Annotated in this window: 109 protein-coding genes, 2 tRNA genes, 1 pseudogene and 1 riboswitch (1 of these 113 only partly in view); of the genes and pseudogenes, 65 read left to right on the top strand and 47 right to left on the bottom strand. The window is 61.5% G+C overall.

The window, feature by feature from the left end:
• On the top strand, positions 1 to 746 hold the 3' portion of the coding sequence (locus ACTRWK_RS02115; RefSeq protein WP_005849449.1) for an acyl-CoA dehydrogenase. It extends 478 nt beyond the left edge of the window; only the last 746 of its 1,224 coding nucleotides appear in the window; its start codon lies off the left edge, out of view; the stop codon is at positions 744 to 746.
• Between the two features lie 45 nt (positions 747 to 791).
• Here ACTRWK_RS02115 and ACTRWK_RS02110 read toward each other — a convergent pair whose 3' ends face one another.
• The 9 genes and pseudogenes from ACTRWK_RS02110 to ACTRWK_RS02070 all read right to left on the bottom strand — a co-directional run bounded on the left by ACTRWK_RS02110 (position 792) and on the right by ACTRWK_RS02070 (position 8,935).
• Complete coding sequence (locus tag ACTRWK_RS02110) at positions 792 to 2,024, bottom strand: mandelate racemase/muconate lactonizing enzyme family protein (RefSeq protein WP_037944715.1); 1,233 nt, start codon at positions 2,022 to 2,024, stop codon at positions 792 to 794.
• 63 nt (positions 2,025 to 2,087) lie between these two features.
• Entirely contained in the window at positions 2,088 to 3,179 is a 1,092-nt protein-coding gene (locus ACTRWK_RS02105) for a zinc-binding dehydrogenase (protein ID WP_289081190.1), read from the bottom strand.
• 143 nt (positions 3,180 to 3,322) lie between these two features.
• Positions 3,323 to 3,589: pseudogene (locus ACTRWK_RS02100) on the bottom strand (MFS transporter); the annotation flags it as partial.
• Positions 3,590 to 3,614: 25 nt separating this feature from the next.
• Complete coding sequence (locus ACTRWK_RS02095) at positions 3,615 to 4,940, bottom strand: lyase family protein (RefSeq protein ID WP_462843776.1); 1,326 nt, start codon at positions 4,938 to 4,940, stop codon at positions 3,615 to 3,617.
• A gap of 3 nt (positions 4,941 to 4,943) precedes the next feature.
• Positions 4,944 to 5,654 carry an alpha/beta fold hydrolase gene (locus ACTRWK_RS02090; protein ID WP_462843775.1) on the bottom strand — a complete coding sequence of 237 codons (711 nt, stop codon included), beginning with the start codon at positions 5,652 to 5,654 and terminating at the stop codon, positions 4,944 to 4,946.
• Complete coding sequence (gene pcaD / locus ACTRWK_RS02085; RefSeq protein WP_289081192.1) at positions 5,647 to 6,435, bottom strand: 3-oxoadipate enol-lactonase; 789 nt, start codon at positions 6,433 to 6,435, stop codon at positions 5,647 to 5,649. Before pcaD ends, ACTRWK_RS02090 begins: the two co-directional genes overlap by 8 nt.
• Positions 6,436 to 6,456: 21 nt before the next feature.
• Positions 6,457 to 7,428, bottom strand: a complete 972-nt coding sequence (locus ACTRWK_RS02080; protein ID WP_289081193.1) for a threonine ammonia-lyase — start codon at positions 7,426 to 7,428, stop codon at positions 6,457 to 6,459.
• The gene (locus tag ACTRWK_RS02075) at positions 7,425 to 8,249 is read right to left on the bottom strand and encodes an alpha/beta fold hydrolase (protein ID WP_289081194.1); all 825 of its coding nucleotides are present in this window, start codon (positions 8,247 to 8,249) and stop codon (positions 7,425 to 7,427) included. Before ACTRWK_RS02075 ends, ACTRWK_RS02080 begins: the two co-directional genes overlap by 4 nt.
• A complete protein-coding gene (locus tag ACTRWK_RS02070) occupies positions 8,249 to 8,935 on the bottom strand; it encodes a haloacid dehalogenase type II (protein ID WP_243250589.1) in 687 nt (228 codons plus the stop codon). The genes ACTRWK_RS02075 and ACTRWK_RS02070 overlap by 1 nt, the downstream gene beginning before the upstream one ends.
• Positions 8,936 to 9,118: 183 nt before the next feature.
• Here ACTRWK_RS02070 and ACTRWK_RS02065 point away from each other — a divergent pair, with 183 nt between their 5' ends.
• Both ACTRWK_RS02065 and ACTRWK_RS02060 read left to right on the top strand, forming a co-directional pair.
• Complete coding sequence (locus ACTRWK_RS02065; RefSeq protein WP_005849439.1) at positions 9,119 to 9,547, top strand: FKBP-type peptidyl-prolyl cis-trans isomerase; 429 nt, start codon at positions 9,119 to 9,121, stop codon at positions 9,545 to 9,547.
• A gap of 96 nt (positions 9,548 to 9,643) precedes the next feature.
• Positions 9,644 to 10,756, top strand: a complete 1,113-nt coding sequence (locus ACTRWK_RS02060) for a THUMP domain-containing class I SAM-dependent RNA methyltransferase (protein WP_289081195.1) — start codon at positions 9,644 to 9,646, stop codon at positions 10,754 to 10,756.
• Positions 10,757 to 10,898: 142 nt separating this feature from the next.
• On the opposite strand, the gene ACTRWK_RS02055 is transcribed toward ACTRWK_RS02060, so the two are convergent.
• The 3 genes from ACTRWK_RS02055 to fabA all read right to left on the bottom strand — a co-directional run bounded on the left by ACTRWK_RS02055 (position 10,899) and on the right by fabA (position 13,616).
• The gene (locus ACTRWK_RS02055) at positions 10,899 to 11,690 is read right to left on the bottom strand and encodes an enoyl-ACP reductase FabI (RefSeq protein ID WP_289081196.1); all 792 of its coding nucleotides are present in this window, start codon (positions 11,688 to 11,690) and stop codon (positions 10,899 to 10,901) included.
• Positions 11,691 to 11,699: 9 nt separating this feature from the next.
• Positions 11,700 to 12,929: a beta-ketoacyl-ACP synthase I gene (gene fabB / locus ACTRWK_RS02050; RefSeq protein WP_005849436.1), complete on the bottom strand. Its 1,230-nt coding sequence runs from the start codon at positions 12,927 to 12,929 to the stop codon at positions 11,700 to 11,702.
• A gap of 177 nt (positions 12,930 to 13,106) precedes the next feature.
• On the bottom strand, positions 13,107 to 13,616 hold the full coding sequence (fabA, locus tag ACTRWK_RS02045) for a bifunctional 3-hydroxydecanoyl-ACP dehydratase/trans-2-decenoyl-ACP isomerase (protein ID WP_005849435.1): 510 nt from the start codon (positions 13,614 to 13,616) through the stop codon (positions 13,107 to 13,109).
• 193 nt (positions 13,617 to 13,809) lie between these two features.
• Between fabA and irrA the strand changes: the two genes are divergently transcribed.
• Positions 13,810 to 14,229, top strand: coding sequence for an iron response transcriptional regulator IrrA (irrA, locus tag ACTRWK_RS02040; RefSeq protein ID WP_005849434.1), 420 nt, complete (start codon positions 13,810 to 13,812; stop codon positions 14,227 to 14,229).
• A 42-nt stretch (positions 14,230 to 14,271) separates the two neighbouring features.
• On the opposite strand, the gene ACTRWK_RS02035 is transcribed toward irrA, so the two are convergent.
• The gene (locus tag ACTRWK_RS02035; protein WP_289081197.1) at positions 14,272 to 15,147 is read right to left on the bottom strand and encodes a glycosyltransferase family 2 protein; all 876 of its coding nucleotides are present in this window, start codon (positions 15,145 to 15,147) and stop codon (positions 14,272 to 14,274) included.
• 114 nt (positions 15,148 to 15,261) lie between these two features.
• Between ACTRWK_RS02035 and miaB the strand changes: the two genes are divergently transcribed.
• From miaB to metK, 8 genes are all read left to right on the top strand, one after another.
• Complete coding sequence (miaB, locus tag ACTRWK_RS02030) at positions 15,262 to 16,581, top strand: tRNA (N6-isopentenyl adenosine(37)-C2)-methylthiotransferase MiaB (protein WP_289081198.1); 1,320 nt, start codon at positions 15,262 to 15,264, stop codon at positions 16,579 to 16,581.
• A gap of 220 nt (positions 16,582 to 16,801) precedes the next feature.
• A complete protein-coding gene (locus ACTRWK_RS02025) occupies positions 16,802 to 17,377 on the top strand; it encodes an OmpA family protein (RefSeq protein ID WP_005849431.1) in 576 nt (191 codons plus the stop codon).
• 15 nt (positions 17,378 to 17,392) lie between these two features.
• The gene (locus ACTRWK_RS02020) at positions 17,393 to 17,704 is read left to right on the top strand and encodes a hypothetical protein (RefSeq protein WP_005849430.1); all 312 of its coding nucleotides are present in this window, start codon (positions 17,393 to 17,395) and stop codon (positions 17,702 to 17,704) included.
• Between the two features lie 154 nt (positions 17,705 to 17,858).
• Positions 17,859 to 18,848, top strand: a complete 990-nt coding sequence (locus tag ACTRWK_RS02015) for a PhoH family protein (protein ID WP_009825126.1) — start codon at positions 17,859 to 17,861, stop codon at positions 18,846 to 18,848.
• Between the two features lie 67 nt (positions 18,849 to 18,915).
• Complete coding sequence (gene ybeY / locus ACTRWK_RS02010; protein WP_462843774.1) at positions 18,916 to 19,440, top strand: rRNA maturation RNase YbeY; 525 nt, start codon at positions 18,916 to 18,918, stop codon at positions 19,438 to 19,440.
• A 20-nt stretch (positions 19,441 to 19,460) separates the two neighbouring features.
• Positions 19,461 to 20,369 (top strand): hemolysin family protein, encoded by a 909-nt coding sequence (locus ACTRWK_RS02005; protein WP_037944697.1) that lies wholly within the window; start codon positions 19,461 to 19,463, stop codon positions 20,367 to 20,369.
• Entirely contained in the window at positions 20,369 to 21,886 is a 1,518-nt protein-coding gene (gene lnt, locus ACTRWK_RS02000; RefSeq protein ID WP_462843773.1) for an apolipoprotein N-acyltransferase, read from the top strand. Before ACTRWK_RS02005 ends, lnt begins: the two co-directional genes overlap by 1 nt.
• A gap of 8 nt (positions 21,887 to 21,894) precedes the next feature.
• Positions 21,895 to 21,942: riboswitch (SAM-SAH riboswitch) on the top strand.
• Positions 21,943 to 21,946: 4 nt separating this feature from the next.
• A complete protein-coding gene (metK, locus tag ACTRWK_RS01995; protein ID WP_005849425.1) occupies positions 21,947 to 23,131 on the top strand; it encodes a methionine adenosyltransferase in 1,185 nt (394 codons plus the stop codon).
• Positions 23,132 to 23,197: 66 nt separating this feature from the next.
• Here the strand turns inward: metK and ACTRWK_RS01990 are convergent, their stop codons facing one another.
• Positions 23,198 to 24,808 (bottom strand): BCCT family transporter, encoded by a 1,611-nt coding sequence (locus ACTRWK_RS01990; protein ID WP_289081200.1) that lies wholly within the window; start codon positions 24,806 to 24,808, stop codon positions 23,198 to 23,200.
• Positions 24,809 to 25,008: 200 nt separating this feature from the next.
• Here ACTRWK_RS01990 and trmB point away from each other — a divergent pair, with 200 nt between their 5' ends.
• From trmB to ACTRWK_RS01950, 8 genes are all read left to right on the top strand, one after another.
• Positions 25,009 to 25,710, top strand: a complete 702-nt coding sequence (gene trmB / locus ACTRWK_RS01985; protein WP_235183805.1) for a tRNA (guanosine(46)-N7)-methyltransferase TrmB — start codon at positions 25,009 to 25,011, stop codon at positions 25,708 to 25,710.
• Positions 25,711 to 25,802: 92 nt separating this feature from the next.
• Positions 25,803 to 27,155 carry a 3-phosphoshikimate 1-carboxyvinyltransferase gene (gene aroA, locus ACTRWK_RS01980; RefSeq protein ID WP_289081201.1) on the top strand — a complete coding sequence of 451 codons (1,353 nt, stop codon included), beginning with the start codon at positions 25,803 to 25,805 and terminating at the stop codon, positions 27,153 to 27,155.
• Positions 27,155 to 27,769 (top strand): (d)CMP kinase, encoded by a 615-nt coding sequence (locus tag ACTRWK_RS01975; protein WP_037944691.1) that lies wholly within the window; start codon positions 27,155 to 27,157, stop codon positions 27,767 to 27,769. Before aroA ends, ACTRWK_RS01975 begins: the two co-directional genes overlap by 1 nt.
• A 92-nt stretch (positions 27,770 to 27,861) precedes the next feature.
• Complete coding sequence (locus tag ACTRWK_RS01970; RefSeq protein ID WP_037944690.1) at positions 27,862 to 28,239, top strand: rhodanese-like domain-containing protein; 378 nt, start codon at positions 27,862 to 27,864, stop codon at positions 28,237 to 28,239.
• Between the two features lie 315 nt (positions 28,240 to 28,554).
• Entirely contained in the window at positions 28,555 to 30,231 is a 1,677-nt protein-coding gene (gene rpsA / locus ACTRWK_RS01965; RefSeq protein WP_235183804.1) for a 30S ribosomal protein S1, read from the top strand.
• A gap of 275 nt (positions 30,232 to 30,506) precedes the next feature.
• Positions 30,507 to 30,791, top strand: a complete 285-nt coding sequence (gene ihfB, locus ACTRWK_RS01960; RefSeq protein ID WP_005849411.1) for an integration host factor subunit beta — start codon at positions 30,507 to 30,509, stop codon at positions 30,789 to 30,791.
• A complete protein-coding gene (locus ACTRWK_RS01955; RefSeq protein ID WP_289081202.1) occupies positions 30,791 to 31,141 on the top strand; it encodes a LapA family protein in 351 nt (116 codons plus the stop codon). The genes ihfB and ACTRWK_RS01955 overlap by 1 nt, the downstream gene beginning before the upstream one ends.
• A 34-nt stretch (positions 31,142 to 31,175) precedes the next feature.
• Positions 31,176 to 31,820 (top strand): phosphoribosylanthranilate isomerase, encoded by a 645-nt coding sequence (locus tag ACTRWK_RS01950; protein WP_289081203.1) that lies wholly within the window; start codon positions 31,176 to 31,178, stop codon positions 31,818 to 31,820.
• Positions 31,821 to 31,838: 18 nt separating this feature from the next.
• Here the strand turns inward: ACTRWK_RS01950 and kdsA are convergent, their stop codons facing one another.
• From kdsA to ACTRWK_RS01925, 5 genes are all read right to left on the bottom strand, one after another.
• Positions 31,839 to 32,672 (bottom strand): 3-deoxy-8-phosphooctulonate synthase, encoded by an 834-nt coding sequence (gene kdsA, locus ACTRWK_RS01945; protein WP_005849405.1) that lies wholly within the window; start codon positions 32,670 to 32,672, stop codon positions 31,839 to 31,841.
• Positions 32,669 to 34,378, bottom strand: a complete 1,710-nt coding sequence (locus tag ACTRWK_RS01940) for a capsule biosynthesis protein (protein WP_289080025.1) — start codon at positions 34,376 to 34,378, stop codon at positions 32,669 to 32,671. The genes kdsA and ACTRWK_RS01940 overlap by 4 nt, the downstream gene beginning before the upstream one ends.
• Entirely contained in the window at positions 34,356 to 35,015 is a 660-nt protein-coding gene (locus ACTRWK_RS01935) for an ABC transporter ATP-binding protein (protein WP_005849402.1), read from the bottom strand. The genes ACTRWK_RS01940 and ACTRWK_RS01935 overlap by 23 nt, the downstream gene beginning before the upstream one ends.
• A 202-nt stretch (positions 35,016 to 35,217) precedes the next feature.
• A complete protein-coding gene (locus ACTRWK_RS01930; RefSeq protein WP_289081204.1) occupies positions 35,218 to 36,120 on the bottom strand; it encodes a cation diffusion facilitator family transporter in 903 nt (300 codons plus the stop codon).
• Positions 36,121 to 36,144: 24 nt separating this feature from the next.
• Positions 36,145 to 36,489: an ArsR/SmtB family transcription factor gene (locus ACTRWK_RS01925; RefSeq protein ID WP_289081205.1), complete on the bottom strand. Its 345-nt coding sequence runs from the start codon at positions 36,487 to 36,489 to the stop codon at positions 36,145 to 36,147.
• Positions 36,490 to 36,615: 126 nt separating this feature from the next.
• On the opposite strand from ACTRWK_RS01925, the gene ACTRWK_RS01920 reads away from it, so the two are divergent.
• Genes ACTRWK_RS01920 through ACTRWK_RS01910 form a run of 3 tightly spaced genes read left to right on the top strand, consistent with a single transcriptional unit; the run spans position 36,616 to position 39,454 of the window.
• The gene (locus tag ACTRWK_RS01920; RefSeq protein WP_289081206.1) at positions 36,616 to 37,203 is read left to right on the top strand and encodes a uracil-DNA glycosylase family protein; all 588 of its coding nucleotides are present in this window, start codon (positions 36,616 to 36,618) and stop codon (positions 37,201 to 37,203) included.
• Positions 37,196 to 37,981 (top strand): SseB family protein, encoded by a 786-nt coding sequence (locus ACTRWK_RS01915; RefSeq protein WP_289081207.1) that lies wholly within the window; start codon positions 37,196 to 37,198, stop codon positions 37,979 to 37,981. The genes ACTRWK_RS01920 and ACTRWK_RS01915 overlap by 8 nt, the downstream gene beginning before the upstream one ends.
• A 51-nt stretch (positions 37,982 to 38,032) precedes the next feature.
• Positions 38,033 to 39,454, top strand: coding sequence for an FAD-binding oxidoreductase (locus ACTRWK_RS01910; RefSeq protein ID WP_462843772.1), 1,422 nt, complete (start codon positions 38,033 to 38,035; stop codon positions 39,452 to 39,454).
• A gap of 17 nt (positions 39,455 to 39,471) precedes the next feature.
• Here the strand turns inward: ACTRWK_RS01910 and ACTRWK_RS01905 are convergent, their stop codons facing one another.
• Entirely contained in the window at positions 39,472 to 40,002 is a 531-nt protein-coding gene (locus ACTRWK_RS01905; RefSeq protein ID WP_009825109.1) for an adenine phosphoribosyltransferase, read from the bottom strand.
• A gap of 214 nt (positions 40,003 to 40,216) precedes the next feature.
• Positions 40,217 to 41,089 (bottom strand): S-methyl-5'-thioadenosine phosphorylase, encoded by an 873-nt coding sequence (locus ACTRWK_RS01900; protein ID WP_037944684.1) that lies wholly within the window; start codon positions 41,087 to 41,089, stop codon positions 40,217 to 40,219.
• Positions 41,090 to 41,257: 168 nt separating this feature from the next.
• Here ACTRWK_RS01900 and ACTRWK_RS01895 point away from each other — a divergent pair, with 168 nt between their 5' ends.
• Positions 41,258 to 42,919, top strand: coding sequence for a SulP family inorganic anion transporter (locus tag ACTRWK_RS01895; RefSeq protein ID WP_005849385.1), 1,662 nt, complete (start codon positions 41,258 to 41,260; stop codon positions 42,917 to 42,919).
• 78 nt (positions 42,920 to 42,997) lie between these two features.
• Here ACTRWK_RS01895 and ACTRWK_RS01890 read toward each other — a convergent pair whose 3' ends face one another.
• Positions 42,998 to 43,603 carry a flavin reductase family protein gene (locus ACTRWK_RS01890; protein WP_168592508.1) on the bottom strand — a complete coding sequence of 202 codons (606 nt, stop codon included), beginning with the start codon at positions 43,601 to 43,603 and terminating at the stop codon, positions 42,998 to 43,000.
• Between the two features lie 37 nt (positions 43,604 to 43,640).
• Between ACTRWK_RS01890 and ACTRWK_RS01885 the strand changes: the two genes are divergently transcribed.
• Both ACTRWK_RS01885 and ACTRWK_RS01880 read left to right on the top strand, forming a co-directional pair.
• Entirely contained in the window at positions 43,641 to 44,174 is a 534-nt protein-coding gene (locus ACTRWK_RS01885) for a GNAT family N-acetyltransferase (protein ID WP_009825105.1), read from the top strand.
• 53 nt (positions 44,175 to 44,227) lie between these two features.
• Positions 44,228 to 44,992 (top strand): EcsC family protein, encoded by a 765-nt coding sequence (locus tag ACTRWK_RS01880; protein ID WP_005849379.1) that lies wholly within the window; start codon positions 44,228 to 44,230, stop codon positions 44,990 to 44,992.
• Here ACTRWK_RS01880 and modC read toward each other — a convergent pair.
• Genes modC through modA form a run of 3 tightly spaced genes read right to left on the bottom strand, consistent with a single transcriptional unit; the run spans position 44,989 to position 47,488 of the window.
• The gene (modC, locus tag ACTRWK_RS01875; protein WP_462843771.1) at positions 44,989 to 46,077 is read right to left on the bottom strand and encodes a molybdenum ABC transporter ATP-binding protein; all 1,089 of its coding nucleotides are present in this window, start codon (positions 46,075 to 46,077) and stop codon (positions 44,989 to 44,991) included. The genes ACTRWK_RS01880 and modC overlap by 4 nt on opposite strands.
• On the bottom strand, positions 46,074 to 46,763 hold the full coding sequence (gene modB, locus ACTRWK_RS01870; RefSeq protein WP_289081211.1) for a molybdate ABC transporter permease subunit: 690 nt from the start codon (positions 46,761 to 46,763) through the stop codon (positions 46,074 to 46,076). Before modB ends, modC begins: the two co-directional genes overlap by 4 nt.
• Positions 46,760 to 47,488 (bottom strand): molybdate ABC transporter substrate-binding protein, encoded by a 729-nt coding sequence (modA, locus tag ACTRWK_RS01865; RefSeq protein ID WP_462843770.1) that lies wholly within the window; start codon positions 47,486 to 47,488, stop codon positions 46,760 to 46,762. The genes modB and modA overlap by 4 nt, the downstream gene beginning before the upstream one ends.
• Positions 47,489 to 47,596: 108 nt before the next feature.
• Here modA and ACTRWK_RS01860 point away from each other — a divergent pair, with 108 nt between their 5' ends.
• From ACTRWK_RS01860 to ACTRWK_RS01805, 12 genes are all read left to right on the top strand, one after another.
• Entirely contained in the window at positions 47,597 to 48,055 is a 459-nt protein-coding gene (locus tag ACTRWK_RS01860; protein ID WP_243250566.1) for an NUDIX hydrolase, read from the top strand.
• Between the two features lie 72 nt (positions 48,056 to 48,127).
• Positions 48,128 to 48,586: a DUF1178 family protein gene (locus ACTRWK_RS01855; protein ID WP_235602555.1), complete on the top strand. Its 459-nt coding sequence runs from the start codon at positions 48,128 to 48,130 to the stop codon at positions 48,584 to 48,586.
• 161 nt (positions 48,587 to 48,747) lie between these two features.
• Positions 48,748 to 49,986 (top strand): aspartate kinase, encoded by a 1,239-nt coding sequence (locus ACTRWK_RS01850; RefSeq protein WP_005849367.1) that lies wholly within the window; start codon positions 48,748 to 48,750, stop codon positions 49,984 to 49,986.
• A gap of 161 nt (positions 49,987 to 50,147) precedes the next feature.
• Complete coding sequence (ptsP, locus tag ACTRWK_RS01845; RefSeq protein ID WP_005849365.1) at positions 50,148 to 52,409, top strand: phosphoenolpyruvate--protein phosphotransferase; 2,262 nt, start codon at positions 50,148 to 50,150, stop codon at positions 52,407 to 52,409.
• Between the two features lie 257 nt (positions 52,410 to 52,666).
• The gene (locus ACTRWK_RS01840) at positions 52,667 to 53,827 is read left to right on the top strand and encodes an iron-containing alcohol dehydrogenase (protein ID WP_289081214.1); all 1,161 of its coding nucleotides are present in this window, start codon (positions 52,667 to 52,669) and stop codon (positions 53,825 to 53,827) included.
• A complete protein-coding gene (locus tag ACTRWK_RS01835; RefSeq protein WP_037944674.1) occupies positions 53,827 to 54,270 on the top strand; it encodes an acyl-CoA thioesterase in 444 nt (147 codons plus the stop codon). Before ACTRWK_RS01840 ends, ACTRWK_RS01835 begins: the two co-directional genes overlap by 1 nt.
• A 157-nt stretch (positions 54,271 to 54,427) precedes the next feature.
• A complete protein-coding gene (proB, locus tag ACTRWK_RS01830) occupies positions 54,428 to 55,588 on the top strand; it encodes a glutamate 5-kinase (protein ID WP_009825097.1) in 1,161 nt (386 codons plus the stop codon).
• Between the two features lie 137 nt (positions 55,589 to 55,725).
• Positions 55,726 to 55,799: transfer RNA gene (locus ACTRWK_RS01825), tRNA-Cys, on the top strand.
• Between the two features lie 198 nt (positions 55,800 to 55,997).
• Positions 55,998 to 56,651: a protein-L-isoaspartate O-methyltransferase family protein gene (locus tag ACTRWK_RS01820; protein ID WP_005849328.1), complete on the top strand. Its 654-nt coding sequence runs from the start codon at positions 55,998 to 56,000 to the stop codon at positions 56,649 to 56,651.
• Positions 56,652 to 56,708: 57 nt separating this feature from the next.
• Positions 56,709 to 58,148, top strand: coding sequence for a TolC family outer membrane protein (locus ACTRWK_RS01815; protein WP_037944673.1), 1,440 nt, complete (start codon positions 56,709 to 56,711; stop codon positions 58,146 to 58,148).
• A 74-nt stretch (positions 58,149 to 58,222) separates the two neighbouring features.
• Entirely contained in the window at positions 58,223 to 59,272 is a 1,050-nt protein-coding gene (locus ACTRWK_RS01810) for a hypothetical protein (RefSeq protein WP_037944672.1), read from the top strand.
• A 159-nt stretch (positions 59,273 to 59,431) separates the two neighbouring features.
• Positions 59,432 to 59,767: a DnaJ family domain-containing protein gene (locus tag ACTRWK_RS01805; RefSeq protein WP_037945089.1), complete on the top strand. Its 336-nt coding sequence runs from the start codon at positions 59,432 to 59,434 to the stop codon at positions 59,765 to 59,767.
• Positions 59,768 to 60,066: 299 nt separating this feature from the next.
• Here the strand turns inward: ACTRWK_RS01805 and ACTRWK_RS01800 are convergent, their stop codons facing one another.
• Positions 60,067 to 60,387: a DUF6280 family protein gene (locus tag ACTRWK_RS01800; RefSeq protein ID WP_005849321.1), complete on the bottom strand. Its 321-nt coding sequence runs from the start codon at positions 60,385 to 60,387 to the stop codon at positions 60,067 to 60,069.
• Between the two features lie 220 nt (positions 60,388 to 60,607).
• On the opposite strand from ACTRWK_RS01800, the gene efp reads away from it, so the two are divergent.
• Complete coding sequence (gene efp, locus ACTRWK_RS01795; protein ID WP_009825091.1) at positions 60,608 to 61,171, top strand: elongation factor P; 564 nt, start codon at positions 60,608 to 60,610, stop codon at positions 61,169 to 61,171.
• A 214-nt stretch (positions 61,172 to 61,385) separates the two neighbouring features.
• On the opposite strand, the gene ygfZ is transcribed toward efp, so the two are convergent.
• Entirely contained in the window at positions 61,386 to 62,129 is a 744-nt protein-coding gene (gene ygfZ, locus ACTRWK_RS01790) for a CAF17-like 4Fe-4S cluster assembly/insertion protein YgfZ (protein WP_037944670.1), read from the bottom strand.
• Between the two features lie 66 nt (positions 62,130 to 62,195).
• Here ygfZ and ACTRWK_RS01785 point away from each other — a divergent pair, with 66 nt between their 5' ends.
• Positions 62,196 to 62,870, top strand: coding sequence for a TIGR04283 family arsenosugar biosynthesis glycosyltransferase (locus tag ACTRWK_RS01785; RefSeq protein ID WP_184581663.1), 675 nt, complete (start codon positions 62,196 to 62,198; stop codon positions 62,868 to 62,870).
• A gap of 18 nt (positions 62,871 to 62,888) precedes the next feature.
• Here the strand turns inward: ACTRWK_RS01785 and ACTRWK_RS01780 are convergent, their stop codons facing one another.
• A complete protein-coding gene (locus ACTRWK_RS01780; protein ID WP_005849313.1) occupies positions 62,889 to 64,748 on the bottom strand; it encodes an ABC transporter ATP-binding protein in 1,860 nt (619 codons plus the stop codon).
• Positions 64,749 to 64,897: 149 nt separating this feature from the next.
• Here ACTRWK_RS01780 and ACTRWK_RS01775 point away from each other — a divergent pair, with 149 nt between their 5' ends.
• Entirely contained in the window at positions 64,898 to 66,106 is a 1,209-nt protein-coding gene (locus ACTRWK_RS01775; RefSeq protein WP_462843769.1) for a pyridoxal-phosphate-dependent aminotransferase family protein, read from the top strand.
• On the opposite strand, the gene ACTRWK_RS01770 is transcribed toward ACTRWK_RS01775, so the two are convergent.
• Positions 66,103 to 66,285, bottom strand: a complete 183-nt coding sequence (locus tag ACTRWK_RS01770) for a hypothetical protein (RefSeq protein ID WP_037954492.1) — start codon at positions 66,283 to 66,285, stop codon at positions 66,103 to 66,105. The two genes, ACTRWK_RS01775 and ACTRWK_RS01770, sit on opposite strands and share 4 nt — an antisense overlap.
• A gap of 53 nt (positions 66,286 to 66,338) precedes the next feature.
• Positions 66,339 to 67,442, bottom strand: coding sequence for a pyridoxal phosphate-dependent aminotransferase (locus tag ACTRWK_RS01765; protein ID WP_462843768.1), 1,104 nt, complete (start codon positions 67,440 to 67,442; stop codon positions 66,339 to 66,341).
• Positions 67,443 to 67,579: 137 nt separating this feature from the next.
• On the opposite strand from ACTRWK_RS01765, the gene ACTRWK_RS01760 reads away from it, so the two are divergent.
• Positions 67,580 to 68,371: a crotonase/enoyl-CoA hydratase family protein gene (locus ACTRWK_RS01760; RefSeq protein ID WP_289081219.1), complete on the top strand. Its 792-nt coding sequence runs from the start codon at positions 67,580 to 67,582 to the stop codon at positions 68,369 to 68,371.
• 207 nt (positions 68,372 to 68,578) lie between these two features.
• Here the strand turns inward: ACTRWK_RS01760 and ACTRWK_RS01755 are convergent, their stop codons facing one another.
• Complete coding sequence (locus ACTRWK_RS01755) at positions 68,579 to 71,620, bottom strand: valine--tRNA ligase (protein WP_064217064.1); 3,042 nt, start codon at positions 71,618 to 71,620, stop codon at positions 68,579 to 68,581.
• A 194-nt stretch (positions 71,621 to 71,814) separates the two neighbouring features.
• Here ACTRWK_RS01755 and ACTRWK_RS01750 point away from each other — a divergent pair, with 194 nt between their 5' ends.
• On the top strand, positions 71,815 to 74,112 hold the full coding sequence (locus ACTRWK_RS01750) for a xanthine dehydrogenase family protein molybdopterin-binding subunit (RefSeq protein ID WP_462843767.1): 2,298 nt from the start codon (positions 71,815 to 71,817) through the stop codon (positions 74,110 to 74,112).
• A gap of 44 nt (positions 74,113 to 74,156) precedes the next feature.
• Here the strand turns inward: ACTRWK_RS01750 and ACTRWK_RS01745 are convergent, their stop codons facing one another.
• Positions 74,157 to 74,642 (bottom strand): PaaI family thioesterase, encoded by a 486-nt coding sequence (locus ACTRWK_RS01745; RefSeq protein ID WP_462843766.1) that lies wholly within the window; start codon positions 74,640 to 74,642, stop codon positions 74,157 to 74,159.
• A 73-nt stretch (positions 74,643 to 74,715) separates the two neighbouring features.
• The gene (metF, locus tag ACTRWK_RS01740) at positions 74,716 to 75,582 is read right to left on the bottom strand and encodes a methylenetetrahydrofolate reductase [NAD(P)H] (protein WP_462843765.1); all 867 of its coding nucleotides are present in this window, start codon (positions 75,580 to 75,582) and stop codon (positions 74,716 to 74,718) included.
• Between the two features lie 96 nt (positions 75,583 to 75,678).
• Here metF and ACTRWK_RS01735 point away from each other — a divergent pair, with 96 nt between their 5' ends.
• Entirely contained in the window at positions 75,679 to 76,584 is a 906-nt protein-coding gene (locus tag ACTRWK_RS01735) for a LysR family transcriptional regulator (protein ID WP_037963802.1), read from the top strand.
• Between the two features lie 12 nt (positions 76,585 to 76,596).
• Here ACTRWK_RS01735 and ACTRWK_RS01730 read toward each other — a convergent pair whose 3' ends face one another.
• The 3 genes from ACTRWK_RS01730 to ACTRWK_RS01720 form a co-directional block, all read right to left on the bottom strand.
• Complete coding sequence (locus ACTRWK_RS01730) at positions 76,597 to 77,094, bottom strand: RES family NAD+ phosphorylase (protein ID WP_005849296.1); 498 nt, start codon at positions 77,092 to 77,094, stop codon at positions 76,597 to 76,599.
• On the bottom strand, positions 77,091 to 77,597 hold the full coding sequence (parS, locus tag ACTRWK_RS01725; protein ID WP_005849294.1) for a type II RES/Xre toxin-antitoxin system antitoxin: 507 nt from the start codon (positions 77,595 to 77,597) through the stop codon (positions 77,091 to 77,093). The genes ACTRWK_RS01730 and parS overlap by 4 nt, the downstream gene beginning before the upstream one ends.
• 126 nt (positions 77,598 to 77,723) lie before the next feature.
• The gene (locus tag ACTRWK_RS01720) at positions 77,724 to 78,764 is read right to left on the bottom strand and encodes an NADP-dependent oxidoreductase (protein ID WP_005849292.1); all 1,041 of its coding nucleotides are present in this window, start codon (positions 78,762 to 78,764) and stop codon (positions 77,724 to 77,726) included.
• 160 nt (positions 78,765 to 78,924) lie between these two features.
• Here ACTRWK_RS01720 and ACTRWK_RS01715 point away from each other — a divergent pair, with 160 nt between their 5' ends.
• A complete protein-coding gene (locus tag ACTRWK_RS01715) occupies positions 78,925 to 79,710 on the top strand; it encodes an inositol monophosphatase family protein (RefSeq protein WP_005849287.1) in 786 nt (261 codons plus the stop codon).
• A 62-nt stretch (positions 79,711 to 79,772) separates the two neighbouring features.
• Here ACTRWK_RS01715 and ACTRWK_RS01710 read toward each other — a convergent pair whose 3' ends face one another.
• From ACTRWK_RS01710 to putA, 3 genes are all read right to left on the bottom strand, one after another.
• Positions 79,773 to 80,144, bottom strand: a complete 372-nt coding sequence (locus ACTRWK_RS01710; RefSeq protein ID WP_260003392.1) for a GFA family protein — start codon at positions 80,142 to 80,144, stop codon at positions 79,773 to 79,775.
• Positions 80,141 to 80,884: a rhomboid family intramembrane serine protease gene (locus ACTRWK_RS01705; RefSeq protein WP_289081221.1), complete on the bottom strand. Its 744-nt coding sequence runs from the start codon at positions 80,882 to 80,884 to the stop codon at positions 80,141 to 80,143. The genes ACTRWK_RS01710 and ACTRWK_RS01705 overlap by 4 nt, the downstream gene beginning before the upstream one ends.
• A 69-nt stretch (positions 80,885 to 80,953) precedes the next feature.
• Positions 80,954 to 84,373 carry a bifunctional proline dehydrogenase/L-glutamate gamma-semialdehyde dehydrogenase PutA gene (putA, locus tag ACTRWK_RS01700; RefSeq protein ID WP_289081222.1) on the bottom strand — a complete coding sequence of 1,140 codons (3,420 nt, stop codon included), beginning with the start codon at positions 84,371 to 84,373 and terminating at the stop codon, positions 80,954 to 80,956.
• A gap of 128 nt (positions 84,374 to 84,501) precedes the next feature.
• Here putA and ACTRWK_RS01695 point away from each other — a divergent pair, with 128 nt between their 5' ends.
• The 3 genes from ACTRWK_RS01695 to ACTRWK_RS01685 all read left to right on the top strand — a co-directional run bounded on the left by ACTRWK_RS01695 (position 84,502) and on the right by ACTRWK_RS01685 (position 86,494).
• Positions 84,502 to 84,957, top strand: coding sequence for an Lrp/AsnC family transcriptional regulator (locus tag ACTRWK_RS01695; protein ID WP_005849280.1), 456 nt, complete (start codon positions 84,502 to 84,504; stop codon positions 84,955 to 84,957).
• 97 nt (positions 84,958 to 85,054) lie between these two features.
• Positions 85,055 to 85,141: transfer RNA gene (locus tag ACTRWK_RS01690), tRNA-Leu, on the top strand.
• A 117-nt stretch (positions 85,142 to 85,258) separates the two neighbouring features.
• A complete protein-coding gene (locus ACTRWK_RS01685) occupies positions 85,259 to 86,494 on the top strand; it encodes a GAF domain-containing sensor histidine kinase (protein ID WP_289081223.1) in 1,236 nt (411 codons plus the stop codon).
• 100 nt (positions 86,495 to 86,594) lie between these two features.
• On the opposite strand, the gene metG is transcribed toward ACTRWK_RS01685, so the two are convergent.
• Together metG and ACTRWK_RS01675 are read right to left on the bottom strand one after the other, a co-directional pair.
• Complete coding sequence (gene metG, locus ACTRWK_RS01680) at positions 86,595 to 88,307, bottom strand: methionine--tRNA ligase (protein ID WP_289081224.1); 1,713 nt, start codon at positions 88,305 to 88,307, stop codon at positions 86,595 to 86,597.
• Between the two features lie 55 nt (positions 88,308 to 88,362).
• Entirely contained in the window at positions 88,363 to 89,592 is a 1,230-nt protein-coding gene (locus tag ACTRWK_RS01675) for an MFS transporter (RefSeq protein WP_005849273.1), read from the bottom strand.
• A gap of 166 nt (positions 89,593 to 89,758) precedes the next feature.
• On the opposite strand from ACTRWK_RS01675, the gene ACTRWK_RS01670 reads away from it, so the two are divergent.
• The 5 genes from ACTRWK_RS01670 to ACTRWK_RS01650 are packed head-to-tail and all read left to right on the top strand — an operon-like array spanning position 89,759 to position 94,655.
• Entirely contained in the window at positions 89,759 to 90,799 is a 1,041-nt protein-coding gene (locus ACTRWK_RS01670; RefSeq protein WP_132997401.1) for an aldo/keto reductase, read from the top strand.
• 42 nt (positions 90,800 to 90,841) lie between these two features.
• The gene (gene bcoG, locus ACTRWK_RS01665; RefSeq protein ID WP_243250498.1) at positions 90,842 to 91,750 is read left to right on the top strand and encodes a 3-dehydrocarnitine:acetyl-CoA trimethylamine transferase BcoG; all 909 of its coding nucleotides are present in this window, start codon (positions 90,842 to 90,844) and stop codon (positions 91,748 to 91,750) included.
• Complete coding sequence (locus tag ACTRWK_RS01660; RefSeq protein WP_289081225.1) at positions 91,747 to 92,250, top strand: lipocalin family protein; 504 nt, start codon at positions 91,747 to 91,749, stop codon at positions 92,248 to 92,250. Before bcoG ends, ACTRWK_RS01660 begins: the two co-directional genes overlap by 4 nt.
• Positions 92,247 to 93,722 carry a carnitine 3-dehydrogenase gene (locus ACTRWK_RS01655; RefSeq protein ID WP_289081226.1) on the top strand — a complete coding sequence of 492 codons (1,476 nt, stop codon included), beginning with the start codon at positions 92,247 to 92,249 and terminating at the stop codon, positions 93,720 to 93,722. Before ACTRWK_RS01660 ends, ACTRWK_RS01655 begins: the two co-directional genes overlap by 4 nt.
• A gap of 15 nt (positions 93,723 to 93,737) precedes the next feature.
• On the top strand, positions 93,738 to 94,655 hold the full coding sequence (locus tag ACTRWK_RS01650) for a DMT family transporter (RefSeq protein WP_289081227.1): 918 nt from the start codon (positions 93,738 to 93,740) through the stop codon (positions 94,653 to 94,655).
• Here ACTRWK_RS01650 and ACTRWK_RS01645 read toward each other — a convergent pair.
• Together ACTRWK_RS01645 and ACTRWK_RS01640 are read right to left on the bottom strand one after the other, a co-directional pair.
• Positions 94,652 to 95,347: an NUDIX hydrolase gene (locus ACTRWK_RS01645; protein WP_009825059.1), complete on the bottom strand. Its 696-nt coding sequence runs from the start codon at positions 95,345 to 95,347 to the stop codon at positions 94,652 to 94,654. The genes ACTRWK_RS01650 and ACTRWK_RS01645 overlap by 4 nt on opposite strands.
• Positions 95,348 to 95,395: 48 nt before the next feature.
• A complete protein-coding gene (locus ACTRWK_RS01640; RefSeq protein WP_286759968.1) occupies positions 95,396 to 95,800 on the bottom strand; it encodes a DUF983 domain-containing protein in 405 nt (134 codons plus the stop codon).
• Positions 95,801 to 96,013: 213 nt separating this feature from the next.
• Here ACTRWK_RS01640 and ACTRWK_RS01635 point away from each other — a divergent pair, with 213 nt between their 5' ends.
• The 5 genes from ACTRWK_RS01635 to ACTRWK_RS01615 all read left to right on the top strand — a co-directional run bounded on the left by ACTRWK_RS01635 (position 96,014) and on the right by ACTRWK_RS01615 (position 98,777).
• Entirely contained in the window at positions 96,014 to 96,649 is a 636-nt protein-coding gene (locus ACTRWK_RS01635) for an EF-hand domain-containing protein (RefSeq protein WP_289081228.1), read from the top strand.
• A 55-nt stretch (positions 96,650 to 96,704) separates the two neighbouring features.
• Entirely contained in the window at positions 96,705 to 97,307 is a 603-nt protein-coding gene (locus tag ACTRWK_RS01630) for an RNA polymerase sigma factor (protein WP_375071250.1), read from the top strand.
• On the top strand, positions 97,294 to 97,656 hold the full coding sequence (locus ACTRWK_RS01625) for a hypothetical protein (RefSeq protein WP_235183798.1): 363 nt from the start codon (positions 97,294 to 97,296) through the stop codon (positions 97,654 to 97,656). Before ACTRWK_RS01630 ends, ACTRWK_RS01625 begins: the two co-directional genes overlap by 14 nt.
• A 3-nt stretch (positions 97,657 to 97,659) precedes the next feature.
• Complete coding sequence (locus tag ACTRWK_RS01620; RefSeq protein WP_037944626.1) at positions 97,660 to 98,169, top strand: periplasmic heavy metal sensor; 510 nt, start codon at positions 97,660 to 97,662, stop codon at positions 98,167 to 98,169.
• Positions 98,170 to 98,282: 113 nt separating this feature from the next.
• On the top strand, positions 98,283 to 98,777 hold the full coding sequence (locus tag ACTRWK_RS01615; RefSeq protein WP_005849249.1) for a hypothetical protein: 495 nt from the start codon (positions 98,283 to 98,285) through the stop codon (positions 98,775 to 98,777).
• Positions 98,778 to 98,836: 59 nt separating this feature from the next.
• On the opposite strand, the gene ACTRWK_RS01610 is transcribed toward ACTRWK_RS01615, so the two are convergent.
• Genes ACTRWK_RS01610 through ACTRWK_RS01600 form a run of 3 tightly spaced genes read right to left on the bottom strand, consistent with a single transcriptional unit; the run spans position 98,837 to position 101,375 of the window.
• Positions 98,837 to 99,397 carry a TadE/TadG family type IV pilus assembly protein gene (locus ACTRWK_RS01610; protein WP_462843764.1) on the bottom strand — a complete coding sequence of 187 codons (561 nt, stop codon included), beginning with the start codon at positions 99,395 to 99,397 and terminating at the stop codon, positions 98,837 to 98,839.
• Positions 99,397 to 99,936 carry a TadE/TadG family type IV pilus assembly protein gene (locus ACTRWK_RS01605; protein WP_005849245.1) on the bottom strand — a complete coding sequence of 180 codons (540 nt, stop codon included), beginning with the start codon at positions 99,934 to 99,936 and terminating at the stop codon, positions 99,397 to 99,399. Before ACTRWK_RS01605 ends, ACTRWK_RS01610 begins: the two co-directional genes overlap by 1 nt.
• Positions 99,933 to 101,375 (bottom strand): TadE/TadG family type IV pilus assembly protein, encoded by a 1,443-nt coding sequence (locus ACTRWK_RS01600; RefSeq protein WP_289084179.1) that lies wholly within the window; start codon positions 101,373 to 101,375, stop codon positions 99,933 to 99,935. Before ACTRWK_RS01600 ends, ACTRWK_RS01605 begins: the two co-directional genes overlap by 4 nt.
• 344 nt (positions 101,376 to 101,719) lie before the next feature.
• Here ACTRWK_RS01600 and ACTRWK_RS01595 point away from each other — a divergent pair, with 344 nt between their 5' ends.
• From ACTRWK_RS01595 to ACTRWK_RS01565, 7 genes are all read left to right on the top strand, one after another.
• Positions 101,720 to 103,150, top strand: coding sequence for a Glu/Leu/Phe/Val family dehydrogenase (locus ACTRWK_RS01595; RefSeq protein ID WP_005849243.1), 1,431 nt, complete (start codon positions 101,720 to 101,722; stop codon positions 103,148 to 103,150).
• A 254-nt stretch (positions 103,151 to 103,404) separates the two neighbouring features.
• Positions 103,405 to 103,713 (top strand): hypothetical protein, encoded by a 309-nt coding sequence (locus ACTRWK_RS01590; RefSeq protein ID WP_037944622.1) that lies wholly within the window; start codon positions 103,405 to 103,407, stop codon positions 103,711 to 103,713.
• Between the two features lie 171 nt (positions 103,714 to 103,884).
• Entirely contained in the window at positions 103,885 to 105,858 is a 1,974-nt protein-coding gene (gene dnaG / locus ACTRWK_RS01585) for a DNA primase (RefSeq protein ID WP_009825049.1), read from the top strand.
• A 134-nt stretch (positions 105,859 to 105,992) separates the two neighbouring features.
• Positions 105,993 to 107,975, top strand: a complete 1,983-nt coding sequence (gene rpoD / locus ACTRWK_RS01580) for an RNA polymerase sigma factor RpoD (protein ID WP_289081229.1) — start codon at positions 105,993 to 105,995, stop codon at positions 107,973 to 107,975.
• Between the two features lie 141 nt (positions 107,976 to 108,116).
• Complete coding sequence (locus ACTRWK_RS01575; RefSeq protein WP_289081230.1) at positions 108,117 to 108,527, top strand: hypothetical protein; 411 nt, start codon at positions 108,117 to 108,119, stop codon at positions 108,525 to 108,527.
• 17 nt (positions 108,528 to 108,544) lie between these two features.
• The gene (locus ACTRWK_RS01570; RefSeq protein WP_289081231.1) at positions 108,545 to 108,943 is read left to right on the top strand and encodes a hypothetical protein; all 399 of its coding nucleotides are present in this window, start codon (positions 108,545 to 108,547) and stop codon (positions 108,941 to 108,943) included.
• A gap of 34 nt (positions 108,944 to 108,977) precedes the next feature.
• Positions 108,978 to 109,391: a secondary thiamine-phosphate synthase enzyme YjbQ gene (locus ACTRWK_RS01565; protein WP_289081232.1), complete on the top strand. Its 414-nt coding sequence runs from the start codon at positions 108,978 to 108,980 to the stop codon at positions 109,389 to 109,391.
• A 2-nt stretch (positions 109,392 to 109,393) separates the two neighbouring features.
• Here the strand turns inward: ACTRWK_RS01565 and ACTRWK_RS01560 are convergent, their stop codons facing one another.
• The gene (locus ACTRWK_RS01560) at positions 109,394 to 110,065 is read right to left on the bottom strand and encodes an SDR family oxidoreductase (protein ID WP_005849231.1); all 672 of its coding nucleotides are present in this window, start codon (positions 110,063 to 110,065) and stop codon (positions 109,394 to 109,396) included.
• Positions 110,066 to 110,214: the final 149 nt, after the last annotated feature.

Below are 110,214 nucleotides of genomic sequence, written 5' to 3'. Positions count from 1 at the left end.
CTGCGGGCATGAAAACCCGTGCGGTGAAAACCGCCAATGGCTACAAGCTGACCGGCTCTAAAATGTGGATCTCGAACGCGCCGATCGCGGATGTCTTCGTGGTCTGGGCCAAGTCCGAAGAGCACGGCGGCAAGATCCGCGGCTTCATCCTTGAAAAAGGCATGAAGGGTCTGTCCGCACCCAAGATCGGCAACAAACTTTCGCTGCGTGCCTCGATCACAGGCGAGATCGTGATGGACAACGTCGAAGTCGGCGAAGATGCGTTGCTGCCCCATGTCGAAGGTCTGAAAGGCCCGTTCGGCTGTCTTAACCGCGCCCGCTATGGCATCAGCTGGGGTGCACTGGGGGCCGCTGAATTCTGCTGGCACGCCTCGCGTCAATACGGTTTGGACCGCAAACAGTTCAACAAACCGCTGGCGCAGACACAGCTGTTCCAAAAGAAACTTGCCGACATGCAGACCGAAATCGCGCTTGGCCTGCAAGCCTCGTTGCAAGTGGGCCGTCTGATGGACAACGCCAACGCCGCGCCGGAAATGATCTCTATCGTCAAGCGCAACAACTGCGGCAAGGCGCTGGACATCGCCCGCATGTCCCGCGACATGCACGGCGGCAACGGCATCAGCGGCGAATTCCAGGTGATCCGCCACATGATGAACCTCGAGACGGTGAACACCTATGAAGGCACGCACGACGTGCACGCGCTGATCCTGGGCCGCGCCCAGACCGGCCTGCAGGCGTTCTTCTAGATCTCTGGCAGAGGGGGCTTCGGCCCCCTCATACCACCGGACCCGTCAGGATTTGACCGACGGTGCCCCCCCTTCAAACGCATTCCCGTTGACGTAATCACAAGGCGCTTCCTGCATTTCCAGGTGCAGCCCGTTGCCGGTATACGGATGCGCGCGGGCCAATGCCTCGTCCACCTCTATGCCCAAACCGGCTGCGGTGGGGGCTTTGATAAACCCGTCCTCCACCTTGATCGTGCTCTTGATCAACTGGTCGTGGAACGGCGTTTCGATACATTCGCACATCAGGACATTCGGGATCGATGTTGCCAGATGGATATTGGCCGCCCATTCCACTGGACCCGCATAAAGATGCGGCGCGATTTGCGCGTTATAGACCTCTGCCATGGCGGCGATCTTCTTGGCCTCCCAGATACCACCGACACGGCCCAAGGCAGGCTGCAGGATCGCGGCTGCCCCAGACCGCAGCACAGGCGCGAATTCGGCCTTGGTGGTCAGCCGCTCTCCGGTCGCGACAGGGATCGGCACGGCCCGCGCCACGGCGGCCATCTGCTCCACGGCATCTGGCGGGATTGGCTCTTCATACCACAGCGGGCTATAGGGCGCGATGGCGTTCCCCAAACGGATTGCGCCTGCGGTGGTGAATTGCCCGTGGGTGCCGAACAGCAGATCGGCCTTGTCGTCAACCGCCGCGCGGATCGCTTTGCAAAAGGCGACAGATTGCGAGATGTCGGTCATCGCCGGCATATGCCCGCCGCGCATGGTATAGGGCCCCGCCGGATCGAACTTGATCGCGGTATAGCCCCGCGCCACACAGTCCAGCGCCGATTCCGCCGCCATCTCGGGCGAGGTCCAGAAAGCGGTCATATCGTGATGCGGCAGCGGATAAAGATAGGTATAGCCCCGCACGCGTTCGTTCATCCTGCCGCCGATCAAGGCATAGACCGGACGATCCCGATCCTTGCCCAGAATATCCCAGCAGGCGATTTCCAGCCCCGAAAATGCGCCCATGACGGTCAGGTCGGGTCGCTGCGTAAAGCCTGATGAATAGGCGCGGCGGTACATCAGCTCGATATTTTCGGGATTCTCGCCCTGCATGTGGCGTGCGAAAACATCCTCGATCACCGCGCGCATGGCCTGCGGCCCAACCGACGCCGCATAACATTCGCCCCAGCCGACTATCCCTGTATCCGTGGTCAGCTTGACCAAAATCCAATAGCGCCCGCCCCAGCCGGGGGCAGGGGGCGCTGTGACGATAACCTCAAGATCTTGCAATTTCATCGCGTGATCCTCTTTTCCAAATGGTTCAAAATCCCGGGGGTACGGGGGCTGGCCCCCGTGGCGCTAGTGGTCAAACAGGATGACATTGCGCCGCGCGGCACCGGTCTTGGTATCCTCGATCGCGTCGTTGATCTGCTCCAGCGACCACCGCCCCGAGATAAGCTCGTCCAGTTTCAGCCGTCCTTGGGCATATAGATCGACCATCCACGGAATATCGCGCTGGATCACCACGTCGCCCATTTTGGAGCCGACCGTGCCCTGACCCATTGCGGCGAATGTGCCGGGGTCATAGGTCGCGCCGTCGCCGATATGAGGCATGCCGACCATGACCACGCGCCCCCCCGCGGCAAGGTATTTCGGTGCGTCGTTATAGGCAGGGATCGCCCCAACGGTCACGATCACCGCATCCACGCCCTTGCGGCCAATCGCCTGTTCCAACTGCCCCCAGGGTTTGTCTTCGGTGCCAAGGATACCATCGGTGGCCCCGAACTCCTTGGCGATCTCCAGCTTCTCCGCGCTCATATCCACGGCGACGATGCGGCGGGCCCCGGCGATGCGCGCGCCCTGAATGGCGTTCAGCCCGACGCCACCGGCACCGATGACCACGACGTCCTGACCGGCCCGTAACTGCGCAGCATTGACCACGGCACCGACGCCGGTGATCACCCCGCAGGCGATCAGGCTGGCGGCATCCTTGGGAATATCGGCGCTGATCCTGACGACCTGCGCCTGATCCACAACGACTTTTTCGGCAAAGGCACCGGATGCCATGGCCTGATGCAGCTTGCCGCCGTCCTTGGTTTTCAGCGGGCCGGTGTCGCCGTCATAGGGGGTTTCGCAGATCACAGGACGACCGCTGGCGCAGTTGGGGCAGCTGCCGCAGGCGCGGATCAGCGTGACCACAACGCTATCCCCGACCGCGACGCCGCTTACCCTGTCGCCCACAGCGCTCACCCGTCCCGCGGCCTCGTGACCATAGACCGCGGGCAGCGATCCGCCCCAGCCCCCACTGGCAAAGGAGATGTCCGAATGGCAGATCGCTACGGCATCCAGCGTCACCTCGACCTCGGCCCCCTCGGGGGCACGGAGTTCTACGTCTTCGATTTTCAGGGGAGCACCAAATTCATGGCAAACGGCGGCTTTGATCAACGGCATAACGGGTCCTTCCGGGCGCGTGAATTTAGGGAAGGGTGGCAAGCTCTGCCCCGTCCCGCAAGCCTATATGCGCCGCGCTGGCTCAGCCTTACGTTATGTCAGTCCACATACGCGGGATTTATACGCACGCGCCGGAAGAGCACCAAGGCGACCACCCGCGCCATCACACTCAGCGAGGTCAGCAGCACCGGCCTGCGCCCGAAGCGGTCGGACAGGCTGCCCACCAGCGGGCTGAACAGGAATTGCATCACCGCGAATGTCGTCGCCAACACACCGCCCCACAGCGCGGCGCGTGACAGATCGGCGGATTGGACCTGCGCGATCAGGTCCGGCATCACAGGGATGATCAGACCAATGCCCATGGCATCGATCATGACGGTCAGGATGATAAATATGACCGCCGGACGCATGGGCTATCGCGCGCCGGTCGGGTGGTTACAGCGCACGCGCACGGGCCACGAAGGCCGCTGCATCTGCGGGGGCCTGTCCCATCTGGGTTGACGGGTCGAAAAGGGTCTCGGCCACGTCGGGGTAATCCGCGTGGACCAGATCGGCCAGCGGCACCTGTTTGGCCAGCGCATCCTGACAAAGCTGTTTGGTGATCTTCTGGGCCTCGGGGCGGGGCATCGTTTCGGCTAGGGCAAAGCTCAGCGCTTCGGCGTGGATCAGGCCCAGCCCGTCTGTCAGCGCGCTGCGCATTTTCACAGGGTGCGGCGTCAGCCCCGCGACAAGGCTTTTTGTGTGGTTCAGCGCGGCGGCAAGGCTCAGTGCAAGCTGAGGCACGGCCATCCATTCCGCGAACCACGCGCCGCCATCACGCTGATGCTGATGCGCCGCGGCGGCCTGTAGCGTGGCGCGCTGGCCGGTGAACTGGTGCCCGAGGGCGACAATCGCCGAGGGCCCCACGGGGTTCTGTTTTTGCGGCATGGTCGACGACGCGCCTGCCGCCTCAAGGGCAAGCTCGGCGGTTTCGGTCATGGTCAGCGCCAGTGTGCTTTGCGCGATATGCGCCAGCGCTGCCATCACGCGGCCCTGCCAATCGGCGATGCGCAGCACGGGACCACGATCCACATGCCAGCTGCGCCCGGGGTCTTGCAGCCCAAGCGCTTGGGCCAGCTGCGCGCGGGTCTCGGCAGCCTTGGGACCAAGGGCAGAGCTCGTCCCCGCCGCCCCCGACAGGGACACGAACAACGACCCTTCGCGCAGCGCCTCAAGCTGGTCGAGCGCATCGCACAGCGGCATGCCCCATTCCGCCAGCACCGCGCCCCAGCTGGTGGGGGTGGCGTGCTGGCCATAGGTGCGGGCAGGCATCGGCAGGGATTTGTGCTGTTCGGCCCCTGCCTCAAGGGCCGCGATGATCTCGCGCAGATCGGTTTCCGCCAGCTTGAGCGCCTGACGCAGGCGCAGCATCAGCGCGGTATCGATGATGTCCTGACTGGTCGCGCCCCAATGGACGTGCTGGGCAAATTCCGGTGCCTGCATCTCGGCGCGGAACTGCGCCAGAAGCCCCGGCACGGACACGCCGTTTTCTCCGGTAGAGGCGGCAATCGCCCCGGGGTCGACCTGAATCTCGAGAGAGGCGCGGTGGATCGCGGCGGCGCTCATCTCGGGGATGATACCAAGGCTGCCCTGCACCTTGGCCAGCGCCCCTTCGACCAGCAGCATCGCGCGGATCGCAGCGCTGTCCGAGAACAGGCGCCCCGCGTCACCGGTGTTGAAAAGCTGTGCGAACAGGGGGCTGTCAAAGACGCTGGCGGCCATGGGTTACCTCGGGATAATGTCGTCAATGATCCGCGCCAGACCGGCGGGATCGGTAAAGAAGGGTGAATGCCCGCAGGCCATCTCATGAACATCCGCGCTTGGCCAGTCTTTCGTCATCGTGACCTGATAGGCGGGCGGGATGGTGCGGTCGTCCATACAGCGGATATAGCTGCGCGGCATGGCGTCCGCACGGGCAGTATCTGGCAGAGGCTTAATCGTCGGGGCCACGGCCTGCGCGCAGAGGCGCGGTGCGGCAAAACCTGCGACATCCGGCGGGCAGTCGTGATAGAACAGCGCCTCTGTCATTGCGGGATCAAGGGTAAAGCTTTTGCCGTCGGGGGCGAGGCGCACAGCGGGCATCAGCGGTTGTGACGGGGCCTGTTTGCGCATCTCGGCCAGCGACAGACCCGCCGCAGGGACGTAGGCACATAGATAGATCAGCCGCGCCATGGCGCTTGGATTTTTCTGTGCCGCCGCCCCGATGGCAAAACCGCCCATCGAATGACCCACCACCACCGTATCGGGGGTAGAGGCCGCAAGCACCGCATCGGCATAGCTGTCGAGCGTGACCGCGTTGACCGGCGTCCTGTCGTCGCCGTGGCTGGGCAGATCAATCGCACGGGGGCTGTGGCCCAATTCTTGCAACGCAGGGATCAGATCACGCCAGCACCACGCACCGTGGCACGAGCCGTGGACCAAAAGGATGTCAGACATGGCCAACGCCCTGCAAAAACTCGGTCAGCAGCGCCGCATATTCCTGCGGGTGTTCGACGCAGGGCAGATGGCCGGCCTTGCGGATGATCTTGAACTTCGATCCCGGGATCAGCTCGATGGTCTCGCGTACCAGATCAGGGGGCGTGGACCCGTCTTCGGATCCCGCGATCCCCAGCACTGGCAGGCGCAGTGCCGCCGTGGGGGTATAGAAATCCGTCCCCGAAATCGCGGCAGAGCAACCGGCATAGCCTTCGGCCGGTTGGCGTACGACCATATTGCGCCAAAGCTCAAGCTCGGGCGTGGCGCGGAAGGGGGCGGCGAACCAGCGTTCCATGATGGTATCCGCCATCGGTTCGATCCCGCTTTCTTGCACGGCGCGCACGCGGTCTGCCCACATATCCTTGGTGCCGATCTTGGCGGCGGTATTGGACAGCACCATGGCGCGGATCAGGTCCAGCCGCTTGGTGGCGAGCCCTTGGGCGATCATCCCGCCGATCGACAGCCCGACAAAGACGCAGCCCTTTACGCCCAGATGATCCAGCAGCTTTTCCGTATCGCCAATCAGCGCCCCCATCGCATAGGGCGCAGGCGGGCAGGACGACAGCCCATGCCCGCGTTTGTCAAAACGGATGATGCGCAGACCCTTGGGCAGCAGCGGCAGGATCGGATCCCACAGGCGCAGATCAGTCCCCAGTGAATTGGCAAAGACCACAGGCGCACCATCCTCGGGGCCATCCACACGGTAATGCAGACGCACGTCGCCTGTATCGAAAATCTTCATATCAGAACCTCCTGTGGGGCGTCAGTCAAGCGTGGCAAGCGCCCGCGAGAAAATATCACTGTCTACATTCCCGCCCGAAATGGTGACGATCACATCGTCGCCTTCGATCTCGTCTTGCCGGAACAGCGCGGCGGCAAGGGCCACAGCCCCGCCGGGTTCGGCCACAAGTTTGAGACGGTTGAACGCATGGCCAATCGCCTGCAGCGCCTCTGCGTCGCTGACCACAAGGCCGGGGCCGCATAGCCGCTTGAGGATCGGAAAGGTCAGATCACCCGGTTGCGGCGTGACGATGGCATCGCAGATCGACCCGCCAAGGGCGGCGTTACGCGTGATCTCTCCTGCGGCGAGCGACCGCGCGGCATCGTCAAAGCCTTCGGGCTCGGCGGTGCGCGCGCGCAGCCCCGGTGCCTCGGCTTCAAGCGCCAGCGCAATGCCAGAGGTCAGCCCCCCGCCACCACAGCAGGCAATTACATCGGCACGGGCGATCCCCGCGTCGGCGGCCTGCTGCGCAATCTCGAGCCCCGTTGTCCCCTGACCGGCAATCACCAGCGGGTCGTCGAAAGGCTTGATCAACGTCAATTCGCGTTCCTCCGCCATAGCCGCGCCGATGGCGTCGCGGTCCTCCGTCATGCGGTCATAAAGTACGACCTCGGCCCCAAGCGCGCGGGTGTTGGCGATCTTAAGACGGGGCGCGTCGGCGGGCATGATGATCACCGCGGGCACCCCGTGCAGCTTGGCCGCATAGGCAACACCTTGGGCGTGGTTGCCACTGGAAAAGGCGATGACCCCCTTAGCACGTACAGAGGGTTCCAGAGCCGACACCGCCGACCAGCCGCCGCGAAACTTGAAGCTGCCGGTGTGTTGCAGGCACTCGGGCTTGACCCAAACGCGCCGCCCCGCGATGTCATCCAGAAACGGAGAGTTCAGCAAAGGCGTGCGCCGCACGTGCCCCTCCAGCCGCCGCGCTGCGGCGCGGATCATATCGATATTCATTGCATCTTCCCGATCCATTCGTTCAAGGCCGCAACCGCCTCTGGTTCGTCCAGAAACGGAATATGCCCACGTCCCGGCACCCGCGCGACCACCATATCGGGGCGGCGGCGTTCCATCTCTTGCAAGGTTTCCTCGCTCAGCAGATTGGACGCCATGCCACGGATGCAGGCAATCGGCAGCCCGTCAAGCGCGTCAAAGAACGGCCACAGGTCGGGGGAGGGGGCGGAGAACGCCTTGGCCACCGCATCGCGCAGGTGCTTGTCATAAGTGATCTGCAAGCCGCTTTCGGTCTGGGTGTAATGCTTTTGCGCCTCTTCCATCCACCGGCTGTCGGGCACGTCGTCAAATTCGGGAAACACACGCGGCATGGCGGCGGCGGCTTCGGCATGGGTCTTGGCAGCAGGGTTGCGGCCGATATAGCCCATGATGAAATCCAGCCCCTGCGGGTCAATATACGGGCCAACGTCGTTAAAGGCCACGCCCAGCAACCTACCCTTGGCTCCCTTGGCCAGCCCCAATGCATTCAGCCCCCCGCGCGAAGTGCCAAGCACGGCGGCCTTGTCGATGCCAAGATGATCCAGCAGCTCCAGCGCATCACGGCATTCAATAGGGGGGGAATAGTGTGACCAGTCAGGGTCGAAGTCAGAGCGCCCGCGCCCGCGATAGTCCATCTTGATCAGCCGCACGTCTTCCAGATGGGGGGTGACATAGTCGAAATCCGCTGTGGTCCGCGTCAATCCTGCAAGACAGAGAATCGGCAGACCCGCCCCTTCGTCGGTGAAATAGAGCGTTAGCCCGTCGGATGTGGTGAAATGAGCCATTATACGCCTGCCAGTTCTGGGATGCCGTTGAGGTCCTGCAGCACATGGGCCGGTTGCCACGGCAGCCGGTCCATCGGCTCTCCCGCGCGGTTGACCCAGGCGGTGGTAAAGCCAAAGCCTGTCGCCGCTGCTGCATCCCATCCGTTGGACGAGACGAACAACACCTCTGAGGTCGCGCAGCCAAAGCGCTGTCCGACCAGTTCATAGACTTTCGCATGTGGTTTGAAGACGCCGACGCTTTCCACCGACAGCACCGCATCCAGCGTGTCACCCAGATTGGCGGAGGAAACCGCACCGTCCAGCATGGCTGGTGATCCGTTCGACAAGATCGCAGTATTCAACCCAGCTTCCTTTAGCGTTTTCAGCATCTTCGGCACTTCGGGGAAGGCCTGAAGCTCCCAGTAAAGCGCCAGCAGACGTTCGCGCAGGGCGGGGTCGTTGTCGTGGCCGGTCTTGGCCAAAGCCCAGTCCAGCCCCTCTTGGGTGACCTGCCAGAAATCGTCGTGGGCCCCGGTGACAGCGCGCAGCCAGGAATAGCCAAGCTGCTTTTGCCGCCAATGTTCGGCGACCTGCGGCCAGCTGTCTTTTATCGCTGCAAAATCCGGCTCTGACGCGGCTTGTCGTGCGGCTGCGGCCACATCGAACAAGGTGCCATATGCGTCAAACACGCATGTTGTAATCGCCATGATTTCCCCCCTGAATATTTCTTCCGCAAGACTGTCACGACCCGTCACGACAGAAAAGGCCGAAAAACTGGCCTCATGGGGGTTTACGGCGGGACGCAGGCTTGAAACACTGCGCGCCGAACCCGGAGCACCCGCGCAGATACGCGGCCTCCTGTATTTTCCCTTTATGGATCGGAGCTTTCTATGACGCAGGTTAAATCCGGCGATACTGTTGCTATTCACTACACTGGTACCCTGCTTGACGGCAGCACCTTCGACAGCTCGGAAGGGCGCGAGCCTTTGGAGTTCACGGTCGGGTCCGGCCAGATCATCCCCGGCCTCGACAGCGCGATGCCCGGCATGGAGGTCGGCGACAAGAAAGTCGTCAAGATCGGCAGCGCAGAGGCCTACGGCGATGTGAACCCCGAGATGCGTCAGGCCGTGCCACGCGAAGGTATCCCTGCGGATATCCCTCTGGAAATCGGCACGCAGTTGCAGATGCAAACCCCGGACGGGCAGGCGATGCCGGTGATGGTTGTCGAGGTTGACGACGCCACTGTGACACTTGACGCCAACCACCCGCTGGCGGGCAAAGACCTGCAGTTCGACATCGAACTGGTAAAAATCGCCTGAACCAGGCCCATACAGTCCGGCGCTTTTGATCGCGCCGGACTGTCTTGCTCCAAGAAACCGCTCGAAACCTCGCGCGCCGCGCAGTAAGCAGCGGTTATGGACAGTCAAAACACCTTCGACATTTTTATCGTGGCCACCCCCGGTCTGGAAGACATGCTTCTCGCCGAGGTGACAGAGAAAGGCTTCGCCAATCCTGTGGCCTCGCCCGGCGGGATCACGGTGCAGGGCGGCTGGCCCGAGGTCTGGCGCGCGAACCTGCAACTGCGCGGTGCCTCGCGCGTGCTGACGCGGATCGGGTCCTTCATGGCGTTCCATCTGGCGCAGCTGGACAAACGCGCGCGCAAGTTCCCCTGGGGCGATGTGCTGCGCGCCGATGTGCCGCTGCGGGTGCAGGTGACCACGAAAGCCTCTAAAATCTATCACGCCGGTGCTGCGACGCAGCGGATTGAAACCGCCTTGCGCGAAAGCCTCGGGGTTACGATCTCGCCCGAGGCGGCTCTCGTGCTCAAGGTTCGGATCGACGACAATGTGGTGACCATCAGCCTCGATACTTCGGGCGATGCGCTGCACAAACGCGGCCACAAGGAAGCCGTGGGCAAAGCGCCGATGCGCGAAAATCTGGCCTATCTGATGTTGCGTCAGGTTGGGTACACGGGCACCGAGACGGTGGTCGATCCCATGTGCGGCTCGGGGACCTTCGTGATCGAGGCGGCCGAGATCGCCATGGGCCTCAACCCCGGCCGCTCGCGCCATTTCGCTTTCGAAGACCTCGCGAGCTTTGACGCTGACCAATGGGCCGCCATGCGCGACACCCCCACCACATCCACGCCACTGCGTTTCTATGGTTCTGACCGTGACGCGGGTGCCGTCCGGATGAGCCGTATGAATGCCGAACGGGCCGGGGTGGCCGATGCCGTGACCTTTGAAAACCACGCCGCGGGCGAGCTGACCCCGCCCGATGGCCCCCCCGGCCTTGTCATGGTGAACCCGCCCTACGGCGGGCGCATCGGCAACAAGAAACTGCTTTATCCGCTGTATGGCACGCTTGGCCAAACGCTGCTGACCCGCTTTAAAGGCTGGCGCGTGGGCCTTGTCACGTCCGAGCCGCCCTTGGCCAAAGCCTCCGGCCTGCCGTGGAAACCCCAAGGCCCCGCCATCGCGCACGGCGGTATGAAGGTCTGGCTCTACCAAACCCCGCCCCTGCGCTAAACGCGACGGCCCTTTCCAGACGCGACGGCCTATTTCCAAATGGTCTGAAATCCCGGGGTCCGGGGCAGAGCCCCGTAAATAGAACTTTGTGGCAGAGCCCCGGAAATAGAATTTGTGGCAGCGCCCCGGTCCGCCAGTCCCGTTAAAGGTTCTCCGCCTGCGGCATCCCCAGCACATGGAACCCGCCATCCACGCGGATAATCTCGCCCGTTGTGCAAGCACCAGCATCCGAGGCCAGATAGACCGCCGTGCCGCCAACCGCTTCCAGTGTCGCATTGGCGCGCATGGGGGCGTTTGTGTCGGTGTGTTTATAGGTCTTGCGCGCCCCGCCAATCGCGGCACCGGCAAGCGTTTTCATCGGGCCGGGGCTGATCGCGTTGACGCGGATGCCTTCGGGGCCCAGATCATTCGCCAGATAGCGCGTGGCGCTTTCCAATGCGGCCTTTGCCACGCCCATGACGTTGTAGTTGGGCGTCACGCGGTTTGATCCCATATAGGTCAGCGTCAGCAGGGTGCCGCCATTCTCGACCATCAGCGGGTGCGCACGGCGGGCGATCTCGATGAAGGAATAGGCCGAGATATCCATCGAGTTCTTGAAGTTCGCGCGGCTGGTGTTCAGGAAGCGGCCTGTCAGCTCGGACTTGTCGGAAAAGGCGATGGCGTGGACGACGAAATCGATCGTGGGCCAACGCGCGCCCAACCGCTCGAACGCGGCATCAAGCGAGGCGTCGTCGGTGACATCGACATCGACCATGAAGTCCGACCCGACACTCTGCGCCAGAGGTTCGAGACGCTTCCCAAAGGCCTCGCCCTGATAGGTGAACGCCAGTTCCGCACCGGCTTCCGCCATCGCCTTGGCAATGCCCCAAGCGATGGAGCGTTCGTTCGCGACACCCATGATCAGGCCGCGTTTTCCTTTAAGCATGTCTGACATCTGCTGCCCTTACTCTTGGAATTTGGAAAGGATCATCGATCCGTTGGTGCCGCCGAACCCGAAGGAGTTGGTCATCACCGAATCCAGACCGGCATTGTCCACACGCTCCAGCGCGATTTCGGACGGGTCCAGTTTCGGGTCCAGATCAACGACGTTGATGGATTTGGCGATAAAGTCATTCTTGAGCATCAGCAGGCAGAAGATCGCCTCGAGCGCGCCGGCGGCGCCTTGGGCGTGGCCGGTCATCGACTTGGTCGAGCTGACGGGGGGCGTGCTGCCCTGGCCAAAGACGCGACGGACCGCTTCGATCTCGCCCACGTCGCCGACCGGTGTGGAGGTGCCGTGCGCGTTGATATAGCCGACCTTGCGGCCCTCGGGCAGGGTTTCCAGTGCCAAGCGCATGGCGCGTTCGCCGCCCTCGCCGGACGGGGCCACCATGTCGTGACCATCGGATGTCGCCGCATAGCCAGTGACTTCGGCATAGATCGTGGCACCGCGCGCCTTGGCGTGCTCAAGCTCTTCGAGCACCAGCATGCCGCCGCCGCCCGAGATGACGAACCCGTCGCGGTTGGCGTCAAAGGCGCGGCTCGCGGTTTCGGGGGCGTCGTTATATTTGCTGCTCATCGCGCCCATGGCGTCGAACAGGCAGGACAGCGTCCAGTCAAGCTCTTCGCCGCCGCCCGCGAACATCACGTCCTGTTTTCCCAGCATGATCTGTTCCGCCGCGTTGCCGATGCAATGCAGCGAGGTAGAGCAGGCCGAGGTGATGGAGTAGTTGATGCCCTTGATCTTGAAGGCGGTGGACAGGTTCGCGCTGACGGTGGAGGACATGCATTTCGGCACGGCAAACGGTCCGATCCGCTTGGTCGCGCCGGTGTCGCGCACCACGTTATGCGCGGTGAACAGCGCCGATGTCGACGGCCCGCCAGAGCCCGCCACAAGGCCGGTGCGCGGGTTGCTGATCTGGTCTTCGCTCAGGCCCGCATCCGCGATGGCCTGCTGCATGGCGATATAGGCATAAGCCGCACCGCCGCCCATGAAACGCAGCGCGCGTTTGTCGATGTGGTCGGCCACATCAATCTTGAGCGTCCCTGCAACGCGGCTGCGAAAGCCGTGCTCTGTCATTTCGGGGCTGGCGACGATGCCGCTGGTCCCGTCTTTCAGCGATGCCAGAACTTCTTCTGCATTGTTTCCGATGGACGAGACAATTCCCAATCCTGTGACGACGACGCGGCGCATGGGCTGCACTCCCTTGATCTGTGTGGGGCGGGTGCCCTCTTGATGCTGCGCGGCCCGCACGCTTGTCGCGGGGCCGCACGTTCGTTTCCCGTTTGCCGCCTATGGGGCGACAAATCAAGTCATCAGTCTGTCTGGATGATCAGCAAGGTGATCCGAGCGATGATCTGACGGGTGGGCTTAGCTCTCGCTCAGCGCGACCTTCATGTCCTTGACCTGATAAATCACTTCGCCGTCGGCTTCGACGATGCCATCGGCAACGCCCATGGTCAGGCGGCGGGTCTGGATCGCTTTGGTAAAGTCGATCTTATAGGTCAGCATCTTGCGGTCAGGGCGTACCATGCCGGTCAGCTTCACTTCGCCCACGCCAAGCGCATAGCCGCGCCCCTGCCAGCCGCGCCAGCCCAGGTTAAAGCCGGTCAGCTGCCACAGACCATCCAGGCCAAGGCAGCCGGGCATGATCGGGTTGCCGGGGAAGTGGCAGTCAAAGAACCACAGGTCGGGTGTGATGTCGAATTCCGCCGTGATGTGGCCTTTGCCATGGGCACCGCCATCGGCGGAGACGTCTGTGATCCGGTCCATCATCAGCATCGGCGGGGCGGGCAGCTGCGCGTTGCCTTCGCCGAAAAGCTCGCCACGGGCGCATTTGAGCAGGGCTTCTTTGTCAAAGCTGGTGGGGTAGTCGGCCATATTATCGCGGCTCCTGAGGGCTGAATTTCAAATCCCGGCAGGTTTAGCATTGCGCGCCGCAGGCCCGCAAGGGCGCAGGCACACCGCATTTACGCGACGGCGAAAGGCGGCGCTGGCAAGAGTTTCCGGATTTCCGTTTGAAAACCGCCCCCATTGCCCCTTATATATAGCGCATGAGAGGTACTTATAGCCAATGACCCAAACAACACAGCAGATCAGTTCTGAGTGGCTTGCCAAGGCGGGCCTGCGCCCCACGCGGCAGCGCATGACGCTGGCGCATCTGTTGGTAGGCGATGGTCAGCACCGCCATGTCACCGCCGAAAGCCTGTTTGACGCGGCCAAGGGGCAGGGCGATGCCGTGTCGCTGGCAACGGTCTACAACACCCTGCGCGCCTTTTGCGACGCGGGGCTAATGCAGGAAGTCACGGTTGACGGGTCCAAAAGCTATTTCGATACCAACACCCATGATCACCCCCATTTTTTCTGGGAGGACGAGGCACGCCTGTCCGATGCGCCCTCTGACCAATTGGTGATCGCGCAACTGCCCGACGCACCCGAAGGGGCCGAGATCGCCTCGGTCGATGTGGTGATCCGTCTGCGCCGTAAGGGCTAGGGCTGTTCGGTCTGGGGCACGGTTTTTACCGGTCCCCTGCGTTCAGAACCACTGCCCCGGTTCCATCAACCCCAGATCCAGCAGTTGGCGAGAATGCCATTCAAACGGCGCGGAGTTGTGCCATTTGAAGCTGGCGATACGATCCCTACTGCCCGGGTTGGACTTGAGCGCCTTGGCCGTGCGGAAAGAACAGATCGACGCCGTGATATTGTGGTGCCACGGGCAGGCGTAGGTGTTGTATTCTTCATCCGTGAAGGTGTGATCGTCCCGCATCCGCAAGCCGGGCTTGGCGCGGAACAGCGAGATACGGTCGATCTTGCGCCGCGCGGCGGGCACATGTTCCTCGAACCGCCAACGCAATCCGCCAAAGAAATCAAGCTGCCGTTCCTTGGGGTGGTTGTCCGGCGTGCCGTCAGGCCGCGCCAGCGCGTAATAGCCGGACCGGTCCAGAAAGGCGTTGTCCAGCGATACCGCGTTCGGAGCGGCACCTAGATCATCTGCATAAAGATCAACGACATAGGTGAGCATTGCATCGCGGCGCTCTTCCGTGTGAAAGGCCAGCAACTCCCCCACGGTGCGCGTCTCGCAGAAAGGGTAGAACAGATATTCGGCGTTGTAGCAGGTATAAAGCCATTGCCCCGGTGCGGCCTCGATCACGGCGTTTACGGCATTTTCCAGCGCGCCCTCGCGGTCCATGTCGTAGTCCACGCGCAGCACGCCTTTGCTTTCGGCGACATCACGGGCCAGCGTGAAGCTGGCGGGCATAAAGGCGACAACGGTGGCAAAGCCAAGCTGCTGGTGGTGGCGCAGCGTCGTCTCGATCTCTATCGCGTCCTCGACCATGATGAGGGCAATAGGCCCCTTGCTCAGCACCGCTTTGCTGTCACTGATAAAATGGTCAAGACTGCGGTACTGCATGACACCCCGGCTTTATTTGTACTGTGCCTTAAATCTGTCAAATCGGGACGCATTGCAAGAGAACGCTGGCGCTGTTAGACCGCGCTTTTGCACCTTTGATCAACGGACCCTGCCATGACCGCGCCAAAAAAGCTGTTCATCAAGACCTACGGCTGCCAGATGAATGTCTACGACAGTGAACGTATGGCCGAGTCTCTGGGCGATAACTACGTCGAGACAAAGACCGCAGCTGACGCCGATATGATCCTGCTGAACACCTGTCACATCCGTGAAAAGGCAGCAGAAAAAGTCTATTCCGAACTGGGCCGCCTAAAGCCTCTTAAAGAACTGAACCCCGATCTGAAGATTGGCGTCGCAGGCTGTGTGGCGCAGGCCGAAGGGGCAGAGATCATGCGCCGTCAGCCGGCCGTTGATCTGGTTGTGGGGCCGCAATCCTATCACCGCCTTCCCGCGATGGAGGCGCGCGTGCGCTCTGGCAAAACCGCGCTTGATACGGATTTCCCCGAAGAGGATAAATTCGAAAAGCTGAAAGGCCGCGGCAAAGCGACGCGTGCGCCTTCTGCGTTTCTGACCGTGCAGGAAGGCTGCGACAAATTTTGCGCCTTCTGCGTGGTGCCCTATACCCGCGGGGCCGAAGTCTCGCGCCCCGCGACCCGCGTGCTGACCGAAGCGCGCGAACTGGTAGAACGCGGCGTGCGCGAAGTCACCTTGCTGGGTCAGAACGTCAACGCCTATCACGGCATGGGGGAAGAGGGGGCGGATTACACGCTTGCCCGCCTGATCAAGGAGTTGGCCAAGATCGACGGGCTGGAGCGTATCCGCTACACCACCAGCCACCCCAACGATATGGACGATGCGCTGATCGCCGCCCATGGCGAGATCGACAAGCTGATGCCCTATCTGCACCTGCCCGTGCAATCCGGCTCGGACCGTATCCTCAAGCGGATGAACCGCAGCCACACCGCCGAAAGCTATCTGCGGCTGATCGAACGCATCCGCGCCGCGCGCCCCGATATCGTGATGTCGGGCGATTTCATCGTCGGCTTCCCCGAAGAGACCGACGCGGATTTTGAAGCCACGATGGAGCTCGTTCGCGAGGTGAAATACGGCTACGCCTATTCGTTCAAATACTCGACCCGTCCCGGCACCCCCGCCGCCGAACGCCCGCAGGTAGAACCCGCCATAGCTGACGAACGCCTCCAGCGCTTGCAAGGGCTGATCACCGGTCAACAGCGCGAGATCCAGAACAGCATGGTGGGGCGCGATGTTTCTGTTCTTGTCGAAAAAGCGGGCCGCGAGGCGGGGCAGATGGTGGGGAAATCCGAATACCTCCACTCTGTGCATATCGACGAGGCGCAGGCCGAAATTGGCGACGTTGTTCGCGTCAGAATCGTTGATGCCAAAACCAATTCGCTGACGGCACGTCAGATTTAGGTGTCACCGGTCGCGATTTGCCCGCAATGATTGTAGACCAAAACGACTGCAATGGCCGGAAAATGGCGTAAGTGTGGCAGTAATATAGTAAATATGGCCGCATTCGCGCTTCACAGAAGCGCGTTTACCTCTTAATCTCACAACATATAGCGGACGACCGTGGTGCCTGGGGTATCTGTGGGTCTTCCGACTGGGGGACAGTAAGAAAAGGACGAGGGCTGTGTTTAATACAATTTCCAAGGGGCTACGGCTGTTTGCGGGCACGATGATTGCCGCAACATTCGTGCTTCAGGCATCTGCTGCCGATGCACAAACAAGATCTCAACAGGGCCGCGACAAGGGCCAGTATATTCCAACGATCTGGGTTGACCCCGATGGGTGTGAACATTGGGTCATGGATGACGGTGCCGAAGGCTATATGACACCGCATGTCACCCGTCAGGGTATTCCGGTCTGCCGCCGGGGTAACGTCTGCGGCGTGATGAATACGGACCAGTTTTTCAACACCGACAGCTACCGTGTGCACCCGCAGGGCCGCGCCCGCCTGGCTGAATTCTTCAAGACCACGGGTGCCGTGTCCTATATCATCAGCGGGCACACAGACAGCCGCGCGTCGGATGCCTATAACATGAAGCTGTCGCTGAACCGTGCCAATGCGGTTGCCAGCATCGCCCAGCAATCGGGGGCCCGCATTGCGGATGTCCGTGGCTATGGCGAACGGATGCCAGCGGCGTCCAATGGCACAGCGGGCGGTATGGCCAAGAACCGCCGCGTCGAAATCATCTGCATTCGCTAAGGGGACAGTAACGTGATGAAAGCTAAGATTATGATGGTCACCGCCTGCGCCCTGACACTGGGTGCCTGCGCTGACTACGAAGGCCGGGGCTATCCCGCCGATAAAACCGTCGACCGTGGCTTTGACAAAAAGCACCTGAGCCAGCTTCAGGCCGGCATCTGGGTCGATCCCAATGGCTGCGACCACTGGATCATCGATGACGGCGTCGAAGGCTACCTGAGCCAGCGACTGGACAAATACGGCAAGCCGGTCTGCTCTGGCGTGGCCCAGCCCACATATACGGCGGGCGACTTCAAAGGCGGCTCGCGCGTCCGAGATCCCAACTGATCTTGCGACCACTCCTGCACATAGGATCGGGCCGGCGCGTTTTACGCTCCGGCCCTTTTTTGTCGGCTCAAAGGGGTACATAGTTTGAATATGGGACCCATATTAATCCAAAGACACCTCCAATTAGGAAAACGCTTTGCCATCTAGTGACACAATGACGCCTCCCGCTTCTCACGCGCAGCAACTTGAATTTCCGGACAACCGGCTTCTGATCGATCTCTGCGGCCCCTATGACGCCAACCTGACCGCCGTAGAGACGGCGCTTGAGGTCCAGATCGTGCGTCGGGGCAACCACCTGTCGGTGATGGGAGAGGAAGACGCGACCACCCGCGCGGCCTCTGTGCTCGAAGGGCTTTATGCCCGATTGGAAGGCGGACGCAGTGTGGAGCCCGCCGATGTCACCAGTTTGCTACGCATGGGCGATTCAGCGGCTGGGACGGGGGTGCGCCCGGGTGACCAGATCGAGATGCCGAATTTGGGCGGCGTCGAAATCCAGACCCGCAAGAAACGCGTCGAACCCCGCACGGCTGCGCAGAAAGCCTATGTGCAATCGCTGTTCGACAACGAACTGGCCTTCGGCATCGGCCCTGCCGGTACGGGTAAAACCTATCTTGCGGTGGCCGTCGGCGTGTCGATGTTCATTGGTGGCCATGTGGACCGTATCATCCTGTCGCGCCCTGCCGTGGAGGCGGGGGAGAAGCTGGGCTACCTGCCCGGTGACATGAAAGACAAGGTCGATCCCTACATGCAGCCCCTTTATGACGCGCTGAATGATTTCTTGCCCGGTAAACAACTGGCCAAGCTGATCGAAGAGAAAAAGATCGAGATCGCGCCGCTCGCCTTCATGCGCGGGCGCACCCTGTCCAACGCCTTTGTTGTGCTGGACGAGGCGCAGAACGCGACCTCGATGCAGATGAAGATGTTCCTGACCCGTCTGGGCGAAGGCTCGCGGATGGTGATCACCGGTGACCGGACCCAGATCGACTTGCCACGCGGCGTGCCATCGGGCTTGCAAGACGCGGAACGGCTGCTCAAGACGATCCCCAAGATCAGCTTTAACTACTTCACCTCGAAAGACGTGGTGCGCCACCCGCTCGTGGCCGCGATCATCGAAGCCTATGAAGCAGATGCAGGCCACGCGTGATGCCCGGCTGCTTCATTTTGCCAGATAAACTCCGGGGGGCCGGGGGCTGGCCCCCGGTGGGGCGCTGATGCAGGCGCTCGACGTGATAGAGGAAGACCCCCGTTGGGCCGGTCTGGACCTTGATACCCTATGCCCCCGCGCGATGCGCGCCACATTGGCGCATCTGTCGCTGGATGCCGACACCGCCGAGGTGACGGTGCTGGCCTGCGACGATGCACATATCGCCACGTTGAACGCAGATTTCCGCGACAAGTCCACGCCGACAAATGTGCTCAGCTGGCCCGCCGAGGAACGCGGAGCCGCGCGCGACGGCGAACTTCCGCTGCCGGTCACGCCGGGGTTCGACAATATGCTGGAACTGGGCGACATCGCGATTTCATTTGACACCTGCCACGCCGAGGCAGAGGCCGCAGGCCGCCCGATGGCCGATCACGTGACCCATTTGATCGTGCACGGGCTGCTTCACCTGTTGGGGTATGACCACGAACGGGACGGGGATGCGACCCTGATGGAACGGTTAGAGGTAGAAATACTTGGCAAATTGGGGTTGGATGACCCATATAGAGACGACGCAGTGCAACCGCCTGCCTAAACACATAAAGACAGGACCCGATGGGCGACACAGACGGATCATCTGAGGCGGCGCAGAGCGCGCAGTTGGAAGACATCATACCGGCCTCCGAGGCCGAAGAAACCGAAGACACCCCGAAATCCGGTGGCTTCTTTTCCCGGGTCATGGGCGCACTCAGCGCGTCGGACAACGAGGAAGAGGAGGAGATCACCGCGGCACAGACCGACAGGCTGTCGACCCGCGGCATGATGAACCTGCGCCGGATGCGGGTGGATGATGTGGCGGTGCCCAAGGCGGATATCACCGCCGTGCCGGTGACCTCGACGCTGGATGAGCTGGTCGGCGTGTTCAAGGACAGCGGTCTGACGCGCCTGCCGGTGTATGACGGCACGCTCGATACGCCCGTTGGCATGGCCCACCTCAAGGATCTGGCTCTGACCCACGGATTTAATGGCCGAAACACCGAATTTGACCTTCAGGCCATGCTGCGTCCCTTGCTGTTCGTGCCGCCGTCCATGACCATTGGCGTCTTGCTGACCAAGATGCAGGCCGAACGGCGCCATATGGCACTGGTGATTGACGAATACGGCGGCGTCGACGGGCTGGTCACGATCGAGGATCTGATCGAACAGGTCATCGGCGAGATCGAAGACGAACACGACGTGGACGAAGGCAAATATTGGACGGTCGAAAAGCCCGGCTGCTACCTTGCGCTGGCCAAGACGCCTCTGGATGATTTCGAGGCCGAGATTGGCCATTCGCTGACCGACCACGATGATGTCGACGAAGAAGAGATCGACACGCTTGGCGGGTTGGTCTTCATGCTGTCGGGACGGGTGCCGGCACGTGGCGAAGTGGTCGTGCATCCCGATGGCCCCGAGTTCGAGGTGATCGACGCCGATCCGCGCCGGATCAAGCGTTTGCGCGTGCGTATGGCCGGATCTCACTGATGACATTGCGCAGTGCCGCTTGGATGCGGTTCGGGGCCGCGGTGCTTGCGGGCGTTGTCGCGGCCTTTGGGCAGGCACCCTATGACCTGCCGCTGGTCTTGCTTGCTGCACTTGCGGCTGTGCTGTTGATCTACAGTGCTGCTGCAACGCCCCGGCAGGCCGCAGCGCTCGGCTGGGGCTTTGGCTTTGGCTATTTCTTGCATGGATGGTCTTGGCTGGTTTCGCCCTTCATGGTCGACCCTGAACGCTATGCCTGGATGGCACCTTTTGCTGTGGCGGGGCTGACGGGCGGTTTGGCGTTGTACTGGGCTTTGGCGTTCTACGTGTCCCGCCGGTTGTCGGCACAGGTCTGGCCGCTGATCTTCGTCCTGCCCGCCGCGGAAATGCTGCGCGGCTATCTGTTCACCGGCTTCCCGTGGGGGATGTTCTCTCAGTCTTTGGTCAACCATTGGCCGGGGCAGGGGCTTGCGCTGGTGGGGCCCTACGGCATGACCCTTGCCTTGGTCGCGCTGGCTGTGGCGGTGGTACAGCGCGCGCGGGGCACATTGCTGCGGCAGGGCGCTGTCTGGGGCGCGCGGGTCTTGGGTGTGGCGGCGTTGACGGTGCCCTTTGGAGGGCGCGACGCTCCGGTTACCGACCATATGATCCGTATGGTGCAGCCGAACGCGGCGCAGAAAGACAAATGGGACCCCGTCAAAATCCCCGAATTCTTTGATCGTCAGCTGGCGCTGACCGCTGCGCCGCCCGCGCAGGGGGATGCGGCGCCTGATCTGATCCTCTGGTCCGAAACCGCCATCGCATGGCCGCTTGATTTGGCCCATGGCGCGCTGACCTATATCAGCGAAGCCGCCGCCGGTACGCCTGTGGTGCTGGGGGTGCAGCGGCGCGACGACATGGCCTATTACAACTCGGCCGTGTTGCTGGGGCCGGACGCCGAGGTTGTGCAGACCTATGACAAGCACCACCTCGTGCCCTTTGGCGAATATATCCCCTTTGGCGATCTGTTGGGCCGTATCGGTCTGCGCGGCATGGCGGCGCAGTTTGGCAGTGGGTTTTCCTCGGGGCCGGGGGCAGATCTGATGGATCTGGGGCCCTTGGGCCAGGCGCTGCCCCTGATCTGCTACGAGGCCGTCTTTGCGCGGGACGTTAACGCCGCACCGGCGCGGCCTGCATTCTTGATGCAGCTCACGAATGATGCGTGGTTCGGCAAGGGGCAGGGGCCGTTGCAGCATCTGGCTCAGGCCCGGATGCGCGCGATAGAACAAGGTCTGCCCATGGCACGCGTCGCCAACACGGGCGTTTCGGCGATGATTGACCCCTGGGGCCGCATCACAAAGAGTTTGGCCCTGAACGAGGCAGGCTTTCTGGATGCCCCTTTGCCCGCCCCACGCCCTGCGACACCCTATAGCAGATGGGGCGAATGGCCGTTTCTTTTCATAACTTTGGCGGGGTTTGCCCTTGTTATCCTGCGCCGACGACGCAACTTAAAGTTTGACCAAAGGGGCAGGCAAAGCTAAGCCCCGTTAATCGGCCACAACGGCTTCCTGACGTGGCTAAGAAATCTATTGGAGCACTAAATGTCCCGCAAAAACTACACGTTCACTTCGGAATCCGTTTCCGAGGGCCACCCGGATAAGGTCTGCGACCGGATTTCCGACGCCGTACTTGATGCCTTTCTGACCGAAGAACCCGAAGCGCGTGTCGCAGCGGAGACCTTTGCCACCACCAATCGCGTGGTCATCGGCGGCGAGGTTGGCCTGTCGAACAAGGACAAGCTGGATGAATACCTTGGCAAGATCGACGGCATCGCCCGCGCCTGCATCAAGGACATCGGCTACGAGCAGGATGAATTCCACCACGCCACCTGCGAGATCACCAACCTGCTGCACCCGCAGTCGGCGCATATCGCGCAAGGCGTGGACGCGTCAGGCGACAAGGAAGAAGGCGCGGGCGATCAGGGCATCATGTTCGGGTTCGCCACCAATGAGACGCCAGAGCTGATGCCGGCGCCGATCCACTATGCCCATGCGATCCTGCGCCGTTTGGCCGAAGTGCGCAAAGACGGCACCGAGCCGACATTGCGCCCCGACGCCAAAAGCCAGCTTTCCGTGCGCTATGAAGACGGCAAGCCTGTTGGCGTGTCCTCTATCGTTTTGTCGACGCAACACGCCGATGCAGGCCAGACCAGTGCCGACATCCGCGACATCGTCGAACCCTATATCACCCAGGTTCTGCCCGAAGGCTGGATCACCCCCGACACCGAATGGTGGGTGAACCCGACGGGGACTTTTGTCATCGGCGGGCCTGACGGCGACGCGGGCCTGACGGGGCGCAAAATCATTGTGGATACCTATGGCGGCGCGGCACCGCATGGGGGCGGCGCGTTCTCGGGGAAAGATCCGACGAAGGTTGACCGCTCTGCCGCCTATGTGGCGCGCTATCTGGCGAAAAACGTCGTGGCTGCCGGTCTGGCCGAAAAGTGTACGATCCAGCTGAGCTATGCCATCGGCGTGTCCAAGCCACTGTCGATCTACTGCGATACCTATGGTGGCGACGCGGATGTCACGGATGCGGCGATTGAAAAGGCGATCCGCCAGATCATCGACCTGACACCGCGCGGCATCCGCGAGCATCTGCAGTTGAACCGCCCCATCTTTGAACGCACCGCGGCCTACGGCCACTTTGGTCGCGCGCCCGAAGCGGATGGCGGCTTTAGCTGGGAAAAGACCGATCTGGTCGATGCGCTGAAGGCCGCGCTGTAAACACATGCTTCATGGTACAAGAAAGGGCAGCCCCAATGGGCTGCCCTTTTGCGTTGGTGGGGGCTGCTATAGATCCCCTAGGCCGGGGCGTTTGCCGATAGAGACGTGGTCGATATCTTCGGTCCGGAACCCCTTGATCAGCGAAGGGATCATCGCAAAGACCAGCAGGAAGATCGGCAAGCCGACGACCGTGATCACCTGTTGCAAGGCGGTCAGCCCCAAATCGCCTGCAAGGATCAGCAGCATCGCGGCGACCAGCCCTTCGGACACGCCCCAGAACACCCGCTGGCGGGTGGGGCCGGGTTCGGGCGAACCGGTGCACAGCATGTCGACAACCAGCGACGCGGAATCCGAGGATGTTGCAAAGAAGATTGCCACCACCAGCACGGCGATACCCTGCACGATATCGGCGAAAGGGAAGCTTTCGAAAAACGCGAACATGGCAAGCGGGACGGAATCAGCCACTGCGGCGCTCAGCGAACCGGCCTGCGCGCCAAGAGCCGTGCGCGCGGCGGTGCCGATGCCGTCAATCTCCATCGCTTGCCAGCCGAAGATAGAGAACCAGATCAGCGTGAACAGGGACGGGGCCAGCAGCACGCCAAAGACGAACTCCCGTATCGTGCGCCCCCGCGAAATCCGCGCGACGAAAAGCCCGATGAAGGGCGACCACGTGACCGTCCAGGCCCAGTAGAACACCGTCCAGCTGCCCTGCCAGCCCCAATCCCCATTCGAGGGGTTGGTATCGGCAAGCATATCATTCCAGAAGGCGAGCCGTGGCAGGTTGCTTAGGTACAGGCCAAAGGTCTCGACCATGCCGCGCAGCAGGAACAGGGTCGAACCGGTCACCAGCACAAAGACCATCAACGCCACGGCCATGCCGATATTGAGGTTGGACAGCAGCTTTACCCCCTTATCGAGCCCCGCCACAATAGACACCACGGCAACGACGGTCAGCGCGGTCAGGATGCCGACCTGCAGGGGCACGCCGTCGTTCCACCCAAACAGCGCCGACAGACCCGCTGCGATCTGCGATGACCCCAGCCCAAGCGAGACCGCGACACCGAACAGCGTGCCGAGGATCGACGCAATGTCGATCGCCTTGCCCCAAGGGCCGTGGATGCGCTCTTTCAACAGCGGGTAAAAGACTGAACTGACCCGCACGGGTAGATCATAGCGGTTGATGAAATAGGCAAAGGCCAGACCGGGCAGCGCGAAGATCGTCCAGGTGTGCAGAGCAAGGTGGTAGGTGGCGATAGAGATGGCGTCTTGTGCGGCCTGTTCCGTGAAAGGTTCAACGCCGGGCAGGGGCGGGTCCGAAAAATGGCTGATCGGCTCTGCCACGCCCCAGAACATCAGCACGGTGCCGATGCCGCCCGCGAAAAGCATGGTGAACCACGACAGGTTTGTATACTCGGGCCGGCTATCGCGCGGGCCAAGGCGGATATGGCCGTGACGGCTCATCGCGGCCCAGATCAGAAAGCCCAGCCAGACGTTGACGCCAAGAATAAAGAACCAGCCCAGATGCGATACGATCCAGGCGCGGCCTGCGGCGAAAGCATCCCCGATCGGTTCAGGGGCAAGGACAAGAGCCAGTACAAATAGGGCGGTACACAGGGCGGAAACAAAGAAGATTGTAGGGTCCGTTCGTAGTCCTAGTCGGCTTGCCAGTTCCCGCATTCGCACGTCCTCCGCTGCATTATTATCGGTTCTTGGTCAGGTAGAACCCTGTGGCTCAACGTAAAGTCCCTGTGATCGTTCCGGGTTTGCTGCGCTTCACAGGGGCGGCACCGCCGTTGCGCAGGGGGCGCGTGGGCTTTTGCGGCGCAGGATTACGCGAAATGTTGCGCCCGTCCCCCGCGCAGGCTAAAGCCAGCGCCATGACACATCCTGAACGCCCCCGCCGCAATTTCTACGGTCGCCTTAAAGGCAAATCGCTTAAGCAAAGCCAGAAAGGCTATATCGAAGAGGATCTAGAGGCGCTGTCGCCCGGTCCTGTCGATTGGGACGCGAACCCCGACCGTACACCGCTGGACCTGCCGACGCTGTTTGGCGGCAAACCCGTCTGGCTGGAGGTCGGTTTTGGCGGCGGCGAACATATGGTGCATCAGGCGGCGCAAAACCCTGACGTAGGCATCATCGGCTGCGAACCTTACATCAACGGGGTCGCGATGCTGTTGGGCAAGATCCGCCGCGCGGGTGTCGATAACGTGGCGATCCACCCCGGCGATGCACGCGATATCTTTGACGTGCTGCCAGAGGCGTCGATTGACCGCGCTTTCCTGCTGTACCCTGATCCGTGGCCGAAAACGCGCCACCACCGTCGTCGCTTTGTGACGCCGGAACATCTTGAACCGCTGGCCAAGGTGCTCAAGCCCGGCGCGATCTTTCGCGTTGCCACGGACATCGAAGACTATGTGCGCCAGACGCTTGAGCAGGTGCCGCGCCACGGGTTCGAATGGCTGGCGGAACGCCCCGGCGACTGGAAAGAGCCGTGGGGCGATTGGATTTCCACCCGCTACGAACAAAAAGCCCTGCGCGAGGGGCGCGTGCCGCACTACCTGACTTTCCGCAAGACCTGAGCGGGCGGGCGCGGGCCAAGAACGCTGGCAATGGACGGGGCGGGATCGCTGGTTTAAGACGGGCTTTCAGGAAGTTTTTTTGAGGGTTATCCATGTCCAGCCACGCCACGCCCGTCCCGATGACCTCTACCGCATGCGGCCCGCTGTCCGGCGTGGCCGAGGTGCCGGGGGACAAGTCGATCTCGCACCGGTCCTTGATTTTGGGCGCGATGTGCATCGGCGAAACCACCATCAGCGGATTGCTTGAAGGCGACGACGTGCTGGACACGGCCAAGGCGATGCAGGCCTTTGGCGCGGAAGTCACCAATATGGGCGGCGGCAACTGGTCTGTGCGCGGTGTGGGCGTGGGCGGTTTCGCAGAACCGGACGGGGTGATCGACTGCGGAAACTCGGGCACGGGGGTGCGCTTGATCATGGGGTCAATGGCGACCTCCCCCATCACCGCGACATTCACCGGCGACGCCAGCCTGAACGGCCGCCCCATGGCGCGGGTCACCGATCCGCTGGCCTTGTTCGGCACGGAATCTGTCGGGCGCAAGGGCGGACGCCTGCCCATGACCATCGTGGGGGCGGCCGACCCTGTGCCCGTGCGCTACACCGTGCCCGTGCCGTCCGCACAGGTGAAATCCGCCGTGTTGCTGGCAGGGCTGAACGCCCCCGGCAAGACCGTCGTGATCGAGGCCGAGGCCACGCGCGACCATACGGAGCGGATGTTGGCGGGCTTCGGTGCCGAGATCTCGGTGGAAGACACGGATGAGGGCCGTGTGATCACTCTGACCGGCCAGCCGGAGCTACAGGCCCAGCATGTTGATGTGCCGCGCGATCCGTCCTCGGCTGCGTTTCCGGTCTGTGCTGCCCTGATCGTGCCGGGCTCCGACGTGCTGGTGCCGGGGATCGGGCTGAATCCGACACGGGCAGGGCTGTTCACCACACTGCGCGAGATGGGGGCCAATCTGACCTATGAGAATGAGCGGACCGAGGGCGGCGAGCCTGTCGCCGACCTGCGCGCCAAATTCTCGCCCGACCTCAAAGGGATCGAGGTGCCGCCAGCGCGCGCGGCGTCGATGATCGACGAATATCCGGTGCTCTCTGTCGTGGCCGCCTTTGCGCAGGGCCAGACGATGATGCGCGGCGTGAAAGAGCTGCGGGTCAAGGAAAGCGATCGGATCGACGCGATGGCCAAGGGGCTGCGCGCCAATGGGATCGAAGTGGACGAGGGCCCCGATTGGTGGGCGGTCACCGGACGGGGGCATGGGAACGTGCCGGGCGGGGCGACCTGCGCCAGCCAGCTGGACCACCGCATCGCGATGTCCTTTATGATCCTCGGCATGGCCGCAACCTCGCCTGTCAGTGTGGACGACGGGTCGCCGATCACCACGTCCTTCCCGATCTTCGAGCCGCTGATGAAACGCCTTGGCGCGGATGTGACGCGGGGGGATGCGTGATGCTGGGCTTTACCGTTGCGATTGACGGGCCGGCTGCGGCGGGCAAGGGCACCGTCGGGCGCGCTGTTGCGGCGCATTTCGGTTTTGCGCATCTGGACACCGGCCTGCTCTATCGCGCCGTAGGGGCGAAAGTGCTGGAGGGCATGACCGCCGAAGAGGCCGCCTTGACCCTGCAAGCCGATGATCTTGAGAATGACCAGCTGCGCACCAACGCCGTGGCAGAAGCCGCGAGCCGCGCGGCCGCGATCCCCGCTGTGCGGGCCGCCTTGGTCGATTTCCAGCGCAGCTTTGCCATGCGGGCAGGGGGCGCGGTGCTGGACGGGCGCGACATTGGCACGGTGATCTGCCCCGATGCGCCGGTCAAGTTGTTCATCACCGCCACGCCCGAGGTCCGCGCACAGCGCCGCTTTGCCGAGCTTAGCGCCAAGGGGGCCGAGGTCACCCTCGAAGGGGTGCTGGCCGATGTTCAGGCCCGCGATGCCCGCGACAGCACCCGCGCCGAGGCACCGCTGAAGCCCGCCGAGGATGCAGAGCTGATGGATACCTCGACCATGGATATCGAGACAGCCGTGGCCCGCGCCATCGAACTGGTGGCCGCACGTAGAGGTGACTAAACGCGGCGGAACGAATGTCGCTGCCTGACGTTGGACTAGGACGTGCCTGGCGGTAGGCTGGGCACGATAGGAATAAACAAGAGGTGCTGACTATGAAGACCGCTCAAGACTATCTCGACGATGCGAATGCCGTTGTCCCCAAGATGGACGCCAAGGACGCGATTGCGAAACATGCCGAAGGCAAGGGCGTCTTTATCGACGTGCGCGATTCCGGCGACATCGCTAAAAGCGGGACCATCAAGGGCGCGCATCGTGTGCCGCGCGGCATGATCGAGTTCCGCGCCGACCCGAACAAGGAAGAGATGTATAACCCGATCTTCGAAAAAGACGCAGAGATTTACCTGGTCTGCGGCGCAGGGGGTCAGGCCGCGCTGTCGGGTAAGACGCTGCACGACATGGGCTATACGAATGTCACCAACATTGGCGGTTTTCCCGGCTGGAAAGACGCGGGCGGCCCGACTGAAAGCTGATACCCGAATAGGCGGATGACCGAATGGACAAGGGCAGGCTACGGTCTGCCCTTTTTGCTGACATCGCCCTGTATGAACCTGTATGAACAGGGGATCACCCGCGCCAGCCCTTGCCTTTGCCCCGAAACAGGGCTATACGCGCGACTGTCTAAGGGGCGGATACACGTTTCGGGCGCGAGATATCAGGCAGGGTCGGTTTCATCCGGCCCTCTTTGTTTTGCGGATCGAATCCCATCGCGGATGACAATTTTAACCACAGACCGGCGGAGACAACCGCGCGGCCAGAAACCAAATGCTAAAGGAAAATCAAGCTACATGGCTATGAACTCAATGGAAGACTTCGAAGCACTTTTGGAAGAAAGCTTTGAAATGGACACGCCCGAAGAGGGCTCTGTTGTCAAAGGCAAGGTTATCGCGATCGAAGCGGGCCAAGCTATTATCGACGTAGGCTACAAAATGGAAGGCCGCGTTGAACTGAAAGAATTTGCCGAGCCTGGCGAAGCACCCAAAGTGGAAGTCGGCGACGAAGTCGAAGTATTCCTGCGTCAGGTAGAAAACTCCCGTGGCGAAGCTGTTATCTCGCGCGAGATGGCCCGTCGTGAAGAAGCCTGGGACCGTCTGGAAAAAGCCTATGCCGCAGAAGAGCGCGTTGAAGGCGCGATCTTTGGCCGCGTTAAAGGTGGCTTTACCGTTGATCTGGGCGGCGCAGTTGCCTTCCTTCCCGGTTCCCAAGTTGACGTGCGCCCCGTGCGCGATGCCGGCCCTCTGATGGGTCTGAAGCAGCCGTTCCAAGTTCTGAAAATGGACCGTCGTCGTGGCAACATCGTTGTTTCGCGTCGTGCAATCCTTGAAGAATCCCGTGCCGAACAGCGTGCCGAAGTGATCGGCAACCTGACCGAAGGTCAGGAAGTTGACGGTGTGGTCAAGAACATCACCGAATACGGTGCCTTCGTTGATCTGGGCGGTGTTGACGGCCTGCTGCACGTCACAGACATGGCATGGCGCCGTGTGAACCACCCATCCGAGATCCTGTCGATCGGCGAAACCATCAAGGTTCAGGTCATCAAGATCAACAAAGAGACGCACCGCATCTCCTTGGGTATGAAACAGCTGCAAGAAGATCCATGGGATCTGGTTCAAGCCAAGTACCCGCTGGAATCCACGCACACTGGCCGCGTCACCAACATCACCGATTACGGTGCATTTGTTGAGCTGGAGCCAGGCGTTGAAGGTCTGGTTCACGTTTCCGAAATGTCCTGGACAAAGAAGAACGTACACCCCGGCAAGATCGTTTCCACCAGCCAAGAAGTCGAAGTCATGGTTCTGGAAATCGATGGCGCCAAGCGTCGCGTTTCCCTTGGTCTGAAACAGACCATGCGCAACCCATGGGAAGTGTTTGCTGAAACACACCCAGAAGGCACCGAAGTTGAAGGCGAAGTCAAAAACATCACCGAATTCGGTCTGTTTGTTGGCCTGCCAGGCGACATCGACGGCATGGTTCACCTCTCTGACCTGAGCTGGGACCAGCGCGGCGAAGAAGCGATCCAGGACTACCGCAAAGGTGACACGGTTCAGGCCGTTGTTTCCGAAGTTGACGTGGAAAAAGAACGCATCAGCCTGTCGATCAAAGGTGTGGGCGGCGACAAGTTCGCAGAAGCAGTGGGCGGCGTGAAGCGCGGTTCCGTTGTGACTGTGACCGTGACCTCCATCGAAGACGGTGGCATCGAAGTCGAATACGAAGGCATGAAAGCCTTCATCCGTCGCTCCGATCTGTCGCGTGACCGTGCCGAACAGCGCCCCGAGCGTTTCTCGGTTGGTGACAAGGTTGACGTCCGCATCACCAACGTTGACGCGAAAGCACACCGTCTGGGCGTGTCGATCAAAGCACGTGAAATCGCAGAAGAGAAAGAAGCAGTCGAGCAGTATGGCTCCTCTGACTCCGGCGCATCCTTGGGTGATATCCTGGGTGCCGCTCTGAAAGGCGACGAATAAGCCTTAGCGCTTGTTGCACAGATCAGGGGCCTCGCAGTGCAGACTGCGGGGCCCTTTTTCGTTGCGAATCGCAATCTGTGGCGAGGGGCAGGGAAGGGCGGCTGGCAGCGCTGTTCCGGGTGGTTGCGTGAAATGTGACTAAAAAATGACTGGAAAACAGCGACTTCCCGCTACTTAATCGCAATAATAGAAATATGCATGACTTCACGAACGCGTTTGGTTTGCTATAGTCCCATCTAGTTAAGACATTAATTGCGCACCTCGGAGGACGTTAAATGATCCGGTCAGAACTGATCCAGAAGATTGCCGACGACAATCCCCATCTCTATCAGCGCGACGTGGAACGGATCGTAAATACCATCTTCGAAGAGATCACCGGCGCGATGTCCGACGGTGATCGGGTAGAGCTGCGCGGCTTTGGTGCCTTTTCAGTGAAAAAACGTGACGCCCGTGTGGGCCGGAACCCTCGCACTGGGGAAACGGTTCATGTAGAAGAAAAGCACGTGCCGTTCTTCAAGACCGGTAAACTGCTTAGAGATCGTTTAAACGGGAATTCCTAATGCGTTATGTTCGCTACCTCTGCATCGCAATCTTCGCCATTGCACTGATCTCGGTTGCCTTGGCCAACCGGTCTATGGTGTCGCTGAAGTTGCTACCGACCGAGGTATCGGGCTGGTTCGCGTTGAACCCTGAAATTCAGGTGCCGCTGTTCCTTGTTATTCTGGGTAGCATCATCGCCGGTCTGCTGGTGGGTTTCGTCTGGGAATGGATCCGCGAATACGGCCAGCGTGCCGAAGCCGCACGTCAGGCCCGCGAAATGCGCCGTCTGGAGCGTGAAGTCGCACGCCTGAAAGGCGAGAAATATCAGGACCAGGACGAGGTTCTGGCGCTGCTGGATCAAGCAAGCTAAGCGGGCCTATGCCCCTTAGCGCAGGAACCATCCGATGACCCAAAATTTGCACGTGAAATTCTGCGGCTTGCGCAGCACGCAGGATATTGCGGCGGCCGCTGCGGCCGGTGCGCGCTATGTCGGTTTTGTTTTCTTTGAAAAATCCCCTCGGCACGTCACGATTGATCAAGCCGCTGAACTGGCCATAGAGGTGCCAATGGGGCTGTGTAAGGTCGCGCTGACGGTCAACGCGGATGACGCCTTTCTGGATGCGCTGACGGCGGCTGTGCCTATTGATATGCTGCAGCTACACGGCAAGGAAACGCCCGAGCGTGTCGCCGAGGTCAAGGCGCTCTATGGGCTGCCGGTGATGAAGGCGGTCGGTGTGGCCGATGCAGATGACCTGCCACAGATTGATGCCTATATGGCCGTGGCAGACCAGATCCTGATCGACGCGAAACCGCCCAAAGGGGCAGCGCTGCCCGGTGGCAATGGATTGTCCTTTGACTGGCGTCTGATCGCAGATCGCACATGGGACAAGCCGTGGATGCTGGCAGGGGGGCTGACCCCTGACAATGTGGCTCAGGCCGCCCGTATGACCGGGGCACGTCAGGTAGATGTCTCTTCCGGTGTGGAAAGCGCGCCGGGTGTAAAGGACGCGGGGCTGATCGCGGCATTCGGAAACGCCGCGAAGGTCTAGTATTGGCAGAATGGCCCCTTAGAAGGTGAGGGGGTATTCCTTGGCCAGCGCGTCGAATTTCATCAACGACGCAACCAGTGCTGGCATCTGATCCAGATAGATCATGTTCGGCCCGTCCGACGGTGCGTTGTCCGGGTCTTCGTGGGTCTCGATAAAGACCGCGCCCACGCCAATCGCGACCGCTGCGCGCGCCATGACGGGGGCGAACTCGCGCTGTCCGCCGCTGGAGCCACCTTGCCCACCGGGCTGCTGGACTGAATGGGTCGCGTCCATCACGACAGGGTATCCGGTTTGCGCCATCTGCGGCAGGCTGCGCATGTCAGCGACCAGCGTGTTGTAGCCAAAGGAGGTGCCGCGTTCGGTCAGCAGGATACGTTTGTTGCCGGTGGATTCGATCTTGGCGACGACGTTGGGCATATCCCACGGAGCCAGAAACTGACCCTTTTTGACGTTCACAACCTTGCCCGTATTGCCCGCGGCCAGCAGCATATCGGTCTGGCGGCACAGGAAGGCGGGGATTTGCAGGATGTCGACAGCCTCGGCCGCGATGGCGCATTGCGCTTCGGTATGCACGTCGGTCAGAACGGGGACGCCGATGGATTTGCCCACCGATTGCAGCACAGCCAGACCTTCGTCGATGCCAAGCCCGCGTTTGCCACCAAGAGAGGTGCGGTTGGCTTTGTCATAGCTCGCCTTGAACACGAACTGCGCGCCCACGGCATCGCATGCCTCTTTCATCTGGCCGGCGATCATCTGTGCGTGGGTTTCGCTTTCCAGCTGGCAGGGGCCTGCGATCACCGTCAGCGGGCGATCATTTCCGATGACGACATTTCCAACGGTGACTTGGGTCATTTTGTTACCTGTTCTTTCAGAATGGAGGAGGTCAGCGATAGCATGAGGTAGATGCCCGCAAAGATCAGGAATGTCAAAATCGTGTTCTCGAACTTGCGTGGGTATGAGGCGCTTTGCGACGCCACCGGACGCACCGCGACGGTCAGATATCGGACCTGACGGCTGGCCTCTGTGCGGGCTTGTTCCATCTGGGTCTGGGACGCCTGCAAGGCGGCATCTGCCGCGGCCAGATCGGCCTGCGCCAGTTGCAAGCTGACCGCTTGTTGTGCAAGCGAGTTGGTGCCCTCGGTCGCGCTGTTCATGCGTTCGTTCAGCTTGTCCAGCTGCGCGCTAAGCCGGCGCACGTCGCCTTGGGCACCGTCCACCTTGGCGCGGTTCGGGCGCGGGTTGTCGAGCAGGGCGGCGAGCTCAAGCTCTTTTTCCAGCAGCAAGGTTTCATAATTGGTGATCTGCCCGCGGATCGACGCGATGACTGCCTGCGGGTCCACCCCGTTGTCGACCTGCAGCTTGATCAGCGCTTCCTGCGCCTCGCGGCGTTTGGCGACCGTCTGCTCATAGGCTTCGCGGGCGTCGCGCATGCCATCTTCGCGCTTTTGTTGCGACAGGGCGTTTACGCGTTCTTCGGCATATTCCAGCAGGTGTTCGGAAAAGTCTTTCGCGACCTCGGGATCGGCGGCGATCACCTCCATCCGGATCATGCCTTCGGTCGGATCGTATCCGATTTTAACGTTGTCCTTATAGTGTTTATACGCTTCCTCGTTCGACGCGTCAGGGTTCATCCGCTGGATCGGGTCGATCGCGGGGTCCGAGAAATGCTTCATAAAGCCGACATCACGGTCCAGCCGCAGCATCGCGTCTTTTGACTGCAGGTAGCTTTGTGTCGCGATACTATCGGCGGAGTTGGCAAATTGCGTTGGCAGCAGCCCGCCAAGGGGGCCAAGCCCACCCGTGCCTTCGTTCTGGATAATCAGGAACTGGCTGTCTGTCGCATACATCGGCGTGGCGATGTTGTAGAAATAATACCCGCCCATGATTGTGGGCAGCCCGACAAAGAACGCCAGACGCACCATAAGCAGCCCCATCTTGCGACGGCGGCGCTTGGTGATGTCACGCTGGATGTCCGAGATCTCGCGCATGCGGCGTTCCATCGGATTAACGTCGGTCGAGGGCAGGTTGCGCCCCCCGGCAGGGACGGTCTGGGGAAGCTGGATGCGCCCTTTCTGCAATGCCGTGCCGGTGGATTGCTTGTCCTGAGGAACGACCAGTTCCAGCATGTTGGAGCGTTGGAACGGGTCGATCCCTTCGGCGCGCAGCAACCGCACCGCATCGAAGTCAGAGGTCGGGGCAAGCCCGTGTTTTTGCGCCACGCGACGGGCCATGCGCAATTGGCGGCCGGTCAGCCCTTCGCGGCGGATCGCGTCGATGTCCTGCTCTCCGCTGACTTCGGTCGCCGATGACACCTCGCCGCTGCGGGCGTCGGTGGGTGGGGTCGGGCGCGCAGCGGAGGCTGCGGCAGCTTGGCTGGGCGCTGCAGCTTTCGGTGCTTCGCCGCGTGATGCAGCCGCAGCGCGTGGCGCGTCGGGGGCCTGCGGCTTTGGCGTGGCTGCCGCGGGGGCATCACGTTCGACCGCGTCGGTTCCTTTTGGGGCCGCAGCAGGGGTCGCACGTTTGATGCGGAATTTTCTAGCCTTGGGTTTCGTAGTCATAAAGCTGTTTGGCCTCTTCCAAGGTGTCGAAGATATGTAGCTTTCCGCCAAGCAAGACAGCAGCGGACCGCGCGAATTGTTCCAACGTCTCGGCTTGGTGCGAAACGATGATGATCGTCGTCGTGCGCAGCCGTTCTTGCAGAATTTCGCCCGCCTTGCGGTTGAACTCCACATCTGTGGTGCTCGGCATGCCTTCGTCGATCAAATAGATGTCGAAATCAAGCGCAAGCAGCAGTGAAAACGAAAACCGTGATTTCATCCCGGCCGAATATGTCCCGACGGGCTGGTCAAAATATTCCCCCAACCCACACAGCCAGCGACAAAAGCTTTCGACGTAGTCAGGGTCCAGCCCATAGAGACGGGCAATATAGCGGGCATTCTCTACCGCGGAAACCTTGTTGACTACACCGCCCATGAACCCCAGCGGGAAGCTGATGTTGCAGCCGCGCCGGATCTCGCCTTCGTCCGGCTTTTCCAGCCCCGCCATCATATTGATAAGAGTCGTCTTGCCGGTGCCGTTCGGGGCGAGGATGCCAAGGGAATGACCCAAATCCACACGAAATGACACATGGTCGAGAATGACCTTGTGTTGCGTGCCAGTCCAAAAGGACTTGGAGACGTTGTCGAATTCCAGCATGCCTGCTCCGATTGGTGCTGTTGCGGGTATGTCGCGCCCTGTTTCCCGAGCCTTGGGCGGTGTCTAGCCCTCTATTTTGACTATATTATGTCGTAGTTGGGGCCGAATTTACAAGGAGCCAAAACGACCCACGCGCCCGAAGGCAGTGCCATCGGCGATGGTTTGCAGGGCGCGCTATACGAAAGGTCGAGGGGTGCGGGTGTTAGTGACCGATCACCTTGGCATCGTGGCAATGGGCATCCTGGGTCTCAAGCTCTAGCGTGACGTGGTTCAGATAGAACTCGGACTTCAGATAGGATTTCAAGGCTTGGCGCAGGGCGCTTGGGTCGGTGCCTTGTTCGGCGACGATATGGGCGTCAAAGGCAGCGCCGTGTTCCTCCATCAGCCACAGGTGCACATGATGGACATCTGTAACACCGGGCTGGTCGCGCAGTGCCGCGATCACGTCTTCGGTGCGCAGCGCATCAGGCGAGGCAAGCATCAAGATCCGCGCCACCTGCGGCAGTTCGGTCGCGGATTGCCAAAGGATGTATCCGGCAATCAGCAGCGTGGCCAATGGGTCCACCCAAGCCCAGCCGAACAGGATCATCAGCGTCCCTGCCACGATCACGGCAACCGACCCCAAGGCATCGGCCACATTGTGCAAAAAGGCCGCGCGGATGTTCACGCTGGATTTCGATGCGCGAAAGGTCAACGCGGCGGTGCCCAGATCCACCAGCAAGGCGATGCCAGCGACGATCACCACGATCCAGCCCGCCACGGGTTCGGGATTGGCAAAGCGCATCGCGGCCTCATAGACCAGATACAGGCCGATCACGATCAACGTGGTATAGTTGATCAGCGCCGCGACCGCCTCGATCCGGCCGTAGCCAAAGGTCATATCTGCATTGGCTGGACGGCGGGCGATCTTGCGCGCGGCAAAGGCGATGATCAGCGCGATGGCGTCGCTGAAGTTATGCAGCGCATCGGCGATCAGCGACAGGCTGCCCGCGACGATCCCGCCGATGACCTGCGCGACCGTGAGGCCGAGGTTGATCGCCACCGCGAGGGCAATCTTGCCGTCGCCGCTGTCGGGATCGACGTGATGGTGGTGACCGTGTGACATGGGGGGCTTTCGCTATCTGTGGTGTTAACCGTGGGGATGATCGGGGCAGGGGACCACGGCGTCGGCGCAACACTCTGTCATCAGGAACTCGGATAGATCCTGTACCGCGTCATGGGATACCGCCGCGCAGATGGTGCTGCGCCCCTGCCGCTGCTGGCGCACCAGCCCTGCGGCCACAAGCAGTTTCAGATGATGGGTCAGCGTCGACCCGGTGATGCCCGCGCGATCACCCAGCGTGCCGATGGTCAACCCGTCAGGGCCTGCGCGCACCAGCAAACGGAGAACTTGCAACCGTTGCTCTGACCCGAGCGCGGCAAAGCGCGCAGCGGCCAGGGCGAGATCAAGGGGGGAGGCGGGATTCATTTTCATTTTTTTAGAAATATAGAAATGATTGGTCGCGTCAAGTTCATTTCGAAATGTCTCGAAATGAGTGCTGGGCACCACCGCGTCACCGCCCCCTTTGAAACCGGCGCGCCACCGCTTAGGTCTACCCCCATGACCGACATCCGCCCCGAACTCAGCCAATGCACCCTCTGCGCCGACCGCTTTGCGGCAACGGCGACGGGGCACCGGCCCAATCCGGTGGTCTGGTTCCAACCGGGCGCGCGGCTGCTGATCGCCTCGCAGGCGCCGGGGTTGAAAGTGCACGAGGCGAACACCCCCTTCTGGGATGCCTCTGGCAAACGGCTGCGCGACTGGCTGGGCGTGGACGAGACGACCTTTTACGACCGCAGCCGCGTGGCGATCATCCCCATGGCCTTCTGCTTTCCGGGCTATGACGCCAAGGGCAGCGATCTGCCGCCCCCGCCGATCTGTGCGAAAACATGGCGAGCCCGGGCGCTGGATACCGTGCCCGATGTCCGGCTGACCGTGTTGATCGGGGCCTATGCCATGCGCTATCACCTGCCCGGGTTCACCACAGTCACCCGCGCCGTCGCCGATTGGCAAAACCACCCGAGGGGCGTCTTTGCCTTGCCTCATCCCTCGTGGCGCAATACCGGTTGGCTCAAGAAAAATCCGTGGTTCGAGGAGGACGTGCTTCCCCGGCTCCGCGCTGCTGTAAGGAATGTACTGGATGACTGAAGCGACGCCCCTGGACATCGCCCATGCCGCCATGATGGCCGATGAAAGCGATGACGCTGCCCGCCTGCGGTTCTATGAACGCATGGCCGATGTGGAACTTTTCCTGCTGCTCGAAGCCGAACCGGACGCCGATCAGATCAGCCCTGTCCTGCTTGAGGACGCCTATGTGCTGGTCTTTGACCGGATCGAACGGCTTGCGGCCTATGTCGGGCAGCCCGCGCCCTATGTGGCACTGTCGGGGCGCGCGATCGCGGGGATGCTGGATGGCCAACCGCTTGGCATGGCGGTGAACCTGGATGTCGCCCCTTCGGCGATCCTGCTGCCCGACAGCGCCGTGGCTTGGCTGCGCGACACACTCGCCCATGAAGCCGGAGAGGTCGAGGCGCGCATCGACCGTGTTCTTCCGCCCAAGGGCCTGCCCGAAACGCTGATTGCCGCGATTGATGCCAAGCTGGCGACCGCCACAGGCATGGCGGCAGGGGCGTGGCTGGTCGGGGTTGAATATACCGGCGGCGGGCGCGGGCATCTGCTGGGCTTTGTCGGGGCCATCCCGCGCGCACAAGACGCGCTGGTACGTGCCGCTTCCGAGGCGCTGACATTCTCGGGTATCGATGCGGGGGCGATGGATGTGGGCTTCTTCGCGCCCTCTGATCCGACGGTTGAAAAACTGTCGAAAGTCGGGCTGCGTTTTGATCTGCCCCAGATGGACCCGCTGGAAAAAACCCCGCGGATGGAGGCCCCCGGCTCTGACCCGTCAAAGCCGCCGATCCTGCATTAGCGAGGACCAAAGCCGCTTGCATCCCGCCCCGCTTGGCGCGATCAATAGGCCATGACATTGAACCCCGCCGATCCCGCATTCGAGGCCGCGCTGCGTGCCGATCTGTCGCCCGACGTCTTCCGCGCGGTCGAACCCCGATATCTGGAAGAACCCCGCGGGCTGTATGCCGGAAAATCGGCCGTGCTGGCCCTGCCACGCACGGTCGAAGAGGTCGCGATACTGATCCGCCATGCCAATGCAGCACGGGTCGGCGTGATCCCCTATGGCGGAGGTACCGGACTTGTGGGCGGTCAAGTGGCAGAAACTGGCCCCGCCTCACTGATCCTGTCGCTGGAACGCATGAACAAACTTCGCGCTGTCTACCCGGACGAAAACGTGTTGGTGGCAGAGGCGGGGATGATCCTGTCTGACGTGCAAGACGCCGCCGAGGCGGCGGATCGCCTGTTTCCCCTGACCCTCGCGGCTCAGGGCTCTGCCCGCATTGGGGGTAATCTGGCGACAAATGCGGGTGGCACCGGCGTGCTGCGCTATGGCAACGCCCGTGATCTCTGTCTGGGGCTAGAGGCCGTGCTGCCCGATGGACAGATCTGGAACGGCCTGACACGGCTGCGCAAGAACAACACCGGCTACGATCTGCGTCACCTGCTGGTCGGTGCCGAGGGCACGCTTGGCGTCATCACCGCCGCGGCGCTCAAACTCTTCCCGCGGCCCGCCAAGACGGGGACCGCGCTGCTGGTCGTGAACTCTCCGGCGGCGGCGCTGAAGCTGCTGTCGCTCGCGCGCAGTCAGTTGGGCGAGATGATCAGCGCGTTCGAGATCATGAACGGCGTCGGGCTGGATTTTCTCACCGAAAAGATGCCCGAACTCCGCCAGCCCTTCGACACCCCGCCAGAATGGAGCGTGCTGATCGAATTGGGCCTCAGCGGTGATCTGGAACCGATGGCGGCGCTCGAGACACTGTTTGCCGCCGCCTTCGAGGCGGAGCTGGTGACAGACGGGCTTATCGCGCAAAGTCAGCAGCAGTCCGAAGATTTCTGGGCCGTCCGCGAGATGATGCCCCACGCCAACCGCCAGATCGGGTCGATCTCCAGCCACGATATCTCGGTCCCCTTGGGTGCGCTGCCCGAATTTATCATCCGCGCGGGGGAAAAGATCGGCGCGCTGGGCGATTTCAGGATCAATTGTTTCGGCCATGTGGGCGACGGCAACCTGCACTACAACGTTTTCCCGGTGCAGGGCCGAAGCCGCGAGGATCATCTGGAGGATCGCTTGCCCATCAAGACGGCGATCCATGATCTGGTGCACGAACTCGGCGGCTCTGTCAGTGCGGAGCACGGGATCGGGCGGCTCAAGGTCAAAGACCTCGAACGTTATAGCGATCCGGCGAAGCTCTCTGCGTTGCGCGCGATCAAGGCGGCGCTGGATCCGAACGGGATCATGAACCCCGGCGCGATGTTCCCCGCGCCGGAATAAAGTCTCGGCAATGCGGTTTACGCGCCTTCAAAGGCACAAAGCGCGTTGACCTCCATCCCCATCGCTTCCAGCCGCTTGCGCCCGCCAAGTTCCGGCAGGTCGATGATAAAGGCGCAGGACACGATCTCGCCGCCCAAACGCTGGATCAGCTTGATCCCCGCCTCGGCGGTGCCACCGGTGGCCAGTAGATCGTCGACAACCAACACTTTCTCACCGGGCTGGATCGCGTCGTCGTGCAGTTCCACAATCGCCTCGCCGTATTCCAGCTTGTAATCCTGAGAGATGGTGCGACCGGGCAGCTTGCCCTTCTTGCGAATAGGTACAAAGCCGACGGACAGCTGATGCGCGATCGCGCCGCCCAGAATAAAGCCGCGCGCCTCAAGCCCGACGACCTTGTCGATGTCGATGCCGGCATAGGGGTGCAGCATCTGGTCGATGGCCATACGGAACCCGCGCGGGTCGGCGAAAAGCGTGGTCACATCGCGAAACATGATCCCTTCGTGGGGGAAATCGACAATGGTACGGATGTAATCTTGAACCTGTTTCATGCAGTGCTCCGGTCGTTGGGCTTTGGTCGGTCGCCACACCAGCGCAACAACCGCGCCACAGCGTTAAGCGACACGCCCCCTGTCAGCAAGCATCTTCCACAGCGCGGCCCCGCGGGACATCACGTCAAAGCCGCAAGGCCCCGCTTCATTTTGCCAAATAAACTCAGCTGGCACAGCACTCGCAAAGGGTGCTGCGACAGCGTTTGCAGGGCACCTAAAGCACACGACCCGCGACGGCATCCAGCTTGGCCACAAGGGCCGCGTCGCGCATTTCTGGCTGGGTCATGATCGCATATTCCAACGCGCGGTCGCAGCCATGCGGGCAGGGGGCGCGGTCGGCTCCTAGCAGTTTGGGCAAGCGGGCGACCAACTGACGGCCCTTGTCGGCATTGCCCATCAAGGTCTCGATGATCTTGGTCACATCGACCTCGCCGTGGTCCGGGTGCCAGCTATCGTAATCCGTGATCATCGCGACCGAGGCATAGCAAAGCTCTGCCTCGCGGGCCAATTTCGCTTCGGGCATATTGGTCATGCCGATCACATCCGCGCCCCAGCTTTCGCGGTACATCTTGGATTCCGCCAATGTGCTGAACTGCGGCCCCTCCATCGCAAGGTAGGTGCCGCCGCGGTGCACGTTGATGCCGGCGTCGCGCGCAGCGGTTTCGCAGGCGTCGCCCAAACGCGGGCAGGTGGGGTGCGCCACGCTGACATGGGCCACGCAGCCGGTGCCGAAGAAAGATTTCTCCCGCGCGATGGTGCGGTCGATGAACTGGTCCACGATCACGAAATCTCCCGGTGCCATTTCATCGCGGAACGACCCGCAGGCCGAGACGCTGATCACATCCGTGCAGCCGAGCCGTTTCAGCGCGTCGATATTGGCGCGGTAGGGAACGGTAGAGGGCGCATGCACATGTCGGCGCCCGTGGCGCGGCAGAAAGGCCATCTCTACCCCGTCGAGCGTCCCGGTCAGGATCGCATCGGAGGGCGGGCCCCAGGGGCTTTCCACGGTAAGCCATTCGGCCCCCTCCAGCCCGTTGATGTCATAGATGCCGGAGCCGCCGATCACGGCAATTTTCGTCTGTGTCATGAAGTCGCCCTTGGATTGAGTTGCGGGCAGAGTATCAAGCTTGGCCCATAGGGAAAGCCTCAAATCCGGCCCGCGCCGTCGCGTGGCTTCCATTTTGTTCACGTTTCAGCTAGGAGGCCGCAAAGACCTTTCCGACTTATTGATGCGATTTGACCCGAAGGATGCCCGATGGCGCGTACCACGTTCCGTAGTTTTACCAAAAATCTTGATGTGACCGACCTGAGATGGATGCCGGGAGAGGGGTTCTCTCCGTCGCGGCTGCGCATCGAATTGCTGTCGGGGCTGACCGTCGCTCTAGCCCTTGTGCCCGAAGCGGTTGCCTTTGCCTTTGTCGCAGGGGTCCACCCGTTGGTGGGCCTCTATGCGGCCTTCCTGGTGGGGTTGATCACCGCGTTGATCGGCGGGCGTCCGGGGATGATCTCGGGGGCGACGGGTGCTTTGGCGGTTGTGATGGTCGCATTGGTCGCGCAGCACGGTGTTGAATATCTGTTCGCCACGGTCGTGCTGATGGGGCTGATCCAGATTTTCGCGGGTGTCATGCAATGGGGCAAGTTCATGCGGCTGGTGCCGCACCCTGTTATGCTGGGGTTTGTGAACGGTCTGGCCATCGTGATCTTCCTTGCCCAGATGGGCCAGTTCAAAGTGCCGGGCACGATGGTTGATACAGGTCACGGCATGTCGGGTGGCGAATGGCTGTCGGGTGGGCCGTTGTATCTGATGTTGGCGTTGGTAGCCGCGACGATGGCGATCATCTGGGTCATGCCGCGCATCACCAAGCTGATCCCCGCACCGCTGGCAGGCATCGGCATCATCGCCATTCTGGTGATCGCGACGGGCATGGATGTGCCACGGGTCGGCGATCTGGCCTCGATCGAGGGCGGCTTTCCGACGTTCCACATGCCGTTTGGCGAAGGTGTCGGCCTGTACGGCACCGCCTTGGCACCCTTCACGCTTGAGACGCTGTATATCATCCTGCCCTATGCGGTGATCCTTGCGGCCATCGGCCTGATTGAATCGCTGCTGACGTTGAACCTTGTCAGCGACCTGACTAACACCCGCGGCGGGGCCAGCCAGGAATGTATCGCACAGGGCGTGGCCAATACCGTGACCGGCTTCTTCGGCGGTATGGGCGGCTGCGCCATGATCGGTCAGTCCATGATCAACGTGAAATCCGGCGGGCGCACGCGGGTTGCGGGGATCGCGGCTGCGGTCTTTTTGCTGCTGTTCATTCTGGTCGGCGCGCCGCTGATCGAACAGATCCCGCTGGCAGCACTGGTCGGGGTGATGTTCATGGTCGTGATCGGCACCTTCGCGTGGAACTCCTTTGGGATCCTGCGCAAAGTGCCCCTGACCGATGCCTTCGTGATCCTGCTGGTGACCGTCGTCACCGTCTATGAGGACCTTGCGGTCGCGGTGGTCGTCGGTGTGATCGTGTCGGCGCTGGCCTATGCGTGGAACAATGCGCGTCGCATCCACGCCAAGACATACACCACACCTGAAGGGGCCAAAGTCTATCAGATTCAGGGGCCGCTGTTCTTTGGATCGTCCGAAGGTTTCGCCGAGCTCTTTAACGTCAAGGCCGACCCCAGCGAGGTGATCGTCGATTTCGAGGACAGCCGCGTTGTGGACCAATCCGCCCTGCAAGCGATCGAGACGATTGCCGCGAAATACGAAGGCGCGGGCAAGCGCATCCAGCTGCGCCACCTCAGCCGCGATTGTCACCGTTTGCTGAAGAAGGCCGGGCATCTGATGATCGATAGCGACGATGATCCCGACTACGAGATCGCGGCGAATTATCAGGTCCGTACCGGCATTCTTGGCGGTCACTGAACCGCCTGACCGACTGAAACAAAAAGCCCCCGATGCAGTCCGCATCGGGGGCTTTTCGCTTTTCGGGATGGGGCGGGATCAATCGTCGGGGCGGATGATCTCGAACACGTCGGTCACGCGGGCATAATCGCGGTAGCCCAAGCGGGACAGCGGTTGGTAGGTCGTCACGTCGAACCGCCCGTCCTTGATGCAATCGTCGCGCATATGGACGCCGACGACCTCGCCGAAGACGACAAAGTTGTTCTCTCCCTCGATCTTGACCATCTGGGTCATGCGGCATTCCAGGCTGGCAGGGGCGGTCGCCACACGGGCGCAGTTGATCTGGTCGCAGTTCGCTTTTTCGATGCCAGCGTGGCCGAATTCATCCGCGCCATGGGGCAGCGTCGCAGAGGAGGCGTTCATCGCGTCGCGCATCGCGTATTCGACAATGTTAACGCAGAAGACGCCGGTCTCGCGGATGTTGGCCATGCTGTCCTTGGTCCCGTCCACATCGGCCTTGGTCCCGGTAGAGGCAAACATCACCTGCGGCGGCGTATAGGCGACCCCGTTGAAAAACGAATAGGGGGCCAGATTGTCGTTCCCGTCTGCATCGCGGGTGGAGATCCATCCGATCGGGCGTGGGGTGACAATCGCGTTGAACGGGTTATGGGGCAGGGGGTGGCCGTCTTGCGGGCGGTAGAACATCAAACTCTCCTCATGGTTTGCACCTATGGCTAGCGCCATGATAAAGGCAGCGCCACAGGAAAACCGTCCAGAGGGCCACGCCTTGTATCATATTACCCCCGAGACGGCTGCCGATCACTGGGAAGTCGAAGCGTTGTACGACACCTGCTTTGCGCCGGGACGCGAGGCGTTGTCGTCCTATCGCCTGCGCGACGGGGTGCCGCCGGTGGCAGGGCTGAACCATGTGGCACGTGACGCGGGCGGTATCCTTGCCGGGGCCATACGCTATTGGCCGATCTGTATCGGTGCCCATGCCGCGCTGTTGTTGGGGCCCGTTGCCGTGCACCCGACGCGGCAGGGCGAAGGCTTGGGTGCCTTGCTGATAGAGGGCAGTCTGGCGCAAGCGGCCCCGCTGGGGTGGTCGCGCGTGATGCTGGTGGGGGATGCGCCTTACTATAACCGCTTCGGCTTTACCTTGCTGACCGATGTGGTGATGCCGCCGCCAACGAACCCTGAACGGGTGTTGGGCCGCGCGCTGGTCGATGGCGCGTGGGAGGGCATCGCGGGCGATGTCACCGCTTGGCCACATTGAAAGCGACGGCGGGATGGCCCACATTCTAGCCAAACAGGCGGAGGCCCCACCCCATGCAGATTGAAAGCAACCTACCCAGCACCATTGACGTAGAGGCACGGCTGGACCAGATCGCCAAGCGCTACAAAAGCGCGGGCGGCGTGGGTATCAATGTGTTGAACGTCATCGGCGGCAGCGCCGAGGGGTTGATCGACAAGCTTCCCTCGCCCGTGCGCCGCAATCTCGAAAGCGCCACCGTCAAGGCATTGGGCCAGGCGATGAAGGCAGCGACGTCGACGCGGTCGATGGTGCCGGACCAGAAAAGCTGGCTGAACCAGGCGGTCAGCGCGGCGATGGGGGCGGCGGGCGGCGCAGGTGGCCTGCCCACGGCACTGGCAGAGCTGCCGGTGACGACGACCTTGTTGCTCCGCGTTATTCAGGGGGTAGCGGTGGAACACGGCTTTGATGCCCATGCCGAGAACGTGCAGTTCGATTGCGTGCAGGTGTTCAGCGCCGCGGGGCCCTTGTCAGAAGATGACGGGGCCGATCTGGCGTTTCTGTCGGCGCGGGTCGCGTTAAGCGGGCGCGCCATGCAGGCGGTGATTGCCAAAGTGGCTCCGCGTCTGGCGCTGGTCTTGGGGCAAAAGCTGGCCGCGCAGGCGGTGCCGGTGCTGGGGGCGGTGGCCGGTGCGGCGACCAACTATGCCTATACCAGCTATTACGAAGATATGGCCCATGTGCATTTCGGGCTGCGCAAGCTGGCGATTGATGCGGATGTCCCCCACGAAGAACTGGTCGAACGGCTGCGCGCCAAGGTCGGGCTGCGCAAGATCGCCTAGCGCCCGATACTGCCCGGCGCGACCGTGGTGGCCTTGAGGATCGCATAGCAGGTCATGCCCGGTGTCAGGCCAAGCTCGGCGACAGCGCGGGCCGTCACACGGCTGAGCAACCGGTCACGCCCCGCACGCAGGGCAATGGCCGCGCCTGGACCGTCGCCGGGATGAATCGCCTCGACCGTGACGGGCAGCACATTGACCGAGCTCAGCCCCTCGGGGCGGGTCAGGGACAGGATCACATCTTGGGCCAGCACCCGCAGCCGCACGCGGGCACCGGCATCGGCGTGCACGCCGGGCAGCTCAAGCTCTCCGGCGCTGATCCGCAGGGTCGTGATCCCGTCATTGCCATGCTCAAGGACATCCGCCTCGATCACGGCACCCGCCTCGCGGACACCAAGCAGGGGCACGGCGGCGGGATCGGCCATGACATCGAACAGCGGGCCCTGCGCCTGCACTGTCCCGTTCTGGATCAGTACAAGCGTATCGGCTAGCCGCGCGATCTCGTCCACTGCGTGGCTGACATACAGGATCGGCAGCCCCAGCGGCCCGTCGCGCAGCCGTTCGAAAAAGGGCAAAATCTCTTGCTTGCGGGGCCCGTCCAGACTGGCGAGCGGTTCATCCATCAGCAACATGCGCGGGTGGCTCAGCAAGGCACGCCCCAAGGCGACGCGCTGCTTTTGGCCGCCTGATAGCGTGGCAGGCGCGCGGTCAAGCAATGTCTCTAGCCCAAGCAGTGCCACCACGTCGCGTTGTGACGGGCCGCTGCTGCCGCGCGGCGCATAGCGGGCACCGAACATCAGGTTTTGCGCCACGCTGAGATGCGGGAACAGTCGCGCATCCTGAAACACGGTGCCAAGGCGGCGCTTGTGAGGGGGGACATAGATGCCGCCTTCGGTGTCCAGCAGCACCTCGTCCTCGATCACGACGCGCCCGCGGTCGGGGTGGAGCAAGCCGCCAACAGCGTTGATCACGGTGGATTTTCCGGCCCCCGACCGGCCAAACAGCGCGGTGATGCCGGGCCCGGCCTCAAGCGCGAGGTCCAGCGCGAAGCCGTCAAAGCGGTGCGACAGGGACAGGGAAAGCGTCATGTGCCCGCGATCCTTTTGGCAACGCGGCGGGCGAGCAGCTCGGACAGAAGCACGGCGCTGACCGCGATGGCCGAAGACATAAGCACCATCGCCACCGCCTGACCCTCGCCACCGGGTATCTGCAAGGCGGCCCAGATGGCGCTTGGCAGGGTTTGCGTCTGGCCGGGGATATTGGCGACAAAGGTGATCGTGGCACCAAATTCGCCCATGGCTTTGGCAAAGCCCATCACGGTCCCCGCCAGCACACCGGGCAAAATGAGGGGGAGGGTGACACGGGCGAAAACCGCCACGCGGGGGGCACCGAGCGTGGCAGCGGCGTTTTCAAGCTTGGGGTCCACCGCCTCTATCGCGAGGCGCATGGCGCGGACCATCAAGGGGAACCCCATGATGATCGCCGCCAGCACCGCGCCGGACCAGTGGAACGCCAGTTGCAACCCGATGGCGTCCAATGCGCGGCCCAAGGGCGCGTTCCGCCCGAATGCCATCAGCAGCAGATACCCCGTGACCACGGGCGGCAAAACCAGCGGCAGATGCACGGCGGCATTCAGCAGCGCCTTGCCCCAGAAATCCCGCCGCGCCAGCAGCCACGCCACCCAAAGCGCCAGCGGGATCGCCAGCAGCGTCGCCCAAACTGCAACCCAAAGCGACAGACGCAGCGCGTCCCAGGCGGCGGCGTCTGCGGTCATTCAGGCAGCGGCTTGAAGCCGTGGCGGGCAAAGACCGCGCGGGCGTCGTCGGACTGCAGATGCACCATGAAGGCCGCGCCGCTGTCAGTAAGCGCGGCGGCGGGGTAGGTGATCGGGCTGTGTGTCCCCTGCGGGATATCGTAAAGGATGCGGACCTGTGGTTCGGCCAAAGCATCGGTGCGGTAAACCACGCCCAAAGGCGTCTCTGCCCGCGCGACCAAAGCCAGGGCGCTGCGCACGTTATCCGTCTCTGCCAGATGCGGGGCGATTGCCTCCCATTGTCCGGTAACCTCAAGCCATTCGCGCGCATAGATACCGGCGGGCACGGCGTCCCGTTGACCCATCGCTAACCGTGCATCGCCAAGGGCACCCGCAAGATCGGCGGGGTCCGGGGCGATATTGCTGTCTGCGGGGGCGATCAGCACAAGCGAATTGCCCAGCAGATCAACCACTGCGTCAGCCTGGACCGCGCCGCGATCTCGCAGCCATGTCATCCAGACCGGTGCGGCGAGCAAGACCACATCGGCAGGGGCACCCGCATCGATCTGCCGCGCCATCGTGCCGGACCCGCCAAAAGACAGCGCCACATCGCCGTCATAGCCGCGCGCGACCTCGTCCAGGGCACCGCGCAGGCTGGCGGCCGCAAAGACCGTCACCGAAGGCTGCTCTGCCTGCGTGAGGGTGGGCAGCAGCGCTGCAAAAATGAGCGGCAAAAAACGTTTCATTCCCGCAGTATCCGCCATGCCGTAGGGGCGTGCAAGGGCGACTGGTCTTGTCATCACGGCACGGGTAGGCTTTTGTTGCCGTACCACCCCGGAGACAGAATGCCCCGCATGAAACAGCTGCCCATATCACTGCAAGGTGCCCGCAAGGGAGAGGTGCGAACACAGTTCGCCGCGCTGTGTTACCGCGTGCGCCAAGGCAAGGTGCAGGTGCTGTTGATCACGTCTCGGGGGGCGAAACGCTGGATTGTGCCGAAAGGCTGGCCGATGGATGCCAAAACCCCCGGTGCCGCCGCCGCGCGCGAGGCATGGGAAGAAGCGGGCGTGCGCGGGCGGGTCACGGGCGGCTGCCTTGGCGTCTATTCCTACACAAAGGAAATGGACGGTGGAGAGATGTTGCCGGTGGTGGCCATGCTCTATCCCGTAGAGGTCAAGATCACCGCCGATAAATACCCCGAAGCCGGCCAGCGCCGGCGCAAGTGGATGTCGCGCAAGAAGGCCGCCAAAATGGTGTCAGAGCCCGAGCTGGCGCGCATGATCCGGGACTTCGATCCGCGTGGGCGGAGTTGAGCCGCTTGACGGGACCGGCTTGCGCCCCCATTTTTAACATATCTTAACAACGAGAGGATGCCTGCGGGCGCGATGATCAAGTTTTCGCTGAAATGTGATCAGGACCACCAGTTTGAAAGCTGGTTCAAATCTGCCGCCGCCTTTGATGCGCTGGCGCAGGCGGGGCATCTGACCTGCGCGCTGTGTGGGTCGACCAAGGTGACCAAGGGCATGATGGCCCCCCGTGTTACAACCGGCGAGCGCCGCGAGAACCGCGGTGAGGGTGGTCAAAAGCCGGACGCCGCAGTTCCGGTGCTATCGAAACCTCAAAGCGCGTTGGAAGAGGCGCTGAAGGCGCTGCGCGAAAAGGTCGAAACCTCCTCGGAATATGTGGGCGATGATTTTGTGCGTGAAGCCCGTGCCATCCACATCGGGGATGCGCCCGACCGGTCAATCTATGGCGAGGCGCGTCTGGACGAAGCCGTCGCCCTGATCGAAGAGGGTATCCCGCTGACGCCGCTGCCGTTTCGGGCCAAGCGCACCACGTCATAGACGGCGGGTCGCAGGCGACCTTTGGCGGGCGGATACCCCGCCGCGTCACCTTGCAACTTGCGGTTCACACATAATTTCCCTGCGTTACGACAGCGGCCTGCGGGCTTGCTAAGGGCGGCGCTTGCGCGTACACCGCGCCGGAGTTTTGCAACGGGGGACATATGCCTGTTCTGGTGATGAAGTTTGGTGGCACGTCGGTGGCCACCTTGGACCGTATCCGCCGCGCGGCCAAACGCGTGGGCGTTGAAGTGGCCAAGGGCTATGACGTGATCGTCATCGTTTCCGCCATGTCGGGAAAGACGAACGAGCTGGTCGGCTGGGTGAACGAAACCTCTCCGCTATATGACGCGCGCGAATATGACGCTGTCGTCTCCTCGGGCGAGAATGTCACCGCGGGCCTGATGGCGCTGACCTTGCAGGAAATGGACGTACCGGCGCGCAGTTGGCAAGGCTGGCAAGTGCCGGTCAAGACGACTTCGGCGCATTCCTCGGCCCGGATCGAGGAAATTCCGCCTGCAAACATCATGGCGAAATTCGGCGAAGGCATGCGCGTCGCGGTTGTCGCGGGCTTTCAGGGCGTTTCCCCCGAGGGCCGGATCACCACGCTGGGGCGTGGCGGGTCGGATACCACCGCCGTCGCCTTTGCCGCCGCCTTTGATGCAGAGCGTTGCGATATCTACACTGATGTGGACGGGGTCTACACCACCGACCCGCGGGTGAGCGCCAAGGCGCGCAAGCTCGACAAGATCGCCTTTGAAGAGATGCTGGAACTGGCGTCGCTGGGGGCCAAGGTCCTGCAAACCCGGTCGGTCGAACTGGCCATGCGGTACAAGGTCAAGCTGCGCGTGCTGAGCAGTTTTGAGGAACAATCAGACGAGGCTGGAACGCTGGTCTGCGCCGAGGAGGAAATTATGGAAAGCAATGTAGTATCCGGTATCGCGTTTTCGCGTGACGAAGCAAAGATGACGCTGGTATCGGTCGCGGATCGCCCCGGCATTGCCGCCGCGATCTTCACCGCGCTCAGCGATGGTGGCGTGAACGTCGATATGATCGTTCAGAACATCTCGGAAGAGGGGCGCACCGATATGACGTGGTCCTGCCCCGTCGATCAGATCAAACGCGCGGAAGTCGCGATTGATGCCGCGAAAAAATCGGGCGAGCTGAATTTCGACGATCTGATCGCGGACACAGATGTCGCGAAAGTGTCCGTCGTGGGTATCGGCATGCGTAGCCACACCGGCGTTGCGGCGAAGATGTTTCAGGTGTTGTCGAACGAGGGTGTGAACATCAAGGTCATCACCACCTCCGAGATCAAAATCTCTGTTCTGATCGACCGCAAATACATGGAGCTGGCCGTTCAGGCGCTGCATGACGCGTTCGAGCTGGACAAACGCGCCTAATTCCCGGGCACCCCACCTGCGAAGATCACAGCGTTTTCCCGCAACAGGGGAAAACGCATCTTCCGGCCTCGGGGAGCAGATGATAGATGTCAATGATATCAGGCGTTTCAATTTTGGGACGCCTGTGATCTAAGCTGGCATCGCCGGGGGGAAATGATCACATGGCTGATGGGATAGAGACAGAAAGCCGCAAGCTGTTGGGTCGCTTACGCGATGCCATGGCCAGTGATGATGCAGGGCAGGCGCGGCTGGACAAGATCACGCATCTGATCGCGTCCTCTATGGGCTGCGAGGTCTGCTCTATCTACCTGTTCCGCGATGAAGACACGCTAGAGCTTTGCGCGACCGAAGGGCTGAAGGCCGATGCGGTCCACGAGACGCGCATGAAGATGGGCGAGGGGCTGGTCGGGCGCGTCGCCAAACGCAAACGTATTATCAACACGCCCAATGCCCCGCAGGCCCCCGGTTTCCGCTTTATGCCGGAAACGGGCGAAGAACTGTATTCAAGCTTTCTGGGTATACCGGTGCAGCGCTTGGGCGAGATGCTGGGCGTTCTGGTCGTGCAATCCAAAGCCGCGCGGGAATTCTCGGCTGACGAGGTTTATGCGCTGGAAGTGGTCGCCATGGTACTGGCCGAAATGACCGAGCTGGGGGCCTTTGTCGGTGAGGGTGCCGCGATGTCCGCGCGGCACAGTCAGGCGGTTCTGATCCGCGGCACCGTGGCGCAAGAGGGCGTGGCCGAGGGCCACGTCTGGCTGCACGAGCCGCGCGTTGTCGTGTCAAAGCTTGTGGCCGACGATCCTGCCAGTGAAACCGCACGCCTGAACGAGGCGGTCGATGATTTGCGCGTCAGCGTGGATCAGATGATGGCGATGGCGGGGGGGGACAAGGACCAGCAACAGGTGCTTGAAGCCTATCGGATGTTCGCCAACTCCAAAGGCTGGTTGCGCCGGATGGAGGAAGACATCGGCCGTGGCCTGTCTGCCGAAGCGGCTGTCGAGAAAGAGCAATCTCTGGCGCGCGCCCGTATGGGGCAGGCCGCCGACGCCTATCTGCGCGAACGTCTGTCCGATCTCGATGACCTCAGCAACCGCTTGCTGCGCATCCTGACAGGGCAGGGGTCGAACACGGGGGCCGAGATGCCCACCGATCCTATTCTGGTGGCGCGCAACATCGGACCGGCTGAGCTGTTGGAATACGGCCGCTCTCTGCGCGGTATCGTGCTGGAGGGCGGGTCGGTTGGCAGCCATGCCGCGATTGTCGCGCGGGCGCTGGCGATCCCGCTGATCGTCCACGCCAGCCGCGTGACCAATGATGCGCTGAACGGCGACCGGATCATGGTGGATGGCGAACAGGGCGTGGTGCATCTGCGCCCCGAGGAAACCGTTGCCTCTGCCTTCCGCGACAAAATCGCGATGCAGGCCGAGGCGCAGGAACGCTATGCGTCGATCCGCGACAAACCGGCGATCACCAAATGCGGCACGCGGGTCGGGCTGCATATGAACGCGGGTCTCATGGCGGATCTTCCCTCGCTTGACGGGTCAGGGGCCGAAGGGGTGGGGCTGTTCCGCACAGAGCTTCAGTTCCTTGTGCGCAGCCAGATGCCGAAACGGTCGGAGCTGTCCGCGCTTTATAGCCGCGTGTTGGATGCCGCGTCGGGCAAACGCGTGGTGTTCCGTACGTTGGATATCGGGTCGGATAAGGTGCTGCCCTATATGAAGCCCAACGACGAACCAAACCCCGCTTTGGGCTGGCGTGCGATCCGTGTCGGGCTGGACAAGCCGGGCATGATGCGGATGCAATTGCAGGCGTTGATCCGTGCGGCGAACGGGCGCCCCCTGTCGGTGATGTTCCCCTTCGTCGCGCAGTTCGAAGAATACCGCGCCGCCCGTGCCGAGATGGACAAGACGCTCGCCCGCGAGGCGCGCTTGGGCCATGTGCTGCCGTCGCAAATCGAAGTTGGCGCGATGCTGGAGACCCCGTCGCTGGCCTTTGCCCCGACGAAGTTCTTCGAAGAGGTCGAATTCCTGTCGATCGGGGGCAACGATCTGAAGCAGTTCTTCTTTGCCGCCGACCGCGAGAACGAGCTGGTGCGCCGCCGCTATGACACGTTGAACGTCAGTTTCCTGACCTTCCTAGAGAACATCGTAGACCGTTGCCGCGAAACCGGTACGCCACTGTCATTCTGTGGCGAGGATGCGGGCCGCCCCATAGAGGCGCTGTGCTTTGCTGCCATCGGGATTACGACGCTGTCCATGCGTCCCGCGTCCATCGGGCCGGTCAAAAGCATGTTGCACCGCTCTGATCTGGGGGAAATCCGCGAGGTGATCCATGCCGCACGTGATCGCGGGGATCAATCGGTACGTCCCGCGGTGATGGAGTATCTGCGCAGCCAGACCAACGAAGTCCGCCGCTTGCCCTGAAGGGCCCGACGGCTTGTCTGATGTGTCAAACGCGCCCGAGTTATCCACGCAGGCACTGGTTGCCGCGTCGAAAAACCCAATCGCGCAGGGCGGTTATGCACATAGGTTGCGTAGCGGGCCAAGCTCTTACCTCAGTTTCGCAGAGCGAAAAAAGTAACCGAAATAACGGCTATGCGCGTGCAGGATAATTCCCTTTAATGCCCCCAAGTCGCAGCGCGGAGGAACGCTGCAGCCAGCTATGGGAGAGGCGCGGGCATATGAACCCTTTTGTATTCAACACCACAAAATCCGTCGTATTCGAAAACGGGGCCGCCGTGCGTATCGCCGCGCTGGCAGGCGGGTTGCTGGGCAAGACGTGCCTGTTGATCACCGACCCCGGTTTGCGCAAACTTGGCCTGTGCGACCCTTGCATCGATGCGCTTGAGAAAGCCGGTCATCAGGTCACCGTCTTCGATGATGTAGAGGCCGACCCCTCGCGCGAGACATTGATGCGCGCGGTAGAGGCAGGGCGCAGCGCGGGTGCAACCGGAGTCATCGGCTTTGGCGGCGGGTCATCGCAGGATGTGGCCAAGCTTGTGGCGCTTCTGCTTGGCTCTGACGAGGATCTGGATGCCGCTTGGGGGGTAGGGCAGGCCAAGGGGCCGCGCCTGCCGCTGGTGTTGGTTCCCACCACCGCTGGCACCGGGTCAGAGGTCACGCCTGTGTCGATCATCACCGTCGGGGCAGAGGAAAAGCGCGGCGTCTCCTCGCCCGTGATCCTGCCAGACATGGCCATTCTGGACGCCTCCCTGACCGTCGGTCTGCCCGCGACGATCACTGCGGCCACAGGCGTTGACGCGATGGTGCACGCGATCGAATCCTATGCCTCCGTCAATGCCAACAACAACCCTGTGTCCAAGCTACTTGCCCGCGAGGCGCTGCGCCTGCTGGGGGCCAATATCGAAACTGTCGTCGCGGATGGCAGCAACCTGGAGGCCCGCGGCGCGATGTTGCTGGGGTCGATGCTGGCGGGGCAAGCCTTTGCCAATGCCCCAGTCGCGGCGGTACACGCGCTGGCCTATCCCATCGGTGGCACCTTCCATATCCCGCACGGGCTGTCCAACGCGCTGGTGCTGCCCCACGTGCTGCGCTTCAACGCGCCCCAAGCGGGCAGTGTCTATGCCGAGATCGCTGCCGATGCCTTCCCCGACCTGGCAGAGGTCGAAGGCGGTCAGGCCCGCACCGCCGCCTTCGTTGATGCGCTGACGGATCTGTCTAAGCGGCTTGGGCTGCCGCCGCGCCTGCGCGATGTCGATATCCCCCGGTCCGCGATCCCCAAGATGGCCGAAGACGCGATGGTGCAGGCCCGTCTGCTTGTGAACAACCCGCGCGAGGTGACACAGGCCGATGCTCAGGCAATCTACGAGGCGGCTTGGTAATGGCTGCCCGCGCACCCGCTGCCACCCGTGCCGATTTCGCGGATTTCTATCCATTGCAGACGCGATGGAACGACAATGACACCTATGGGCATATGAACAACGTCGTGCACTATGCGCTGTTTGACACGGCCGTAAACGGCTGGCTGATCGAACGGGGGCTGCTGGACCCGCAGACCAGCCCCGCCTTTGGCCTCGTCGTGGAAACCGGGTGCCGCTATTTCGGAGAGATGGCCTTCCCCGACCGCGTGACAGCGGGGCTGCGGGTGGCGCAGCTTGGTACAAGCTCTGTCCGGATGGAGCTGGGCCTGTTCCGGAACGACGAGGAAAACGCCTCTGCCGAAGGGTTCTTTGTGCATGTCTATGTAAACCGCGACGACCACCGCCCGACCGAGATTCCCGCCGCGACCCGTACCGCGCTAGAAGGGCTGAAAACCACGGCCTGAGCGTGGCGTAATCCCGCGCGCCCTAGCTTGGCGGTTGCAAATGCTTGGTGTCCACATGTTATACATCCCCGAATCACAGCGTTTTTCTGCGTTGCGGCATTCTGTGTCGCGCGGGATGACGCGTTGAATTTTAACAATAAACCGGAGAAATCTCCCCGTGTCCAAGAAGAAACGTATCGTCGTTAAAATCGGATCCAGCCTGTTGGCCAATGAAGAAAAGCTGACATTGCGCTATGCTTTCATGAACGGTCTCATGGCGGATTTGGGGGACCTTCAGGACCAGGGATACGAGATCATCCTGACCTCGTCAGGCTCGGTCGCGCTTGGCCTGAACATGATCGGGAAACGCCCCGAAGAGGCCGGTATTCTGGACAAGCAAGCGGCGGCCGCCTGTGGTCAGCCCCTGCTGATGAACGCCTACCGTCAGGTTGCGAACGAATACAACTTTGACGTGGCGCAGATGCTGGTGACCGTCGAAGACATGGAAGAGCGTCGCCGTTTTCTGAACATCAAGAACACCATGCTGCGGCTGTTTGAAAACCAGATCCTGCCCATCATCAATGAGAACGACTCCATCGCGACACGCGATCTGAAAGTGGGCGACAATGACCGTCTCTCCGCCAAGGTGGCCCAGATGGTCGAGGCCGATCACCTGATCATCCTGACCAGCGTCGAAGGCCTGTATGACCGTGACCCGTCCGAACCCGGTGCCCAGTTCATCGAGGAAATCGAAGATGTGTCCGAACACCTCGAATCCACCAAAAGCATCAGCGAATTGGGCAGCGGCGGCATGCTGACCAAGATGCTGGCGGCCAATATGGCACAGAACGCCGGTGTCGAGACAATCATCGCCGACGGTATCATCGAACGCCCGATTTCCTCGGTGCTGAACAACGAACGCCGCCACACCCGTTGTCTGGCGTCGGGCAAGGCCGCGTCGCCGCTGATGATCTGGCTAAGCAACCGTTTGCAGGTTGCCGGAACGCTGGTCGTCACGGACGAGGCTGTCCGCGCGATCACAGCCAAGGAGCGCGGCTTGCAGCGTGATGATCTGGTGTCGATCCAAGGCGAATTCTCCAAAGGTGACGTGCTGCACGTCTATGACGAGCAGGGAAACGAGTTCGCCCGCGGGCTGACCAACTTCTCGTCCGAAGAGACGATCCTGATGGCGCGCAACCCCGAGATGGAGATCGAAGACGTCATCGGCTACAAAACCAAAAGCGCGGTTGTGGGGGCGGAAAACATCCTGATCCTCGAAGATCACCACCTGCAGCTCGACGCGCCCGAAGAAGACGACAAGCCCGTCATTTCCCTGTAATTGACCATTTCACGGCGGGAGATATTTTTCCCGCCGTTTTGCTTTAAACTGGGCTAGACATTTCCCCAGAAAATCGGGATAAGCGCCAAACGCATAGGGGCCACTGGCCCATGTGCCAGCCGCGTCATCGCGGCCGAGGCGAGTTGGCGGAGTGGTTACGCAGCGGATTGCAAATCCGTGTACAGGAGTTCGATTCTCCTACTCGCCTCCACTATATTTCCCTCTCTAAATTACGTTTCTCACAGGCTGACCGCGCGTGGCATGCGTCGTGGCTATGGCATCCTCTATGTTTTAACCGTATTATCCGCCAAACACGGAAAATTGCGCCTATTGACCCGACTGGCCGTTGCCCGGCGGGCGGTGATGTGGCATCTCACGAGACAAATAACTGAACGAAAGAGTTTAGCTGATGACAGATTTCACAGCCCGCCGCACCATGATGGTTGATACTCAGGTGCGCCCTTCGGATGTTACCAAGTTCCCGATCATTGATGCGATGCTCAAGGTGGCGCGCGAGGATTTTGTGCCGGTGGCCCGCCGCGAGGCAGCTTATCTGGGCGAAAACATCAGCTTGGGCGAAGGCCGGGTGCTGCTTGAGCCGCGGACGCTGGCCAAGATGCTGGACGATCTTGGGGTCGAGAATGACGAGCTGGTGCTCGATATCGGCTGTGGCTACGGCTATTCCTCTGCCGTGATCGCACATATGGCCGAAGCGGTCGTCGCCGTCGAGGATGACGAGCAGATGGCGAAAGAAGCACAGGAAACCCTGATCAACGCGGATATCGACAATGTCATCGTACACCACGGCCCGCTGGCCGAAGGGGCGCAGCAACATGGGCCCTATGACGTGGTGATCGTGCAAGGCGGCGTGGCTGACGTGCCCGAAGCGCTGTTGGCGCAGCTCAAGGATGGCGGGCGGATCGCTTGCCTGTTCATGGACGGCCCCCTGGGCGAGGTGCGTTTGGGCTACAAAAGCGAACGTGGCATCAGCTGGCGCAAAAGTTTCAACGCCGCCGCACCTGTCCTGGACGGGTTTACCCGCGCGAAAGAATTCCAGCTTTAAGCTATCAGAACTGCTGCAGATGACGGCAGATGCAGTGACACCGATGGAGTGTGAAATATGATGAATACGGGCAAGATGCGGTCCGTCCGCAGCATGATCGCGGCGTCCTGCGTCGGTTTGGGGCTGCTGGCACCGATGGCCACACAGGCAGAGACATTGGCCGATGCGCTGGTCGGGGCCTATAACAACTCGGGCCTGCTGGACCAGAACCGCGCCGTGTTGCGTGCCGCAGACGAAGATGTGGCGATCGCGAAATCCGCGCTCAAGCCGGTGCTACAGTGGACGGGGAACCTGACGCAATCCTATAACCGGTCGGTCAGCGGGGGCACCAGCACCATCCCGGCGGGTTTCAAAAGCTCTACCGATTCACTGACGACATCGGTGAACCTTGTGGCGTCGCTGCTGGTCTATGACTTCGGGTCGTCGCGCTATTCGATCGAGGCGGCAAAAGAAACCGTGCTTGCCACGCGCGAAACGCTGGTCAGCGCCGAACAGCAGATTCTGCTGCGCGCGGTTGATGCCTATATGACCGTGATCCAGACGCAGCAGCTTGTCTCTCTGGCCGAGAATAACGTGCGGGTTCTGACGCAGGAATTGCGGGCTGCCCGTGACCGTTTCGAAGTGGGGGAGGTGACCCGCACCGACGTATCGCTGGCTGAAGCAGAACTTGCCGCCGCACGCAGCAATCTTGCCGGTGCGCAAGGCGACTTCATCAGTGCGAAAGCCTATTACAAGGTGGCCGTGGGGCGCGAGCCTGGTCGTCTAAGCCCGCCACCAAGCCTGCCGAAGCTGTCCAACAGCATCGCGACGGCCAAGGCACTGGCGGTGCGTCAGCACCCCGATATCCTGACCGTCCAGCACCAGGTCGCGGCTGCCGATCTGCTGGTACGCAGCAACGAAACCGCGCTGAAGCCCAATGTCTCGGTGCAGGGATCTTACGGTCTGACCGAGACGTTTGATTCCCAAGCCTCGACACGCAGCGGGTCGATCGGTTTTCAGGTCGGGCAAACGATCTACCAAGGCGGTGCCTTGTCGGCCGGTGTTCGCAAAAGCCAGGCGCAGCGCGACGCACAGCGCGGCAATCTGCATGTGGTGGTTAAAGACGTGGAACGCGCGGTCAGCGATGCCTATGCCGGTCTTGCCTCTGCCCGGGCGCAGATCGAGGCGTCCCAACGTCAGGTCCGCGCCGCACAGATCGCCTTTGACGGTATCCGCGAGGAAGCCAGCTTGGGCGCGCGCACTACACTTGATGTGCTGGACGCAGAGCAATCCTTGCTCGACGCCCGTTCTGCCCGTGTGTCAGCGCAATCGCAGCTTTATGTTGCAGCCTATTCCGTGCTCTCCGCGACGGGTCAGCTGACCGCGCAGGACCTGAAACTGCCGGTGCAAATCTATGATCCATCCGCCTATTATAATATGGTCAAGGACGGTCCGACAAAATACTCCAAAGAGGGGAAGCAGTTGGATCGTGTGCTGAAGGCGCTGCAAAAAGACTGACATTTTCACCACCCCCATTGTGAGAAGCCAACCTTCGGGTTAGACTATTCGCGAAGAACGAGTGGTGATTAAATATGTCCGAAACCGTCACAAATGCAGAGGTCGAAGACGTTCTGTCTTCGATCCGCCGTCTGGTCTCAGAGGATCGCAAACCGGCGCAGAAGCCGTCGGAAGCGCCTGCGATTGAAGAGAAACTTGTGCTGACGCCGTCTTTGCGCGTGTCCAATGACGCGCCTGTGGCTGCCCCTCGGAAAGAAGCGAAGCCAGAGGCGGTTCAGCCCCGGTCGGCGTCCTATCAGGATGCGATGCAGGACATGGATACGGACGTTGAGACGGACGAGGAGGCGGATTTGTCCGCCTCGGATCGCAATCAAGTTGCCGAAGATTTTAAGTTTATTTCCGGACGCGAACCGCGTTTTCGCGCCCAGTTCGCCACGCCCGCAGGGGATGGCAAGCCGCAGGATACGACCGAGCCGCCGCGCAAGCTGGCCTTTAGCGCGCCACGTGCCGCGGCATACTCCACCGATATGCTCAACCTTGGCTCATCCGAGCTGGTCGATGACGTGCCACCGACGCCGGACCGGTTGAGCGCGAAAATCGCTGCCCTCGAAACAGCGATCAGCCGCATTCCCGAAAACTGGGAACCTGACGAGCCCGGCAAAAGCGATTATTCCGGCAGCGAAGACCCCGCGATGGCCTGGGAAGACGACGTTGAATTCGACGCCACCGGCGCGCCTGTGTCCGATGTCACCCAAAAGGATGCGGAAGAGGCTCTGCTGGACGAGGATATGGGGTGGCACGATGCTGTCGAGCCCCATGCATCCCAAGAGCGTGCCGAACCCCAAGATCGTGTAGTGGACGGCCCCTTTGCCACCCGTGTGACCGCAGCAGATGCGACTGTGACCGATACCACCGACGCCCCTGCCGAAACGGCGCAGGATGATGATGCGACGCTCGGTTTCGGGCCGGATGAATATCTGGACGAAGAGATGCTGCGTGATCTGGTGTCCGAAATCGTCCGCTCAGAGCTGCAGGGGGCCTTGGGTGAACGGATCACCCGCAACGTCCGCAAACTGGTGCGCCGTGAAATTCACCGCGCCCTGACGTCGCAAGATCTGGAATAAAGAGCTTTTGGCGCGAACGCGCATCTTAGTGGATAAAGGGGCAGGGCGTCACGCAAGCCCCTTGCCAGATGTGTTGCAGATCAGGCCAAGACGCCGCCGCCGCAACGTCCGCTTCGAGCCCGTAGTATCCGTTACCTTAACACTGTGCTATTGGTCAGCATGATCCGAAATCTTCAGAGACTCATCGAGCGCCAGATACAGAAGGCGAAGCTACAAGGTCAGCTTAAAGGTCTTGAAGGCGAAGGCAAACCACTGCCTGATCGCTCAGCAGATGCTTTTGTGGATGCGGGAGAAGCTGCGGGGTTCCGGATTATGGCTCAAGCCGGTGTCGTGCCGGAAGAAATCGAACTCAAGAAGAAGATGGCGGCGCATCAGAGCCATCTTGCCACGCTTGCGAACGGGCCTGAACGGAAGGAAGCGATGGCTGAACTCGCTCGCCTTGAACTGCGATACAATATCGCTCGTGAAGCTCGCCAGAAGTTCATGCGCAGATAAATTCTACTACCCAGCTTTTTTGGAAAGCAGCGCGAGCACTTTTCCTGATCGCGCACCCTCAGCGAACGCCAGCTTCGTCGCTACAACCTAGATTCAAGAACCCAGCACTCTCGCAGAAATTCGCCGCTGTCGGGAGTTTACCGTTTCGGAGCAACGCATCAGGTAAGGGGCTCGGGTGTCACACCTTGCCCTTTAGCGCATCAGGCGGGCGCGACGCTTTCCGGCATAGCACAATCGCATTTAGCCAAAAAAAACGCGGCCCGTGAGCCGCGTCTTTTTGTTCAAACTTTTGGCAGTCTTCAGGCAGCTTCAGCCTGTTGTGCAGCGTGGCGACGCTCGGACTCTTCGCGGGACAGGGCGACAGAGGTACGGACACCTTTGCCAACAAAGTCCATCAGACCTTCGACAACACGCTCGTTGGGGTCGATGCCCGCGCAGCTCAATACTTCGCGGCCATCGCGGGAGCGGGCCCAACGGGCAATCTGTTCAGGACCGTTGCCGTATTTCTTGTCATCGGCAATCGCATCGTCCAATGCAGCCAGTACCACAGCTGCGAAAAGTTTGCGGGCACGGTTACCTTGTTCATTGTTAAAGGCAGTGCCATCAACGAAATCTTTCATCTCGTCGTCCTTTCTATTATTCTTGCTCTTGTCATTTAGGCGTGGGGTTCCTTATGACCGAAAGAGCTCGATTCGGATACACCTTTATTGCATAACACTCATGCATTTACTGCATGGCTTTCGCGGTTGCAGCATCGGGTGCGCTGTCTTGCGGGGGTCGACGTTGATATATATAGGTCGGTCCAATCTCTCTTCAACTTCATTGCTATGGTGCTGATACATGCCAAAGATTAACGGGAACGAAATTCGGCCAGGAAATGTGCTCGAGCATAACGGTGGTCTCTGGGCAGCGGTCAAGGTCGATCATGTCAAACCGGGCAAGGGCGGTGCCTTTGCTCAGGTCGAAATGCGCAACCTGCGCAACGGGTCGAAACTGAACGAACGCTTCCGCAGCGCCGACAAGGTCGAAAAGGTTCGGCTAGAGCAAAAAGACCAACAATTCCTGTATGAAGACGCAGGTATGCTGGTTCTGATGGACACCGAAACATACGAGCAAGTGCAGCTTTCAGCTGAGCTTCTCGGAGAGCGTCGCCCCTTCTTGCAGGACGGTATGATGGTTGTGGTCGAGTATCACGAAGAAGAGGCGCTGAACGCGTCCTTGCCACAAAAAGTAACCTGTAAAATTGTCGAAACTGAACCGGTCGTCAAAGGCCAGACAGCGGCGAATTCCTTCAAGCCAGCGGTGCTTGATAACGGCGTCAAAGTGATGGTTCCGCCCTTCGTCGGACAGGATGAAGAGATCATCGTGAACACCGAAACGATGGAATATTCCGAACGCGCGTAAGCTGTGGTGTGACGCTACGTCATAGCTTCGCTGCAGTGCAGAGCCCCGGTGAATGCCGGGGCTCTTTTGCGTTGCGGGGCTGCGGGGTATCGGATTTGGGAGCCTCAAAACTCCCCAATCACGGGTATTTGTTGCCGATATGCAACTTTTCCGGCGGGCGGCGCACGCCGTCATTTCGGGCTGCCTAATATTTGCGCAGGGCCGTTGCGGGGCCTTAGCCGTCCGTCACCATGGTCACCGTGGCATCCCCCGCCTGCATCGCCGCCTTGGCGCGGTCATACCGCAGATAGGCCAGCGCGTGGGTGCCGGTGCGGGTAAAGATCGTACCAGCAGGTTTGCCATCGGCGGTGATGTCCGTGCCGGGTTCTACCGGCGCGCTGATCTCGACCTGGGCCAAGCCTTTGCGCAGCTCGGTCTTGTGTTTCATGCGGGCCGTTACCTCTTGTCCGACATAGCAGCCCTTGCGAAAATCCACGCCGTTCAGCCGCTCGAACCCCATTTCGAGGATGAAGCTGTCCGAGGTAAGCTCTGCCCCGGTTTCAGGGATCATATAGGTCACCCGCAGCGCGTCCCAATCCGTGGTGTCATCGGTTTGGGGTGTGTCACGATAGGCGCGCCAGCCCATGCGGGCATCGCGAGGGTCGCTATAGGCATCGTCCGGTGCGTTCTCTAGCCCGCGGTGCAGATGCAATCCGGTCGCGTCTATCGTGACATCAGCCCGCAGCTTGTACATGGTCAGGCGCTGCACCAGCGCGTCGGCATCCGCCTCGGCCACGTCCAGCAAAACGCTGTCCCCTTCGGCGGACAGGAAGAAATCGGTGATGAATTTGCCTTGGGGCGTCAGGATCGCGGCATAGATCGGGGCCTGATCCAGCTTGCGGATATCGTTGGTCACAAGGCCCTGCAGAAACTCGCGGGTGTCGGGGCCTGACAGTCTCAGGATGCGGCGGCTGGTCATATCGCTTGTCCTTTCAATGGTTAACATGACATATAGCAGCGCAGTTCGAAGCTGAAAGGGGCAACCATGCGCGCGCCTATATCTGTTGTCATTCCGACCTTGAATGCCGAAGCGCCCCTGACCGGCTGCCTAACCGCCCTGATGGAGGGGCTGGAGGCAGGGCTCATCCGCGAGCTGATCATCAGCGACGGGGGATCAACCGACATGACCCTGACAATGGCAGAAGCATGGGGCGCAGAGATCGTCAGCGGTCCGGCATCGCGGGGCGGACAGTTGCGGCGCGGCTGTGCGAAAGCGCAATCCGACTGGCTGCTGGTGTTACACGCCGATACGCGGCTGGCGCCGGGGTGGACGGGGCCTGTCACCGCGCATCTGCGGGGGCAGAAAGCGGGCTGGTGCCAGCTTCAATTTGACCAAGGCGGCATGGCCGGCAAAGCGGTGGCCGCTTGGGCGAACCTGCGCAGCCGTTTGGGGCTTCCCTATGGGGATCAGGGGCTGCTGCTGCCACGTGCGCTGTATCAATCGGTTGGTGGGTATCCTGATCAGCCGCTGATGGAGGATGTAGCGCTGGCGCGTGCCCTGCGCGGCCATCTGCTGGGGCTGGAGGTCACCGCGGTGACGTCCGCCGACAAATACGCGCGGCAGGGCTGGTTGCGTCGCGGGGCGCGTAACCTATGGACATTGATCCGCTATTTCGCGGGGGTCGCCCCGGCCAAGCTGGCCGAGGGCTATGCCAAGTGATCCGCGTGCCGGGGGGGCCTAGTTGCCGAACAGCCGGAGCCCGATACGTTGCAGCAGGTTCGGCTCGACAGGTTTGAGGCCGCGTTCCATCCGCCGCATCGCCGCTAGATTGCGCCCGTCGCTGACGGTTTTTCCATCCTCGAACTGAAGCCGATAGAGATCGGCATAGATGCCGCCACGGGCCAGAAGGTCTTCGTGTTTGCCTTCGTCCATGACGCGGCCACGGTCCATCACAACGATCTTATCCGCGCCGCGGATGGTAGACAGACGGTGGGCGATGACCAAGGTGGTGCGCCCCTGCGAGAGACGGTCCAGTGCTTGCTGCACGACTTTTTCTGACTGCGCGTCCAGCGCGCTGGTGGCTTCGTCCAACAGCAGGATCGGCGTGTTGCGCAGCAGGGCGCGGGCGATCACGACACGTTGGCGCTGCCCCCCCGACAGGGCAGAGCCGCGCGGGCCGACGCGGGTTTCAAGCCCGTGTTCAAGTTTGGGCAAAAAGTCCGACACATGCGCCGCATCCAGCGCCTGCTGCAGCTCTTCGTCAGATACATTCTCGCGGCCCAATACGATATTCTCGCGCAGGGTTTCGTCAAACAAAAGCGCCTCTTGCGTCACGACAGAGAACAAGCCGCGCAGCGCAGGGATGTCCATCTCTGTCAGGGGGACGCCTGCGATGCTGACGTTGCCCTCTTGTGGGTCGATCAGTCGAGTCAGCAGGTTGAATATCGTCGATTTCCCCGCGCCAGATGCGCCGACGAGCGCCGTCGTCTCGCCTGCCGCCGCATGCAGCGTGAGATTGTCCAGCACCTTGGCATCCCCGTAAGACAGGCTCACCCCTTCCAGCGCGATATGCGGTGGGGTGGTGGGCACAGGCGTGGGTTTGGCGGGCGAGGTGAGGTGTACCGGCTCGTCCATCAGCTCTTTCAGACGTTCCAGCGCAGCAGCCGCCGTCTGCCACAACCCGCTGATCGCTCCCAGACGGCGCAGCGGGTTAAAGGTGAACCCCATCGCGGTAAAGAAGGTCATGAATTGACCGATGGTTTTTTCGCCCTCGATGATTTCGTTGCCGCCATAAAGGATCACGGCCATGAACCCGAGGCCCGAGATGATGTCGATCATCCCCGGAATGGCCGAGTTCCCGAAGGAGGCACGTACCTCGGTACGGATATAGGTTCTGGTCAGGTCGCGGTATTGCTTGGCCTGATACTTCTCAAGCGCGTTGAGCTTGATTTGCACGATGCCGTGGAAAACCTCGTCCAGCCGTGTCGACAGGGTCGCGCCCAAGTCCCTTGCCTCGCGCGACCGCGCGCGCACGAAGCGCTGCGCCAATGCTGCGGGCATCACCATCAGCGGCAAGCCGATGCAGGCCAGCAGTGCCCAGACCGGGTCGATAGAGATCGCGACGCCAAGCAACACGATCAGCCCGATCAAGTCACGACCGGCACCGGTGATCACCGCCTGCCAGACCGACCCGATGGCATTCACATCCGATTGCACGCGCTGGATCAGAAACCCCGGGGGGTTCTGTTGGTGAAAGGCCCCGTCCTGCACCATCATCCGGTCCAGCAGATCGATCCGCATATCAGCCGCCGACTTCTGCTTGATGCGTGTCAGCAGCACCTTTTGCACCACACCCGACACGGCGCGCAGGACGAAGATGCCCACCAGCACCAAACCAACCCAGAGCAATGCGCCTTTCTCACCAGCGACGAAGACCTGATCGAACATCGGCTGCATCAGCTTTGCCAACCCGCCCATGGTCGAGGCCTCGATCGACATGAAGATGATCGCGACAAGCAGCACCCACATATGCTTTTTCAGATAGTCGCGCCAAAGCCAGGTCAGCAGTTCGCGCGAGGTATAGGTCACATCACTCATATAAAGGCCGGTTCCTTTGGGCATATACAGCTACGGGTTTACGCAGCCCTTAGGGGCAGGGCAAGCTGCCTGCGCGCTTTGTGTGATTGACGCGGCGCTGGCTGCGGATAAGTTGCAAGAGATTTTTCCTGCTGAAGGGCCCCCGTGTCATGCCGAAACTTCCCAACCTGTCCCAAGGGCGCGGCTACCTCGCGATCCCCGGTCCGTCGGTCATGCCCGAGGCTGTGTTGAACGCGATGCACCGTCCGGCCCCCAATATCTATGCCGGTGAGATCGTCGATATGATGCCCCCGCTGATGGAGGATCTGCGCCGTATCGCGGGCACGGAGCATCATGTGGCGATGTATATTGGCAACGGCCACGCCGCCTGGGAGGCATCGCTTAGCAATGTCGTAGCCCCCGGTGACAAGGTGCTGGTGCCCGCGACAGGGCGGTTCGGTCACGGCTGGGGCGATGCCGCCACAGGCATCGGGGCAGACGTCGAGGTGATGGATTTCGGCCTGCAATCCACTATGGACATCGACCAGATCGCCGATCGTCTTGAGGCGGACACCAACCACGAGATCAAAGCCGTGCTGGCCGTGCATGTGGATACCTCGACCTCGGTGGTCAATGACATCGCCGGTCTGCGCGCGGCACTGGATGCGGCAGATCACCCCGCGCTGCTGATGGTGGACTGTATCGCGTCCTTCGCGTGCGACCGCTTCGAGATGGACAATTGGGGGGCTGATGTCATGGTCACCGCCTGCCAGAAGGGGCTGATGGTCCCGCCCGGGGTGAGCTTCGTCTTTTTCAACGACCGTGCGGCTGCGGTGCGCGATGCGATGCCACGGGTCAGCCGTTTCTGGGACTGGACCCCGCGCGCCAATCCCGAGGAGTTCTACCAGTACCACTGCGGCACGGCCCCCACGCACCATATCTACGGCCTGCGCGCGGCGCTGGATATGATCCACGACGAGGGGCTGGAAGCCGTCTGGCAGCGTCACGAGACCTTGGCGCGCGCGGTGTGGGCGGCCTGTGACGCGTGGGGGGCAGAGGGCGACCTTTCCCTGAACATCGCCGATCCCGCTTTGCGCAGCCATGCGGTGACAGCGCTGCGGCTCAAGGCCCCCCAAGCGACAGAGCTGCGCGACTGGGTCGAAGGCAACATCGGCCTGACCCTCGGCATCGGTCTGGGCATGGCCCCCAAGGATAGCCCCGAAAGCCACGGTTTCTTCCGTCTGGGCCACATGGGGCACGTGAACGGTCAGATGATCATGGGGATGCTCGGCGGGATAGAGGCCGGGATGTCCGCACTCGGGATCAAACGCGGCTCCGGCGCGCTAGAGGCCGCGGCGAAGGTGATCGGCGGGGCCTAGCCCCGTCGCGCGGCGATGCGATCGATCATGGCATTGACGGCCCAGCCCGACAGCGCCACCGCCAGCAAGCCCCACAGCGCCCAGATCACAACGAAAACCCACAGGATATTGACGCCGAACATCACGACGCAGGCGCTGGTATAGTTAGGGGCCGATTGGCCGCGGTCGGAAGAGCGCATGATGCCACCTCGCAACTGGATCATGGCCCAGCATAGGCGGGATATGCGCTACGTCAGCCTTTTTTCGCATCCTCAAGGGCTCCCGGCAACGCCGCGGCAAACGCATCAAGGTTTCCTGGGGTGCCGCAGCTGACACGAATGCAGCGGTTCTGCGGCGCCGCGAAGGGCATGCGCACAAAGACGCCGCGCGCCACCAAACCGTCCAGCACCGCCTTGGCAAAGCTGCCGTCCGCCCCGCAATCAATCGCCACGAAATTCGCGGCAGAGGGGAGGGCGATCAACCCGTTATCCGCAGCGATCTGCGCAATCCGGTCCCGCGCCTCAGCGATTCGAGCCTGCACATGAGCCAGCCAGTCGCTGTCCTGCAGGGCCGCAAGTGCCCCAGCCTGGGCCGCGCGGTTCATCCCGAAATGGTTGCGCACCTTCCCAAAGGCTGTGATCAGATCCGGTGCACCGATGGCATAGCCAACCCGCGCCCCCGCCAGACCATGGGCCTTGGAGAAGGTCCGCATCCGGATCAGACGCGGGTCATCGGCGACAAGATCGGGGGCGGTGCCCTCGGGGGCGCAATCGATATAGGCCTCGTCCAGCACCAGCAGACAGCCCTTCGGCAATGCCTCTAGCGCGCTGGAAATGACGGGCCCTTCATGCCAGCTGCCCATGGGGTTGTCGGGGTTCGCCAGATAGACCAGCTTGGCATCTACCTCGGCAGCTTTGGCAAATAGGGCCGCAGGATCCTCGTGATCACCGGCATAGGACACCTTATGCAGCACACCGCCAAAGCCTGCCACGTGATAATTGAATGTCGGATAGGCCCCGTCCGAGGTCACGACCGCGTCACCCTCCGTCACCATGAGCCGCACCAGATAGCCCAGCAACCCGTCGATCCCTTCGCCCACGATGATGTTGGCGGGCGAGATACCATGATGCGCCGCAAGGGCTGCGCGCAGGTCGTGGCTTTCCGGGTCGCCGTACATCCACTGCTGGGCCTGCGCCATCGCTTCTATCGCGCGGGGAGAGGGGCCAAAGACGTTCTCGTTCGCCCCCAGCCGCGCATCAAAGGCGCGCCCCATGGCGCGCTCCTGCGTTTCGGGGCCGACAAAGGGCACGGTAGAGGGCAGGGCGTCGGCAAGCGGGGTGAGGCGATACTGTGTCATGGGGATCAGCTACTGCATCTGACCTGCTTCGAGCAAGTGACATCAGCATGCCCGCGCGCGGTTTTGGGTGCCGTAGCGTTTCGCTTTGCAACACGCAGGCTTCATGCCCAAACTGACGAAAATTCAAGGAGGATCCAATGAGCCGCGTTTCCGTCACCTATGACAATCACATCGCCCATGTGCGCCTGACCCGCGCCGATAAAATGAATGCCGTTGATCAGGATATGATCGACGCTGTCATCGCCGCCGGGAACGAGGTCGCTGCATCGAACGCGCGTGCCGTCGTGATCTCGGGCGAGGGCCGGGCGTTCTGCGCAGGCATCGACATCGGCAATATGGGGGCGCTGGCGGGCGGCGACCCGACGGAACGGATGATGACGCGCACCCATGGCGACGGCACCACTAACCAGTGGCAAGAGGTCGCGATGGTCTGGACCCGCGTCGGCGTGCCAGTGATCGCGGCGCTGCATGGCAAGACCTACGGCGCGGGCCTGCAACTCGCGCTCGGGGCCGATATCCGCATCGCGGCCCCTGATACCGAAATGGCGGTGATGGAGATGAAATGGGGCATCGTCCCGGACATGGGCGGCATGGTCCTGCTGCCCAAACTGGTGCGCGGCGACGTGCTGCGCCTGATGACCTATACCGCGCAACCCATCGAGGCAGAGCAAGCCGAACGCTGGGGGCTCATCACCCAGATCGCCGAAGACCCTCTGGCCGCCGCGATGGCGCTTGCCACCACCATCGCGGGCAAAAGTCCAAGCGCGATCAAGGCCGCCAAACGTCTGACCGCCTTGGCAGAGACGGGAACCGAAACAGAGGTTTTGCGCGCGGAATCCCGTGAACAGGCGGCGCTGCTGGGACGCCCGCACCAAATGGAAGTCATCGCCGCCGAGTTCGGCAAACGCCCCGCGGTCTTCAAAGACTAGCGCCGCAAAAAAGTCAGCCCCGCCTGATCGCTCAGACGGGGCCTTCCAAATGGACGATCTTTGCTTCCCAGCGAGGACCGCAGACGTATCTTGCACCGGTATTCGCTTCCAAATGGTAAAAAAATCCTCGCCGAAGGCATCTTTTGGAGCGTCAAAAGAGATTTTTGCCTTCGGCGAGGATTTAAAGCCATTTGGAAGCTGTGCTGATTATCCCAGCTCGGCCAAACGGTTCAGAGCGGCCTGAAGCTGGTCTGCTTCTTCCTGCCGCGCATCAAGGTTGCTTTGGGCTTCTGCGACGACCTCCGCCGGGGCGGAGGCGGCGAATTTGGGGTTGTTCAGCCGCCCCTTCAGCCCGCCGATTTCTTTACCCAGCTTGTCGAGCGACTTTTGCAGACGGGCTTTTTCCGCATCGATGTCGATCAGCCCCGCAAGCGGGAGGCCAAAGCTCGCGCCCGGTGCGGCGATGGAGACGGTGCCTTTGGGGAAGCTCTCTGTCTTCTCGAGGGTTTCGACCCGCGCCAGACGTTTGATCATCGCCTCGTTGCGGTCCCATGCGGTTTGGCCGGCAGCGTCCATGTCGGTATAAAGCATAGGCACTTTGAGCCCCGCAGGCACATGCATCTGTGCCCGTGCCGAACGGATGGATTCGATCAGGCCGATCACCCAGTTGAGTTCGCGGTCGGCATCGGCATCCAGCATCTCGGCGGTGCTGTAGGTCGGCCAGTCGCCATGCACCAGCATCTTGGAACGGGTCGCCGTGGTCTGCCACAGTTCTTCGGTGATGTAGGGCATGATCGGGTGGAGCAGCACAAGGCATTGATCCAGCACCCAATTCAGCGTCTGGCGAGTCTCGGCGGCCTCTGGCGCGTCGTCTTGCAGCAGGGGTTTGGAGAGTTCAACGTACCAGTCGCAGACCTTGCCCCAGACAAAGGCATAAAGCGCATTGGCCGCGTCGTTAAAACGGTAGTTGTCCAGTGCGGCGTCGACCTCTTCGCGGACGCGGGCGGTTTCGCCAATGATCCATTTGTTCAGCGTGTGATCGACCTGTGTGTGGCTTGTGTAGGTCACTGCCGCGACGCTGTCCTCGAACACGCCGTTCATCTCGGCGAAACGGTGGGCGTTCCACAGTTTGGTGCCGAAGTTGCGGTAGCCTGCGATGCGTGCGGTCGACAGTTTCAGGTCGCGCCCCATGGCGGCCATCGCCGTTAGGGTAAAGCGCACCGCATCCGCGCCGTATTCATCGATCAGGTCCAGCGGGTCCAACACGTTGCCAAGCGATTTGGACATCTTTTTGCCCTTCTCGTCGCGCACCAGCGCGTGGACATAGACTGTATCAAACGGCTTTTGATCGACCACGGCGTATTGCATCATCATCATCCGGGCGACCCAGAAAAAGATGATGTCAAAGCCGGTGATCAGCACTGAAGTGGGGAAGTATTTCGCCAGCTCATCTGTCTGTTCGGGCCAGCCGAGCGTGCCGATGGGCCAGAGGCCCGAGGAGAACCAGGTGTCGAGCACATCAGGGTCGCGGCGAATTTCGACTACCGTCGAATTGGGATCGTAGGGCTCTCTGGCCCCCTCAGGTTCCACGCCAATCTTTACGTGATCGCCGTAGAAACTTTGCGCGATCTTCATAGCCTCAGCTTCTGAGGATGCACAGAACGCTTCACTTTCTCGGTAATCGTAAGAACCGTCTTTCTTCTTTGGCCCATACCATACAGGGATTTGGTGCCCCCACCACAATTGGCGCGAGATGCACCAGGGTTCGATATTTTCCAGCCAGTTGAAATACACCTTGCGGTCCTGTTCGGGCAGGATCTGTACCTCGCCGTTGCGCACGGCGTCGATGGCGGGTTGCACGATCTTCGAGGTCTCGACAAACCATTGATCGGTCAGCATCGGTTCGATCACCACTTTCGACCGGTCGCCGAAAGGCTGCATGATCTTTTTGGGCTCGACCAGTGGGACCAGCGTCTCGTCCCGCTCTTCGCCGCCTTCTTCGGGGGCGAGGGGGGCTTTGACGGGTTTGCCAAGGCGTGGATCGGTCGGCGGCACCATGACCGCGAGGCCTTCGGCGGTGATGTCGGCAATGACCTTGGTGCGCGCCTCGAACCGGTCGAGGCCGCGGTATGCGTCGGGGACGAGGTTGATCTCTGTCGCGTCCGCGGGCGCGTCTTCACGGCCTTCAGCGATGGCGGCCGCGCGTGCGGCGGCGGCGTCATAGGGCAGGCCGTCGGCGCGCATGGCACCGCGGGTGTCCATCAGCGCGTAGAGCGGGATGTTGTTGCGTTTGGCGACGCCGTAGTCGTTGAAGTCATGCGCGCCGGTGATCTTGACCGCGCCCGAGCCGAAATTCTTGTCGGGGTATTCGTCGGTGATGATCGGGATACGGCGGCGCTGCGCCTTGGGGCCGACGGGGATTTCACACAGCTTGCCAACGATCGGCGCATAGCGTTCGTCAGAGGTGTGTACCGCGACCGCGCCATCGCCCAGCATGGTTTCGGGGCGGGTCGTCGCGATAGAGATATAGTCGCGTTCTTCGGAAAGCGTTACGTTACCGTCTTCGTCTTTCTCGACGTACGTATAGGTCGCGCCATCGGCCAGCGGGTATTTGAAGTGCCACATGTGACCGTCGACTTCGGTGGATTCGACTTCGAGGTCGGAAATCGCGGTCTCGAAATGCGGGTCCCAGTTGACCAGACGCTTGCCGCGATAGATCAGGCCCTTGTTATACATATCCACGAAGACCTTGATCACGGCGTCGTGGAAGTTGCCTTCCTCGCCCGCGGGGGCACCGGGGGCACCGGACATGGTAAAGGCGTTGCGTGACCAATCAAGCGAGGTGCCAAGGCGTTTGAGCTGGCCGATGATCGTGCCGCCGGACTTCTGCTTTTGCTCCCAGACTTTGGCGGTGAAATCCTCGCGGGTGAAATCGGTGCGGCGTTTGCCGTCTTTGGCAAGTTCGCGTTCCACCACCATCTGCGTCGCGATACCGGCGTGGTCCTGACCGGGTTGCCATAGCGTGTCAAAGCCGCGCATCCGGTGCCAACGCACCAGAATATCCTGCAATGTATTGTTGAACGCGTGGCCCATGTGCAGCGATCCTGTCACGTTGGGCGGCGGGATCATGACCGAAAAGGTTTCCTTGCGCGAGGCATTGGCACCGGCCTTGAAGGCACCGGACTCTTCCCATGCGGCATAGAGGCGGGCTTCGGCCTGGGCGGCGTCAAAATTCTTGTCGAGGGCCATGATCAGCGTCCTTCTATTCACGTAGCGCTTTGAGCTTTGGGATGATCTAGCCGAGCGGGGCGTAAAGGGGAAGGCTGGGGGGCCGAAAACTTGGCGTAGCAGCCCCAGCTTTCGCCCCGCATCGTATGGACATCGCCGGTTTGGCGCTTAAGGTCGGGCGCAACACCAAGATGATGATCAAAGGATGCCGCCAGATGGAAAAATTCGGGAAAAGCCAACCGGTCAAACGGGTCGAGGATGTGCGGTTTCTGACCGGCGAGGGGCGCTATGTGGATGACATCGCGCCAACCGACGCGCTGCATGCCTATTTCTTTCGCTCGCCCGTCGCACATGGGGTGATCACGACGCTGGATGTCACCGATGCGGCCGAGGCAGAGGGCGTGCATGCGGTGCTCACGATCGAGGATCTGGAAGCGGCGGGGATGGATATCTCTATGGCGGCGACCGTGTTGCAGAACCGCGATGGCACGGAAGGGGCCAAGCCCTTGCGTCCGATGCTCGCCAAGGGGCGCGTGCGCTTCGTGGGGGAGCCCGTCGCGGTGGTGATTGCCGAGACATTGAACCAGGCGCGCGACGCGGCGGAGCTGATCGCATTCGACGTTGACGATCTGCCCACCCATATGACGTTGGAACGGGGCGGAGAGATGCTGCACCCCGAAGCGCCGGATAACATGGCTTTTGACTGGGGCATGGGCGACGAGGCGGCGACGCAAAAGGCTTTTGATGCCGCAGCGAAAACCGTCAGTCTGAACGTGGGCGACAACCGTATCATCGTCAACGCGATGGAGCCGCGCGGCTGCTATGCGGAATGGAACGACGGCAAGGTGCATCTTGCGAACAACGGGCAGGGCGTCTGGGTGCACAAGGGCAACCTCAAGCGCGTTTTCGGGCTGGATGATGACCACGTACAAGTCACAAACCCCGACACAGGCGGCGGTTTCGGCATGAAGGCGGCCGCCTATCCCGAATATTTCTCGGTCGCGCAGGCGGCGCGGGCCTTGGGGCGTCCGGTGCGCTGGATGTCGGACCGGACCGAAGCCATGCTCAGCGACAATGGCGGGCGCGATCTGACGTCGCTTGCGGAATTCGCCTTTGACGAAAACAACAAGATCACGGCCTACCGCGTCCGCACCAAATGCAACCTCGGGGCCTATAACAGCCAGTTCGGCCAGCCCATCCAGGCGTTGCTGTTCAGCAAGGTCTTGATGGGTGTCTATGATGTGCAGACCACGTGGCTGCAGGTCGAAGGCTACTACACCAACACGGTGCAGACCGATGCCTATCGTGGTGCCGGTCGACCCGAGGCGATCTATGTGCTGGAGCGCTTGATGGACCGCGCCGCGCGCGAGTTGGGCGTCGACCCGTGGGATCTGCGCCGGATCAACTTTATCAAGCCCGAGCAGTTTCCCTATACCTCTGCCACGGGCGAGCTTTACGATGTGGGCGAATTCAACCGCTTGCTGACCCGCGTCGCCGTCGAGGCGGATCATGATGGCTTTGCAGCGCGCAAGGCGGCGGATGCGGCCAAGGGGCTGCTGCGCGGGCAGGGGCTTTGCTATTACATCGAAAGCATCCTTGGCGATCCGGCAGAGGGAGCCAAGGTCGCGTTCAACGAAGACGGCACCGTGTTCATCTATGTTGGCACTCAATCGAACGGGCAGGGGCATGAAACCGTCTATGCGCAATTCCTATCGGATCAGACCGGGATCCCGGCTGAATTGATCCACGTCATTCAAGGCGATAGCGATCTGATCAAACAGGGCGGCGGGACCGGCGGCTCGCGCTCTGTCACCACGCAAAGCACGGCAACGCTGGCGACGGTGGCCAAGATGACCGAAGCTTTCACCGCCTTTCTGTCTGACGAAATGGGCGTGCCAGCGGCGCAGATCAGCTTTGACGACGAACGCTTCCGCGCGGACGGGTCGAACATGACCCCCACCATGCTGGAAGTCGCCGAGATGGCCCGCCAGAAAGGCCGCGACGATCTGCTGGTGCACCACGAACGGGCAACCCTACCGGGGCGCAGCTATCCCAACGGGGCGCATGTGTCCGAGGTGGTGATCGACCCCGAAACAGGCGTTGTGACCGTCGACCGCTATACGGTGGTGGATGATTTCGGCAATCTGATCAACCCGATGCTGGCCGAAGGTCAGGTGCATGGCGGGGTGGTGCAAGGCATCGGCCAAGCTATTCAGGAGCATGTGGTCTATGATGAAGACGGCCAACTGCTGACGGCCTCTTTCATGGATTACGCGATCCCGCGCGCGGCGGATGTGCCGTTCGTGTCTTTCAACTCCGAACCCGTGCCATCTACGGCGAACCTGATGGGGATGAAGGGCTGTGGCGAGGCGGGGACCGTGGGCGCATTGGCGGCCGTGTCGAACGCGGTACAGGATGCCCTGTGGGAGCGTGGCGTGCGTCAGGCCGACATGCCGTTCACACCTCATAAAGTCTGGGCCTTGCTGAACGACAGCGCCATCGCGGCAGAGTGAGCTTGGCTTGCCTCGGGGCGCGTCACCCGCCCCGAGACCGCGGTTTAGTCCGCGATCTTCATCACGATGCAGGTGGTTGAGCCGGTGGCATACAGCTTGCCGTCCTCGACCCCGCGAATTTCGCCGTGCGCGACACCAGTAGAACGACCCACGTGATCGGTCGTGCCGATGCAGTCGATCTGCATGCCCAAGGGGATCGAACGCAGGATGTTAATCTTGTATTCTAGGGTCGTATAAACCGACCCGCGCGGGACTTTGGTCATCACGGCGCAGGCCATCGCGGAATCGAGCAAGGTGCCGTACCAGCCCCCATGCACGGTCCCCATCGGGTTGGTCACGTTGAACTCGGGTGTGCCGCGAAATACCGCGCGGCCCTCGGACACGTCATGCAGCGCATAGCCCAAGGTGCCGCCAATGGGCGGGCCGGGGTTGGTGCCGTCCAGGATCTTTTGCATGAATTCCAACCCGCTCAGAGAGAGCGCTTCGGATTGGCTCAGCAAATCTTCGGGTGTTTCGGCGAGGCGTGGCATAAAAAATCTCCGGCAGTTGAATGCCGGAGAAGACTGTTCTGTTCTTGACCCAAGGGCAAGTTGTGCGGTGGTTTTACGCCACGTCGGACAGCGATGTTTGCGCCGTCACCCCAAGGGCACGACAGACAGCGCGGGTCAGCTCGGGCCGGTTGAGCGTGTAGAAGTGCAGGTTCTCGACACCTTCCGACACCAGTTCGCTGCACATTTCGGTGCATAGCGCGGTGGACAGCAGATCGTGACGGTCATCGCGGATCGCGGCGGCATAGGCTTCGTCCAGTGCTGCTGGCACGCTGGCCCCGCAGCGGGTGGCAAAGTTGCGCGCCGATTTCCAGTTTGTCACCGGCATGATGCCCGGGGTGATCGTCTTGGTGATCCCCGCCGCGGCACAGGCGTCACGGAAGCGCAGGAATGTTTCGGTCTCGAAGAAGAACTGGGTGATCGCCTCGTCCGCGCCAGCGTCGAATTTGCGTTTCAGCCATTCGACGTTCTGCGCCTGATCATGGGATTCAGGGTGCGGTTCGGGGTAGGCCCCGACGCGCAGGGTGAACTTGCCGGTCTTTGCCAGCGCCTCGATCAGCTCGACACTGTCGGCAAAGCCGTCCGCGTGGGGCGTGAAGGTCGGTGCACCGTTTTCGGGATCCCCGCGCAGGGCGACAATATCGGTCACCCCGATCTCGGCAAAGCTGTCGGCGACCTCAAGCGTCTCGGCCTTGCTGGCCCCCACGCAAGTCAGATGCGCGGCAACCGGCAGGGCAGAGGTGCGGCGCAGCACATGCGCGGAATCATGGGTCAGGTCGCGGGTAGACCCGCCCGCACCGTAGGTCACGGAAAAGAAACGTGGGGCCAGCGGTGCCAGGGCCTGCGCCGTGTCCCAAAGACGGAACGACGCGTCCACGGATTTGGGCGGGAAGACTTCGAATGAAACGGCGGGACTGGTCATTTTTACGATCCTGTTTTTAGCTTTCATCTCTTGTCGCACAGATGCAGTTGTGAAACAAACTCATAACTTTCATTTTCAACATGAGGAACGCCTCATATGCATATCGAGTTCCGTCACCTGCGCACCATTCAGGCGATTCACGAAGCAGGCGGGCTGGCCCGCGCGGCAGAGACGATGAACATCACCCAATCAGCCCTGTCCCATCAGGTAAAGGGGTTGGAGGATCAGGCCGGCGTGGAACTGTTCGTGCGCCGGTCCAAGCCGCTGAAACTGTCGCCGGCAGGCTTGCGGCTGCTCAAGCTGGCGCAGCAGGTCTTGCCGCAGCTTGAAGCAGCGCAGGCCGAATTCATGGGGCTGCGCGCGGGCAGCACAGGGCGCATGCATATCGCGATCGAATGTCACGCCTGTTTCGAATGGCTGTTCCCCGTGCTCGAACAATTCCGCAAAAGCTGGCCCGATGTGGATGTCGATATCCGCCCCGGTCTCGCGTTCGACGCCTTACCCGCCTTGCTGCGCGAAGAGGTCGATCTGGTGGTGTCTTCCGACCCCGAAGAACTGCCGGGCGTGAAATTCGTCGAGCTGTTTGATTACAAGGCGGTCTTTGTCGCCTCCAGCACACATCCCTTGGCGCAGAAGCCCTTTGTTGAAGCGGCGGATTTCAGGGGCGAGACGCTGATCACCTATCCGGTGGAACGGACCCGTCTGGATGTGTTCAGCCAGCTCTTGATCCCCGCCAAGGTCGAACCGCTGGCGATCCGGCAGGTGGAGCTTACGGCGGTGATCCTGCTGCTGGTCGCGTCGAACAGGGGCGTATCGGTGCTGCCCGATTGGGTCGTGCGCGAGGTGAAATACAGCAATGATTACGTCACCCGTCCGCTGACAGAGAACGGCATCACCCGCAGGCTTTATGCGGCGGTGCGCGAGGATGATCTGGAGAAACCTTTTATGACCAAGCTCTTGGGGTTGGCAGGGGAAGAGGCGCGCAAACTGCAGCGGGCCTGATCGCTGCTGCCCTTAGCGGTGCAGCCGCGGGTCCAGCGCGAAGTCTTCCTGCACCACATCGTCGTAGTGATCGGCTGCCTTTTGGGCGTCAAAGATCAGGTTCCAGCTGTGCCGCGATACCGTTGACGGGATCAGCACAAACAGGTGATCGCGCAGCAGCGCGTCGCCGAATCCCTTTTGCCCCGCACCATGGGCACCGGGCACCAGCCAGTTCGGGTTGGGGACATCCGCGGCTTGCACCATATGCACCGTCGTCGGGTCGATCACACGGCCTGATGTCAGCACGTGATGCGCGGTGTCCAGCGCCTTGAACCCCTTGTGCACCGCAACCTCGAGGATCGCGGTGGCAGGGTCGAGCGCGGTATAGACCGCCCGCACACCGCTGCTGTTCCAGCGTCCACCGACGCGGTAAGCCCCTTCGCCGCTGTGCCATGTGGGCGCATGCTGCCGTTGATCCAGCCGCCAAAACCGCAGCTCGCCCGTCCCAAGCGGCGGGGGCAAAGGGGTCAAGCGTAGACCCCGTACTCCATCCGGGTGAGCGCGTTTTCAACGGCTTCCGCTCCCGCTGCCGACGACAGCAGGTCAATCGGGCGGCGGTTATCAAGGCCGATGGCAGGGGCCAGCATCCATGCCTCTGCGGCGTCCTGATCGCCCAAGACATCCGTCGCCTGTGCCAGCAGCTCGGCAAAGCGCCACGCGCGGCTGCTTTGTTCGGGGGACAGGCGGTCCTTGCCCTTGTCGGCTTTCTTGCGCTGAAGCGTGCGCAGGCTCATCCCGATCGCCTTGTTCAGCGCATCGCCCGAGGACAACACCGACACGGTATCGACCAGATGCAGCAGCGCTTTGGAGGAGATGCCTTTCACGATCACATCATGTGCATCAAGCGAGTTGCGCACCGTCTGGTTGATCACCTTGCGCCCGCCCAGCAGATGGAACGCACGCACAGCGTCATCTGCATCCACGTCGATCAGGGGGATTGCACTGCTGTCGGATTGAAAGGCCGTCGCACCCATGGCTGAACTCCTTTTCGTCATGTGTCGTAAAATATATGACACGTGACGCGGTGTTTTTCAAGGGGGCGGGGGGCTCGCATTCATGCGATGAAGGGCAGGGGCGCGGACGCCCCCGCCGGTAGGGTGTTAGCCAACCTTGACGATGGCCTTGCCTTGGTTGCCACCGGTCAACAGGTCCATGAACGCTTGTGGCGCGTTTTCCAGACCCTCGGTAATGTCCTCTTTCACCGCAATGGTGCCGTCGGCGACCTTGGGGGCGACTTCCTTGAGGAACTTGGGGAAGTTGTTCCAGTGGTTCGAGATGATGAAGCCGTTCACGCTAAGGAAGTTCACAAGGATCGTGCGCCACAATTTCGGCGCGGTCAGCGCCTCTTCGGCGGCACCAGCGCCCAGACCACCGGCGTTATACCAAGCGATCATACCGCAGATCGGGATACGCCCATGCGGGTTCATCATCGGGATAACGGCCTCAAGCACTTTGCCACCGACGTTTTCAAAATAAATGTCGATCCCCTTGGGGCAGGCGTCTTTCAACGCGGCGCGCAGGGATTTCGCGTCGTCATAAGCGCGGTGGTCGATGCATTCGTCAAAGCCAAAGTGTTCCTTGGCCATGGCGCATTTGTCCGCGCCGCCTGCAATGCCCACGACGCGCAGCCCGTGTGACTTGGCGATCTGGCCGACCATCGAGCCGACCGGACCCGTTGCCGCCGCGACGACGAGTGTTTCACCCTCCTTCGGGCGACCATATTCCATCAAACCTTGCCAGCCGGTAAATCCGGGCATGCCCAGAACACCAAGCGACGTGGTGATCGACACCTGATCCGGATCGACCTTGCGCAGTTGGTTCGCTGGCAGCACGCCATGTGTGGCCCAGCCCAACATCCCGAAGGCATGATCGCCGGGTTTGAAGTCGGGGCTGTTGGAGGCGATGACCTCCCCGACCGAACCGCCCTCCATCGTGCCGCCGACAGGCACCGGGGCCGCATAGGATTTCGCGTCGTCCATGCGGCCACGCATATAGGGGTCAAGCGACATGTATTTCACACGGACCAGCACTTCGCCGTCGCCGGGGGTGGGCACGGGCCCTTCTTCAAGGCGGAAGTTATCGGCGGTCGGGGCCCCGTCAGGGCGCGACGCAAGCACAATTCGTTTCATCTGGTCGGACATTTTGCTTTCCTCCTTAGCAATGTTTCTGGCACGTTATATGGAAATCGAAGGCAAGCAAGGCAACCGCGCGCGCCACGTTGCGTCAGATGCCGCTGCCCCCTTGGCAAATGCGGCATGGGGGCTTATACGCACGGCCTGATCCATCAAAGGACACGGAAATATGGTTGGCAGTGCAAATCTAAACATCATGATCAAGGCGGCCCGCCGGGCGGGGCGCGGGTTGGTCAAGGATTTCCGTGAGGTCGAGAACCTTCAGGTGTCCATGAAGGGGGCCGGCGACTTTGTCAGCCGCGCCGATATTCAGGCGGAAAAGACGCTCAAGGCAGAACTAATGGGCGCACGCCCGACCTATGGCTGGCTGGCCGAAGAGGGTGGCGAGGAAGAGGGGCAAGACCCCACACGCCGCTGGATCGTCGATCCGCTGGACGGGACAACAAACTTTTTGCACGGTCTGCCCCACTGGGCGGTCTCCATCGCGCTGGAGCATAAAGGCCAGATCGTTGCGGGCGTCGTCTTTGATCCCGCCAAGGACGAGATGTTCTTTGCCGAAAAAGGCACGGGTGCCTGGATGAACGAAGGCCGTTTGCGCGTCTCGGGCCGTTCGCGGATGATTGAATCGGTTTTTGCCACCGGTCTGCCCTTTGGCGGTCGCGGAGATTTGCCGGACACCCTGCGTGATCTGGGCCGCATCTTGCCGGTTTGCGCCGGTGTGCGTCGCTGGGGCTCTGCCGCGCTGGATCTGGCCTATGTGGCCGCTGGTCGCTATGATGGCTACTGGGAGCGCCGGTTGAACAAATGGGATCTGGCAGCGGGCATGTTGATCGTGCGCGAAGCAGGCGGCATGGTCGAGCCACTGAACCCCGAAGGCAACATCCTGGACGATGGTGAGATCGTCTGCGCCAATGAGGCGTTGTTCAGCGGATTTTCAAAAATCGCACGCGGGTGATCCTGTGGCCGAGGGCGGGATGCCTTCGGCGAGGATTTAAACCATTTGGAAGCGCCCGTCGGCTATTTGTCTGACGGGTGGTTGATACCGTCGGTGTAGGGGATCGGTTCCTGCGTCCAGGGCGCGGCCCCGTCGATACACCCCAGATTGACGCCGCATTGCGCGGGGTCTGAACGACGCTGGTGGTACATGTAGATGCCACAGATCTTGCAGAAATAATGTTTCGCCGTATGGGTGCCCCAGGTGTAGAGCGTCAGATACTCGGCTCCTTTGGTCACCTTGAGCGCGCTGGTGAGCGCCGTCACCGCCGGTGCCGCGCGGCGGCGGCAAAAGGAACAGGTGCAGCGTGTGGCCGAGGAGAGCCCCTCCGGCAGGGTGGCGGTCAGGGTGACGCTGCCGCAGTGACAGGTCGCGCTATGGGTGCTGGCGGTCATTTTCGTTTCACTTTCGGGATACGGCTGGCGGAGGTGGGGTAGGTCGCTTGCGGGTGCGGCGGGTGGCCGTCCGTGGCCGACCAGAAGCGCGGCCCGCCCAAGCGCAACCACAGTGGAATGGTCAGCACCATCCCCACGATAAACCCGCCCGCGTGCGCCCAATAGGCGACACCGCCCACGGTCGGGTCCGCCCCGACGCCACCGATAAACTGCATCCCCAGCCACAAGCCCAGCATGATCCATGCGGGGATCGGGAAGATGCGGAAGAACACGATAAAGATGATCAGGATGTCGACCTTGGCTTTGGGGTAAAGCAACAGATAGCCGCCCATCACCCCCGCAATCGCGCCCGATGCCCCGACTGTCGGGACCGGCGAATAGGGGGCAGAGATCACATGGGCGAGCGCCGAGAGCAGCCCGCAGGCGAGATAGAACAGCAGATAGCAGCCGTGGCCCATCTCGTCCTCTATATTGTCGCCAAAGATGTAGAGAAACAGCATGTTACCCGCGAGATGCATCCAGCCGCCATGCAGGAACATCGAGGTGAGGATGCCGGTATAGCCATCCCCCGTGGTAACGCGGCCGGGGATGAGAGCCCAGTCGAAGAAGAAGATATTGAGCGCGCGGTCGTCGCTGAAAAGCCCGACATAGCTGAGGAAAACGCCGATATTCACCGCCATCAGCAGATAGGTGACATAGGGCGTGCGGCCGGACGGGTTGTGATCGCGAATGGGGAACATGGGCTGACCCTTAGCCATTGCGCGGGTGTGGTCAAGGGCGGGCGTCGGAACGCCCGCCCATGTGGCAGATCAGCCGGCAGCCCCCAGCAGCTGCGCGTTCCCGCCAGAGGCGGTGGTGTCGACGCAGACATGGCGTTCGGCGCGGACGCGGGCGGTATCTGGAAGCCCGCGCAGCAGCGGGATGATCGGCCCTTCGCGTTCAGACAGGGCTTGTTCCAGTTTGCGCGCGGTCGCCTCGTCACCCCACCAGAGCACACCACCATAGGCTGGCCCATCGGTCAGCGCGGTCGCGTCGATGCTGCCTGACAGCTCCACCGCATTCCCGCCAAGGGCCGTGACCGCGCGGGCTTGCTCGGCTGCGGTGTCCTTGCCCGGCCCCATGCACAAGAGCGCCGGACGCGGCAGGGTGCTGAGCCGGTTGGATTCGCCCGTAGGCCCCGGCAGCGTGATGGTTTCGAGGAAGGCCCCACTGTGGCCGGGCAGCTTGGGCAGGTCTTTCTGCGTGCTGTCCCATGTGTCCTCCACCACCTTGAGGTCAGGCGCGCTGAAACGGGGGAGGTAGTTCGGACCGCCCGCTTTCGGACCTGTACCCGACAGGCCTTCGCCGCCGAAGGGCTGGCTGCCGACGATCGCGCCGATCTGGTTGCGGTTGACGTATATATTGCCCGCCTCGATCCGTTCCGAGACATGCTGCACCCGGTCATCGATGCGGGTGTGCAGCCCGAAGGTCAGCCCGTAGCCGGTGGCATTGATCGCGTCGATGACCTTGTCGAGCTCGGTCGCCTTGAACGTGGCGATGTGCAGGACGGGGCCGAAAATCTCGCGCTCCAGATCAGCGATCCCGTTCACGCGGATCATGGTCGGCGCGATGAAAGTGCCGACGGTTGGGGCGGTCAGCTCGGCGATGATCCGGCCCTCGGCGCGGGCGGTCTCGATATGCTCGGCGATGCCTTTTTGCGCGGTCTCGTCGATCACAGGGCCCACGTCGGTCGAGATGTCCCAAGGGTTGCCCATGACCAGAGCGTCCATCGCGCCTTCCAGCATCTCGATCACATCTTCGGCGATGTCTTCCTGGATATAGAGGCAGCGCAGGGCAGAGCAGCGTTGCCCGGCAGATTGGAACGCGCTTTCGACAACCGATTGCACGGCCTGTTCGGGCAGGGCGGTGCTGTCGACGATCATGGCGTTCAGCCCCCCCGTTTCCGCGATCAGAATTGCACCGGGGTCACAATGTTCAGCCATCGCGGACCGGATGCGCAGCGCTGTGGCGGTAGATCCGGTGAAGGCCACGCCGTTGATCCGTTTGTCCGAGGTCAGCGCCGCGCCGACCTCGCCACCGCCGGGCAGCAGTTGCAAGGCGTGACGGGGCACCCCCGCATCATGCAGCAAGGTCACGGCAAGGAAGGCGATCAGCGGGGTCTGTTCCGCCGGCTTGGCCAGCACCGCATTGCCCGCAGCCAGTGCCGCGCTGACCTGCCCGCAGAAAATCGCCAGCGGGAAGTTCCACGGCGAGATGCAGGTGAAAATGCCGGCGGGGGGTGTGTTGGTCGCCTGCTGTGCGTAGTAGCGCAGGAAATCCACCGCCTCGCGCAGCTCTGCCACGCAGTCGGGCAGGCCTTTGCCGGCCTCGCGCGACAGCAGGGCGAAAATCTCGCCGTAGTGCGATTCCAGCATATCGGCTGCGCGCAACAGGACCTCGCGGCGTTTCTCTAGCGGGGCGTCCCAGACGGCGGCATTGTCCAACGCTTTGGCGACATCAGCCTCGGACGCGTTGCGTACGGTGCCGGGGCTGCGGCCAGAGGCAGCAGGGTTCATCAGGCGTGCCGATTTCTTGGGCTTTGCCTCGCCGTTCAACAGCGGCACGGCGGCCCAACGGTGGGCTTTCCACGGCGCGCGGGCGGATTCGATCACATCCAGCGTCGGCGTATGCATCAGATCGAACCCCATCGAGTTCACGCGCGCAGGGGCATAAAGCTCGGGCCCGGTGGGGATGTGCAAACCGCTTTCCGCGAGGCTGTCGAAGGGGTCGGCAGCGACGACCTCGGGGGCGACGTCTTCGTCGACGATCTGGTTCACAAAGCTTGAGTTCGCACCGTTTTCCAACAGGCGTCGCACAAGATAGGCCAGCAGATCGGCATGTGCGCCCACGGGGGCGTAGACGCGACAATGTGTGCCGTGCTTGTCCATCACGATGTTATGAAGGGTTTCGCCCATGCCGTGCAGACGTTGGAATTCGAACTTCTCTTTATCCTCGGCCATATGCAGTACGGCGGCGACCGTATGCGCGTTATGGGTGGCGAACTGCGGATAGATCCGGTCGGTCATGTTCAGCAGTTTGCGCGCGTTGGCGATATAGGACACATCGGTCGCGGCTTTTTGGGTGAAGACGGGGAAGCCCTCGACACCTTTGACCTGTGCGCGTTTGATCTCGGTGTCCCAGTAGGCACCTTTCACCAAGCGGACCATCAGTTTGCGGTCGTGGCGGATCGCCATGTCATACAGCGCATCGATCACCACACCAGCGCGGGGGCCATAGGCCTGCACCACGATGCCGAAACCGTCCCAACCGGACAGCGCAGGTTCGGAGAGCACTTTTTCGATCACATCCAACGACAGGCCCAGACGGTCGGCTTCCTCGGCGTCGACGTTCAGCCCCATGCCGGCGGATTTCGCCAGCAAGGCAAGCGCCCGCAGACGCGGCACCAGATCACGCATGACGGATGCTTCTTGCGCGACCTCATAGCGCGGATGCAGGGCCGACAGCTTGACCGAAATGCCGGGGTTCTTGCGGCTGTCCTTGTGCACGCAGGCCGTCGCGATGGCAGAGATCGCGCGGCTGTAGCTTAGGTGATAGCGTTTGGCGTCGCTTTCGGTGCGCGCGGCTTCGCCCAGCATGTCATAGCTATAGGTATAGCCCTTCTTCTCCATGCCCTTGGCGCGTTCCATCGCGGCGTTGATGTTCTCGCCCAGAACAAACTGGCGGCCCATTTCCTTCATCGCACGGCTGACGGCGGTGCGGATCACCGGTTCGCCCAGACGTTTGATGGCTGCGCGCAGGTGGCGCACGGGGCCGGGTTGGTCATCGTCCAGCACGCGACCGGTCAGCATCAGGGCCCATGTGGACGCGTTCACCAGCGGCGAGGTGGAGTGCCCCATATGGCGGCCCCAGTCAGAGGGCGCGATCTTGTCCTCGATCAAGGCGTCGATGGTCTCGGCGTCAGGCACACGCAGCAGCGCTTCGGCAAGGCACATCAGCGCGACGCCTTCGTCGGTGGACAGACCGTATTCGGCCAGAAACACTTCCATGATACCGGGGGAGGTATGGCCGCGGATATCGCGCACGATCTGCGCCGCGTCTTGCGTGATCTTGACCCGTTCCTCTGGCGACAGATGCGCATTGCGCACCAGTTCACGCAAGACGTTGTCTTGGTCGGTGTAGGTGCCTGCGTCAATCTGGTGGCGCAAAATAGGGGAAGAATCGCGTGCCATGAGGTACTCCAACTGATAATTGCGCTAGAATAGCTCGGGAATAGTAGTATTAGTTCCTGATTCCGGCCAGTTTGGTGGGTAAACCGCTTTATTATTGGGCCTCTTGCGTGACAAACGACGACTTTAAAATGGACCGCTTCGATGCGGCGATTCTGACGGTACTGGCCGAAGACGGGCGCATCAGCATCACTGACCTCGCCAAACGGATCGGGCTGTCCAAATCCCCCACCCAAGCGCGGCTAAGACGGCTTGAGGATAGCGGCGTCATTCTGGGCTATCGCGCCCTGCTGGACCCGATCCGTCTGGGGCTGGATCACGTGGCTTTCGTAGAGGTCCGTTTGGAAGACACCCGCGAGGTCGCCCTGCGCGCCTTTAACGAGGCCGTGTCCCGTGTGCCTGAAATTGAACAGGCCCATATGATCGCAGGGAACTTTGATTACCTGCTTAAGGTGCGCACCCGTGACATGGCTGCCTACCGTCGTTTTCTGGGCGAAACGGTGACCACGCTGCCCTATGTCGCCAACACCTCTACCTATGTGGCGATGGAAGCGGTCAAGGAAATCATGCTCGCGGACATGGCGTAAGCCGCGAAGGCGCGCGGGGCCATTCGTGATTTTGATGCCGGCTGCCCTGCATCTGACCATTTACACCGCCCGCAACCTAGCTATTGTGCGCGGCACTGCGGGCGTGATGGAATGGTAGACATACCAGACTTAAAATCTGTTGGGCCTTGTGCCCGTGTGGGTTCGAGTCCCACCGCCCGCACCACTCATCCCTCCACTTAAATCCAGTCTCCGAAAAGCGTGACAGGCCGGTTATCATGGCATTGTCGTTGCTCGTGGCTGTGCATATGGTAGCGGATGCGAAACAAATGGGGGATATCGGGTGGACGACAAAACGAACATGCGCGCGATCATTCAGGATCATGAGGCCTATCTTGCCGGTGCGCATGATTTCCAGTCAGATATCGAAATGCTCGCGGCAAGCGAAACTGTGGGGACGTTGCTGGAAACGGTAATGCTGGCGACAGATATGCGCTTTGCTGCTGTGGCGCGGGTGACGACCGATCGCTGGGTCGCCTGTCGCACGGTGGACGAGGTGAACTTTGGCTTGTCCGAAGGTGACGAGATCGGGATCGACCAGACCTTCTGCCAATCGGTGCGCGAGACCTCTGAAAAAGTGATGTTCAACGATGTCGCCACGGATGATGTCTATCGTAACCATCCGATTGCCGCGCAATTCGGCATCGTCAGCTATGCCTCCATCCCGATCTTCCGCAGCAACGGGTCGTTCTTTGGCACCCTCTGCGCCATCGATACCGAACCGCGCGACGTCAAACATCCCCGCGTTGTTGCCATGCTCGAGATGTTTGCCGATATCATCGGGCGCAGTCTGGAAACCGAAGAGCGGCTTGAGGCGCAGGAGCGACTGGTAGAGCACGAACGCCAGATGGCCGCGGTGCAAGAGGAGTTCGTCGCCGTCTTGGGCCACGACCTGCGCAATTCGGTCGCCGCGCTGAACGCAGGTGTGCGCCAGCTCGACAAGGAGCCGCTGTCAGATAAGGCGCGGAAAATTCTGCCGCTGATGGGGAGCTCTATCCACCGGATGAGCGAGCTTATCGACAATATCATGCTGCACGCAAAATCGCGGTTGGGCGGCGGTATCCGCATCTCGGCCACGCCGGACGCGGGGTTGGAAGACGCGTTGAACCACGTGGTCGAAGAGGTGCGCGCCGCAGCACCCGATCACAAGATCACCGTCGATCTGGACTTTGACCGCCCCGTGAGCTGCGATGCCGCGCGCGTGGCGCAGGCGGTGTCGAATCTGTTATCGAACGCCGTGCGCTATGCCGATGACGGCAGCGAGGTCACGGTGCGCGGGCGCGTCAGCGGGGCGGAGGCCGTGATTTCCGTTGCCAACCGCGGCGCGCCGATCCCCGAAAGCCTGAAGCAAAAGCTGTTCCAACCCTACCAACGTGGCGACCAGACCAAGGGCGAGGGGCTAGGGCTTGGCCTGCATATCGCATCCTCGATCGCGGTGGCGCATGGCGGTCAGATCGACGTGACCTGCGATGACGGTCTTACCACATTTGCGTTCCGTTTGCCGTTGCTGGCGGCCTGAACGCCGTTCAGGGTTCTCTGGTGGGACTAAATCAAAGGCCAGCGCGGTGCGCTGGCCTTTGATCGTTTTCGGTGTGGTCAGACGGCGAAGCTTTTGCAGATCAGCTGCGCACGCCTGCGAATTTCTCGGCCCATTCGTCGCGCTGGTCGTCGGTGATTTTCGCGAACAGCACTTCTGGCACCTCGAAGGCATGACCGGGGGCCAGTTGGGCCAAGGCGGCTGGCACATCATCCGGCCATGCGGCGTTTTCAACCTTCATACTGTCAAGCATGCTGGCGGCGGCCGTCGGGATGAATGGCGCAGACAGGACCGCGTAAAGCGGGATCAGGTTCAGCGCCAAACGCACCTGCGCCGCGGCTTTGTCGGGGTCTGTCTTGAAGGTGGTCCAAGGGGCCTGTGCTTGCAGGTATTCGTTACCCGCAGCCCAGATCGCCCGCAGCTCGGCGGCGGATTTGCGGACTTCCATCGCCTCCATCGCGGTTTGATAGCGGGCTACCCGCTCGGTCAGATCCGCGATCAGCGCGTGTTCTTCAGGCCCGTATTCGCCCGCCGCTGGCACGTCTTCGCTGAATTTCGAGCGGCAGAATTTGGTGATGCGGCTGATAAAGTTGCCCAAGACATCCGCCAGATCCTTGTTCACGGACGACTGGAAATTCTCCCACGTGAACTCCGCATCCGAGGTTTCGGGCGCATGGGACAGCAGCCACCAGCGCCAGTAGTCCGCCGGCAGGATTTCCAGCGCCTGATCCATGAACACCCCGCGCCCGCGCGAGGTCGAGAACTGGCCGCCGTCATAGTTGAGGTAGTTGAACGATTTGATGTAATCGACCAGCTTCCACGGCTCTTGCGAACCCATGATCGTTGCAGGGAAGCTGAGCGTGTGGAAGGGGACGTTGTCCTTGCCCATGAACTGGGTATAGCGCACGTCGTCGGCACCTTTGTCGGTGCGCCACCAGCTTTCCCAGTCCGATCCCTTGCCCGCATCGACCCATTCCTGCGCGCAGGCGATATATTCGATGGGGGCATCGAACCAGACATAAAAGACCTTGCCCTCCATCCCCGGCCAATCGGCGTCGCCGCGTTTGACAGGCACACCCCAGTCCAGATCGCGCGTGATACCACGGTCCTGCAGACCGTCACCGTCATGCAGCCATTTCTTTGCAATAGAGGTGGTCAGCACTGGCCAATCGGCCTTGCTGTTGATCCATTCGTCCAGCTTGTCCTTCATCTGCGATTGACGCAGGAACAGATGCTTGGTCGCGCGCATCTCGAGGTCGGTAGCACCGGAAACGGTTGATCGCGGGTTGATCAGGTCTTCGGGGTCTAGCTGTTTGGTGCAGTTGTCACATTGGTCGCCGCGGGCATCCTCGAACCCGCAGTTAGGGCAGGTGCCTTCGACATAGCGGTCGGGCAGGAACCGCCCGTCAGTCTCGGAGTAGATCTGGCGCTGTTCCACTTCCTCGATCAGGCCCTGCTCATAAAGCGCTGCGGCAAAATGTTGGGTCAGCGCCTTGTTCTGCGCACTGGAGGATCGGCCAAAGTGATCGAAGGACAGGCCAAACCCTTCCGCGATGCGGGCCTGAACCTCGTGCATCTCGGCGCAGTATTCCGCCACCGGTTTACCTGCTTTGGCAGCAGCCAGTTCAGCGGGCGTACCATGTTCATCCGTCGCGCAGAGAAACAATACCTCCTGGCCGCGCCCGCGCTGATAGCGGGCGTATAGATCGGCGGGCAGCTGGCTGCCCACAAGGTTGCCCAGATGTTTGATCCCGTTGATGTACGGAATGGCGGAGGTGATAAGGTGGCGCGTCATGACTTGGACCCCGAAACTGCTTTTGCACGTCTCTAGCGCAGCGGCGGGGCAAGGGCTAGGGGGCGTCGCGTTCGCGGCTGCGGCGCATCAGTCGGCCAATGGTAAAGGATGTGCGCGGCGCATAGACATAGGGGGTGCGTTTTGTCGCCGTAGGACGGGCGCGCATCCGCGTCAGCCCAAAAAGCACCAGCACCCCGTGCCCGACCGAGATCATGGTAAACAGCGCCGCGGGGCCAAAGCCTTCGATCAGCACCGAGGCGATGTAGGGTGCAAAGATCGCCCCGACCGCGAACCAGAACATCAGCGCCGCCGAAAGCTCTACCCGTTCCGAGCTGCTGGCAAAGTCATGGGCGTGGGACGCCGCCACGGAATAGATCGGAAAGGTCGTGAGGCCAAAGAAGGTCGCGGCGAGGAAGATCGCCTGCGTGCCCATGCCCGCCGACATCACGGTGACCGCACAGCTAAGCATTGATGCAGCCGACAGCCAGATCAGCACCCAGCGGCGGTCGAATTTATCGGCCAGCCAGCCCACGGGGAACTGCGCCAGCGCGCCCCCCAGCACGAAAGCCGACAGGAACCACGCGATCTGACCGGCGGTCAGCCCGACCTCTTGCCCATAGATCGGCCCGACCATCCGGAAGGACGCGCTGGACAGGGCCGCGACAACCACGGCGGCGACGGCCAGCGGGGATCGATCAATCGCGAGCTTGGGGCGCAGCCGCCCTTTTTCGGGGGTTTCGGGTTGGGGCAGGCGGGTCAGCACCAGCGGGATCAGCGCGGCACAGCACAGGATCGCCAACAGGTTGTAGGACACGTAGGACGCAGGCGCGAGCACGCCGATGATCATCTGCGCTGCCAATGACCCGCTGGTATCAACCACACGGTAGGCCCCCATGGTGCGGCCCCGCGTCTCGTTCGTGACCTTGGCCTGCAACCATGCTTCGACCACCGTATAGCATCCGGCGACGCAGAACCCGGACGCGACCCGCATGAGAGCCCAGGCATAGGGATCCAGCACCATCATATGCGACAGCAGCCCAATCGCGCCCGCAGCGGTAAAGGCGGCGAAGGCGCGGCTGTGCCCGACAGTGCCCAAAAGGCGCGGCGCGCCCCAGCAGCCCAGAAAAAAGCCGACGAAATGCGCCGAGCCCAAAAGACCGATCTGCTGGTTGGTGAACCCCAGTTGCGTGCCCGACAACACGTCCAACGGCCCCACACCGCCTGACGACAGTTGCAGCAGAATGACGGAAAGAAACAGGGCGGCGAAGGAAATGAGAAGGCGCATATCGTGGTACTCTGTGCCCATTTTCGGGCAAGACCAATGGCCAAAGCGACAGTCACGCGAAAATTTTTACCCTTCGGCTTTTGCACGGCACGGCTGCCCGGAAAATGCGCTTGCGGTGACGTGGCGGAACAGAAAGGGTAGGCGCAAATCTAAACGAGGAATTCCAATGCAAAAGAACACGCTGGGTCACACAGGTATCGAAGTGACTGATTTCTGTCTGGGCTCAATGACTTGGGGCACGCAAAACACCCCAGAGGAAGGCCATGCGCAGATTGAACGCGCCCTTGATGCGGGGATCAACTTTATCGACACCGCCGAGATGTATCCGGTTAACCCGATCAAGGCGGAAACCATTGGCCGCACTGAAGAGATCATCGGTCAGTGGATCGCCAAGACCGGACGGCGCGACGACTTTGTGTTGGCGACGAAGCACTCAGGCGCGGGGGCTCCGGTGCGTGACGGCGCGGGGATTTCGCCCGATACGATCCGCAGCACGCTTGAAGGATCGCTGAAGCGGCTCAACACCGATTATGTGGACCTCTACCAGTTCCACTGGCCCAATCGCGGCAGCTACATGTTCCGCAAGAACTGGGAATATGACCCCTCGTCGCAGAACCGTGCCGAGACGATGGCGCATATGGAAGACTGCCTTGGCGCGCTGGAAGACGAGGTGACCCGCGGCACCATCCGTGCCTTCGGGTTGAGCAACGAAAGCGCTTGGGGGCTGACCCAATGGGTGAATGCCGCCGAACGCACGGGCGGCCCACGTGCCGTTTCTGTCCAGAACGAATATTCGCTGCTGGCACGCATCGCTGATACCGACGTGGCCGAAACATGCCACAACGAAGATATCGGGATGCTGTCGTATTCTCCGCTGGCGGCGGGGCTGCTGACCGGCAAATACCAGAACGGCGCGCTGCCCGAAGGATCTCGCATGGCGATCAACGGGGATCTGGGCGGGCGCAAGACGGACCGCGCGTTCGATGCGGTGGACGCCTATCTGCAGATCGCGCAGAAACACGGGCTGGATCCGGTGCAGATGTCCTTGGCCTTCACGCGCCAACGGCCCTTCATGACCTCGGTGATCTTTGGCGCGACCTCGCTTGACCAGCTCGAGGTGATCCTCGGCGGGATCGACCTGCATCTGGATGACGAGGTGATGGCCGATCTGGATGCCGCGCATAAAGCACATCCGATGCCGTTCTGACCCTTCAAACGCCACGCCGGCCCTGAACCCAAGGAGATTCTGATGCCTCTCACCATGAACAAGGACGTATTCATCACCTGTGCGGTCACGGGGTCGGGGGGCAGTCAGGACCGCAGCCCCCATGTGCCACGGTCGCCCGCACAGATCGCCGACAGCGCGATTGCGGCGGCCAAGGCGGGGGCTGCGGTGGTCCATTGCCACGTACGCGACCCCGAAACAGGCGCGCCGAGCCGTCGGCTTGATCTGTACCGCGAGGTGACGCAGCGCATCCGCGAGGCAGAGGTCGACGTGATCCTGAACCTCACAGCGGGGATGGGGGGCGACATCGTCTTTGGCTCGACCGAGCAGCCGCTGCCCCCTGTGGCCGGGACCGATATGATCGGCGCGGCGGAACGGGTGCAGCATATCAAGGAATGCCTGCCCGAGATTTGCACCCTTGATTGCGGCACGATGAATTTTGCCGAAGCCGATTACGTGATGACCAACACGCCTGGTATGCTGACCGCCATGGGCCGGATGATGACCGAGCTTGGCGTGAAGCCCGAGATCGAGGCCTTTGATACGGGCCATCTGTGGTACGCCAAACAGCTGGTCAAGGACGGTGTGCTGGATAGCCCTGCGTTGGTGCAGCTATGCATGGGCGTGCCCTGGGGCGCCCCCGATGATCTGAACACCTTTATGGCGATGGTGAACAACGTGCCGGACGATTGGACCTTCAGCGCCTTCGGGCTGGGGCGTCACCAGATGGCCTATGTCGCCGCCAGCGTTTTGGCGGGGGGCAATGTGCGCGTGGGGCTCGAGGATAACCTCTGGCTCGACAAAGGCGTTCTGGCGGAAAACTGGCAGCTGGTCGAACGCGCCGGAACGATCATCGAGAATATGGGCGCACGGGTCATCGGCCCGGCGCAGGTGCGCGAACAGCTTGGGCTGACCAAACGGGCCGCCACATGAAGCGCGCTCTGCTGGCTCTGGCGCTGGCGCTTCTGGCCGGATGCGGGGCTCGGGTCCCCGACACCGCGCACGGCCTGCGGGATAGCAAAGCGCTGATTGGCGCGACCAGCCGCTATGACGCGGAGCGCTTCAAAGGGCCGTGGCTGGTCCGCGACAGCTTTGGCGACGGCGTGGCGCAGGTGGCCTTGGTCGAGACGACGCAGGGCCCCGCGTTCCAGCTGTGCTCACAGATCGGCTGTGGCGACGGGGGGACGCTGTGGCTGGCGCAGCAGCAGGGGCAGGGGCGGTATGCGCTGTCGCGCCCCGATGGCAGCACGCGCACGCTTTGGGTGCTTTGGGTCGACGAAGGGTTCCGCACCGCGGTGGTCGGCAATCCCGCTGGCGACTTTGGCTGGATCCTTGACCGCAGCGCCAGCGGCGGCGCGGACCGGATCGCCGCCGCGCGCGAGATATTGGACTTTAACGGCTATGACACGGACCAGCTGAGGATACGACAATGACCAAAATCGCAGCAATCATCGGCGGTGGTGTAATCGGCGGCGGATGGGCCGCGCGTTTTGCACTAAATGGCTGGCAGGTACAGGTGTTCGACCCCGACCCGCAGGCCGAAGGCAAGATCGCCGAAGTTCTGGCAAACGCCCGCCGCTCCATGCCCGGTCTGACCGATGTCGCCCTGCCCGCCGAAGGGGGGCTCCGTTTCTGCACCAGCATCGCCGAGGCGGTGGAGGGGGCCGTGTGGATACAGGAAAGCGTGCCCGAGCGGCTTGAGGTCAAACACAGCACGCTCGCCGAAATTCAGGCCGCCTGTGATGCACAGGCGGTGATCGGATCGTCGACATCGGGGTTCAAACCGTCAGAACTGCGCGCGGGCAGCACGCGCCCCGATCAGATCATGGTCGCCCATCCGTTCAATCCCGTCTACCTTTTGCCGCTGGTCGAGCTGGTCCCGGCCGAGGGGCAGGACGGCGCGCTGGTAGACCGCGCCAAGGAACTGCTGACGGGGCTTGGGATGTACCCGCTGCATCTGCGTAAAGAGATCGACGCCCATGTGGCAGACCGTCTGCTCGAAGCCGTCTGGCGCGAGTCGCTCTGGCTGGTCAAGGACGGCATCGCCACCACGGAAGAGATCGACGACGCCATCCGCTATGGCTTTGGCATTCGGTGGGCGCAGATGGGCCTGTTCGAGACGTATCGCGTTGCCGGTGGCGAAGCGGGGATGAAGCATTTCATGTCGCAGTTCGGTCCGGCATTGAAATGGCCCTGGACCAAGCTGATGGATGTGCCGGAATTTGACGAGACCCTTGTTGATCTGATCGCGGGGCAATCGGACGCGCAGTCGGGGGCCTATGGCATCCGCGACCTTGAACGCATCCGCGACAATAATCTGGTCGCGATGATGCGGGCGCTGAAGCAGCAGGATTGGGGCGCAGGACGGTTGATGAAACAGCACGAGGCGGCCTTGCGCGCGGGCACCGTGCTTGAGGCGCGAGCGGCGGATATCGACGATCCGTCCCAGCCGGTGCTCACCGTCCATCGTGCCGTGCCGCTGGACTGGACCGATTACAACGGCCACATGACCGAGGCGAAATACCTTCAGGCCTTTGCCGACGCGACCGACCGATTCATGGAGCTGATCGGCTGCGACGCGGCGTATATTGCCTCGGGCGGGAGCTTTTTCACTGCTGAAACCCATATCCGCCACGTGGACGAAGTGCATGCAGGCGCGGTGATCGACATTCGCACCCGCGTGCTGCTGGGGGCGGGCAAGAAAATGCATTTGTGGCACGAGATGTACGAAGGCGACCGGCTGCTTGCCACGGGGGAACACTTCTTGCTGCATGTCAGCCTTGAAACCCGCAAACCCTCTGATCCGTCTCCGAAGATCGCGGCGGCGTTGACGCGCTTTGCCCAAGCCCATGCGGCCTTGCCGATGCCCGAGGGCGTGGGCCGCTTTGTGGGCGCGCCACGGTGATCGGGGTCCGCGCCCATGGCTGACACGCTGCCGGACCTGTGGATCCTCGTGACGCTGGCCGCGGCGGTCTTTCAGACCGGACGGTTCATGCTGCAAAAATACCTCGCGACCGCGACCCTGTCGGCGGCGGGGGCGACGTTCTCGCGGTTTCTGTATTCCGCGCCTTTCATCCTACTGGGGCTCGTGGCCTATCTGGCGCTCAGCGCGACCCCCCTGCCGCCGCTTGGGCCGGGGTTCTGGGCGCATGGGTTGGTCGGAGGCACGGCGCAGATCCTTGCGACGGTCTGTGTGGTGCTACTGTTCAAACAGCGCAACTTTGCCGTGGGCATCACCTTCAAGAAGACCGAAGTCATCCTGACGGTGCTGGTAGGTTGGATCATTCTGGGCGAGGGCGTCAGCGCCACTGGCTTCGCCGCGATTGCCCTTGGCGTGGTAGGGTTGTTGCTGCTGTCCGGCGGGGCAGAGGCCAAGGGGTTTCACCTGCGCGACCTGCGCAATCGCGCGGCGGGGCTGGGGATCGCGTCAGGCGCGCTTTTCGCGGTGTCAGCCGTGTCCTACCGCGGGGCGTCTTTGGCGGTGCAGACCGATCTGCCGGTGCTGCGCGCAGGCGTGACCCTTGCGGCGGTTGTGACGATGCAATCGCTGATCATGGCGGTGTATCTGCGGCTGCGCGAACCGGGGCAGATTCGCGATGTCTGGCGCGTGCGCCGGGTCGCGCTCTGGATCGGGCTGACCTCGATGGGCGGATCGCTGTGCTGGTTCATCGCCTTCACCTTGCAGAACGCGGCCTATGTCAAAGCCCTTGGTCAGGTAGAGCTGATCCTGAGCGTCGCCGCCTCCACCCTGTTCTTCCGCGAGAAAATCAGCCCCCGTGAGGCGGCAGGTATGGCGGTGCTGATCGCGTCGATCCTGATGCTGGTGATGGTCGCCTAGCTTGGCATCGGGCGCCCGCGCAAACGCAGGAACAGGCTTTCTTCGTCGTTATTCTTGAAAAACGGGACCGAGGCGGGCGGGTCAAGCTGCCGCGCGCGGGCCTCGACTTCGGCCAGCACCACCTCGGTGATGAAGGGCATGTCGAATTTGCGCGCGTCCGACAGGGCCACCCATTGCAGATGCGAAAGCTCGTCACAGGCGTCGTCGAAATTGTCGAGATCGGTGGCGATATCCTCGGCATCGACCAGAAAGAAACGCGCATCAAAGCGGCGCGGACGTCCAGGAGGCGTCAGCGCGCGGAAAACAAATTGCAGCGGGGCCGCGTGGGGCAGATAGCCGCGCTGTGCAAAGGTCAGCCAATCGGCAGGGGGCGTGCCCTCCCATGCGCCTTTCTGGCCAAGGATCAGGCCGGTCTCTTCCCAAAGCTCGCGGATCGCGGCCACCACCAAGGCATGTGCAAGGCTGCCATCGGCGTCTTCGGCCAGACGGTTCTGGCAGGTTTCATCCACCATGCTGGCCAGCGGCACCTGCGCATCGCCCAGATCGACCGCGCCGCCCGGAAAGACGAATTTATTGGGCATGAAGGCCGCTGTCGCGCCACGTTGCCCCATCAGGATCCGCGGCGCGGTATGCCGGTCGCGGATCACGATCACCGTGGCTGCGTTGCGGATTTTACTTTTATCGATGGTCATCGCCTTGCCCCATATCCTGTTTTTCTAGCGGGGCTTTTGGGGTGTCGGTCAGCTGGTGCTGCCGAACCCGCCCATGCGCTTTGCCCATTGGAAGCCGATCATGGCTCCTTTCAGTCTGGGCAGAAGGTAGAGGGACAATCCGACGCAGCCAACCGAAAAGATTGTAAACAACGTCAGCGGCTCGGGGCGCCAGACCACAAAGGCGATGTGCAGCCCCGGGGCCAGCAGGTGCCCGACAAGTAGGATCGTCAGATAGGCCGGACCATCATCGGCGCGGTGGTGGAACAGTTCTTGGCCGCAGACGGTGCAGGTATCATTGACCTTCAGATAGCTTTTCAGCATCGGACCGGCCCCGCAGTTGGGGCATTTACGCCGCCAGCCGCGCAGCAGGGACTTCTTCATGCTGCGTTCATCTGTGTCTGCTTGAGGCATATCTACGGTCTGGTCAGTCATCTGGGCTTCCTTGTTCCCATCCTACATGCGGCCAAAACACCGCGAAATAAAGGGATCTCGGGGCAGTTGCGTCGCCATGTCGCAAAGCCCGCGCAGGGGTGCCCAAAACTTTTTCACATTTTTTGCGACGGAATGACGGGCGGCTGTCGTTTGAACCGGTATCGCCACGCTGAAAACGGCGGGCGTTAGATAGATCACCAAAGGAAGAAACAGATGACAAAACGAGCAAATCTTCAGATCGCACTCTTGAGCGGGTTGATCGCATTGGGCGGCACGACACTGGTCGCGCAGAATGCGGATAAGGCAGAGGGCGGCAAGCAAAGCCACTTTGTCCAGTTGGACACCGATATGAACGGTGAAGTCACTGCCGAAGAAATGAAAGCCCACGCCGCGGCACGTTTCGCTACTGCTGACGCGGATGGCGACGGCTTCCTGACACAGGATGAACTGGCCGCCGCAGCCAAGGCACGCCACGCCGAGCGCAGCCAGCGCATGCTGGAGAAGCTGGACACCGACGGCAACGGGTCGCTTTCCGCGACCGAGCTTGAAGCCATGGGCAAAGGCAAAGGCGACCGGATGGCCAAGCGCCATGACAAGATGATGAAACGCATGGATGCCAATGAAGACGGCAAGCTGTCGATGGAAGAAATGGCCGCCGAGCAGATGATCGAGAAGCTAGACACCGACAAGAACGGATCGCTGAGCGCGGAAGAGTTCGCCAAAGCCCGTATGGGTGGCAAGCATCACGGCAAACGCGGTGGTCATGACGGCAAGGACGGGCACGGCAAACCCGGCAAACACATGAAGCACGACAAGTCCGATGACGGCGACGCGGCTGCAACGGAATAAGGCAAGCATGCGGGCGCGCTTGAACGGCGCGCCCGCAAAGGCTACCTCCGGTTTGATGGATATGCACGATACGACGGATGCCGACGGGGTGGATGACCCCGAACGCGCCTTGCTGCACCGCTATGTGCAGGGGGATGCGGCGGCGGCACGGCTGTTGACGCTCCAGTTGACACCGCGCATCTTTGGTCACGCCTTCCGCATTCTGGGCAATGCGGCCGAGGCTGAAGACGTGACGCAAGACGCGCTGATGCGCCTGTGGAAGATCGCTCCGGACTGGCGCGATGGCGAAGCGAAGGTGACCACCTGGCTGTACCGTGTGACAGCCAACCTGTGCACCGACCGCCTGCGCAAACGCGGCCGGGGTGTCCCGCTTGAGGACATCGCGGAACCCGCCGATCCGGCGGAGAGCGCCGAGGCACGGCTGCAGCGCACGGCGCGCGAGGATGCCTTGCAAGCGGCGCTGGACAGATTGCCCGAGCGGCAGCGGCAGGCGGTGGTGCTGCGCCACATAGACGGGATGGCGAACCCCGAGATCGCGACCATTCTGGATGTCGGGGTCGAAGCGGTTGAAAGCCTGACCGCACGGGGCAAAAGGGCTTTGGCGAAACTTTTGGGCGCACGACGTGACGCCTTGGGATACGATGATGACAAAACGTGAAACAGATACGCTAGAGGCGCATTTCGAACAGGCGCGGGCGACCCCGCCGCAGATGCCTGCCGGTATGATGGACCGGTTGATCGCCGATGCGCTGGCGGCACAGCCCGCCCCTGCGATAGGGGGCTGGCGTGGGTTCTGGCGCGCCATCGGCGGCGCACCTGCCTTGGGCGGGCTGATCACGGCAACGGCTGTCGGGTTCTGGATCGGGGTCGCCCCGCCAAGCGGCTTGCCGGATGTCGCGACGCAGATCATCACCGGCGGCGACGATTACATCGTCGCCGATGCGACATCGCTGGACACCTATACGTCAGATCTGACGGCGTTCGGCTGGGACTTGGACGAGGGATAGAAAATGGCAGGCTTTGCATTCAAAAGCACGAAGACACTGCGGTGGGCCTTGGGGCTGTCGCTGGGGGTGAATCTTCTGGTGCTGGGGCTGATTGCGGGGGCGGTCTATCGCTTTGACGGGCCGCATGGTGGCGCGATGCGGCACATGCGCGACTATGGCACGCCCTACGTCATGGCGCTGCCCGAAGAACGCCGCCGCGCCGTCTTTGCCGATGCGCGCAAGGGGCGCGAGGATAAATCCGTCAGCCGTGCCGCACGCCGCGCATTGTATCAAGAGGCGCTGACCGCCATCCGCGCGGAGCCCTTCGACCCCGCAGAGGCCCGCCGTGTGCTAGACCTGCAACGCGACGCCACGCTGACCGTTCAGCAGACCGTTCAAAACGCGTGGCTGGCCGAGTTGGCCCAGATGTCGGCACCCGAGCGTGCAGCTTATGCCGACCGAGTCGAGGAAATGCTCAAGCGCGGCAAAAAGGGCAAACGCGACGGCGCAAAGCCTCCGAAAGCCGGTCAATAGGCTGGCAACTGGCACAAGCGGTCAGGGCCTGCCGTGCGGGATTGCGCGGCGCGGGCTTGCCAAATGCGCGCCCGGCGCGGTAGGCAAAGCGACCTTAACGAAAGTCGCGCCCCATGCTCCCTGAATTCAACGATCCAAACGAAGTTCTTGCCACCACGCGTGCCTCCTCTGGGCGGCGGGCCATTGGGCTGACGGCGCTTGGGATATTGGGGCTGTTCCTGATCTACGTCGCGTTCACCTCGTCGCCCGGTCTGGGCTGGCAGGTGTTCTTGCTGGCAATGGGGGGGCTGGCGCTTTGGATGGCTGACAAGATGCGCCGCGCAACCGCGGGCGCGATCGAGCTGACCGCCACCGAATTACGCGACAGCGACGGTACGGTGATTGCACGGGTCGAAGACATCATCGGGCTGGATCGCGGCGTTTTTGCGTTCAAGCCGTCTAACGGTTTTCTACTGCGCACCAAGCCGGGTACAGGCGGTGACCGCATCTGGCGCCCGGGCCTGTGGTGGCGGATTGGCCGGCGCATCGGTGTCGGCGGTATGACCCCCGGCAGTCAGACCAAGTTCATGTCCGAGATCATCTCTGCCATGATGGCAGAACGATCCTAAGCAAAAGGCCCGCAGGCAGATCGCCGCGGGCCATTTCTTTTTGTCGCGATCGTCGGCTTTTACGCCCCGTCCGAGTACAGCACCCAAGGGGCGTAGCGCGGGCGGGTAAAGACGAAGTTCTTCACCTCTTGCACCGGCAGCCCGATGTTGAAGGGCGGGGCAAATGACGTCCATGTCTCGGTGACGGTAATATATTCACCATCCTCCAGTTCCGGGATTTTATCCGTCCAGCCGGTCACATCTGCTTGGGTCGCGTCGCTCAGGCTGCCGCGGGCGCGGGACCAGTGCAGCAGGAAGCGTTTGTTCTTCTGATCGTATTTCGCCGAGGTGATGCGCACTGTCGTTTCACCCGAGTAACGGGTCATATAGTCCAGCAGATCCTGAATGCCGTCCATATATTCGGTGTCCATCGGCAGCGTCTCGCGCGAGATCATATCGCCGATGGTATAGGCCGCTTTCTGGTTGGTGTAATATTCCTGATAGGTCTGGAAGAAGGTAAACATCGCCAGATAAACCCAGAAGACCATGGGCATCATGATTACCGCTTCGATCGAGGCGCTGCCGTCCTGATCACGCAGAAAGCGCGCCAGTACACGGCGTTTGAGATAAGTGATAACCATTAGCTTGGCTCCTGCACAAAGGAGGATACGGCGTACATGCTGCCCTGACCCGCGCCATCAGTTTCGAACTTGAAGCCCATAGCGCTGCCCGGCAGCATCGGATCGAACTTGACGCAGGCCCGCAGCAGCATCAGCTGGTGCTGCGCCCCAAGGGTAAAACCGCGTTCCTGTTTGACGGGCAGGGATTTGTCCACGCAGTCGGGCGAGGCGTTCATCGCGGCGAAGTTGCGCGGGTTCACCAGCACCATCTCAAGGCGCAGGGTATCCTTGCAGTCGCCGATATAGCCCACGTTGTCACAGATCATCGTTTTGATCATGTCGTGGGTGATCGTCGTGCGTGTGTTCAGCCGGATATACCGTACTGCCGTTTCCAGCCCGCGGTTCAGGTGGAACTGCCGCAGGGAATAAAGGCTGACCTCGACCGACGCGAGGAACATGCCGAAGATGACCGGAAAGAGGATCACGAACTCGATCAGGACAACTGCGCCATCCTCACCCCGGCGGAACCGGCGCAGCGCTTGTGAAATGCGGGCGATCATTGGGTCAATCTCAACTGGTTGATCTGGCGGGCGATGGCGCGGAAGGCTTCGGAAAGCTCGACACCTTCGACGCGGAAGAAGTGGCTGGGCGAGGAGGCGCAATCCTGCATCGCGGGCACGTCCTCGTCATCGACCTCGAACCCGATGGACCAGATCACGATCCGCTTGGCTTTGGCGGCGTCGCAGATATTCGACAGCAACGTGTTGCCCAGCGATTTGTTGTACTTCTGATAATAGAAGTAGCCCCAGTAGCGCGAGTTTACCTCGCGGCGTAGATACCACCAAAGGTTGTATCTATTCCAGTGAACATACTCGCTATCTTCGTTGTAGTACGTATTACTGATGCGGAACGAGTTATCATTCGCGCCATCCGTCATAAGGATAACAGTCTTAAGCGTTTCTGAATCGGTATAGCTCGCGGGGCGGTTATAGAATTCACGGTCGACATGACCGGCATTCACCAGCGAGTTGTTGATGTCCCGGAACGCCGGATCAAGCATCGCCGCGGCCCATTTCATGCCAAGGAAGATCGACGTACCAGCGCGCGGTACAAGATCATCGATCTGGTTCTTCAACGTGCGTTTGTTTTGTGAAAACGGGGTAATACGCTCGTAATCGTAGCGCGGGCAAACCGTATCGTCACGGTAGTTGTTGCGGCCGTCGTAGTTCCACTGGAAGTGCTGCATCTGGTTATACCGTGTGCTGCTATTCATCGCGATTGAATCGAAGTCACCATTGTCGAAATCAATGCAGTGGGAATAGTCGTGCTTTCTGTTCACGTTCATACGGTCCATGATCAACGGGCCCGCGTTCACTTGTTCCGAGTAGGGGACCAGGGAGACTGAAATCAGGTCTTCGTTCTCGTCCTTCAGCACAGTGTCCAGAAAGATATCGGCGGCATTCTGTACTTCGCCCAGACGGTTATTGGTGGCCATCGAACCCGAGATATCGAGCACGAGCGAAATTTCGACCTTTGCAACGCGTTCTTCCGCCTGACTATGGGCGGGCACTTCGAGCGTGGGGAAACCAAAGCGGCCAATAAACTGGGTGTCCATGTCCTTGCTTGCGTCGACCGTCACGGTGCGAAAGTTCAGACCGTCATCCACCACGACATTCGACAGAAACTCGGTCATGCCCGATTTGGCAAAGTAGTCTTCCACCACCGTTTTGGGGTCACGCATCTGATCCAGATCGGCAGCGGCCAGAACGGCACGGTCCGACACAGCTTGCAGACGCGAGCGTTCCATCTCGTGGCGCATGAAATCTAGCTGGATGCCACCCACGGCGATCATCATCATGATCATGAAAAGCGCGAGGATCGTCACCAACCCGTCGTCTTCACGTGCGAACCGCGTCAGCCGCTTGCTCAGGGGGAGGGTTACCCATTTACTCACTGTATCGTTCACCGGCATTTCCATGTCCTTATTCGTGCGACCCATGCGACAGACGCATTTCGGGCGGATCGGCGTTGCCAGCAGATATGCGGGGTGAAGTTGGCCGAAATAGGGCGAAATACGTTTAAAAAAGTGTATACTCAGACCGTTTTTGGGGCAGATCCCGCCGGAGCAGCCGGACTGTCCCCTGTCAGGAAACTTCGCGCAGGACTTGTCTTGTGTGCCGTGACTACTCGCTTTGCGTGATAAGTTTTCAAACTGATTAAAATTTGTGCGAAAACTTCGAAATATGGTGATTTACAGCTTTGCTTGACGCAGGTGCCATGTTCAAAAGGCGAGGCGATGAACCGGCCCGCATCAGGGTCGCAGAGCCAATTTAGGAGCGTAGAATGAACCCCGGAACCGAACCGAGCTTTCGCGATAGCGTCGACATCATGTTTAACCGGGCGGTGGCCCTGATGGACCTGTCGCCGGGTCTGGAAGAGAAGATTCGCGTGTGCAACGCGACCTACACGGTGCGTTTCGGCGTGCGCCTGCGCGGCGGTATCCAGACCTTCACCGGCTATCGCTCGGTCCATTCCGAACACATGGAGCCGGTCAAGGGCGGCATCCGTTACAGCCCCGGCGTAAACCAGAACGAGGTAGAGGCGCTGGCGGCGTTGATGACCTATAAATGCGCGCTGGTCGAAGCGCCGTTCGGGGGCTCCAAAGGCGGGCTGTGCATTGATCCGCGCGACTATGACGAACACGAGCTGGAACTGATCACCCGCCGTTTCGCGTACGAGCTGATCAAGCGCGACATGATCAACCCCGCGCAAAACGTTCCCGCCCCCGACATGGGCACGGGCGAGCGCGAGATGGCCTGGATCGCGGATCAGTACAAGCGCATGAACACCACGGACATCAACGGGGTTGCCTGTGTGACGGGCAAGCCGATCAACGCGGGCGGCATCCATGGCCGCACCGAGGCGACAGGCCGCGGCGTGCAATATGCGCTGCACGCTTTCTTCCGCGACACCAAGGGGATGGAAAAGGCCGGTCTGGGCGGTGAGCTGGACGGTAAACGCGTCGTGGTGCAGGGCTTGGGCAATGTGGGCTACCACGCCGCCAAGTTCCTGAGCGAAGAGGATGGCTGCAAGATCACCGCGATCATTGAACGCGACGGCGCTTTGTTCGATGACCGTGGTCTTGATGTAGAAGAGGTGCACCGCTGGATTTCCATGCATGGCACGATCAAGGGCTATCCAGATGCGCCCCTTGAAGAAGACGGTGCCAAGCTGCTGGAAGCGGACTGTGACATCCTGATCCCTGCGGCGCTGGAAGGGGTGATTAACCTGACCAACGCGCATAACATCAAGGCCCCGCTGATCGTCGAAGCCGCCAACGGCCCCGTAACCGCCGGTGCCGATGATATCCTGCGTGCAAAGGGCGTCGTGATCATCCCTGACATGTATGCCAACGCCGGCGGTGTGACGGTGTCATATTTCGAATGGGTCAAGAACCTGAGCCACATCCGTTTTGGCCGTATGCAGCGCCGCAACGAGGAAAGCCGCCACCAGCTGTTGGTAGACGAGCTGGAACGTCTGAGCGCCGATAGTGGCGTCGGCTGGCAGCTAAGTCCGAACTTCAAGGATAAATACCTGCGGGGTGCCGGGGAGCTTGAGCTCGTCCGCTCCGGTCTTTACGACACGATGAGCGACGCCTACCGGTCTATGGCGGAAGTCTGGCACAGCCGCGACGATGTCGAAGACCTGCGCACCGCCGCCTATCTGGTCAGCATCGGCAAGGTCGCCGCTAGCTACCGCGCAAAGGGGCTGTAACCTCGCGCGGGCCCTATGCTGCGCCCCTGAAAAGTTCCCCGAAAGCCGCTGTGATAGCGGCTTTCGGCAAAGACGCGCCAAACCGCCAAGCGCGTACTGCGGAAAACCGCTCTGTCACTTGTATTCCAACGGGGGCTGGCTAGGTTCCTGCGCCATGAGCACCCGCTCTCGTGTCCGCTGCAGCCTTTAACTTTAAACGGCGCAGGCAGTGGAAGGGCGGCGGGCTTGCAAAGAAACATTTAGGAGATGTGACGATGAAATTTGGTAAACTCATGATTGCCGCAGCACTGGCGACGTCCAGCGCGCCTCTCTTCGCCGCCACCAGCGCCGAAACTGATTGCCAGTATCAGGCAGATGTCGTGCAGGCCGTCCGGCAAGCGCGGATCGACCGCGTGAAAGAGCGTGACGTGCCGGATCACATCGCCTCCAAGAACCCAGAATGGCCCGATCGCTATGACGCGGTTGTCCCGCTGGTCGCCCCTTGGGTCTATGAAATGAAAATGCGCGACGTGAAGGGCAACGACCTTTCTGCCGCCTGGAACGAAATGTGTTTGGGCCAGTAACGCCCGCGCGCGTCGTTTGATCGCGCCGGAGTACCTGTCGGGGCGGTAAGACGGGGGCCAGCCCCCATCGCCCTGACGGACGATCCCCCCGGAGTTTATCCGGCAAAATGAAGCCCGTTGCGCAGGCTTTGGGTGCTGGACTTTGGCCCTGCCGACCCAATATAAAACAGTATGAGCCTGCCCCCTGGATTTTTGGATGAACTGCGCAGCCGTGCCAGCCTGTCACAGGTGGTGGGGCGCAAAGTGATGTGGGATCCGCGCAAGTCCAATCAGGGCAAGGGCGATATGTGGGCTCCGTGCCCGTTCCACCAGGAAAAATCCGCCAGCTTCCATGTCGATGACCGCAAGGGATTCTATTATTGCTTCGGGTGCCACGCCAAGGGGGACGCGATCTCTTTCGTGCGCGAGACCGAGAATGTCAGCTTTATGGAAGCGGTAGAGATTCTGGCGCGTGAGGCTGGGATGCCCATGCCCAAACAAGACCCGCGCGCGCAGGAGAAGGCGGATAAGCGCACGCAACTGGCCGAGGTGATGGAACTGGCGGTGCAGTATTTCCGGCTGCAGCTGCGCACCGCTGCGGCAGGGGCCGCGCGCGACTATCTTGCCGGGCGCGGGCTGACGCCGCAGGCCTTGGAGCAATGGGAAATCGGGTTCGCGCCGGACCAGTGGCAAGGGCTTTGGGATCACCTCAAGGCCAAGAACGTCGAGGATGCGTTGATCCTTGGGGCGGGGCTGGCCAAGCCTTCGTCCAAGGGCGGGCGGCCTTATGATACTTTCCGGGGCCGGATCATGTATCCGATCCGGGATGCGCGGGGGCGGGCGATTGCCTTTGGCGGGCGGGCAATGGACCCGAATGACAACGCCAAATATCTGAACTCCCCAGAGACGGAGCTTTTTGACAAAGGCCGCAGCCTCTACAATGTGCGCGACGCGCGGACAGCCGCAGGGCAAGGCAAGCCGTTGATCGTGGCCGAAGGCTATATGGATGTGATTGCATTGGTGCAGGCCGGTTTCGGCGCGGCGGTGGCCCCCTTGGGTACGGCGATCACCGAGAGCCAGTTGCAGATGTTGTGGCGCATCTCGCCCGAGCCGATCATCACGCTGGACGGGGATGCGGCGGGTCAACGTGCGGCCATGCGCTTGATCGATCTGGCGCTACCGCTGCTTGAGGCGGGGCAATCCTTGCGTTTTGCCGTGATGCCTGACGGGCAGGATCCGGATGATCTGCTCCGCGCGCACGGGGCACCAGCGTTGCAAAAGTTACTGGATAACGCGATGCCGATGGTGCGTCTGCTCTGGCAGCGCGAGACCGACGGTCGCGTTTTCGACAGCCCCGAGCGTAAGGCAGGGTTGGACAAGGCGCTGCGCGAAAAGATCATGATGATCAAAGACCCGTCGATCCGCAGCCATTATGGCCAGGAAATCAAGGATCTGCGCTGGCAGCTCTTCCGTCCGCAAAAGGCCAAGAGAGATTTTAGCCCCGTCGCGCGCGCCTCCGGTGGTGGTAAATGGGCCCCCGCGCCGCAGGGGCCATCCCCTAGTGCGAAATCCTCTATTCTGGTGACCGCAGCCGGGCTGGGAGCGACGGAGCATCTGCGCGAGGCGGTGATCCTGATGGCCCTGCTGGGCTGTCCGCAGCTTGTAGAAGAGTTCGAGAATGGGCTGGCCGCGATGCGCTGTCAGGATCCTGATCACGGGCGTATCCGCGATTTGATGTTGCGCCATGTACATCACGATCCGGCGGTGTTGCGCGAAAAGATTTATGACGCGGTGGGGGAGTACACCCTTGAAAACATGCTGTCGCAGCGCCACGTAGCCATCACGCCCTGCATCCGAAGCCCTGGCAACCTGGAAAAGACGCGCATGACTGTCGCCGAAGAACTGGGCAAGCTGGAAGCCGTGCGCGGGCTGGACGAAGAGATTGCCGATGCGGTCGAAGATCTGACCGGCACCGCGGATGAAGGGCTGACATGGCGGTTGGGCGAAGCGGCACGCAACGCTGATCGCGCACAGCGCAGCGGGCAGGAAGATACCGCAGAATACGACATTGCCGAGAACGGTGCCCACATCAGCCGGGACGAACGCAGCGCTTTTGACGCATTGCTGGGGTCGATCCTGAAGGGTGATGCGAAAGACAAAAAATGAACCCGGCGTGGCTTTTTCGCCGGGATGTTTAACAAAATACAGGGTAACGGGTTTAAGAATCACCCAGAACCCCGCATGATTCGAACAACCGAATCACGTCACGTGATTCGCACCCATTCGCTGGAGGAAATTTCATGGCCGCCAAAGACACGAACGAAGACGCGAAGTCTGACGACCAGGATGCCGGCCATTCGCTTGATATGAGCCAAGCCGCCGTCAAAAAGATGATTGGCGAAGCCCGTGAAAAGGGCTATATCACCTACGATCAGCTGAACACCGTTCTGCCCCCTGACCAAGTCAGCTCGGAGCAGATCGAGGATGTGATGTCGATGCTGTCCGAAATGGGCATCAACGTGATCGAAGACGAAGAAGCCGAAGAAGAAGACGCCAAGGGCGGGACAGAAATTGCGACCACGGAAAGCAACCGTGATGTGGCGCTGTCCTCTGGCACGTCCGAAAAGCTGGACCGCACGGATGACCCCGTTCGCATGTATTTGCGCGAGATGGGATCGGTCGAACTGCTGAGCCGCGAGGGCGAGATTGCCATCGCCAAGCGGATCGAGGCAGGACGCAACACGATGATCGCGGGGCTGTGTGAAAGCCCGCTGACCTTCCAGGCGATCACGATCTGGCGCGACGAACTTTTGTCCGAAGACATTTTGCTGCGCGATGTCATCGACCTCGAGGCGACATTCGGCACCCAGATGGGCGACGAAGAAGAAACGACTCCGGTCGTGCCAACCGCGGGCACCGAGACAAAGCCCGCCGAAAGCACAAGCGAAGTTGACGCCGACGGCAACCCGATCTCGAACGACGACGACGACGAGGATGATGACGAACAGGCCAACATGTCGCTGGCCGCAATGGAAGCCGCGCTGAAGCCGCAAGTGCTGGAAGCGCTCGACATCATTGCCGATGACTACGTCAAGTTGAGCCAAATTCAGGACAGCCGGATTTCGGCTACCCTGAACGAGGACGGCACCTTTTCGAAGACCGATGAGGAAGAATACCAGCGCGTCCGCTCCGAGATCGTGGCTTTGGTCAACGACCTGCACCTGCACAACAACCGTATCGAAGCGCTGATCGACCAGCTTTACGGCATCAACCGCCGCATCATGCAGATCGACTCTGCGATGGTGAAGCTTGCCGACCAGGCGCGCATCAACCGCAAGGAATTCGTCGACTCCTATCGCGGCTACGAGCTGGACCCCAACTGGATGGAGCGGATGGCCGAGAAATCCGGTCGCGGCTGGCAGATGTTCATCGAACGGTCCTCTGACAAGGTGGATGAGCTGCGGGCCGATATGGCGCAGGTGGGTCAATACGTCGGTCTTGATATCTCTGAATTCCGCCGCATCGTGCAGCAGGTTCAGAAGGGCGAGAAAGAGGCCCGTCAGGCCAAGAAAGAAATGGTCGAGGCGAACTTGCGTCTCGTGATCTCGATCGCCAAGAAATACACCAACCGTGGCTTGCAGTTCCTTGATCTTATTCAGGAAGGGAACATCGGCCTGATGAAGGCCGTCGACAAGTTCGAATACCGTCGCGGCTATAAATTCTCGACCTATGCGACATGGTGGATCCGTCAGGCGATCACCCGTTCGATCGCCGACCAAGCGCGCACCATCCGTATTCCGGTGCATATGATCGAGACAATCAACAAGCTGGTTCGGACCGGCCGCCAGATGCTGCACGAGATTGGCCGCGAGCCGACGCCGGAGGAACTGGCCGAGAAACTGCAGATGCCGCTTGAAAAAGTGCGCAAGGTGATGAAGATCGCCAAAGAGCCGATCTCTCTTGAAACGCCTATTGGCGACGAGGAAGACAGCCAGCTTGGTGATTTCATCGAGGATAAGAATGCCGTGCTGCCGCTCGACAGTGCCATTCAGGAAAACCTCAAGGAGACCACGACACGGGTTCTGGCCAGCCTCACCCCGCGCGAGGAACGGGTGCTGCGGATGCGCTTCGGCATCGGCATGAACACCGACCACACGTTGGAAGAAGTCGGACAGCAGTTCAGCGTGACCCGCGAACGTATCCGTCAGATCGAGGCGAAGGCGCTGCGCAAGCTCAAGCACCCAAGCCGGTCGCGCAAGCTGCGGTCGTTCCTCGATCAGTAAGCGCTTGATCGCGAGAGTTTTGAAAGGCGGGTGTTCAGGCACCCGCCTTTTTTCATGCGCTGAAGCGACGATCTCGAAGCTGTGAATTTAAAATCCCGCCGCGCAGCCTATCTGTGAACCACGCACCAAACAGGAGCCGCCATGAAACGCCTTGCCCTTGCCGCCATTCTCTCTGCCGCCCCGCTCGCCGCGTTTGCGCAATCCTTTACCGCGGTAAACGAGCTGCAGGTCATCCCGCTGTCGGGCGCATCCTTCGAGGTGATCGAGGATCATGGCGAAGGGGCCAGGGGCATGTGGTGTGCCGCCGCCGAATTTGCCGAGGAAAGGCTGGGCACGCCAAGCGCCGCTGAGATCTACGTCAAGACGCCGCGCGGGCCATCTATCAGCGGGGTAGGGCGCACGGGCGTCGTCTTTACCTTGAATGATGCAGAGCTGTCAGAGCCTGCGTTCAAATCCTATTCGGTATCGGTGCGCAACGCGGGTCAGGCCCTGCCCATGGGTCACGCCATCCAGTTCTGCAAGGACTACATCCTTGAACTTAAAGACTTTTGAAAACTAGGAATACCACAATGAAAACCCCGACCACCGCTTTCGTACTGGCCACATTGGCAACGACCCCAGCCTTCGCACAGGCCTATGTGCCGAATGACCGTCTGACTTTCACACCGACCGAGGGCGGCGTGCATATCAGCGGCAGCACCGGCTTTGGTGCGCGCGGGCATTGGTGTGCCGCGGCGGATTATGCGCTGCGGGAAATGGGCGCGCAGGACAGCCAAAAGCTATATGTAAGCGAACCGCGCGCGCGTGGTTTTGGCGGCGATGGTGGTGTCACCTTCACGCTGGTTCCCGCGGGGCTGACCCCATCGCCCGTCGTTATCCTGGGCGGATCCTTGACCAAGGCCGGGTCGGCCATGACCATCAGCCACGGGATCACGCTCTGCGGTGGTTTGCAATCGCCCGGGCGTTGAGGCTAGCCTGACCCATCAGCACAAGGCGGGCGGAATGAATAGCGAGTTTACGGTCAAGACCGGCGGGCAGGGGCTCTACGAGGTGACGGATCAGGTGCATCGGGCGCTATCGGGGCACCGTTCTGACGGGTTGGTGACGCTGTTTCTGCGCCATACCTCCGCCTCGCTGCTTATTCAGGAAAACGCGGACCCGGATGTGCAGCGCGATCTGCTTGCCTACTTTTCGCGTCTGGTGCCACCTGCGGATGACCCGTCAATGGCTTACCTCCGGCATACGCTGGAAGGACCAGATGACATGCCCGCGCACATCAAGGCGGCAGTGCTGCCCGTGACGCTCAGCATCCCCGTGGTTGCAGGCCGCATGGCGTTAGGCACATGGCAAGGCATCTATCTGTTCGAACACCGCGACGCGCCCCATAGCAGACGCATCGCGGTGCATTTCGCCTGAACTCAATCCACCGGCATCAAGTGGATCTCGCGCACGGCTGCGTGGGCCGGTGCCTCTAGCGCGTGCATCACGGCCGATGCCACGTCTTCTGGTTTCAGCTTGTCGGGCTTGGCTTCGTCAAAGAACGCCGTGTCCACCATCCCGGGAGAGACAACCATACAGCGCCCACCCCATTCCGCCATTTCGTCGGCGAGGTTGCCCGCAAAGCCATGGATAAAGAACTTGGTCGCGCCGTAGATCGACCCTTTGATGTGGCGGCGTCCTGCGGCGGAACCGGTCACAACATACTGCCCCGTGGTCTTGCGCAGATATGGCATCGCGGCATGGGCCGTATAGAGCGCGCCCATCACGTTCAGATCGATCATCGATTTCCAGTCGTCCGGGTCACCCTTTTCGGTTCCGCCCGGCGATGTCCCCCGTCCTGCATTGGCAAAGACAGCATCGATTTGCCCGAACTTCTGGGCAAGACGGCTCATGGCCTGTTCCTGATCGTCGTATTGCGTGGCGTCCCCGGTCAGCACCAGCGCCTGATCCCCGATCTCGCGCGCGAGATCTTTCAGCTTGTCTTCGCTGCGGGCGAAAAGCCCGACGTTCCAGCCGGCCTTGGCCGCAGCGCGGGCGGTGGCTGCGCCGATCCCGCTTGAGGCTCCGGTGATGAAAAGCGTCTTGGTCATAGTCAATTCCTTTCAGATCAGTCGTCTTGCAGGGACAACGCATGGTATCAGGCAAAGTTCAGGGCAGTTTTCCCCGCTACAACATATAGATGGGCATTTCGCCCCTACCCAAAACCTCGCGTTGGTCCTATAGTTTTGGGGAATGGGGG

It is taken from the genome of Sulfitobacter sp. G5_S2_6_S6, assembly GCF_054968505.1.
Note: the sequence above shows the minus strand (reverse complement) of the source record. Positions and strands in the feature narration are given on the sequence as shown.

What these genes read in the sequence shown, in the direction of transcription:
- ACTRWK_RS02110 (WP_037944715.1), bottom strand. Translation starts at nt 2,024, where the DNA reads ATGAAATTGCAAGATCTTGAGGTTATCGTCACAGCGCCCCCTGCCCCC.
- ACTRWK_RS02105 (WP_289081190.1), bottom strand. Translation starts at nt 3,179, where the DNA reads ATGCCGTTGATCAAAGCCGCCGTTTGCCATGAATTTGGTGCTCCCCTG.
- ACTRWK_RS02095 (WP_462843776.1), bottom strand. Translation starts at nt 4,940, where the DNA reads ATGGCCGCCAGCGTCTTTGACAGCCCCCTGTTCGCACAGCTTTTCAAC.
- ACTRWK_RS02090 (WP_462843775.1), bottom strand. Translation starts at nt 5,654, where the DNA reads ATGTCTGACATCCTTTTGGTCCACGGCTCGTGCCACGGTGCGTGGTGC.
- pcaD (WP_289081192.1), bottom strand. Translation starts at nt 6,435, where the DNA reads ATGAAGATTTTCGATACAGGCGACGTGCGTCTGCATTACCGTGTGGAT.
- ACTRWK_RS02080 (WP_289081193.1), bottom strand. Translation starts at nt 7,428, where the DNA reads ATGAATATCGATATGATCCGCGCCGCAGCGCGGCGGCTGGAGGGGCAC.
- ACTRWK_RS02075 (WP_289081194.1), bottom strand. Translation starts at nt 8,249, where the DNA reads ATGGCTCATTTCACCACATCCGACGGGCTAACGCTCTATTTCACCGAC.
- ACTRWK_RS02070 (WP_243250589.1), bottom strand. Translation starts at nt 8,935, where the DNA reads ATGGCGATTACAACATGCGTGTTTGACGCATATGGCACCTTGTTCGAT.
- ACTRWK_RS02065 (WP_005849439.1), top strand. Translation starts at nt 9,119, where the DNA reads ATGACGCAGGTTAAATCCGGCGATACTGTTGCTATTCACTACACTGGT.
- ACTRWK_RS02060 (WP_289081195.1), top strand. Translation starts at nt 9,644, where the DNA reads ATGGACAGTCAAAACACCTTCGACATTTTTATCGTGGCCACCCCCGGT.
- ACTRWK_RS02055 (WP_289081196.1), bottom strand. Translation starts at nt 11,690, where the DNA reads ATGTCAGACATGCTTAAAGGAAAACGCGGCCTGATCATGGGTGTCGCG.
- fabB (WP_005849436.1), bottom strand. Translation starts at nt 12,929, where the DNA reads ATGCGCCGCGTCGTCGTCACAGGATTGGGAATTGTCTCGTCCATCGGA.
- fabA (WP_005849435.1), bottom strand. Translation starts at nt 13,616, where the DNA reads ATGGCCGACTACCCCACCAGCTTTGACAAAGAAGCCCTGCTCAAATGC.
- irrA (WP_005849434.1), top strand. Translation starts at nt 13,810, where the DNA reads ATGACCCAAACAACACAGCAGATCAGTTCTGAGTGGCTTGCCAAGGCG.
- ACTRWK_RS02035 (WP_289081197.1), bottom strand. Translation starts at nt 15,147, where the DNA reads ATGCAGTACCGCAGTCTTGACCATTTTATCAGTGACAGCAAAGCGGTG.
- miaB (WP_289081198.1), top strand. Translation starts at nt 15,262, where the DNA reads ATGACCGCGCCAAAAAAGCTGTTCATCAAGACCTACGGCTGCCAGATG.
- ACTRWK_RS02020 (WP_005849430.1), top strand. Translation starts at nt 17,393, where the DNA reads ATGAAAGCTAAGATTATGATGGTCACCGCCTGCGCCCTGACACTGGGT.
- ACTRWK_RS02015 (WP_009825126.1), top strand. Translation starts at nt 17,859, where the DNA reads ATGACGCCTCCCGCTTCTCACGCGCAGCAACTTGAATTTCCGGACAAC.
- ybeY (WP_462843774.1), top strand. Translation starts at nt 18,916, where the DNA reads ATGCAGGCGCTCGACGTGATAGAGGAAGACCCCCGTTGGGCCGGTCTG.
- ACTRWK_RS02005 (WP_037944697.1), top strand. Translation starts at nt 19,461, where the DNA reads ATGGGCGACACAGACGGATCATCTGAGGCGGCGCAGAGCGCGCAGTTG.
- lnt (WP_462843773.1), top strand. Translation starts at nt 20,369, where the DNA reads ATGACATTGCGCAGTGCCGCTTGGATGCGGTTCGGGGCCGCGGTGCTT.
- metK (WP_005849425.1), top strand. Translation starts at nt 21,947, where the DNA reads ATGTCCCGCAAAAACTACACGTTCACTTCGGAATCCGTTTCCGAGGGC.
- ACTRWK_RS01990 (WP_289081200.1), bottom strand. Translation starts at nt 24,808, where the DNA reads ATGCGGGAACTGGCAAGCCGACTAGGACTACGAACGGACCCTACAATC.
- trmB (WP_235183805.1), top strand. Translation starts at nt 25,009, where the DNA reads ATGACACATCCTGAACGCCCCCGCCGCAATTTCTACGGTCGCCTTAAA.
- aroA (WP_289081201.1), top strand. Translation starts at nt 25,803, where the DNA reads ATGTCCAGCCACGCCACGCCCGTCCCGATGACCTCTACCGCATGCGGC.
- ACTRWK_RS01975 (WP_037944691.1), top strand. Translation starts at nt 27,155, where the DNA reads ATGCTGGGCTTTACCGTTGCGATTGACGGGCCGGCTGCGGCGGGCAAG.
- ACTRWK_RS01970 (WP_037944690.1), top strand. Translation starts at nt 27,862, where the DNA reads ATGAAGACCGCTCAAGACTATCTCGACGATGCGAATGCCGTTGTCCCC.
- rpsA (WP_235183804.1), top strand. Translation starts at nt 28,555, where the DNA reads ATGGCTATGAACTCAATGGAAGACTTCGAAGCACTTTTGGAAGAAAGC.
- ihfB (WP_005849411.1), top strand. Translation starts at nt 30,507, where the DNA reads ATGATCCGGTCAGAACTGATCCAGAAGATTGCCGACGACAATCCCCAT.
- ACTRWK_RS01955 (WP_289081202.1), top strand. Translation starts at nt 30,791, where the DNA reads ATGCGTTATGTTCGCTACCTCTGCATCGCAATCTTCGCCATTGCACTG.
- ACTRWK_RS01950 (WP_289081203.1), top strand. Translation starts at nt 31,176, where the DNA reads ATGACCCAAAATTTGCACGTGAAATTCTGCGGCTTGCGCAGCACGCAG.
- kdsA (WP_005849405.1), bottom strand. Translation starts at nt 32,672, where the DNA reads ATGACCCAAGTCACCGTTGGAAATGTCGTCATCGGAAATGATCGCCCG.
- ACTRWK_RS01940 (WP_289080025.1), bottom strand. Translation starts at nt 34,378, where the DNA reads ATGACTACGAAACCCAAGGCTAGAAAATTCCGCATCAAACGTGCGACC.
- ACTRWK_RS01935 (WP_005849402.1), bottom strand. Translation starts at nt 35,015, where the DNA reads ATGCTGGAATTCGACAACGTCTCCAAGTCCTTTTGGACTGGCACGCAA.
- ACTRWK_RS01930 (WP_289081204.1), bottom strand. Translation starts at nt 36,120, where the DNA reads ATGTCACACGGTCACCACCATCACGTCGATCCCGACAGCGGCGACGGC.
- ACTRWK_RS01925 (WP_289081205.1), bottom strand. Translation starts at nt 36,489, where the DNA reads ATGAAAATGAATCCCGCCTCCCCCCTTGATCTCGCCCTGGCCGCTGCG.
- ACTRWK_RS01920 (WP_289081206.1), top strand. Translation starts at nt 36,616, where the DNA reads ATGACCGACATCCGCCCCGAACTCAGCCAATGCACCCTCTGCGCCGAC.
- ACTRWK_RS01915 (WP_289081207.1), top strand. Translation starts at nt 37,196, where the DNA reads ATGACTGAAGCGACGCCCCTGGACATCGCCCATGCCGCCATGATGGCC.
- ACTRWK_RS01910 (WP_462843772.1), top strand. Translation starts at nt 38,033, where the DNA reads ATGACATTGAACCCCGCCGATCCCGCATTCGAGGCCGCGCTGCGTGCC.
- ACTRWK_RS01905 (WP_009825109.1), bottom strand. Translation starts at nt 40,002, where the DNA reads ATGAAACAGGTTCAAGATTACATCCGTACCATTGTCGATTTCCCCCAC.
- ACTRWK_RS01900 (WP_037944684.1), bottom strand. Translation starts at nt 41,089, where the DNA reads ATGACACAGACGAAAATTGCCGTGATCGGCGGCTCCGGCATCTATGAC.
- ACTRWK_RS01895 (WP_005849385.1), top strand. Translation starts at nt 41,258, where the DNA reads ATGGCGCGTACCACGTTCCGTAGTTTTACCAAAAATCTTGATGTGACC.
- ACTRWK_RS01890 (WP_168592508.1), bottom strand. Translation starts at nt 43,603, where the DNA reads ATGTTCTACCGCCCGCAAGACGGCCACCCCCTGCCCCATAACCCGTTC.
- ACTRWK_RS01885 (WP_009825105.1), top strand. Translation starts at nt 43,641, where the DNA reads ATGATAAAGGCAGCGCCACAGGAAAACCGTCCAGAGGGCCACGCCTTG.
- ACTRWK_RS01880 (WP_005849379.1), top strand. Translation starts at nt 44,228, where the DNA reads ATGCAGATTGAAAGCAACCTACCCAGCACCATTGACGTAGAGGCACGG.
- modC (WP_462843771.1), bottom strand. Translation starts at nt 46,077, where the DNA reads ATGACGCTTTCCCTGTCCCTGTCGCACCGCTTTGACGGCTTCGCGCTG.
- modB (WP_289081211.1), bottom strand. Translation starts at nt 46,763, where the DNA reads ATGACCGCAGACGCCGCCGCCTGGGACGCGCTGCGTCTGTCGCTTTGG.
- modA (WP_462843770.1), bottom strand. Translation starts at nt 47,488, where the DNA reads ATGAAACGTTTTTTGCCGCTCATTTTTGCAGCGCTGCTGCCCACCCTC.
- ACTRWK_RS01860 (WP_243250566.1), top strand. Translation starts at nt 47,597, where the DNA reads ATGAAACAGCTGCCCATATCACTGCAAGGTGCCCGCAAGGGAGAGGTG.
- ACTRWK_RS01855 (WP_235602555.1), top strand. Translation starts at nt 48,128, where the DNA reads ATGATCAAGTTTTCGCTGAAATGTGATCAGGACCACCAGTTTGAAAGC.
- ACTRWK_RS01850 (WP_005849367.1), top strand. Translation starts at nt 48,748, where the DNA reads ATGCCTGTTCTGGTGATGAAGTTTGGTGGCACGTCGGTGGCCACCTTG.
- ptsP (WP_005849365.1), top strand. Translation starts at nt 50,148, where the DNA reads ATGGCTGATGGGATAGAGACAGAAAGCCGCAAGCTGTTGGGTCGCTTA.
- ACTRWK_RS01840 (WP_289081214.1), top strand. Translation starts at nt 52,667, where the DNA reads ATGAACCCTTTTGTATTCAACACCACAAAATCCGTCGTATTCGAAAAC.
- ACTRWK_RS01835 (WP_037944674.1), top strand. Translation starts at nt 53,827, where the DNA reads ATGGCTGCCCGCGCACCCGCTGCCACCCGTGCCGATTTCGCGGATTTC.
- ACTRWK_RS01820 (WP_005849328.1), top strand. Translation starts at nt 55,998, where the DNA reads ATGACAGATTTCACAGCCCGCCGCACCATGATGGTTGATACTCAGGTG.
- ACTRWK_RS01815 (WP_037944673.1), top strand. Translation starts at nt 56,709, where the DNA reads ATGATGAATACGGGCAAGATGCGGTCCGTCCGCAGCATGATCGCGGCG.
- ACTRWK_RS01810 (WP_037944672.1), top strand. Translation starts at nt 58,223, where the DNA reads ATGTCCGAAACCGTCACAAATGCAGAGGTCGAAGACGTTCTGTCTTCG.
- ACTRWK_RS01805 (WP_037945089.1), top strand. Translation starts at nt 59,432, where the DNA reads ATGATCCGAAATCTTCAGAGACTCATCGAGCGCCAGATACAGAAGGCG.
- ACTRWK_RS01800 (WP_005849321.1), bottom strand. Translation starts at nt 60,387, where the DNA reads ATGAAAGATTTCGTTGATGGCACTGCCTTTAACAATGAACAAGGTAAC.
- efp (WP_009825091.1), top strand. Translation starts at nt 60,608, where the DNA reads ATGCCAAAGATTAACGGGAACGAAATTCGGCCAGGAAATGTGCTCGAG.
- ygfZ (WP_037944670.1), bottom strand. Translation starts at nt 62,129, where the DNA reads ATGACCAGCCGCCGCATCCTGAGACTGTCAGGCCCCGACACCCGCGAG.
- ACTRWK_RS01785 (WP_184581663.1), top strand. Translation starts at nt 62,196, where the DNA reads ATGCGCGCGCCTATATCTGTTGTCATTCCGACCTTGAATGCCGAAGCG.
- ACTRWK_RS01780 (WP_005849313.1), bottom strand. Translation starts at nt 64,748, where the DNA reads ATGAGTGATGTGACCTATACCTCGCGCGAACTGCTGACCTGGCTTTGG.
- ACTRWK_RS01775 (WP_462843769.1), top strand. Translation starts at nt 64,898, where the DNA reads ATGCCGAAACTTCCCAACCTGTCCCAAGGGCGCGGCTACCTCGCGATC.
- ACTRWK_RS01770 (WP_037954492.1), bottom strand. Translation starts at nt 66,285, where the DNA reads ATGCGCTCTTCCGACCGCGGCCAATCGGCCCCTAACTATACCAGCGCC.
- ACTRWK_RS01765 (WP_462843768.1), bottom strand. Translation starts at nt 67,442, where the DNA reads ATGACACAGTATCGCCTCACCCCGCTTGCCGACGCCCTGCCCTCTACC.
- ACTRWK_RS01760 (WP_289081219.1), top strand. Translation starts at nt 67,580, where the DNA reads ATGAGCCGCGTTTCCGTCACCTATGACAATCACATCGCCCATGTGCGC.
- ACTRWK_RS01755 (WP_064217064.1), bottom strand. Translation starts at nt 71,620, where the DNA reads ATGGCCCTCGACAAGAATTTTGACGCCGCCCAGGCCGAAGCCCGCCTC.
- ACTRWK_RS01750 (WP_462843767.1), top strand. Translation starts at nt 71,815, where the DNA reads ATGGAAAAATTCGGGAAAAGCCAACCGGTCAAACGGGTCGAGGATGTG.
- ACTRWK_RS01745 (WP_462843766.1), bottom strand. Translation starts at nt 74,642, where the DNA reads ATGCCACGCCTCGCCGAAACACCCGAAGATTTGCTGAGCCAATCCGAA.
- metF (WP_462843765.1), bottom strand. Translation starts at nt 75,582, where the DNA reads ATGACCAGTCCCGCCGTTTCATTCGAAGTCTTCCCGCCCAAATCCGTG.
- ACTRWK_RS01735 (WP_037963802.1), top strand. Translation starts at nt 75,679, where the DNA reads ATGCATATCGAGTTCCGTCACCTGCGCACCATTCAGGCGATTCACGAA.
- parS (WP_005849294.1), bottom strand. Translation starts at nt 77,597, where the DNA reads ATGGGTGCGACGGCCTTTCAATCCGACAGCAGTGCAATCCCCCTGATC.
- ACTRWK_RS01720 (WP_005849292.1), bottom strand. Translation starts at nt 78,764, where the DNA reads ATGTCCGACCAGATGAAACGAATTGTGCTTGCGTCGCGCCCTGACGGG.
- ACTRWK_RS01715 (WP_005849287.1), top strand. Translation starts at nt 78,925, where the DNA reads ATGGTTGGCAGTGCAAATCTAAACATCATGATCAAGGCGGCCCGCCGG.
- ACTRWK_RS01710 (WP_260003392.1), bottom strand. Translation starts at nt 80,144, where the DNA reads ATGACCGCCAGCACCCATAGCGCGACCTGTCACTGCGGCAGCGTCACC.
- ACTRWK_RS01705 (WP_289081221.1), bottom strand. Translation starts at nt 80,884, where the DNA reads ATGTTCCCCATTCGCGATCACAACCCGTCCGGCCGCACGCCCTATGTC.
- putA (WP_289081222.1), bottom strand. Translation starts at nt 84,373, where the DNA reads ATGGCACGCGATTCTTCCCCTATTTTGCGCCACCAGATTGACGCAGGC.
- ACTRWK_RS01695 (WP_005849280.1), top strand. Translation starts at nt 84,502, where the DNA reads ATGGACCGCTTCGATGCGGCGATTCTGACGGTACTGGCCGAAGACGGG.
- metG (WP_289081224.1), bottom strand. Translation starts at nt 88,307, where the DNA reads ATGACGCGCCACCTTATCACCTCCGCCATTCCGTACATCAACGGGATC.
- ACTRWK_RS01675 (WP_005849273.1), bottom strand. Translation starts at nt 89,592, where the DNA reads ATGCGCCTTCTCATTTCCTTCGCCGCCCTGTTTCTTTCCGTCATTCTG.
- ACTRWK_RS01670 (WP_132997401.1), top strand. Translation starts at nt 89,759, where the DNA reads ATGCAAAAGAACACGCTGGGTCACACAGGTATCGAAGTGACTGATTTC.
- bcoG (WP_243250498.1), top strand. Translation starts at nt 90,842, where the DNA reads ATGCCTCTCACCATGAACAAGGACGTATTCATCACCTGTGCGGTCACG.
- ACTRWK_RS01660 (WP_289081225.1), top strand. Translation starts at nt 91,747, where the DNA reads ATGAAGCGCGCTCTGCTGGCTCTGGCGCTGGCGCTTCTGGCCGGATGC.
- ACTRWK_RS01655 (WP_289081226.1), top strand. Translation starts at nt 92,247, where the DNA reads ATGACCAAAATCGCAGCAATCATCGGCGGTGGTGTAATCGGCGGCGGA.
- ACTRWK_RS01650 (WP_289081227.1), top strand. Translation starts at nt 93,738, where the DNA reads ATGGCTGACACGCTGCCGGACCTGTGGATCCTCGTGACGCTGGCCGCG.
- ACTRWK_RS01645 (WP_009825059.1), bottom strand. Translation starts at nt 95,347, where the DNA reads ATGACCATCGATAAAAGTAAAATCCGCAACGCAGCCACGGTGATCGTG.
- ACTRWK_RS01640 (WP_286759968.1), bottom strand. Translation starts at nt 95,800, where the DNA reads ATGACTGACCAGACCGTAGATATGCCTCAAGCAGACACAGATGAACGC.
- ACTRWK_RS01635 (WP_289081228.1), top strand. Translation starts at nt 96,014, where the DNA reads ATGACAAAACGAGCAAATCTTCAGATCGCACTCTTGAGCGGGTTGATC.
- ACTRWK_RS01630 (WP_375071250.1), top strand. Translation starts at nt 96,705, where the DNA reads ATGGATATGCACGATACGACGGATGCCGACGGGGTGGATGACCCCGAA.
- ACTRWK_RS01625 (WP_235183798.1), top strand. Translation starts at nt 97,294, where the DNA reads ATGACAAAACGTGAAACAGATACGCTAGAGGCGCATTTCGAACAGGCG.
- ACTRWK_RS01620 (WP_037944626.1), top strand. Translation starts at nt 97,660, where the DNA reads ATGGCAGGCTTTGCATTCAAAAGCACGAAGACACTGCGGTGGGCCTTG.
- ACTRWK_RS01615 (WP_005849249.1), top strand. Translation starts at nt 98,283, where the DNA reads ATGCTCCCTGAATTCAACGATCCAAACGAAGTTCTTGCCACCACGCGT.
- ACTRWK_RS01610 (WP_462843764.1), bottom strand. Translation starts at nt 99,397, where the DNA reads ATGGTTATCACTTATCTCAAACGCCGTGTACTGGCGCGCTTTCTGCGT.
- ACTRWK_RS01605 (WP_005849245.1), bottom strand. Translation starts at nt 99,936, where the DNA reads ATGATCGCCCGCATTTCACAAGCGCTGCGCCGGTTCCGCCGGGGTGAG.
- ACTRWK_RS01600 (WP_289084179.1), bottom strand. Translation starts at nt 101,375, where the DNA reads ATGGGTCGCACGAATAAGGACATGGAAATGCCGGTGAACGATACAGTG.
- ACTRWK_RS01595 (WP_005849243.1), top strand. Translation starts at nt 101,720, where the DNA reads ATGAACCCCGGAACCGAACCGAGCTTTCGCGATAGCGTCGACATCATG.
- ACTRWK_RS01590 (WP_037944622.1), top strand. Translation starts at nt 103,405, where the DNA reads ATGAAATTTGGTAAACTCATGATTGCCGCAGCACTGGCGACGTCCAGC.
- dnaG (WP_009825049.1), top strand. Translation starts at nt 103,885, where the DNA reads ATGAGCCTGCCCCCTGGATTTTTGGATGAACTGCGCAGCCGTGCCAGC.
- rpoD (WP_289081229.1), top strand. Translation starts at nt 105,993, where the DNA reads ATGGCCGCCAAAGACACGAACGAAGACGCGAAGTCTGACGACCAGGAT.
- ACTRWK_RS01575 (WP_289081230.1), top strand. Translation starts at nt 108,117, where the DNA reads ATGAAACGCCTTGCCCTTGCCGCCATTCTCTCTGCCGCCCCGCTCGCC.
- ACTRWK_RS01570 (WP_289081231.1), top strand. Translation starts at nt 108,545, where the DNA reads ATGAAAACCCCGACCACCGCTTTCGTACTGGCCACATTGGCAACGACC.
- ACTRWK_RS01565 (WP_289081232.1), top strand. Translation starts at nt 108,978, where the DNA reads ATGAATAGCGAGTTTACGGTCAAGACCGGCGGGCAGGGGCTCTACGAG.
- ACTRWK_RS01560 (WP_005849231.1), bottom strand. Translation starts at nt 110,065, where the DNA reads ATGACCAAGACGCTTTTCATCACCGGAGCCTCAAGCGGGATCGGCGCA.